The following is a 113783-nucleotide window of genomic DNA, read 5'->3' on the forward strand; positions in this document are numbered from 1 at the left end:
ATGTTGAATACAGTCGCCTTGCCGAGGAAGTGGTCCACCCGGTGGATGCGGTCTTCCGGGACAAGTGCGGCGAGGGTCTTGTTGAGTTCCCGGGCAGATTCGGAACTGGATCCGAAGGGTTTTTCCATCACCAGGCTCGTTCCGGGAGGTAATTGCTGTGCCGTGAGGACCTCGCAGGCCTTCTGGCTGATGGCTGGGGGCAGGGCGAAATAGACGGCGATGGGTGCTTCGAGCCCTGCCAGGAGGGTCCCGAGTTTGCCGTCCGCCGTGACATCCAGTTGATGGTATTCGGTGCTCTTCTCCAAGGCCGCAATAGCCTTCTTGCCTGCGGCACCTGCGCCGTTGGCAGCCTCCGCAAAGGCGCCGGCCACGCGTTTGTTCCACTGCTGCGACGTCCAGGGGTCCGAGCCTGCCCCGACAAGCTTCAGGCCGTCCGCGAGCCCGTCGGCTACTAGCCTGGCAAGCCCGGGCAACAGCAATCGGCCCGTCAGATCTCCGGAGGCGCCTAGGATGAGCAACGTTTTTACTGTTGTTTTGCTGGTCACTGTGCCAGCATGCCATCTTGCAGGCGCGTCTTGGTACCCTAGATAGTCGAGTCCCTCAGTTGAGTCAGATTTGTTTGGGGCAGGAATCGTCAAGATATTGGTGTGCCGGAACGGCCGCCATTCGTAGACCATCGAAAGAAGTGCACGGCGCGTGTTCAATTCACTCTCTGACCGGTTGACAGCAACCTTCAAGAATCTCCGTGGCAAGGGTCGCCTCACGGAAGCCGATGTCGATGCCACCGTCCGGGAGATCCGGCGCGCCCTTTTGGACGCTGACGTTGCCGTTTCCGTGGTCCGCGAGTTCACCGCTCGCATCCGTGAACGAGCCCTGGGCGCTGAGGTTTCCGGGGCCCTGAACCCGAGCCAGCAGATCGTGAAGATCGTCAACGAGGAACTCCAAGAGGTCCTTGGCGGCGAGACCCGCCGTATCCGCTTGGCGAAGACCGGCCCCACCATCATCATGCTCGCCGGTTTGCAGGGTGCGGGCAAGACCACCCTCGCAGGCAAGCTGGCCAAGTGGCTCAAGGCCCAAGGTCACAGCCCCATGTTGGTGGCCTGCGACCTCCAGCGTCCCAACGCCGTCACCCAGCTCCAAATCGTCGGTGAGCGTGCCGGCGTTCCTGTCTTCGCACCGCACCCCGGAACCACATCGGACCTGGACGTCCCCACCGGCGATCCGGTCGCCGTCGCACGCGCCGGTGTCGACGAAGCGCGCCAGAAGCTGTACGACGTCGTGATCGTGGACACGGCGGGCCGGCTCGGCGTCGACGCCGAAATGATGGACCAGGCGCGCCGCATCCGCCAGGCGATCATCCCGAACGAAGTGCTGTTCGTGATCGACTCCATGATCGGCCAGGATGCAGTCAATACGGCGGTTGCCTTTGATGAAGGCGTCAACTTCACCGGCGTCGTGTTGTCGAAGCTCGACGGCGATGCCCGCGGTGGTGCCGCGCTCTCGGTCGCGTCCGTCACCGGAAAGCCGGTCATGTTCGCGTCCACTGGCGAAGGTGTGGACGACTTCGAGCTGTTCCATCCGGACCGCATGGCCTCCCGCATCCTGGACATGGGCGATGTCCTCACCCTGATCGAACAGGCCGAGAAGAACTGGGACAAAGACGAAGCGGCCCGGATGGCGAAGAAGTTCGCCGACCAGGAAGACTTCACGCTGGACGACTTCCTCGCCCAGATGCAGCAGATCCGCAACATGGGTTCCATGAAGAAGATGCTCATGATGATGCCGGGTGCGCAGAACATCCGCCAGCAGCTGGAGCAGTTCGACGAGCGCGAAATCGACCGGGTGGAGGCGATTGTCCGCTCCATGACCCCGCATGAGCGGGTGGCTCCGAAGATTATCAACGGATCCCGTCGGGCCCGCATCGCCCGCGGTTCCGGTGTGCACGTCTCGGAGGTCAACGGCCTCCTGGAGCGCTTCGCGCAGGCGCAGAAGATGATGAAGAAGCTGGCCCAAGGCGGCGGCATGCCGGGTATGCCCGGCATCGGTGGCGGAGGTTCCCGCAAGGCGGCCAAGAGCGCTCCCAAGAAGAAGGCCCGTTCAGGCAACCCCGCCAAGGCGGCCCAGGAATTGCGCGACGCCGAGAACAAGCGGGCGAAGTCCGTTCCCACTGGCGCGGCTTTCGGCCAGGCCGGTGGCGACTTCGATCCTTCGCAGCTGAACCTGCCCAAGGGCTTCGACAAGTTTCTCAAGTAGCACAGGCAAGTAACCGCCCCACCCAACTAGCTCGCAGTTGTTGTCGGTTTGAGGGCTCAGAACGACAACAACTGCGAGCTAGTTGGGTTGTCAGCCCCGTGCCATAGGCTGGGGGGATGCAAAAGCAGCGCGTTGTGTTCGTCCATGGAGCAGGCACATTCGGCGCTGCCGCGTGGCCGAAGCAACACGGCATGGCGCTGCAGTACGACGCGCTTTTCCTGAAACGCCACGGCTTCGATGCGCAGGCCGAGCCTTTGGAATCCGATTTTGCGGCAGATGTGGACATCGTATTGGAGTGTCTCGGTGCGCGGGAGGCGGCGTCAGCTCCCGGCTCCCGCGGCGGCCATGTCGTGGCGCACTCCCAAGGCGCGATTTCCGCCATGCTGGCAGCAGTGGAGCGGCCGGACCTGGTCCGTTCCCTCGTGTTGGTGGAACCGGCGTGTCTTTCCCTCACCGCTGAATTGCCCGCCACCGCGGCCTACCGATCGCTGATGGAGCCCCTGTTCCGGATCCGGCACGAGCTCAGCGATGACGACTACCAGCGCGAATTCGTCCGCAGGGCGTTTTCCTCGGAGGCGGCAGTCCTGAACACCCCGGAGGCCCGTCGTACCGCCCGGCGCTTGCGGCTGCAGGCTCCGCCGTGGGAAGCACGTCTGCACATTGTCCCCGGAGTTCCCACCCTTGTCCTGACCGGCGGTTGGGAGCCGCTGTACGAAGAGATCGCAGGCTACTTGCAGGAAACCGGTGCCCTCCACCGCGTTGCGGCAGGAGGACACCGGCCCCATGATTCAGTCGAAGGAGACCGGATGATCCGCTCCTTCATCGCGGACGTCAGCCGCGCGGGAACAGTCCAAGCTTCCTGATCAGTTCAGGCTTCCTGACTTCGCCTCACCCTTTCCGGCAGGAACCTCCAGCTCAGGAAGGTAGACCTTGCCTCCCGATGCCAGGAATTCTTCGCTCTTTTCTCGCATGCCGTTGTACATTTCCGCGATGGCTGCTTGGGAATCGGCGGAACCGTATTCGTCGCGGATGTCCTGGCTGATGCGCATCGAACAGAATTTCGGCCCGCACATGGAACAGAAATGCGCTGTCTTGGCCGGTTCTGCCGGGAGCGTCTCATCGTGGAAGGATTCCGCCGTGACGGGGTCTAAGGACAGCGCGAACTGATCGCGCCAGCGGAACTCGAAGCGGGCCTTCGACAGCGCGTCGTCGCGTTCGTGGGCGCCCGGGTGGCCCTTGGCGAGGTCGGCAGCGTGGGCGGCGATCTTGTACGTGATCACGCCCGTCTTGACATCGTCCTTGTTCGGCAGGCCCAGGTGTTCCTTCGGCGTGACGTAGCAGAGCATCGCGGTTCCGTAGCGGGCGATCTCCGTCGCGCCGATAGCGGAGGTGATGTGATCGTAGCCGGGAGCCACATCTGTCACCAGCGGGCCCAAGGTGTAGAAGGGGGCTCCCTTGCACAGTTCCTGCTGGCGTTCCACGTTCTCCCGGACCAAGTGGAACGGAATGTGGCCCGGTCCTTCAACCATGACCTGGACGTCGTACTTCCATGCCCGCCGCGTCAGCTCGGCCAAGGTGTCGAGCTCGGCGAACTGGGCGGCGTCGTTGGCGTCCGCGGTGGCTCCCGGGCGCAGCCCGTCGCCGAGGGAGAACGCGACGTCGTATTTGGCGAAGATCTCGCAGAGCTCGTCGAAATGGGTGTAGAGGAAGTTCTCCTCGTGATGCGCCAGGCACCAGCCGGCCATGATGGATCCGCCGCGGGAGACGATGCCCGTGACGCGATTGGCGGTGAGCGGGACATATCGAAGCAACACACCCGCGTGGATGGTCATGTAGTCGACGCCCTGCTCGCACTGTTCAATTACGGTGTCGCGGAAGATCTCCCAGGTGAGTTTGTTGGCTTCGCCGTTGACCTTCTCAAGCGCCTGATAAATAGGCACGGTGCCGATCGGAACCGGAGAATTGCGGATGATCCATTCCCGGGTTGTGTGGATATCGTCCCCCGTGGACAGGTCCATGACCGTGTCGGCGCCCCATTGCGTGGCCCACTGCAGTTTGTCCACTTCTTCGGCAATCGAACTGGTGACGGCCGAGTTGCCGATGTTCGCGTTGATCTTCACCAGGAACGCCTTGCCGATGATCATCGGTTCGGACTCGGGGTGGTTGATGTTGTTGGGAATGATCGCCCGGCCGGCTGCGACTTCGCTGCGGACCAGTTCAACATCGCAGTTCTCCCGAAGGGCCACGAACTGCATTTCCGGCGTCACCATGCCCCGCTTGGCATAGTGCATCTGCGTGACGGTCTTGCCGTCGACGGCGCGGCGGGGCACCGGCCGTGCTCCCTTCCACTCGGCGGAGGCGGCGCCGCGGCGTACGGCCGATTTGCCGTCGTCGAGCAGGTTCCGTTCGCGGCCGCTGTATGCCTCGGTGTCGGCCCGGGCTTCGATCCAGTCGCTACGGAACGGCTCAAGGCCGACCACAGGATCACTCCCGGGCCCCGCGGTGCGGTACACGTGGAAAGACGCGTTCGCCTCGCCGTTGGGGGATGGTTCCAGGGCGATTTCCGTGACCGGAACCCGGATTCCGTTTTCGGCATCCTCCAGAAAAGCGAGGGAATGCGACCTGAGGGACTGTGTCACCTCCTGGACTGATCCGTTTTGGGCAGGGCTCAGCTGTGTTTCTTTGGTGCTCAAAGGATTACTCACTTCCTTCGCCGGCATTACCCGGACAGGTTCAACGGTCGCAGGCCGCGTCAGCCCGATCTCAGCCCTTGCCAGGGCCCCCGTGTGGTCGTAAACGAAGCTACCACAGCCTCTCGCATCTCGGACAGATGTGACTGGGTCGGCCCCCGCCACCGAGCCTAAGGAGAATGAACCGGAGCCTAAAGTGGGTGCATGGCAGAAATCATCGAGTTCAGCGGAGCCGTTCTCACCGGGCCGAAGGATGAGCGGCGCGGCCTCTGGTCGATCGACGGACGGCTGACCTTTGTCCGTCCAGCCGCGGTGCCGAACGTGGTCCTGGACGGATGGGTGTTGCCCGGCCTTGTGGATGCCCACTGCCATGTGGGCCTGGGCCCGGGCGGAGCGGTGGACGGTGAGACCGCTCGCCGGCAGGCGACGGCTGACCGGAATGCGGGGACGCTCCTGATCCGCGACGCCGGATCCGCAAGCGACACGCGATGGCTCCAGCACCGGCCGGATATGCCCCGGATCATCCGCGCTGGCCGGCACATCGCCAGGCAGCGCCGATACATCCGTGGGCTGGCAGAGGAAGCCGAACCGGATGGCCTCGTGGAGGCCGTGCGTAAGCAGGCACGGTCTGGAGACGGTTGGGTGAAGATCGTCGGGGACTGGATTGATCGCGCCGCCGGAGACCTGGGTCCGTCCTTTCCGGCTGCAATGGTCAAGGACGCGGTGGCGGCGGCACACGACGAAGGCGCCCGGGTCACGGCCCATTGCTTCGCCGAAGAGACCATCGATGACATGCTCGACGCCGATATCGACTGCATCGAGCACGCTACCGGTCTCCTGGCCCGCCATGTTCCGAGATTGTTGGATCAAGGTGTGCCGATCGTCCCCACGCTCATTAATATCGCGACATTTCCGGACATTGCGAAGCAGGCGGAAGCGAAGTTCCCGCGCTACGCTGCGCACATGACCGCGTTGTGGGAGCGCCGGCATGAGCGTGTCTCCGAGGCATTCGAGGCCGGAGTGCGGATATATGCCGGGACCGACGCCGGCAGCGTCATCAAGCACGGTCGGATCGGGGAGGAAATCCTGGAGCTGCATCGGGCCGGCTTGCCGCCTGCCGCCGCCCTCGATGCTGCCTGCTGGTCCGCCCGCGACTGGCTTGGCCAGGACGGTATCAGCGAAGGTGCCAGTGCCGACGTCGTGCTTTACGCAGAGGATCCCCGGGTGTCCCTCGACGTCGTACTGAAACCGCAGCGCATCGTGCTGAGGGGGCACTTTTCAGGAAACGGCGAGCATTAGGAATAAATTGAAGCTTCAAGTAATTTAGATATATAGAGGTTGCCGAAGGGCGGCGCCACAAGAAGCCAGGAGTTTCACATGACCACTACATCCAGCCAGGATCTCCTTCCTGCCGAACTCACCATGGGCACTGTCATGCTCAAAGTGGGGGACATGAAGCTCATGGGGGATTACTACCAGCGGGCCCTAGGGCTCGAGGTCGTCGCCGAACAAGACGGCGGACTCTACATCGGGCGGGTCGGCAAGCCGTTGGTGCACCTTGCCCCGGCGTCTGGACTCCAGACCCCGGGTCGTGGAGAAGCCGGCCTCTTCCACACCGCACTGCTGTTCGAAGACCAGTCCTCGCTCGCAGCCACTGTTGCCTCCGCGGCGCAATACGAACCGCACGCCTTCGTCGGCAGCGCAGACCACTTGGTCAGCGAGGCCTTCTACTTCACCGACCCTGAAGGCAACGGCATCGAGCTCTACTACGACAAGCCCCGCGAAGGCTGGGAGTGGAACGGCAGTACCGTCGTCATGGACAGTCTGCCGCTCCCGCCGCAGCGCTACCTCCAGCAGTACCTGAGTGAGGCCGCGGTGAGCGGCCAGCATGAGGCCGGCGCCGGCATCGGACATGTCCACCTCCAAGTGGGCGATGTGCCCACAGCCCATGATTTCTACGTTGACACCCTGGGCTTCGAGCAGACTGCCGGCTGGCATGGGCAAGCATTGTTCGTCTCCGCAGGCGGCTACCACCACCACATGGCCATGAACGTCTGGAATAGCCGTGGTGCCGGTCCGCGCAAGGACACGCTGGGTCTCGGCGAGGTCGTCATCGAGGTCCCGTCGGGGGACGACGTCGGCGCTCTCGCCGACCGCCTCAAGGTCGCCGGCATCGCGTCCCACCACACGGGCCAGGAGTTGCGCTTCGAGGACCCGTGGCGGAACCGGCTGCGCGTCGCCGTTCGCTAGCGTCCGCGGGGGTCCCCAACCTCGCTCCGCTCGGCCGGGGACCCCTCGCAAGTTACCGTTCAACTTGCTCCCCAACCTCGCTCCGCTCGGCCGGGGACCCCTCGCAAGTTACCGTTCAACTTGCTCCCCAACCTCGCTCCGCTCGGCCGGGGACCCCTCGCAAGTTACACTGGGGCCTGACGGCGTGGCCCATGATTTTCGGTTGCCGCGCCGCAGCTCCGTTGGCACGAACGAATGAGAGTAGTTTCCATGGGCTTTGCTGAAATCTTTGTTGCCACCCACGATGAAGCACTCAAAAGGGCCACTGCCCTGGAGAAGGGCGGTGACGCCTCCGGCGCAGCAGTGCGGATTCCGGGAATCAGTGATTTCGAAGTAGAACAGTTAGGCGATCTGGCCGGCAAAGCCGTGCACGCCGCCGGGGCCGACTACGAGCTCGCCTTGGTGGATGTCACCAGCGACGCTTTGCTGGGCGTCCCCGAAGCGATGGTGCGCGCACTCTCGGAGCTTCTCAGCTACGAGACGGAGGGCGAGGGAAGCGTCCTCGACGATGTCGCTGAGAGCTGGGCTGCCCAAGAGGACATGCCCTTTGACGCCCAACAGTCCCGCCTGTACGTCCACCAGTTGGCGTCGCTGGCCAGCGACGTCGAAAAGACTGAGCGTGCCGGTCTCTACGTCTGGTCAGCAGGGCAGTAACCCCCGCAGTAAACCCTTGGAAACCCGCCGCGCAGGCCGCGTGTTCGAAATACTGTCTGCCATCTGGCACAATAGACAGGTACTCGATCCGCGCGGCCCCTCTCTCCGTGTGTGCATCTTGTCCTTTGGAACCCTCAAGTATGGCCCGCCCCACGGGTGCAGAACGACGGGCTCAACCCCGTTTCAGAAACAGGAGTGACCACAAAAGTGGCCGTAAAGATTCGCCTTAAGCGCTTCGGCAAGATGCGCGCACCGTACTACCGCATCGTCGTCATGGACTCCCGCGCCAAGCGCGATGGCCGTGCGATTGAAGAAATCGGCAAGTACCACCCCACCGAAGAGCCCTCGTACATCGAGGTTGTCTCCGAGCGTGCACAGTACTGGCTGTCCGTTGGCGCCCAGCCCACCGAGCAGGTTGCTGCGATCCTCAAGATCACCGGTGACTGGCAGAAGTTCAAGGGTCTCCCGGGCCAGGAAGGCACGCTGAAGACCAAGGTCGCCAAGCCTGCTTTCGTTGCACCGGAGAAGGGTTCCGTCATCATCCCGGAAGCCATCACCAAGAAGGCCAAGCAGTCGGAAGCAACTGAAGCTCCCGCTGACGCTGAAGCAGAGACCACCGAGGCTGAGTAAGTTGCTGGCAGAAGCGCTCGAACACTTGGTCCGTGGGATCGTTGACAGCCCTGAGGACGTCAAGGTCAGTGCCAAGAACAACCGCCGCGGGGAATCCCTCGAGGTGCGTGTTCACCAGGACGACCTCGGACGGGTGATCGGTCGCCAAGGTCGCACCGCACGCGCTCTGCGCACTGTGATTGCGGCATTGGCAGGCGGCGAGCAGGTCCGGGTCGACGTCGTCGACACCGACCGGCGCCGGTAACGCGCTCAGCAACACTTGTCTTAAATCCGGCCCCTTCACCAGATTATGGTGGAGGGGCCGGATTGTTTTACGGCCAAACTCCAGCCTTGGTCCCTTAGTCCGCCCCGCGAAGAAATCAGAGGAATCCCCATGCAGCTCCAGGTTGCCAGAATCGGCAAGCCCCACGGAATCCGCGGCGAAGTCACTGTCCAGGTGCTCACCGACGCGCCAGGGGATCGGTTTATCCCCGGGACTGAATTCGTGGTGGAGCCTGCAAAGGCCGGTCCTTTGACCGTTAGCAGCGCCCGGTGGAACAAAGACATCCTGCTGCTTGGCTTCGAAGGGATTTCCACGCGGAACCAAGCGGAGGAAATCCGCGGCGCGCAGCTCTTCATCGAGACGGAAGAGTTGGACGAGGACGACGACGAAGGCTGGTACGAGCACGAGCTCGTCGGCCTTGAGGCCCGGGTGGGTTCGCAGCTCGTCGGCAAGGTGACCGCACTCAACACCATGCCCGTTCAGGACCTCCTGGTCATCGAAAGCACCGACGGCAAGGAAATCCTTGTGCCCTTCGTCGAAGAAATCGTGCCTGAGGTCAACGTCGAGGCCGGCTACGTGCTCCTTACCCCTCCGCCGGGCCTCTTCGAGCTCAACACTGAGGCAGCTGGCGACGATGCACCTTCTGCAGTGGAAGAGGACGGCGCTGAAACCAAGGGCGACGCCTAAATGCGCATCGACGTCGTCAGCATCTTTCCCGAATACCTGGCGCCGCTGGAACTGTCCCTGATCGGAAAGGCCCGCCAGGATGGGCTCTTGGAATTCAACGTCCACGACCTGAGGACCTTCACCACGGATAAGCACCGCACCGTGGATGACACTCCGTACGGCGGAGGCGCAGGCATGGTCATGAAGCCCGAACCCTGGGCGCAGGCGTTGGAGTCCATCGCCGGGAACGCCGAAGACGGGGCCGCCTCACAGGGCGTCCCCGCAAAGAAGCCGGTCCTCATTGTCCCGTCACCGGCGGGAGAGCGCTTCAACCAAGCCCTCGCATACGAGCTCGCCGAAGAAGAGCAGCTGGTTTTCGCCTGCGGCCGTTACGAAGGCATCGACGAACGGGTCATCGAGTGGGCGGCCGAGCACTTCGCTGTCCGTCCGATCAGCTTGGGCGACTACGTCCTCAATGGCGGCGAAGTCGCGGTCCTGGCCATGGTCGAGGCCATCGGGCGCTTGCTTCCCGGCGTCGTCGGAAACCCCGAATCGCTGGTTGAGGAATCCCATTCGGATGGCTTGCTGGAGTACCCCGTCTACACGAAGCCTTCATCGTGGCGCGATCGCGAGGTTCCTCCCGTCCTCCTCAGCGGAAACCACGGCAAGATCGCCCAGTGGCGCCGCCACGAACAGTACCGCCGCACAGCGGAACGCCGCCCGGACCTCCTCGCGGAGTTCGACGCCGGCGGGCTGACGCGCGCGGACCGCGCGGCTTTCGGCGAACTTGGGTACGACGTCGTCGATCGCCAATTGCGGCGCCGTCCGGACAGCGACGACCCGGCCTGAGCCACCCGCCGTCGGGCCGCGTCGGAGGGATTGGCCGGAACTCCCGGGGTGTGGCAGAATTAAGCCTTGTGTCTACTGGGTTCGCGCCTGCCACAGGGGGAGCGTAGCCAACAGCCTGACAACCCGGAACCACCAATCAGTGGCGGTAACGGGCGTTGAAAATCTTCGGCGGTAATTTCCGGACGGCTTTGAGCCCCGGGCTTGCCCGCCGTGACCCAAAGTGGATGACCTGTGGCGTTCACCAGGAGTGGATTAATGCATATCCTCGATAGCGTAGATGCAGCCTCGCTGCGTAACGATGTTCCCGAGTTCCGCGCGGGTGACACCATCAAGGTTCACGTGAACATCATTGAAGGCAAGAACACCCGTGTCCAGGTCTTCCAGGGCTTCGTCCTTGGCCGCCAGGGTGACGGCGTGCGCGAGACCTTCACCGTCCGTAAGGTTTCCTTCGGTGTCGGCGTAGAGCGTACCTTCCCGGTGCACTCCCCGATCATCGAAAAGATCGAGGTCGTTACCAAGGGTGACGTCCGCCGCGCCAAGCTCTACTACATGCGTGCACTGCGCGGTAAGGCTGCGAAGATCAAGGAAAAGCGCGACTTCGCCACCGGCAAGTAGGTCTTTCGACCACGGCTGGTCCTGGATTCGCGTCCGGCCTGCGCCGGAGAAATCCGCAACGCAACAGGAAACGAGTCATGGACCACGCAAAACGCCAGCCCCGGAAACAGGGCTGGCGTTTTGTTTTGCTCGCTTTGGTCCTGGCCGTGGCTATCAGCGGGCTTGTCCGCTCCCTGTGGATCGACGTCTACTTCATCCCCTCCGAGTCCATGGAGCCGATCCTGGGCACGGGAGACCGCATCCTGGTGTCCCGAACCGACTTCGCCGCAGACCCCATTCGCCGCGGAGACATCGTGGTCTTCGACGGGCGGGGTACCTTTGCGCCGCTGAACAGTGGCAAGGGACCGCTCGCCGACGCGGTGGCCGCCACTGGACATTGGCTGGGCATCACAGGAAGCGACACCACGTACGTCAAGCGGGTCATCGGACTTCCCGGAGACCACGTCGTCTGTTGCGGCACCGATGGCAAGCTCACAGTCAACGGTCAGCCGCTTGAGGAACCCTATTTGTATCCCGGCGACACGCCGAGCGAACAGAAATTCGACGTCATCGTGCCGACTGACCGATTGTGGCTTTTGGGGGACCACCGTTCACGGTCGGCCGATTCGCGTAGTCTTCTCGGCGCGCCTGGCGGAGGAATGGTGCCGCTGGAGCGTGTCATCGGGCGTCCGGTCCGGATTATCTGGCCGCTTGATAGATTTGCAGAACTGCCTCGCCCTGCGCAGGCCGGTACAACCTCGAAGAACGGACAGTAGATGCCGGAGACAACTCCCGGGAAGCCGGAATGGCACGACGACGACGCCAGGCTCCTGGACGGACCGTCCGTTCCCGCCAGCGATATCGCAGCGGACGACGCCGATCCGGCCCATCCCGGCCCGGTGGCAGCGCGAACGGCGTCGCCAGCCGCGCAGGATTCCCCGCGACGCTCGGCGCGGCGTAGTTCCGAAGCGGGAGAAGCCGCCGGCAAGACCCAGGGCAGTCCGTTCCTCGCGTGGCTCAGGGAAATCGGCACCGTGGTGGTCATCGCTATCGTGTTGTCCTTCCTCATCAAGACCTTTCTGTTCCGTGCCTTTTTCATCCCGTCTGAGTCCATGGTCAACACCCTTGATGTCGACGACCGGATCTTCGTGAACCTGCTGGTTCCACAGCCTTTCGCGCTGGAGCGGGGTGACATCGTGGTCTTCAAGGACGCGCAGGGATGGCTGCCGCCCACGCAAAAGACAGCGCCAGGGCCCTTCAAGTGGGTCCAGGACAGTCTTGTCTTTGTCGGCTTGCTCCCGGATGAGACCAACCAGCACCTCGTCAAGCGAGTCATCGGGCTGCCGGGGGACAGGGTCTCTTGTTGCGATAGTTCCGCCCGGGTCAGCGTCAATGGCACGGTTCTCAACGAAAGCTATATCAACCCTGCCCAGGTTCCGGCGGCCAAGGCTTTCGATGTAGTGGTCCCAGCGGGGAAAATTTGGGTTATGGGCGATAATCGCAATAACTCCGCAGACTCGCGCGAACACCAATCAGTCAATGGTGGTTTCATCAACATCTCCGACGTGGAGGGCAAAGCCACCGTTATTGCCTGGCCTATTACCCGCTGGCAGATCCTTGACAACCACTCCGACGTTTTCCGCAACGTTCCCGCACCGTCACCCGAGAACACGGCTTCGCCGACGGCTCCAGCGAGCAAATGATGTCGCCGGCAGGGACAAGGACGGCCGCTGGCACCCGGACCAAACAGCCCCCCGACTTTCCAACCCTGGACGTCGAACGGGGTTTTCTGGCCCCGGGAGTCACGCTTCTGGCCGGTGTCGACGAAGTGGGCCGTGGAGCCCTCGCCGGCCCGGTATCGGTGGGCATCGCCGTAGTCGATCTTCGGGACCACGGCTTGCTTGCGGACGTTCGCGACAGCAAGCTGCTCAAAGCTGTTGATCGTGAGCGCTTGGAACCGCTGGTTCGCGCGTGGGCGGTTGCCTCCGCAGTGGGCCACGCAAGTTCGGCAGAGATCGATGCGCTGGGAATCGTGGGCGCGCTACGCCTCGCGGGAACACGCGCCTGGTTCGAGATTCTTGCGACGGGTGTGCATCCTGACCTCGTCCTTCTCGATGGGAGCCACAACTGGCTCTCGCCACAAATTCAGGGTTCGTTATTCGACGCTGAGCCTTCCGGACCTGCCTGTGAGGCACCGGTTCATACCCGCGTGAAAGCGGACATGAGCTGCCTCAGCGTCGCGGCCGCCAGCGTTCTCGCCAAGGTCGCAAGGGACCGCATCATGGTTGAGCTGCACGAGGAATATCCGGCCTTCGGCTGGAACGAAAACAAAGGGTATGCCACGTTCTCGCACCGGGCTGCCATCCGTTCGTCCGGTCCCACGCGATACCACAGGACCAGCTGGAACCTGCTCTAGCTTCCGGCTTGGCTTGGGATCGGGCAGCCGGTTCGGGCGTGGCGGCGAGTCAGCGCTCCATGGTGCAAGATGGAACTATGAGTGCCGAGGATCTTGAGAACTACGAAACCGACATGGAGCTGCAGCTCTACCGCGAATACCGCGACGTCGTTGGTTTGTTCAGCTACGTTGTCGAGACCGAGCGCCGGTTCTATCTGGCAAACCACGTCGATTTGCAGGCGCGCAGCGCGGACGGCGAGGTCTATTTCGACCTGACGCTGCAGGACGCCTGGGTTTGGGACGTCTACCGCTCGGCGCGCTTTGTGAAGAACGTCCGCGTCATCACGTTCAAGGACGTCAACGTGGAAGAACTGCCGCGCAATGAGGAACTTTCCTTGCCGAAGGACGGCGATCTGGGCGATCTCGGCAACTTGGGCAACTAGGAAGCACTTCCACTTTTCCTCCACACCGTCTCTTTGACTGAGTTTCCCACATAGCCAAACTGACCTCTGTCTTCGGGTTGCCCGTACCTCCAGGCTGGAACCGGAGGTGGTCATGAAAGCCAAAGACTTGTTGGGACAGCACGGCGAAGCCCTGGCTGTTGGGTTTCTTGAGACCCAGGGAATGCGGATTGTGGACCGCAATTGGAGATGCTCCGAGGGCGAGATCGACATCGTGGCGCTCGACGGCGACACTCTGGTGATCGCCGAGGTCAAGACCCGGAAGAACCTGGCTTACGGGCATCCTTTCGAAGCTGTTGGGGCGGCCAAGCTTGCGCGGCTGCACCGCTTGGCCCTGTCTTGGTGCCGTGATCACGAGCTGCGCGCCTCGCGGCGCCGGGTGGACGTCGTGGGAATCATCGACGACGGCGTGGGCGAACCAAGGCTCGAACACCTCCGGGGTGTGGGCTAGATGGGCGTCGGACGAAGCTACTCGGTGGCGTTGCTGGGCCTGAACGGCTACATCGTGGAGGTCGAGGCAGACATTGGCCAGACTCTCCCGAACTTTGTGATCCTGGGCTTGCCCGATGCCTCCCTTAACGAAGCCAAGGAACGTATTCGTTCTGCGGCCCAGAATTCCGGTATCCCGCTGAGCCGTCGGAAGATTACCGCCAATCTCATCCCGGCGTCGCTTCCGAAACGAGGCTCGGGGTTCGACCTCGCGATCACCATGGCAGTATTGCGCGCTGCTGGTGATATCCGTTCCACCGAAGGTGCCGTTTTCATCTCCGAGTTGGGACTGGATGGCAGGTTGAGACCGGTTCGCGGCATCCTGCCGGCGGTCATGGCGGCTGTTCAGGCAGGACACCACGAAATTGTGGTGGCCCAAGCGAACGTTGCCGAAGCAGGGTTGGTTCCCGGGGCGATGGTTCGTGGTTACAAGACCCTGGCCCGGCTTGCGTTTGATTTCGGAGCCGATCCCCAGGACCTGGCCTTGGACTACGATCCCGCGGAAGGCACGGTTATGGACGGGGACACAGAAGCAGCCGTCGTCCCGGATCTTTGTGATGTTTCGGGTCAGGGGGAAGCACGCCGGGCCCTGGAGGTCGCGGCAGCCGGGGCGCACCATGTGTTGTTATGCGGTCCACCCGGTGCCGGCAAGACCATGCTCGCAGAACGGCTGCCGGGCCTCTTACCGGATTTGGGCGATCAAGAATCCATGGAGGTCACGGCGATCCATTCACTCTCGGCCGTCCATGTTGACTCGGTACAACTGTTGCGGCGTCCGCCGTTTGAGAATCCCCACCATAGCGCGACTGCCGCTGCCATCATCGGGGGTGGTTCCGGCCTGCCACGGCCTGGAGCGGCCTCACGGGCCCACCGGGGCGTCTTGTTCCTGGACGAGGCGCCCGAGTACGAACGAAGGGTCCTGGACGCTCTCCGGCAACCCTTGGAGAGCGGAGAGCTGGTCATTCATCGCTCGGCCGGTACAGCAGCATATCCGGCCCGCTTCCAACTGGTCCTCGCGGCGAATCCATGCCCGTGCGGGAAGGCTACCGGCAAGGGCCTAAATTGCACCTGTACCCCCGTGATGCGGCGGCGCTACTTCGGTCGGATTTCCGGGCCATTGCTGGATCGGGTCGACATCCAGCTCCAGGTGGAGCGTGTATCCCTCGCGGACTTCGGGCAATCCGGCGCGGAGGAAGACACAGCTACTGTCGGCGGGAGGGTCCATGCCGCCCGGTCGCGGCAACGTGAACGCCTGGCGAGTTTCGGGATGGAAACCAACTCGCAGGTTCCCGGGCGTGTACTCCGCGGCGAGCTGCGCCTCCCCTCCGCGACGACGAAAATTCTGGACACCTCCCTGGAACGGGGAATCCTCACCGCGAGAGGCTACGACCGCGTCCTACGCCTCGCGTGGACGCTCGCGGACCTAGGCCATCGGGAACGGCCCGGTAGCGACGACATCGGGCAGGCCCTTGGCCTGAGGCAGGCGGTTGCGGCCGCATGAAAGGAAACGCGATGAATGAACTGGGCGGGCAGCTGCTCTCGGACGTTCAAGGTCGGACGCGAGAGCGCGTGGCCCGGGCCGCACTGTCACGGTTGATGGAGCCGCAAGACGCAGCAGGCCTCGCGTTGGTGCGGGCGGCTGGAGCCGTTGACGGTTTGAGGATAGCGACGGGTGAGCTCGAGCCCGGGCCGGAGCTTGAGAAGGAAGTGACATCACTCTTGGCTGACAACGGGATTTCCTCCGGCGGAGCAGGACTGGCTGCGGCCCTGCGTCGGTGGGCGCCACGGATTCCGGATCTCGCTCCGGAACGGGATCTTGCCACCATGCAACGCCTTGGTGGCCGGACGATCATCCCTGGGGACCCGACGTGGCCGGCTCAGTTGGCCGATCTGGGCCTCCACGAACCGTTGTGTTTGTGGTGGCGGGGAAACGAATTGGAGTTTCCCCCAGTGCGGCGTGTGGTAGCCCTTGTCGGCTCCAGGGACAGCACCAGTTACGGGGCTTCCGTCACGGGAGACCTCGCATATGGGTTGGGCCAGCGTGGGTACACCGTCGTGTCGGGAGGAGCGTACGGGATTGATGCCCATGCACACCGCGGCGCTTTGACCGGCGGAACCACTGCCATCCCGACCATCGCGGTGATGGCCGGGGGAGTGGACAGGTACTACCCGTCCGGGAACGAGGACCTATTGCGGGCCGTTGCAAACCAAGGGGCGGTCATCGCGGAGGTTCCCCCGGGCTCGGCGCCCACCCGATATCGATTTCTTCAGCGGAATCGCATCATTGCGGCGCTCGCTGCCGTGACCGTCGTGGTGGAGGCCCGCTGGCGGTCGGGTGCACTGAACACTGCTCACCATGCCGAATCCATCGGCCGGACTGTCGCCGCGGTTCCGGGTTCCATCCACAGCGCCAACTCCGCGGGTTGCCATCGGCTCCTTCGGGACGGCGGGGCTGTTTGCGTCACGGACGTCGGAGAGATTGCCGAACTGGCGGGGTCCAGCGGTGAAGGGCTCGTCGAGGACAAGGGGGCGGCCGTCTCCGAGCACGATGGACTCACGCTCGAAGACCTGATCCTTTTGGATGCCCTACCTGTCCGCTCGACGACTTCGGTGGAGAAGCTCGCCGTGGTGGCGGGACTGAGTCCTGAGTCTGTTCGGGCGGGGCTTGGACGTCTCGGACTGCTCGGACTGGCGGTATCCGTGAGCGGCGCGTGGAAGCGGTCCGGGAAAAGCGGTTGAGTCATGTGAACAGGCACGGACGGAACGCGCCGAGATTGAACCTGATTCCACCCCTGAACGTGGCGATGCCATCCTTCGCTGGCCCCGGCTGGCAGAGTGGAAGGGTGCAAGAGAAAACGCTCCCCGAAGCACTCGCTGGGCCCCTTCAGGACTTCCGGCGCTACCTTGAAGGGGAACGAGCCAGGTCCTCCCACACTGTGAGGGCGTACATCGCAGACGTCGAGAACTTGCTGCATTTTGCCGTCGCCGAGGGCGTGGGGGAGATCGCAGCCTTGGAGCTGGGCACTCTACGTCGCTGGCTCGGAGCCCAGAGCGAAGCCGGGCGGTCCAGGGCAACGCTCGCCCGGCATGCAGCCACAGCCCGCGCATTCACCTCCTGGGCGCTGAGGGAAGAGCTGATCGTTTCGGACCCGGCTATTCGCCTCCAAGCCCCCAAACGGGACCACACCCTCCCTGGAGTCCTTCATCAGCAACAGGTTTCCAGGATCTTCGAGAACCTGTCGGAGCGCGCCGCCGATGGTTCACCGATGCCGTTGCGAAACCGTGCCATCGTCGAATTGCTGTACGCCACCGGAATCCGCGTGGGCGAGCTCGCGGGCCTCGACATCGACGATCTGGATGTGGATCGCCGAACTCTTCGTGTGCTCGGCAAGGGGAACAAGGAACGTACGGTTCCGTACGGGGTCCCGGCTGCGCTCGCCGTCGACGACTGGCTTCGCCGTGGCCGGCCGCGACTCGCAACTGCGGGCAGCGGCCCGGCGCTCTTCCTCGGTTCGAGAGGCAGCCGAATCGATCAGCGCCAGGCGCGCAGCGTCGTCAACGAGCTCTTAACGGCCTTGGGGGATACATCGGCAACCGGACCCCACGCACTGCGTCACACAGCCGCCACCCATTTGCTCGACGGCGGGGCGGATCTACGTGCGGTTCAGGAGATACTGGGACACAGCAGCCTCGCGACAACCCAGATCTACACCCACGTGTCGGTGGACCGGCTTCGTAAGAGCTACCAACAAGCCCATCCCCGTGCTTAGGGCCCCCCGACCCCCGGAAACCGTGCATCCCGCCGAAGAGTCCCCGCGGGAGGAAACTCGCCTTCCGGGAATCGCACTGGCGTATTTCCGGTCTGTACGGCAAAATGAAAGCATTGCCGGGGAACTTTCAACCTAAACTTGAATGTTCTTCCGGCGTGGAAAAAATCATAGATAGGCAGGGAAACCGGAACAGCGCAGCACCGCACAGCAAACTTCATCCAGGCAGAGGTCGTTGGGGAAGACGTACCTACAGCTATGGAGGATGGAATGTCTGTTGCTACAACCCGCGGTGTCTTGTTTGTGCATTCGGCCCCTACCGCGTTGTGCCCTCATGTTGAGTGGGCCATCGGATCGGTCGTGGACAAGCGAACCGATCTTGAGTGGACCCCTCAACCGGCCGCGCCCGGGATGTTCCGTGCCGAGCTCTCCTGGGTGGGAGTCCCGGGCACGGGTGCCCAATTGGCGTCCGCTTTGCGCGGGTGGGCGCATCTTCGCTACGAAGTCACCGAGGAGCCCAGCCAAGGCGTGGACGGTGCACGTTGGTCACACACGCCGGAGCTGGGTATTTTCCATGCCGTTACGGATGTCCACGGCAACATCATGGTGACCGAGGACCGCATCCGCTACGCCTACGAGTCGGCGGCTGGGGCTCCGTCGGCTGTCTATCATGAGCTTTCCTTGGCGCTCGGCGAGGCCTGGGACGAAGAACTCGAGCCCTTCCGGCATGCTGCGGAGGGCGCCCCTGTCCGCTGGCTCCACCAGGTCGGCTGAACCTTGGCCGGCCCTCGTGCCGGAGCGAAGGGCCGAAAACGCTTTCCATAGCCAAGAGGAGGGCCTCACCTCAGTGAGACCCTCCTCTTATGCGTCAATGGTGCGGCGATTGCCGTCGAGCTGGCAGCAGTTGTCAGACGTTTCGGATAGCGATGACAGCGTTGTGGCCGCCGAAGCCGAAGGAGTTGCTCAGTGCAACGATGTCACCGGCAGGCAAAGTGCGCGCGGAAGTGACGACGTCGAGCGGGATCTCCGGATCCTGGTTCTCAAGGTTGATGGTCAACGGAGCCTGGCGTTCGTAGACAGCGAGGACTGTCAGCACGGCTTCCACGGCCCCTGAGGCACCCAACAGGTGGCCCATCTGGGACTTGGTGGCAGAGACCGCCACATTGTCGACGTGGGCGCCCAAGGCAGCACGGAGCGCTGTGTACTCGGGCTTGTCACCGACGGGCGTGGACGTGGCGTGGGCGTTGACGTGCACAATGTCTTCCGCCTGGATGCGTGCATCGAACATGGCAGCCTTCAAGGCGCGGATAGCGCCCAGGCCCTCAGGGTCCGGGGCTGTGATGTGGTAGGCATCGGCCGTGACCGAAGTGCCGGCGAGTTCGGCATAGATGCGCGCACCGCGGGCGATGGCGTGCTCTTCGGCTTCCAGTACCAGGGCGCCGGCACCTTCGCCCATGACGAAGCCGTCGCGGTCGCGGTCGTAAGGGCGCGAAGCGTGCTCGGGATCGTCGTTGCGGCGGGAGAGGGCCTGCATTGAAGAGAACGCAGCGAGTGGCATCGGGTGGATGGCGGCTTCGGCGCCACCGCATACGACGACGTCGGCCTTGCCCGAGCGGATGAGATCGAGGCCTAGGTGCATGGCTTCGGTACCGGAAGCACACGCCGAAACCGGGGTGTGCGCACCGGCGCGGGCACCAAGGTCAAGGCTGACCGCAGCTGCGACGCCGTTCGGCATGAGCATGGGGACCGTCATGGGCAGGACCCGGCGAGGGCCCTTTTCCCTCAGCGTGTCCCAAGCGTCCAGGAGCGTCCAGACGCCGCCGATACCCGTGGCGAAAGCCACGGCAAGGCGATCGTGGTCGATTTCGGTGATACCCGAATCTGCCCAGGCCTCTCGTGCGGCAATGACGCCGAACTGTGTGGACGGGTCCATGCGCTTGGCTTCAACGCGGCTCAGAACCTCAAGGGCCGGCGTCGAGCACCGGGCGGCAAAGTGGACCGGAAGGTCATACTTGGCAACCCACTCGTCTTCGAGCGTGTGGGCACCGGAGACCCCTTTGAGCGCGTTCTTCCACATCGTGGGGACGTCGCCGCCGATGGGCGTTGTGGCGCCCAGACCGGTTATGACTACTTTGCGTGCCATGCGATCACTCTCTGTCGGATCAGCCCACCCATGTGCTGTTTACCGGGGAGGCAGGAGAAAACTTTGGGACATAAAGCACCTGTGCCGGGCTTCGGATGCAACAGCTCGCACCCGAAGTCCGGCACAGTTGAGGCCAGGCTAGGCCTGTGCGTTCGAGATGAAGTTGACGGCGTCGCCGACGGTCTTCAGGTTCTTGACCTCTTCGTCCGGGATGCGAACGCCGAACTTCTCTTCAGCGTTGACGACGATGGTCATCATGGAGATTGAGTCGATGTCCAGGTCCTCGGTGAAGGACTTGTCGAGCTCGACGGCTTCGGTGGCGAGGCCGGTCTCTTCGTTCACGATTTCAGCCAGGCCGGCCAGGATTTCTTCGTTGCTAGCCATTGTTGGCTCCTTTTCTTGTTGTGCCGGCTGCTGCCGGAAATGGGGGCAAACCGCGGATACGGCTTGGGTTTCAAAGCACTATTCAATTAGCAGGTCGAAGCGATCCGAATTACGGAAGAACCACTACCTGGGCACCAAAGACCAAGCCGGCACCGAAGCCGATCTGCAAGGCCAGGCCGCCGCTGAGCCCGGGGTTCTCCTGCAGGAGACGGTGCGTGGCCAGCGGAATGGAAGCGGCGGAGGTGTTTCCGGCGTCGGCGATGTCGCGTGCAACCACCACTGTCTCGGGGAGCTTGAGTTTCTTGACCATTTCATCCACGATGCGCATGTTCGCCTGATGGGGGATGAAGGCAGCTAGGTCCGAGGCTTCAATCCCGGCGACGTCCAGTGCCTGCTGGGCCACCTTCGCCATTTCCCAGACTGCCCAGCGGAAGACCGTCTGGCCATCTTGGCGGAGCGTCGGCCAAACATCCTGCGCGGCCGAAATGATGGCCTGGTCGTCCGACTCGTCTGAATGGCGGGCAGTCTCGCCCAGCTTGCGGACCTCGTCGAGGGAATGCGTCATGCCGATCGCGTTCCATTTGCTGCCATCGGATCCCCAGACGGAGGGTCCGATGCCAGGGGTATCGGACGGGCCGATAATAACGGCTCCGGCACCGTCGCCGAGAAGGAAGGAAATGGTGCGTTCGTGGTTGTCGATGACGTCCGAGAGCTTTTCGGCGCCGATCACCAAGACGTATTCAGCCGCACCCGAGCGGACCAAGGCGTCGCCCTGCGCAATACCGTAGCAGTAACCTGCACATGCCGCGGAGATGTCATACGCCGGTGCCGGCGTGGCGCCCAAGCGGTCGGTGAGTGCAGCTGCCGCGGAGGGCGTGGCATACGGGTGCGTGACGGTGGAGACAATGACGGCACCTAGCTGGGACGCCTCGATGCCGGCGTGCTTGAGTGCCTCGCGGGCGGCTCCCTCGGCCATGTCGATGACGCTGACATCGGCGGCGGCCCGGTGGCGGGTCACGATGCCGGTGCGCTGCCGTATCCACTCGTCCGAGGAATCGATCCATTGGCAAACGTCATCGTTTGTGACGATGACGTCCGGGCGGTATACCCCGATGCCGACGATGCGCGAGTATTCATTGGTTGGTGCTTGCTTGAGTACGGGGGCGCTCATGATTTTCCCTCCAGTTCCGCGAAGAGTGCGAGTGCCGCGGACAAGTCATCCGGTGTCTTGACGGCGACGGTTTTGACGCCCGGCATGCCGCGCTTGGCAAGTCCCGCCAAGGTGCCGGCCGGCGCCAGTTCGATGAGTCCGGTGACACCGCGCTGGACCAGAGTCTCCATGCAGAGGTCCCAACGAACGGGCCGTGAGACCTGGGCAATCAGGCTCTCGACGGCGGCGCCGCCGTCCGTTACTTCCTGGCCGTCGAAGTTCGAAAGCAAGGGGACCGTGGGAGCCTGCGGCTTCAGCGACGGACGGAGTGCTTCCAGCGCGCTCACGGCCGGAGCCATGTGGGAGGTGTGGAATGCTCCGGCGACCTTCAGCGGGATGACCCTGGCCTTGGCCGGCGGGTTGTCAGCGAGTGCCTTGAGCTGTTCGAATGTGCCTGCGGCGACGGTCTGGCCCGCACCGTTGACGTTCGCGGGGGTCGCTCCGGCAGCCTCGATGGCCGCAAGGACCTCGACCGGATCACCGCCGACAATAGCACTCATGCCCGTAGGTGTGACGGCGGCAGCGGCGGCCATATTGTTGGCACGCTCGCGGACGAACGTCATGGCTTCGTCTTCGCTGAGGACGCCGGCAAGTGCCGAAGCCGTGATCTCACCGACCGAGTGTCCGGCGAGGACGACCGGAAGGGTGTTGAGGTCGACGTCGAACAACGACTTCGCTGCGACAAGCCCTGCGGCGACGATCAAGGGTTGCGCAATGGCGGTGTCCTTGATGGATTCTTCATCGGAGGTGGTGCCGTGGGCTTTGAGGTCGATGCCTGCGATTTCGCTCAGGGAGGCCAGATGGCCTTCTACGGAAGGGAGCTCCAGCCAAGGGGCCAAAAATCCAGGGGTCTGGGAGCCCTGTCCAGGGCAGACGATTGCAAGCACTTAACCAGCTTTCCAAATTGCCGCGTGAACTAGCGGTGTTTGCTTACACCAAGCTCACTGGGTCAGTTTGTAGGAAGTCTACAACGGTTCACCCCGCGGAGCGGGAACCGTGACGCTCCGACGACGCCTTCGGCTGAGCCGAAAGCCTGCCCACAACCAGAGCAGTTTGGAGCACAAAAGCCTCTCGGGGCAGGAGCGGATCCCACCCTGTGACGTCGCAGACGCGCTTGAGACGATACCGCACGGTGTTTGCATGGACGAACAGCTCTCGGGCGGTCGCTTCGAGGGAATGGCCGAGCTCCAAGTAAGTGCTGAGCGTTTCGATGAGCCCGTTGGACGCGGCCAGAAGCGGCCGGTAGATGTTCTTGATGAGCGAGCGGCGCGCGGCGTCGTCGCCTGAGGCGACGCGTTCCGGAAGCAGGTCGTCAGCGGCTACCGGTCGCGGCGCCGAGGGCCAAGCCTTCGCCGCTGTGAGACCCGCGAACGCGGCTTGGGCTGAGCTGCTTGCTTCCAGCAGGGAGCCGGCCTCCGGACCGTAGACCACGGCGCCGGGGGCGAAAAGTTCGCTCAGCTTCAGATATGCGGTGTCGCGGTCTTGCACGCCACCCAGAATCAGGATGAGCCGGTCACCCTGGATACCGACCAAGGCGTCTTCCGCGTAGCGTCCGGCGGTCCGGCGCAACTCGCTCACATAGCTCGCGCTGGGTTCCGACGGCGAATTTCCCACCATCACCGTGAAGCGCTCCTGGGCCTTCCATCCGAGGGCGGCGATGCGGGAGCGAAGGGCATCGGTGTTCTCGCCACGGAGGATCGCGTCCACGATCAGGGCTTCGAGCCGGGTGTCCCAGGAACCGCGGGACTCCGCGGCGCGGGCATAGACGTCCGCAGCGGCGAATGCCACCTCGCGCGAATAGCGCAGGACCGCTTCGCGTAGGGAGGGCTGATCGGGTTCAGGCGCGATCACTGGGACCTGGTCTTCCACGACTTCGACGACAATCCTTATCAGCTGAAGGGCCTTTTGCAGGCTGATGGAGCGGGTCAGCTCGGTCGGGGCATTGCCGAAGACGTCGGTCAGGATCCACGACGGCGAGCTGGGCCGTTCATACCACGTCACGAAAGCCGCGATTCCGTTTTGGGCAACAAGGCCCAAGGCGGAACGTTCGTCGGAGCTCAACCGGCTGTACCACGGCAGCGATTTCTCGAGCTTGCGCATAGTGGTGGTGGAAAGTTGCCCCACATTGGCGCGGAGCCGCTTGAGGGTCTCCGCCTTTTCCGGTGATACCGCGCGCGCAGCCGCTTTGCGTTTGACGGGGGTGTGAATCGGCTCTGCCATGCCTTGAGCATACGGCCCATTATCCACAAGCTCCATTTGTGCGAAGGCTACAACTGCGGTTGGCGTGCGTCACGCGAAAGCCGGGCCGCTGCCGGGTTGCTGTGCGGTGATTGTTAAAGCCCGACGGCGGTCCGCACCTTTCGGTGTGGACCGCCGTCGAGATGTTGCTGGCTTCGCTGGAGGCTTAGCTTTCGCCGCCTGCCCCGCCGGTAGTGCCGGCGTTGACATCGAGAAGACGGTACTTCTCGATTGCCTGGGCCGGCGCCTGGGCATCGACCTCGCCCCTGGCCGCGAGGAGTTGGAGGGTTTTGGTGACGATGGAGTGGGTGTCGTTTTTGAAGTAGCGGCGGGCGGCTTGGCGGGTGTCGGAGAAGCCGAAGCCGTCGGCGCCGAGGGAGGCGAATTCGTTGGGGATGAATTGGCGGATTTGGTCGGGGACGGCTTTCATGTAGTCGGTGACGGCGATGACGGGTCCGGTGGCGTTGGCGAGTTGCTGGGCTACGAAGGGGGTGCGGGGTTCGTCGCCGGGGTTCAGGAAGGCGTGTTCTTCGGCGGCGAGTCCGTCGCGTCGGAGTTCGTTCCAGGAGGTCACGGACCAGACCTCGGCTGCGACTGCCCAGTCGGTGGCGAGGATGTGTTGGGCTTCGATGGCCCAGGGGATTGAGACGCCCGAGGCCAGGATGTGTGCGCGGGGCCGGTTGGTGTGTTGGTCTGCTGGTTCCGCGGGGGAGAGGAGGTAGATGCCTTTGAGGAGGCCTTCGGTGTCGAGGTTTTCCGGTTCCGCGGGTTGGCTGATGGGCTCGTTGTACACGGTGAGGTAGTACATTACGTTTCTATCGGATGCGGCTTCGGTTCCTTCGCCGCTTGCGGCGGGTCCGTACATGGTTTCGAGTCCGTGGCGGATGATGTGGCCGATTTCGTAGCCGTAGGCGGGGTCGTAGGTGCGGACGGCGGGGTTGGTGGAGGCCAGGATGGGGGAGTGGCCGTCGGCGTGTTGGAGTCCTTCGCCGGTGAGGGTGGTCCGTCCTGCGGTGGCGCCGATGATGAAGCCGCGGGTCATTTGGTCCGCGGCGGCCCAGAAGGCGTCGCCGGTGCGTTGGAAGCCGAACATGGAGTAGAACACGTAGATCGGGACGAGGGGTTCGCCGTGGGTGGCGTAGGCGGTGCCGGCGGCGGTGAACGCGGCGACGGCGCCGGCTTCGTTGATGCCGGGGTGGATGAGTTGTCCCATGGGGGATTCCTTGTAGGCCAGGACGAGGTCCCGGTCCACGGAGAGGTAGTTCTGGCCCTTGGGGTTGTAGATTTTCGCGGTGGGGAAGAACGCGTCCATGCCGAAGGTGCGTGATTCGTCCGGGACGACCGGGACGAAGCGTTTGCCGAAGTTCTTGTCCCGCATGAGGTCTTTCAGGAGCCTCACGAAGGCCATGGTGGTGGCGGCTTGTTGTTTGCCGGAGCCGCGTTTGGCGACGTCGTAGGATGTGGCCTCGGGCAGGGTGACGGGGGTGTGGGTGTGGCGGCGTTCGGGCACGGGCCCGCCCAGGGCGGCGCGGCGTTCCATCATGTACCGGATTTCCGGGGCGTCGGGGCCGGGGTGGTAGTACGGGGGCCGGTAGAGGTCGGTGTCGAGTTGTTCGTCGGTGATGGGGATGCGCAGGTGGTCCCGGAAGGCTTTGAGGTCTTCCATGGTGAGTTTCTTCATCTGGTGGGTCGCGTTGCGGCCTTCGAAGTGGGGTCCGAGTCCGTAGCCCTTGACGGTCTTGGCCAGGATCACGGTGGGTTTGCCCTTGAATTCGGTTGCGGCCTTGTACGCGGCGTAGACCTTGCGGTAGTCGTGGCCGCCGCGTTTGAGGTTCCAGATCTGTTCGTCGTCCAGGTCCGCGACCATGTCCTTGGTGGCCGGGGTTTTCCCGAAGAAGTGTTCGCGGACGAACCCGCCGGACTCGGCCTTGTAGGTCTGGTAGTCCCCGTCGACGGTTTCGTTCATGATCTTCACCAGGGACCCGTCGGTGTCTTTGGCCAGGAGGGCATCCCATTCCCGGCCCCAGACGACCTTGATCACGTTCCAGCCCGCGCCGCGGAAGAATGCTTCCAGTTCCTGCATGATCTTCCCGTTGCCCCGGACCGGTCCGTCCAGGCGCTGGAGGTTGCAGTTGATCACGAAGTTCAGGTTGTCCAGGTTCTCGTTCGCGGCGAGCTGGAGCAGGCCGCGGGACTCGGGCTCGTCCATTTCCCCGTCGCCCAGGAACGCCCAGACCTGCTGGTCACTGGTGTCTTTCAGGCCGCGGTCGTGCAGGTAGCGGTTGGACTGGGCCTGGTAGATCGCGTTCATCGGGCCGATGCCCATGGACACGGTGGGGAATTCCCAGAACGCGGGCATCAGGCGCGGGTGCGGGTAAGAGGAAAGGGCGTGGCCTTGTTTGGACTTTTCCTGCCGGAACCCGTTCAGGTCCTCTTCCGTGAGCCGGCCTTCCATGAACGCCCGGGCGTACATGCCCGGGGACGCGTGTCCCTGGAAGAAGACCTGGTCTCCGCCGCCGGGGTGGTCCTTGCCGCGGAAGAAATGATTGAAACCGACCTCGTACAAGGTCGCGGCACCGGCATAGGTCGAGATATGCCCGCCGACCCCGATATCGGCCCGCTGCGCCCGGTGCACCATCACGGCCGCGTTCCAGCGCATGTATGCCCGGTACCGTCGCTCGAATTCCTCGTTGCCCGGGAACGGCGCTTCCTGGTCCGCCGGGATCGTGTTCACGTAATCAGTCGTCGTGACCATCGGTACCCCGACCGACTGCGAACCCGCCCGCTGAAGCAGGCTACGCATGATGAACTGCGCCCGCTCCGTGCCCTGCTCCCTGATCAACGCATCCAAAGACTCAACCCACTCGGCAGTCTCTTCCGGATCACGATCAGGCAGCTGGGAAGTCAACCCGCTAAGGATGTGTGAGGTCTCTTCTCCTGCAGCCACGTCCAACCTCTCTTTTGGCGCATTCATCGTCGCCTCAGGTCCGGCAGGGTAACTGCCCGTCATGAACGCGGCGTGTGCGACATATCGGTTACAACAGTCCGGTCATGTGCGCCGGACAGGTTCTCTTGAGCTCAAGCTGCGCTATTCGCGGCGGGCGGTTGCCCTGCAGCCAAAGTCTTCACTGGCCACTGTAGCTTTGTAGGAGCCGCGATGCGTAGCCGCGCTGCCGCAAAGGCGTTGTATGTCACACTCAAGCTGTTACATCGTATGCAGTCGTAGCGGTAACCATGGCTGCGGCTCCGACTGCAGACCCGTTTGCAGCCATGGCTTGGGCTTGGCCGGGGCGCAGAATATGGTGGAACGGGGGACAATGGCTTGAAGCACACGCCCAAAGGGTGTTGGCTTGTAGTAATCGAAATCACTTCAAGAGGAGGAAACGTGAGCGAGGCCGACGCCGCCACATCGGTAAATGTGGCGGAAAGATTGGGTTTCAAAGATGGGGATCTAATTCAGGAACTCGGTTACGACGATGATGTCGATTTCGATTTGCGTGATGACATTGAGGAACTCACGGGTTCCGAACTGCTTGACGAAGACGATCACGAGGTAGTGGATGCGGTTATTTTCTGGTGGCGCGACGGCGACGGGGACCTTGTCGACGCCCTCGTGGATTCATTGACCACGCTGGGAGAAGGCGGTGTGGTGTGGGTGTTGACCCCGAAATCCGGCCGCGATAACTATGTTTCCCCGTCAGATATCCAGGACGCTGCTCCCACTGCTGGCTTGCATTGCACAACCTCCGCAGGCGTCTCCAAGGACTGGAGCGCCACGAGGCTTGTAGCGCGCAAGACGAACAAATGACGCATACCAAGTTGAACTCTGTCGGGCTGCATCCTGGAGTTCCTGCCGTAGGCCAGGAAGCCCCGGATTTTGAGCTAGTGAACCAATTCGGGGAGCCAATCCGCCTGTCCAGTCTTCGCGGCCGCAACGTGGTGGTGGTCTTCTACCCCTTCGCCTTCTCCGGGATCTGCACGGGGGAACTGTGTGAGATCCGCGACAATCTTGGTATTTTCGAACACTCCAACGCCACTGTCCTGGGGATCTCGGTGGACAGCAAGTTCGCTTTGAGGGCCTATGCGGACAAGGAAGGCTACGAGTTTGATCTCCTGGCCGACTTCTGGCCGCACGGGGCAGTTGCTGAGAAATATGGCGTTTTCGATGCCGCTACGGGCATGTCGTTGCGGGGCACTTTCATTATTGATGCCGCAGGCATCCTCCGTTATGTGGTCGTCAATCCGCGCGGCCAAGCACGGGACCTTACGGAGTATCGTGAGGCATTGTCCGCCCTGGGCCAGGCCTAGCGCCGATGAGCGCCCAACGGCCGGGCGTCGGAATGACCGGCTTCGCTGTTCTGCCGTCGGCCTCGACTACTGAGTTGGATCGGGATGAACTCGACGCCCTCCGGCAGGCCGCCGGGATTCTCGGTGGTAAGCGGTTTGCCGTTCTGACGGGAGCCGGCCTGAGCACTGACTCCGGAATTCCCGATTACCGGGGCCCGGGGGCCGCGCCCCGGAATCCCATGACCTTCCAGGAGTTCACAGGAAGCGCTGCGAACCGGCGCCGATACTGGGCAAGGAACCACCTTGGATGGTCGCATCTCCGGCATGCCGACCCGAATGCCGGGCACGCCGCCGTCGCACTCCTTGAACGGCGGGGCCTGCTTACGGGACTCATCACTCAGAATGTGGACCGTCTGCACGAAGCCGCCGGCAGCGCCAATGTGGTGGACCTGCATGGCCGCTACGATCGCGTGATCTGCTTGGGCGGGGGCCATGTCTTCACCCGAAGCCTCCTCGCGTCGATCCTTGAGGAGATCAATCCCGGGTTCCTGGAGGCCGCCCAAGCGTCGGGCGTCGTGGAGATGGCGCCTGACGCCGATGCCTCGATGGAGGATCCCCAACTCATCCGATCATTCGTCGTCGCTGTTTGTCCCGTCTGTGGAGGGACGCTCAAGCCCGATTTTGTGTACTTTGGTGAAAATGTTCCCAAGGATCGGGTGCAACGCGCCTATTCGATGGTGGACGACGCCGGGGCCTTGCTGGTTGCGGGTTCTTCCTTGACGGTGATGAGCGGGCTGAGGTTCGTCAGGCACGCCGCCAAGCTCGGCAAGCCTGTAGTCATCATCAACCGTGGACCTACACGCGGCGACGACTTCGCGAGCCTCAAGATGGAAGCAGGGGTCAGCGGTGCCTTGGCCTGGCTCGCTGCTGAACTTCCCGAGCTGTTGCCTCCTCACCAGCCGATTGGTGTTCCGGGCGATTGATCCGGTAGAGTACATGTTCGTTGGTTGAAGCGCCGAGGGCGCTGATATCAGTCTTTGGGTCTTTAGCTCAGCTGGTAGAGCGCCACGTTTACACCGTGGATGTCATCGGTTCGATCCCGGTAGGACCCACCACGTAAAAAGAGTCCCTGAACTGCGAAATAGCAGTTCAGGGACTCTTTCTTTTGCGTCGGAGATCGATTGAGGGTTTTTTTGGGGGGGGTATAGGACAAAACGTGTGCAAATCCCGGGCGCGTCAGCCCGCCAACACTGGGAAAGCCCCTCCCTTACACACGTCCTGTCTTATGACCCCGAGTTGCCGCACCCCCACCGGACTCTGGATCCGAATCTGTAAGATTCGAGTTGTCACACAACGCACTGGACAGCGCACTGGAGATGGGGAAGACATATGGGCCACAAACTCTTTTACGGCGGAGACGAAATCCGGCTGCACGATCACGAGGACCTTACGATCCTCAAGGAGACCATCCATTACGCGCTGGAAGCGAGGGATCCGTCGTTCGTTGTTATCAAAAACCAGAGCGGTGACCGGGTCCACCTGTTGATCACTCCAGGAATCGCGGTCCGCATCGATGAGTACGCCGAACACGGGATCCAGGCCTGAGCCGTCCCGAAACCGAGCGCTAAGGAACTCGACACCTCCTATCAGGTCAGTATTCGGGGCTGGTGGTTGTCCCGGGCCGTTGGGCGGTCCAGAATGGTCAGCATGACGGCGCCCAGTGATTCAGCCCATGCCAAGAGGTTGGCGGTCATCGGCACGGCGGTGTTCGCCGCCGCCCCCGCAACCGTTGCAGGTTTGCTGCCGTGGGTGGTGACGCGGTGGAAGGTGCACGAGCCCGTACCGGGCGGATTACCCGCCCAATGTGCGGGTGTCCTGCTGATTGGCGCCGGCGCGGCGGTGATCACCAATTCGTTTGTGCGGTTTGCCCTCGAGGGAATGGGTACCCCGGCGCCCTTTGCTCCGCCGAAGAACCTTGTGGTCGGCGGGTTCTACAGATACGTGCGGAACCCCATCTATGTAGCCATCGGGGCCGCGGTCGTCGGACAGGGCTTGCTATTCGGAGAGCCGAAGCTGTTTGGCCTGGCGGCCTTGGGAGCCGTTCCCGTGGTGGCCTTCGTCAGGTTGCACGAGGAACCGACACTGGAACGCAAGTTTGGCGCCGAGTACGAGGAGTACCGCGCCAACGTCCCGCGCTGGTTGCCACGACCCACTCCGTGGCTACCGAGCTAGCGGCGCGTGCAACCGAGCTAGCGACGCCTGGGGAATTGGAAGAGCTCTCCACCGCGACTATTGGGGGATGCCGCGGTGGAGAGCTCATAAATGAATATACAGAGAATTTCTGGATAAGGAAAGGAAGAGGTTCGGCGTCCGTCGCGACTCCCGCCAGCAGTCAGCCATTATGATGGTAGTTGTTCAGTGGATTGAACAAACGTGATTGCCGTGAATCGGAGTTCCGCCGCCCCAGGGCGGCATTTCCGTCTGGCACACGCCCACTCTGCGCCAGGCGCTCGATTGCGAAGGAGAATCATGGCCGATTCCCGCACCTCACGTTCCGCCGAAGGGTTGGGGAGCTCCTCGCCGGCGCCGGCCGTGACCCGCGCAGCAGCGGTCATGGATGCCTTGGCTGCGGCTCCTTCCGGGCGACTGACGCTTAGCGACCTTTCGAGGGAACTTGGGATTCCGAAGTCTTCCACGTCAAATCTGTTGCTGGCCCTGGAGGAAGCCCGGCTCATCACGCGCGAAGGTGCCGACTTTTCGCTCGGCAGGAAACTGGTTGAACTCGGGGCGGCCTACCTCAGCCGCCTCGATGAGGTGCAAGAGTTCTACAAGTTCTGCGAGCAGGCCCCAACGTTGTCTGGTGAAACCGTGCGAATCGCAATGATCGACGGCGATCACATCATCTACCTTGCACGCTATGAGGGGCACCCGGCCGTCCGGCTCACCTCGAACATCGGCGACAAAATGCCCCTTTCGCTGAGTGCGGTCGGCAAAGTGCTCCTGGCCCAACTTCACGACCATGACATCGAGGAGATGTTCCCGGACGACGTGGAGCTCCCTGTCATGACCCCGAAGTCTCTCCGGAGTGCCGCTGAGCTCAAGGCCCAAGTGGCTGCGATCCGCAAGCAGGGCTATGCCCTGGAAGACGAGGAATCGACCCTCGGCGTGGTGTGTCTCGCCGTGCCCGTGCCTACCCACGGGGCACACGGCCCCAGCCTCGGTCTCTCGGTGACTGCATTGAAGGCCACCTTTTCCGAAGAGCAAGCCGCCTTGATGGTCAAGGAGCTCAAGGAGCTTGCCCACTCGCTGGGCAACCCCATGGGCTAAAAACTTTTGGTGCGCGGGGGTCACTCTTTGGTAACCCGCAGATAAATCTGATTACAGCACTTGCAACCTGTTCATTCTGCTGTACTCTGTTCACTATAGTGATTCACGCCATAGGCGGCTGACGCTATCTCGCCAGGCCAACGGGGGTCTGGAGTGTTCTTGAGGGAGTGCTTGTGACAACTCGTACTAAGACAAAGCTTGCTGATATGGACGGCGCCGTAGTCGAGCCGGAACAGCTGCGAAGGGCAACTCTTGCCAGTTCCGTAGGATCCGCCCTGGAGTACTACGACTTCTACATCTATGGTCTGGCCTCGGCCCTGATCTTCGGACCGCTGTTCTTCAAGCCCTTGGGCGAAAGCGGCGCGTTGATCGCCTCGTTCGCTACCTATGGAGTTGGATTCGCGGCCCGGCCCTTCGGCGGAATCGTCTTCGGATACATCGGCGACCGTTTCGGCCGCAAGATGGTCCTCCTGCTGACCATCGGCATGATGGGCTTCGCCAGCTTCGCGATCGGCCTGTTGCCGACCTTCGATCAGGCTGGCCTGCTTGGTGCCGTGCTGCTCGTGACGCTGCGCATCGTCCAGGGCCTCGGTGCCGGAGCCGAGCAGGCAGGGGCAACGACCCTGATCTCCGAAGTTGCTCCGCCCAAGCGTCGCGGCTACTTCGCTTCGCTGCCTTTCGTCGGTATTCAGCTCGGAACCCTTCTTGGTGCAGGTACTTTCGCTCTGATCGGCATGGCCAACAAGAGCGTGCTCGAAGGCTGGCTGTGGCGCGTGCCGTTCCTTGCCAGCATCGTCCTGATCATCGTGGCAGTCTTCATCCGCCTCCGGTTGAAGGAAACTCCTGTGTTCCAGGAGCTGGAGAAGCACAAGAACGTGGTGAAGAACCCCGTTGGCGAGCTGCTGAGGCACTCAAAGAAGAACGTGCTGATTGGCATTGGCCTCCGCATGGGCGAGAACGGCAACTCCTCGATCTATTCGACGCTGCTGATCTCCTTTATTTCCGTCAAGGAAGGTGTCTTCCCAGGCGACAAGTTCATCGGACCGGTGGGCCTCCTGATCGCAGCAGGTTTCGCGGCCGTCATGGTGGTTACCTTCGGCGCCTTGTCCGACCGGATTGGCCGAGTGAAGGTATACCGCTACGGGGCCCTGTTCCAGGCCATCTTCGCCATCCCGGCGTTCTACCTCGTCACTCTTGGCAATGTCACGCTCGTGTGGGCCGTCATGGTGGTCGGTATCGCCCTTGGCGTGCAGTCCATGCTCGGCCCGCAGTGCCCGCTGCTGCCGGAATTGTTCGGTTCGCAGTACCGCTTCACGGGTGTCGCTCTGAGCCGTGAAATATCGGCTGTCTTTGCCGGCGGGTTCGTTCCCCTGATCGGTGCCGCCTTCCTTGCCGCAACGGGAAACTCGTGGGTGGTCCTCGCGGTTTACTCGCTGGTCCTGGCGCTGATCTCATACATCACCACGTTCTTCACTCCGGAAACGGCCGGCCGCGACCTTCTGTCCCTGGAGGACGCCAAGTAAGCACCGCCCGTGCCCGACGTACGCAAGCAGCGGCGGCCTCTTCCGATTCCGGAGGAGGCCGCCGATTTGTCGTCAACGGCGCCACCCAGCAAAGCGGCCCCTCCGGACTGAACCGGAGGAGCCGCGAAGGTGGGACTGAGTTGGGGGCGGTTTAGTAGAAGTGCACCGTGTCCACGAGGTGGGGGAGCTCTCCGCCGTCGAGGAACGTACGCAGGTTGCTGACGAAGCGCTCGGCGATGAGGCGGTTCTCGGCGGCGCTGAGTGCCGAGGTGTGGGGAGAGACCATGACTTTCGGGTGGTTCCACAGCGGGCTCTCCTGGGGGAGCGGCTCGACGGCGAAGACGTCCAGGCATGCGTAGGACACCTGGCCGTTGTCCAGCGCTTCGAGGAGTGCCTCCTCATCAATGACGGTTCCGCGTCCGACGTTGACAAGAACCGTGCCGGGCTTCATGGCCGAGAAGATCTCGTGGTTGAAGAGCTTCTCGGTGTATGGCGTTCCGGGCAAGGTGTTGACGACGGCATCGGCGGAAGCCAGGAGTCCAGCCAGGCCTTGGTTGTCCGCTACCTCGTTGATCCCTTCGATGGCTTCGATGTTCCGCTTGGTTCCGCTCACCTTCATGCCGAGTGCGCGGGCGATGCGGGCGGTTTCGAGGCCGATTTCGCCGAGTCCCGTGATGACCAGCTGGGAGCCGTTCACCAGCTTGGTGGGGGTGCGTAGCTCAGGCCAGACCTTGGCGGCTTGGTCTTGTGCGAGTTCCGCGCTGCGCTTGAATCCGTTGAGGATGCCCAGGGCCGCAAACTCGGCGAGCGGAAGCGCGTGCACGCCTGCGGAGGTGGTGACCTTGAACTTCTGCAAGGTTTCGCTGTCGAGGCCGGACGCTTTCACTGCGCCACCGGCGCCTGCGGCCATGGCGTGGATCCACTGCAGGTGGGGGTTGCTCTTGGCGATGCGGGCCAGGCCGGCCGGATTCTCGTTGGGGAAGCCGTAGAGGACCTGCGCCTTGTTCAGCATCGACCAGTAGCGTTCCTCCTGCTCGGGGGTGCGCTTGAAGTCCGGGTCTCCGGAGTGGTCGGCCGGGAAGCGTTCCGGTGGAAGCAGTTCGGGTTCGTAGAGCACCGTGATGCTCGGATCTACTGCACGGATACGCTCCACATGCTCGGACTCGAGCGGGACTGCGATCGCGATGGTGAGTTCATCAGTCGTCATGGTGTTCATCATACTGAATTGCGGCTAGGATATTGAACAGTTTTTGAAAGATGAACCACAAAGAAGTGAGGTGCAAGCGAAAGATGACCGCCAAGACCGTAGGGTTTGTGGGACTCGGGCTCATGGGCTTCCCCATGGCAGCAAATCTACTAGCCAACGGCTGGGAGGTAACTGCGTGGAACCGCTCGGCTGGCGCGCTCGCAGAGTTGGAGAAGCTCGACGGCAAGCGCTCGGAGTCGGTTGCCGGGCTCCGGGACCAAGCCGTCATCATCTTCATGCTGCCCGATCTCTCCTACATCCAGGATGCCGCCGCGCCGCTGCTCGATTCCTGGCGTTTGGAGGTGCCGCTTCCGGGAACCACCCTCGTAGTCATGAGCAGTGTGTCCCCGACAGCCGTCCAGGACTTCGGGCGGACGGTCCACAGCGCAAGCGGCGGGAATGCCGTCGTCGTCGATGCACCGGTCAGCGGGGGCACCAAAGGTGCGCAGGACGGGACCCTGGCCATCATGGTCGGAGCCGGGGAAGAGCACTTCCAGCGCTTGCTTCCAGTGCTTCGAGCCATGGGCACCACCGTCCGCCGCATGGGCGACTTGGGCGCCGGTTCGCTGGCAAAGGCCTGCAACCAGCTCATCGTCGGGACCACGACGGCGGCGCTTGCGGAAGCCGCCGAACTCGCCGAGCGCTCGGGCATGGATGTATCTTCCCTGTTCGACGTCCTGGCCGGCGGCCTTGCCGGAAGCCGGGTCCTGGAGATCGTCGGCCCACGCCTGACGGCCAAGGATTACGCTCCCACAGGTCCCGCGAAATTCATGCACAAGGACCTCACGTTCGTCCTCGAAAGCGCGGAGGCGGCCGGGACCGCGGTCCCGATGGCAACCGCCGGCGTCGAACTTTACCGCGAACTGATCGATCAAGGCCTTGGTGACCAGGATCTCGCCGTCGTCCGCCAGGCCATCGCGAATCTCAGCCACTCCGCCCCAAGCCCCCTGAACTAGTTAAGGAAACAACCATGAGTGGACTCTTTGATCTCACAGGGCGCGTAGCGCTCGTCACCGGATCCAGCCGCGGCATCGGCAACGCGTTGGCCCGCGGATTGGCCGACGCCGGTGCCACAGTTGTCGTCAACGGCATCAACACCGAACGGCTCAAGGACGCTGCAGCCGCCATGGCGGCGGACTTCGGACCCGGTCGCATCCATAGCTGCGCGTTCGATGTCACCAGCGATTCCGCGGCGGCCCGGGGCGTGGCCTGGGTCGAGGAGAACGTTGGCCCGCTCGATATCCTGGTCAACAATGCGGGCATCCAGCACCGCGTCCCCATGCTGGACCTTGATGTTAAGGATTGGGACCGGGTCATCACTACAGACCTGACGAGCGCCTTCCTCGTGGGACGTGAAGCGGCCCGCCACATGATCCCGCGAGGCCGCGGCAAGATCATCAACATCTGCTCCGTACAGACGGACCTGGCGCGCCCCACGATCGCTCCCTATGTTGCCGCGAAGGGTGGCTTGCGCAACCTGACCCGCGCCATGACCGCCGAATGGGCGGCCTCCGGCCTCCAGATCAACGGTATCGCTCCGGGTTACATCCACACCGAAATGACCCAGAACCTCGTAGACGATCCCGACTTCAACTCCTGGATCCTCGGCCGGACGCCGGCCCACAGATGGGGGACCGTGGCCGATCTCGCCGGCCCGGCGGTGTGGCTCGCCTCCGAAGCTTCGAACTTCGTCAACGGCCAGACGATCTTCGTCGACGGCGGAATGACGGTGGTCGTCTAATGAGCGATATCCAGCACGCTGGCTTTCAGCTTCCCCAGTCCGCCCCCGCCGTCGTGGCCCACGCCGCGGGGGACCTCCGGATCGAGGACATCGCCCTCGTCGTTCCCATCCCGGAGCAAGCTGTCGTCGAGATTGCCTACGGTGGCATCTGCGGCTCGGATCTGCACTATTGGCTCCACGGCGCCGCGGGGGAATCAATCCTCAAGGCCCCGATGGTGCTTGGTCACGAAATCGTCGGCACGGTAGTCCAGCAGGCCGCCGATGGCAGCGGACCGACGGCCGGCACCGCCGTCGCAGTTCACCCGGCAAGCCCCGCCCCGGGCGCCGCCAGGTATCCGGAGGACCGGCCCAACCTTTCGCCGGGCTGCACCTACCTCGGAAGTGCCGCGCGGTACCCGCACACCGACGGCGCCTTCAGCCGCTACGCCACTCTGCCGTCCCGCATGCTCCGGGTCCTGCCTGCCACGCTGGACTTGCGCACCGCGGCACTTGTGGAGCCGGCAAGCGTGGCGTGGCACGCGGTCGCCCGCGCCGGAGACGTGGCCGGAAAAACTGCGCTGGTGATCGGAAGCGGTCCAATCGGCGCGTTGGCCGTGGCAGTCCTCAAGCGCGCCGGGGCACGCCGGATCGTCGCTGTTGACATGTATGACAAGCCTCTCGAGATCGCCCGCGCAGTGGGCGCGGACGAAGTTCTCAAGGGGGACGACGCGGACGCTATCGCCGCGGTGGAAGCCGACGTCGTCATCGAGTCCTCCGGCAGCCACTTTGGACTGGCATCGGCCATCAAGGGCGCCGTGCGCGGTGGCAAGGTGGTGATGGTCGGGTTGTTGCCCTCCGGTCCGCAACCGGTCTTTATTTCGCTGGCCATCACGCGCGAGCTCGAACTGCTGGGCTCGTTCCGTTTCAACGACGAAATCGATGAGGTCATTGCCGCACTCGCGGACGGCTCGCTCTACGTCGATCCTGTCGTGACACACGAGTTCACGCTGGACCGGGGCCTGGAAGCCTTTGAAGTAGCCAGGAACTCAGCCGAATCCGGGAAAGTGCTCCTGAACTTCCAGCCGCCCGCCTAGCCGTTCAGTAGATCAAGCGGATCAGTCGGGCGGCGCCGGCGGGTCACCCGTCAGTGCCGCTCGACGGGAACAAATACCCTCGGCTGGCCTTCCCAGCTGGGCGCCAAGTCCGCGATGGTCTCCCGCATGATGTTGGACGAGGCCTCGCGGGCTTTGGGGCCGTCTCTGTCGCTAATTCCCTGGGCCACATCCACGTGCCACTGCAAAGCGGCTTCCTTGGGGTGTTCGGGCATGAGGCCGTGGACCGTCCGGCCGGTGAGCGTCTCGGTGACCTGGCCGACCAGGTTCGCGAACATCTCATTGCCGGAGCCGGAAAGCACCAGCGCGTGGAAACGGATGTCGAGATCCAGGAAAGTGGGCATGTCGCCCGCGCGGCCGGCCTCGCGCATGGCCAGTGAGATCTCCAACAGCTCCCTGCGCAGCGACTCAGGTGCGTTCTCCGCAGCCAGTTCCGCGGCTACGGGTTCGACGGCGGAGCGGAGTTCGGCGAGGGAACGCAACTGTGCGCCGCGGCCTTCCCCTGCCAGCCGCCAGCGGATGACCAACGGATCGAAGGGGTTCCAGCGATGGGCCGGAAGGACGCGGATGCCAACGCGCTTGATGGTTTCCACCAGTCCCAATGACTGCAGTACTCTTACAGCCTCACGTACCACCGACCGTGAGACTTTGAGCTCGTCCTCCAGGTGCTCGGCCAACATGACATGACCCGTAGGCAACTTGCCGCCGACGATCCGGGTACCAAGATGCTCAACAGCGCGGTAGTGGAGACTGGTTGACATAGTGGTAAGCATAGTGGCGTTGGCAGCACCGGCATCGGTAGCCCGGCTGCCTGGCAACTCCCGCGGCGCGAGCTCGCCACATAGACTCTTTTGTGACGCGGAAACGCGGGCGTAACTTTCCCGGACGTGGTCCGAATACGTATGGTTTATCGCAGCTACTGCTTTAGAAAGCGTTTCCTCGCTCTCCGCAGGACTCAATGCACAAGAATGAATTGGAGTTTTGATGTCAGCACACATCGGTGTCACCGGCCTCGCGGTGATGGGCGCCAATCTGGCCCGCAACTTGGCCCGCAACGGTTTCACCGTTGCTCTGCACAACCGTTCCGTCGAGAAGACCGACGCCCTGCTGGCTAAGCACGGCACGGATGGTGACTTCATCCGCACGGAAACCCTCCAGGAGCTCGTTGATTCCTTGGAGAAGCCCCGTCGTGTCCTGATCATGGTGAAGGCCGGCAAGCCGGTTGACGCTGTGATCGATCAGCTCGTTCCTTTGCTGGAGCCTGGTGACATTGTGATCGACGCCGGTAACTCGCATTTCGAGGACACCCGTCGCCGGGAAGCAGCATTGGCTGAGAAGGAGCTGCACTTCGTGGGCGTGGGTGTTTCCGGCGGCGAGGAGGGCGCGCTCAACGGCCCCTCGATCATGCCCGGTGGTTCCAAGGAGTCTTACGACGCTCTGGGTCCGTTGCTGGAGAAGATCTCTGCCAAGGTTGACGGGAAGCCGTGCTGTGCGTGGATCGGCACTGATGGTGCCGGGCACTTCGTCAAGATGGTTCACAACGGCATCGAGTACGCCGACATGCAGGTCATCGGTGAAGCGTTCGATCTCCTTCGCTCGGGTGCGGGCATCGAGCCGGCCGAGCAGTCCAGGATCTTCGCCGAGTGGAACAAGGGCGAACTCGCTTCGTTCCTGATCGAAATTTCCGCGGAGGTCCTGGGCCACGTTGATGCCAGGACGGGCAAGCCGTTCGTGGATGTCGTCGTGGACGCTGCCGGGCAGAAGGGTACGGGGCGCTGGACGGTCATCTCCGCCCTGGAGCTCGGTTCTCCGGTTTCGGGCATTGCGGAGTCGGTCTTCGCCCGGGCCCTGTCTTCCCAGGCGGAGCAGCGCAAGCTGGGTCAGGAGCTGCTTGCCGGGGAGGAAATCGCCGTCGAGGTTCCCGGGAACTTCGTCGAGGACGTCCGCCAGGCGCTGTACGCTTCCAAGCTCGTTTCGTACGCCCAGGGCCTGGACATGCTGACCTCGGCTGCCAAGGAGTACGGCTGGGACCTGAAGCTGGATGAAATCGCTTCGCTGTGGCGCGGTGGCTGCATCATCCGTGCCGAGCTGCTGAAGGAAATCACCAACGCCTACGCAGCCGAAGAGAAGCCGGCCAACCTGCTGTTCGCTCCGGCTTTCACCAAGGCGATTGCCGGTGCGCTGCCGGCATGGCGGCGCGTGGTGGCCACGGCTGTCCAGCTGGGCATCCCGGTTCCGGTGTTCTCCTCCTCGCTGGCCTATTACGACGGACTGCGCCGCAAGCGCCTTGCCGCGGCGGTCATCCAGGGACAGCGTGACCTCTTCGGTGCGCACACCTACGGCCGCGTCGACGCTGAAGGCACCTTCCACACCCTCTGGGGCGAAGACAAGTCCGAAATCTCGGCAGTCGACACGCACTAGGGACCTCGCTGCCCCGCTTCGCTACTAACAAAGGCCGGCACTTCCCCGATACTGTGGGAGGCGCCGGCCTTTGCCGTAGGTGGGCCACGAACCGCCACAACCCCCGCCAGACGAGGAGCAGTCCATGCCGCAACGCGTCGCATTTGTCACAGGTGCGTCAACCGGAATCGGATTCGAGGCCGCCATCAAGCTCAGCAAAGCAGGGATGGTGGTCTATGCGGGAGCGCGGAGGGTCGAGAAGATGGAGCCCCTCAAAGCCCACGGGATCAAGGTGTTGCCCCTGGACGTAACGGTGGAAGCCTCCATGAAGGCCGCCGTGGACCTTGTCCTGGCCGAGCAGGGTCGGATTGACGTACTGGTCAACAACGCCGGATACGGGTCCTACGGCTCCTTGGAGGAGGTACCGCTCGACGAGGGGCGGCGTCAGTTCGAGGTAAACGTCTTCGGTCTCGCGCGGATGTCCCAGCTGGTGATTCCCGCGATGCGCGCCGCAGGATCAGGCAGGATCATCAACGTGTCCTCGATCGGCGGCAAGATGTATGAACCCTTGGGAGCGTGGTACCACGCAACCAAGTTCGCCGTCGAAGGCCTCAGTGACTCGCTGCGGCTCGAGCTGAAGCCGTATGGCATCGACGTGGCCATCATCGAGCCCGCCGGAACCGACACGGAGTGGGGAACCATCGCCGGAGAGAGCCTGTTGACGGTCTCCGGACAGGGACCTTACCGGGAGCAGGCAGGGGTCGTCGCTGCCGCTTTGGCGTCGACGTCTGGCACGGCATTGTCGACACACCCGCGGATCGTGGCGGGTGCCATTGCGCATGCCGCAAGTGCCCGCCGTCCACGGACCCGGTACCCGGTGGGCAGGGGAGCCTGGACCATCTTGGCGTTGCGGCGGGTGCTCCCGGACCGGGCCTTCGACATGGTCTTCTGGAACGCCTACAAGCGTTTTGCCGCCTAGATCCGGTACTCGATGTAGTACTCGGCGGGGTCGACGGCCGGTTTGGTTTCGCTCTTGGCATCGCGGTGCCGCCATGTTGCGGGAACACCGGTAATGATCGACTCAGGCGGTGCGTCTTTGACCACGACGGCGTTGGCGCCTACCGCACTGTCCGCACCGATTGTGATGGGGCCAAGCACCTTCGCCCCGGCTCCGATGGTGACCCGGTCTCCGATGGTGGGGTGGCGCTTGACCTTGGCCAGTGAGCGGCCGCCCAGAGTCACGCCGTGGTAGATCATGACGTCTTCGCCTATTTCAGCGGTCTCACCGATCACCACACCCATGCCGTGGTCAATGAAGAACCGGCGGCCGATGGTCGCGCCAGGGTGAATCTCGATGCCGGTCAGAAACCGGGCAAGCTGCGAAATGAGCCGTGCCGGGAAACGGAGATCAGGGTTCTGCCACAATTTGTGCGTCAAGCGGTGCGCCCAGATGGCGTGCAGTCCGGAATACGCGAAAAAGTTCTCAAAGGAGCCTCGGGCCGCCGGGTCATGTGACCGGGCGGCCTCGAGGTCCTCCACTAGTCTTGCGAAGAAGCTCACAAAGACCTTTCTACAGGAAATGAAAGAAAGCGGCGGCGCGGAGTCCGCAATCAGCCGCGGATATCGTCAAAAAGCACGGTGGAGATGTAACGTTCGCCGAAGTCGGGAACGATTGCCACGATGAGCTTGTCCTTGTTCTCCGGACGCTTCGCCAGTTCCAGGGCACCCCAGACAGCCGCGCCGGCCGAGATTCCGCCAAGGATGCCTTCCTTGGTGCCAAGGGCGCGCGCTGTGGCAACGGAGTCCTCGAGGGTTGCGTCGAGGACCTCGTCGTACACGTTGGTGTCCAGGATTTCCGGAACGAAGTTCGCACCGAGGCCCTGGATCTTGTGCGGCCCGGGGGCGCCGCCGTTCAGGATAGGGGAGTCCTTGGGCTCCACGGCCACGATCTGGATTCCGGGTTTGCGCTCCTTCAGCACTTGCCCGACGCCGGTGATCGTACCGCCCGTCCCGACGCCGCCGACGAAGATGTCCACTCCGCCGTCGGTGTCCGCCCAGATTTCCTCGGCAGTGGTGGTGCGGTGGATTTCCGGGTTCGCCTCGTTGGCGAACTGCTGGGCCCAGACGGAATTCTCCGTGTTGGCCACGATCTCCTGGGCCTTTTCGACGGCGCCGCGCATGCCCTCCGAGCCGGGGGTCAGGACAATCTCGGCACCGTAGGCGCGCAGCATGACGCGGCGCTCGGTGGACATGGTTTCCGGCATGGTCAAGATGACCTTGTAACCGCGAGCAGCGCCAACCAAGGCCAACGCGATGCCGGTGTTGCCGGAAGTTCCTTCGACGATGGTGCCGCCAGGCTTCAGCGCGCCGGACTTCTCGGCGGCATCAACGATGGCCACGCCGATCCGGTCCTTCACGCTGTTGGCGGGGTTGTAGAACTCCAGCTTCACGGCAACCGTGGCATCCAAGCCTTCGGTGAGCCGGTTCAAGCGGACCAGGGGGGTTCCGCCGATCAGCTGGGTGACGTCGTCGTAGATCCGTGCCATGTAATCATGCCTATTCTCTGAATTCGCTGAAATAGCTATTGCTGAGGTCAGCCTAACGAGCGGTGGTACACGCTGCTACGCGCGGAGCCACGAGGAGTAATATTTCCGGGCCTTGGCGAGCTTGGGATTGATGATCACCTGACAATAGCCTTGCTCCGGGAATTTGGCGTAGTAGTCCTGGTGGATGGATTCGGCTTCGTAGAAGACCGGCAGCCTGCTGACCTCGGTCACAATCGGCTTGGACCACAGTTCCTGGTTCCGGAGGATGGCTTCCTCGAAGAGGATCTTCTCTTCCGTGGTGCTATAGAACATCGAGGAACGGTATTGGGTTCCAACGTCGTAGCCCTGGCGGTTGAGCGTGGTGGGATCGTGCAGGGCAAAGAACATGTCGAGGATGATGTCTGCGGGGATGATGTCGTCATCGAAAGTGACGGCGACAACCTCCGCATGGCCGGTCATGCCGGAGCAGACATCGTAGTAGTCGGGGTTGCGGATGTGTCCGCCCGTGTATCCGGAGACCACGGAACTGACGCCCTTGGTCTTCTGATAGACAGCATCAAGGCACCAGAAGCAGCCTCCACCAAGTACAAAAGTTTTCATGATCTCTTCAATGGCTGGGAGTCCCGGATGATTCCCGCACAACCTTACGGGACTGTGACGGCGTAGAACCGGTCACCGCCAAGAATCTGGAACAGTACTCTGGCCGCAAGCGCGTCATGTGCACCGAATGCGCAAGAATGTAATGCATGGAAGCTGTGAACACCGCGGTTGCAGATACAGGATCCGGGAAAGAACCGGAAGACGGTGCAGCCGGAACTTCAAGAACCAGTACCCCCACCCTCGGCCAGGTCTTATTGGCGGTGGAGGAGCTCTGGCCGGAGTCACTCGCAGAGGACTGGGACGAGGTTGGGCTGGTTGTCGGACGCCCCACCGCCACCGTCACCAAGATCATGTTTGCCGTGGATCCCACCCTGGCCGCCATCGAGGAAGCCATTGAATGGGGTGCCGAACTCCTCGTCACGCACCATCCCCTGCTCCTCAAAGGCGTCACCTCCGTTGCCGCCACGAGTGCCAAGGGCCTTGCCGTCCATCGGCTCATAGAGTCGGGTACCGGGCTGCTGACGGTTCACACCAACGGGGACTCAGCCGTGGGGGGTGTCTCCGACGTGCTTGCCGACGCCTTCGGGCTCGACAACGTTGTACCGCTGGCCCCCGCGGCCCACGGCTTGCCGGAAGAAGGCATCGGACGGGTGGGAGACCTCCCCGAACTCATGACCCTCGGAGAGTTCGCTGCGCGCGTATTCGAGATCCTGCCCTCGGTGGCCGGTGGCGTGCGGGTTGCCGGAGACAAAGACGGACTGGTCAGGCGCGTGGCCGTTTGCGGTGGTGCCGGAGACAGTCTCTTCGACGCTGTTCGCACCAGCCAAGCGGACATCTACGTCACCGCGGACATGCGCCACCACCCGGCGTCCGAAGCACGCGAAGCAGCCGTCGACGGCAGGCCGTACCTCGTTGATGTTTCGCACTTCGCGAGTGAATGGCTGTGGTTGCCCGCGGCGGCCGAAGCGCTCGGCAACGTGCTCGCGGACCAAGGGCACGACGTCGAGATCCGGGTCGCTTCCACCAACAGCGATCCCTGGGACTTCATTCTGACTCCCGGCTAAGCCTGGCGTGCGAGGTCCTTCGCCGGGCCCACACCGGCGAGGGACCCACGCCGAGCGCAGCGAGGTTTGGGAGCCGATGGGGACGTGGCGAGGCAGAGGAGCACGCTAGGCGCTAGAGTCGACTCAAACAGGCCCCAGGCCTGGCTGGGGTTGAATGTCATCCCCGGCACGATCAAGCGGAGGTAAGCGTGGCCAAGGCAGCACCGGCGGAACAGTTGAAATTGCTCGAACTGCAGGGGTTGGATGCGAAGCTCAAATCCTTGGCCAGCCGCCGTCGTACTTTGGAGAACGATCCCCGCATCACCGATCTCCAGGACGCCCTCGGTGTGGCCAACGGGGCCCTCGGGGCGGCGAAGCTCGCGGTCCACGACGCCGAAGCCGAGCTGCGCAGGTCAGAGGCTGACGTCGAGCAAGTGGCTAGCCGTATTGAGCGGGACGAAGCCAGGCTGAACAGCGGCACCGGACTCTCCAAGGATCTCGTGGCGTTGCAGAGCGATATTGCCTCTCTGAACAAGCGCCGCTCGGACCTCGAGGATGTCGAGCTGGAAATCCTCGAGCGACTCGACGTGCTCAGGGAGCGGCAGGCGGCCCAACAGCAGATCGTCGATGACATCCAAGGTTCCTTCTCCGGGATCCGCTCCGATCTCGACGCCGCGATCGCCGAGATCGTCGCTGAAGAGACGGAGGTGCGCGCTCAGCGGACCGGCTTCGCCGAAGGGCTCGACGCCGGGATGCTGGCTATCTATGAAAAGACCCTTGCCAAGCGCGGGGTGGGTGCTGCCCGGTTATTCCATGGCAAGTCTGAAGGCTCGGGGATGACGCTCAGTCCCGGCGACCTTGCCGAGGTAAAAGCTGCGGCCGAGGACGACATCGTGTTTTGCCCCGATTCGGGCTGCATCCTGGTGCGCTCCGCCGAGTGGAACTAGCCGCCTGTTCCCGTCCCAACTAGCTCGCATTTGTTGTCGTAATGAGCCCTCATAATGACAACAAATGCGAGCTAGTTGGGGAGGATGATGCTGAGGGAGTGCGGCTTGCGTGCCGTGCCTTCCGTCAACTCCGCGGTCCAGACTTCCGAGGCAGCCTTGAGCAGTTGTCCGGGCGTTGCTGGAGCCTTGCCTCGACGACTCAACAGATGCCGGGCCAGCTCGCCGCGGGTGTGCTTGGCGAAGTGACTGACCACAGTGCGCTTGCCATTGGACTCGGAAAAGACGTTGACGGAGACGGTTTGCGCCGCGGGCGGAGCCCATGCCGCGGCGTAGGTGCTCGAGCGACAGTCCACCAGCAGCTCGCCCTCCACCTGCGAGGCGAGGGCCTGCGTGAGCTGCGGCTTCCAGAAAGACGCGAGGCGTCCGACGTCGGGCAGTGCTGTGGCCATGGAAAGGCGATAGGCGGGCACCCGGTCGCCGAAGCCAATGGCGCCCCACAGGGCGGAAATCACGAGGATCGACTCAGTCGCTTTGCGGCGCTGCGCAGGGGTCAAGGTCTTGTACCCCAGCGCGTCGTAGAGAACTCCGGAATACACCTGATGGGCCGGGGCCGCTGGTTCGGCATGCAGCCGGGTATTGCGTTCGACGTCGTCCCGCAGCGATGCGCCCACCCCCAGCAGGGCGAGTGCGTCCTCGTGCGCACTGACCAAGCCCAGGGCGTCGAGTACTTTGGTCCTGTAGCTGTTGAGTTCGGGAAAGCTCAGGGAATCCCATTCGACGGCGGGGCCCTTGGCAGCAGGGGTCTTGCCTTCGGAGGGTGGCAGGAGAATCAGCACCAGTCGATATTAGCTGTATTGCCCAAGTACAGGCGCCCGTTGCCGGGTCGGAGGGCAGGGCCCGACGCCGGTAGACTGTAAGGCGGATGGGTTGACTAGGCGACCGCGCGCCATGTGAGTGGCTCGAGGAACGTCCGGGCTCCACAGAGCGGGGTGGTGGGTAACGCCCACTCGGGGTAACCCGCAGGCCAGTGCCACAGAAAACAGACCGCCCGCGTCTGCTTGTGCCAGCACAAGCAGACAGCAGGTAAGGGTGAAACGGTGGTGTAAGAGACCACCAGCTCCTTGGGTGACCAAGGAGGCTAGGTAAACCCCACCCGGAGCAAGGCCAGACAGGGCACGATCGAGGGCTGCTCGCCCGAGTGTCCGGGTAGGCCGCTGGAGGGCGTCGGCAACGGCGTTCGTAGATGGATGGTCGCCACTCCTTCGCCGGCAACGGCGCGGGAGGACAGAACCCGGCGTATCGGTCAACCCATCCCTCAGCCTTGTGTGAGTGAATTCACGCATTCCGGCCACCAATGCCTCGTGTGCCAGACCTTAGAATGGACACTGAACGTAGAGGTTCCACCGCCGGTTCTGCGTTCGCAGCCGGCGGTTTTCCTTTGCATCGTTCGAGGTATCCGGGCAGACCGAAGTCCCGCCGATACCAGTGCCGCAGGATTACTCCGGGCGGCCGCCATCTACTTACGAGGACGTATGTAGCTGACCCTAGGAAGGTAGTTCTGTGAGCCAGTCGTCAGATTCTTGTCTTGATACGTGGATGGGCCGGGAAGCGTTGGCTGAGGCCATGATTCCGGTGATTGGCCGGTTGTACCGGGAAAACAATGTGGTGACGAGCATCCATGGGCGCAGCCTGATCAACAAGTCCACGATGAGCATCTTGAAGGCGCACCGTTTCGCGCGTCGGATGAGCAAGGAAGAGCTGCTGCTCGAGGAGACGGCGCCGTTGTTGAACATCCTGGCGGGGCTGGAGCTCGGGGCCGCGGCGATTGATATTGCGCGGTTGAACGAGAAGTTCAAGTCCGACGGCGGTGGCCTGGCTTTGGAGGAATTCCTCCGGGCCGAGCTGGCCGGGGTTCTCGGGCGTCGGGGCGCGGACGACCGGAGCAGTACGGATGTGGTGCTGTATGGTTTCGGGCGCATCGGCCGGCTCCTGGCCCGGCTCCTGATTGAGAAGGCCGGCGGCGGGCATGGCCTGCGCCTGCGCGCGATCGTGGTGCGCAAGGGCGCCGAGAACGATCTCGTCAAGCGCGCGAGCCTGCTGCGCCGGGATTCGGTGCATGGTTCCTTCGAAGGCACCATCCGCGTGGACGAGGCCGCCAACACGATCACGGCCAACGGGGTGCAGATCCAGGTTATCTACTCGGAGAACCCTTCCACTGTCGATTACACGGCCTACGGCATCAAGGATGCTTTGGTGGTGGATAACACGGGCCGGTGGCGCGATGCCGAGGGCCTGTCCCAGCACCTGCGCAGCAAGGGCGTGGCACGGGTGTTGCTCACGGCTCCGGGCAAGGGTGAGCTGAAAAACATCGTTCATGGCATCAACCATTCCTCGATTCTGGACTCGGACAGGATCGTCACCGCGGCGTCGTGCACCACGAACGCGATCACCCCGGTGCTGAAGGCACTCAACGACAAGTTCGGCGTCATCCACGGGCACGTGGAGACCGTGCACTCGTTCACGAACGATCAGAACCTGATCGATAACTTCCACAAGGGCGACCGGCGCGGGCGTTCGGCGGCCCTGAACATGGTCATCACCGAAACGGGTGCGGCCAAGGCCGTGGCCAAGGCCCTGCCCGAGCTGCAGGGCAAGCTGACCGGCAACGCGATCCGGGTGCCGACCCCGGATGTGTCGATGGCCATTTTGAACCTGAGCCTGGAGACGGGGACCACGAAGGAGGAAGTGAACAACTACCTTCGCGAGATGTCATTGCACTCGGAGCTACGCAAGCAGATCGACTTCATCGATTCGCCCGAGGTTGTCTCCACGGACTTCGTGGGCTCCCGCCGTGCGGGCATCGTGGATGGCCTGGCCACCATCGCCAACGACAAGAACCTCGTGGTCTATGTCTGGTACGACAACGAATTCGGCTACTCCTGCCAGGTAGTGCGCGTCATGGAAGAAATGGCCGGCGTGAACCCGCCGTCGTTCCCGGCGAAGAGCGTCGCTCTCGGCACGGATTCCGACACCGCGTTGGCGACCGCCGGCGTCTAGCCGATTCTGGACTGCGTCTAGCCGATTCCGGACTGCGTCAGGAAATTCACAGGGTTTTCCCGGCTGATGCGTTGGTATCAGTCGGGAAACCTGACCAGAATGGACGCATGGAACGCGAAACGATTCTGGAACATGAAACCACCTTGGAACACGCATTGGACCTAGCGCGCTCCAATCATAAGGAGGCCCTGCGCCTGCTCGCTGAAGCCAAGACGGCGTTCGCCGCTGGCGAGATCGTCGAGGACCGGGTCATTCAGCTGGAGTCGCTCCTGGAGCTGGCGGCCGAAGACCTGCATCGGGTCACCAAGGAGCAGTAGCCCGTCTCACTCAGCGCCCTGAGCGGGCGGGTTGGTCCCGCGTTGTGATTATTCACATAGTGACCTGTCCTCCCCACTGTGGATATCGGCATTGGCTGTCGCTGCCCTGAATTAGTCTCGAGGGACGTAGTCTTCGCCGAAAGGACGCAATCCCTTGAGCACCACTTGGGCCGCCTATCGACGCGCCCGCCGCCAGTCTCGTCAGGCTTGGGTGCTCCTGTTCCTCTTAGTCGCGGCTGGCGTTGCCGGCATTGCGTGGTTCTTCACCAGCGGCCAGTTCGCCATGGCCGAAGCCCCCGGTAATGGACCCACGGAGGCTCCCGTCTTCGACTCGAGCTGGATGAGGCCGGTGGAGTCCGTACAGCCCGTTCCCGTCGGTTCAGCCGCTGATGTCCTCGAAGCGCTTTCCGTGAAGGGACGCGCTGCCAACGACGACTACGACCGTAAGCAATTCGGCCAGGCTTGGCTCGACGTCGACCGTAACGGCTGCGATACCCGAAACGACATCCTCCGGCGGGACCTAACGTCGGTGGAGTTCACCGCGGGTTCCAAGTGCAAGGTTGCGTCCGGGCAACTCCGCGAGCCCTATGCGGGCGAGGACATCCATTTCCGCAGGGGATCGGAAAGCAGCAGTGCCGTACAGATTGACCACGTGGTGGCCCTTGCCGATGCTTGGCAGAAGGGTGCCAAGCACCTCACGGCGAAACAACGCCAGAGTCTCGCCAATGACCCCTTGAACCTCATTGCCGTTGACGGCCCCGCCAACGTAAAGAAGAGCGCGAGCGACGCCGCCAGCTGGCTGCCTGCGAACAAGGGCTTTCGTTGCCACTATGTGGCGCGGCAGATTTCCGTCAAGGCTGCGTACCTGCTCTGGATCACCCAAGCGGAGAAGGACGCCATGAAGCGTGTCCTAGGCTCGTGCCCGGGCCAGCAGACCATCAGGGCGATGTGACGGGGCGAGTGTCGCAGGGACGGGCCGGACAGCAATAGCGCGGTCCGCGTCTCCAATCAGTGTCCGAAAGGGTCTGGGTCGACGCCCGGCATCCAGCTCAGGCCCGGCACTCCCCAGCCGTTCTTCTTGGCCTGCCTCATGGCCTTCTTGGCGTAGCGGTCGATGAGACGGTCCACATAAAGCTTGCCGTCCAGATGGTCGAATTCGTGTTGCATGACCCTCGCGAACCAGCCAGTGGCCACGAAATCCACCGGCTTGCCCTCGCCGTCGAAGCCTTGTACGCGGGCCCACTCCGCCCTCTGCAGCGGGTAGTGCTCCCCGGGGAAGGACAGGCAGCCTTCGACGTCTTCCTCCGGGTCAGGAAGAGACCCGGGGATTTTTGACAGTGTCAGGACCGGGTTCACGAGCACCCCTTCGTCCGGTGCGTCGTCGTCATTGGGGTATTTGTAGACGAAGAGCCGCTTGCCAACTCCCACCTGGGGTGCTGCCAGGCCAACGCCGTTGGCGGCTTCGTTCGTCTCGAACATGTCGGCAATCAAGGTGCGCAGTTCGTCGTCGAACACTTCAACCTCGGCCGCCCGGCGGTGAAGCACGGGCTCGCCCCAGATCGTGACTGGCAGAACGGTCATGTCAAGTGTTCCTCTGGTTCTCTGGCCTGGAAGGCCGGAATCGGCCGGGACAAAGCAAAGGCCGCACTGGATAACCAGTACGGCCTTTGGCTGCGATCGACGAACTTCACCGATCTCATGAGGGTGAGCGACGGGGGTTGAACCCGCGACCTCCTGGACCACAACCAGGCGCTCTGCCAACTGAGCTACGCCCACCATGTGCCTCTTGATGCTTCCGGAGTGACCCGCAAGCTGCGGAGGCAACGACAAAAACTATACCCCGTCTTGAGGGGTGGTTTCGCCAGTTTCGACGGTTTGGGTCAAATTTCCCTAAAAGGTGCTGCAGATCACGTGCCGGGGGGAGCTTCCGGGCCGGCTGTAACTTGCTTGGAAATCCGCTGCGCCGTTGCTGTGTCCGGTCCTGGCGCCGGGACGAAGACCGCCTCGCGGTAGTACCGAAGCTCGTCGATCGAGTCCTTGATATCGCCGAGGGCGCGGTGGCCACCATGTTTTGCAGGTGACTGGAAATACGCGCGCGGGAACCAGCGGCGCGAGAGTTCCTTGATGGTGCTGACATCGATGACCCGGTAGTGAAGGTGCTCGACGATGTTGGGCATATCACGCGCGAGGAACATCCGGTCGGTTCCAACCGAGTTTCCGCCAAGTGGCGCCTTCTTGGGGTCGGGTACCCACTTCTCGATGTACTCAAGGACGATTGCTTCAGCTTCCGCCATGGTCTTGCCATGAGGGAGTTCGTCCAGGAGCTTCGAACGGGTGTGCATGTCGCGGACGAAGTCGTTCATCTGCTCAAGGGCGGCGTCAACAGGCTTGATGACGACATCGACGCCGTCACCGAGAATGTTGAGGTCCGAATCGGTGACCAAAGCCGCAACCTCGATCAGGGCGTCGTTTTCAAGGTCCAGGCCGGTCATCTCACAGTCGATCCAGACGATGCGTTCATTAGTAATAGGCACCTGCCAAGCCTACCGTTCGGCTGTGTGGGAAGCGTGGCGGAGCGCCCGATTGCGCGTCTGCGGCGGACTCCGGCTGGTAAACTGGGCCGTTGTCGAGCGGTTGTTGCCTGCCTCGACGAGCTGGACCAATGTACTTAGGGACTGGAATATCATGACGGCAGGCGGATCGGGCGTGGGCACCTCAAACAGCCGGGATGAGGCAAAGGAACCCGCGGTGCCGTCGGAGAGGATCGCCGCAGGCGCCCATTTTCCCAGTGCTGCGGGCATCGGTTCACCCAGGGTCAAGGCCTACGTGGCCATCTGGCAAGGATTCATCGGCTCTCTCATGATCTTCGTCGGTTCGATCGGCGCGGGCTGGATCGCCAACGGATCGCCGATGATCCGACACCCGCTTGTCATCGCCCTGCGCACGGAGGGCTGGGGCGTTACGACTTCCACCATCCTGTTGACTGCCGGCGCCATGCTCTTGGTCAGGTCTTGGTTGAGGCTAGGTCAAAGGCTCAAGGACTGGGGCCCGGGCTCGGTCCGATCGGTGGTTGTCGCAGTTGCGGCGTGGGCGGCGCCCATGATGTTCGCCGTGCCTATCTATTCGCGCGACGTGTACGCCTACACCGGCCAGGGAAGGCTGGTCCTTGAAGGCCAGAACCCCTACACAGCAGGCATATCCTCGCTCAGCAACTGGTTTGCCCTCGGAGCGGACCCCGCCTGGGCCGAGGCCAAGACGCCCTACGGACCATACTTCCTATGGCTCGCAAGGTGGGTAGTGGGTATCACTAACGCCCAGCCCGATTTTTCCGTCCTGCTCTTTCGTGTCCTGGCGGCAGGGGGAGTGCTGCTTTGCGTGATCTACGTTCCCAAGCTGGCCGAACTGCACGGAATCAACCCTGGTCGCGCACTGTGGATCGCCGTGGCGAATCCGCTTTTCCTCATCAGCTTTATCGCCAGCGCCCACAACGATGCCCTGCTGGTGGGCCTCGCGGTGGCAGGAATGTACTTTGCGGCCACCGGGCGCCATATCACCGGTCTTCTCCTCGTCACGGCCTCCATCGGTATCAAACCGATCACAGTGCTTCTCCTGCCCTTCATCGGCCTGATGTGGGCGGGTCCAGCGGCGAATTGGACCCGCAAGTTCCTCTTCTGGGGCGCGACGGCGGCCATCAGTTTCGGTGTGCTGGCCGTGAGCGGAATCCCGTACAACCTAGGCTTCGGGTGGGCCTGGGCCATCCTCGATCCCACCCCCGGCTACACGGCATTCTCGCCTTCCGGGTTCCTGAGCCAACAGGTCGACGTGATCGCAAATCTCTTGGGCTTGCCCGGCGGAACGGTGGCGTCCGGGCTTCGCACGCTCTTGAAGTGGACCGGCATGGCGCTCGTGGTGGTTCTCATGTTCCGTGGGGACTATTCGCGACTGGTGCGACGCGCGGCTCTGGCGTTCGCCGCCGTCGTCATGCTCGCTCCCATCATCCAGCCTTGGTACATCCTGTGGTTCATACCGCTGCTCGCGGTAACCGGCATCCGGGATGACTGGCAGATCAAATGCCTCTATGTCGCCGTCACGTTCTTCGTGGCGTTCGGCGCGCAGGACCAGCTCTCAGTGCTGTCCTTCGTCGAGTTGAACGTCAAGGCCTCGTCCTTGTCATACGTGGTGGCGGTGGGATTCGCGATCTACCTGATGGTCCTGGACGTGCATACCCGTAGATTGTTGATCCGGTCCACTCCCGGGGAATTGCTCCGCAGGCTCGAGCAACGGCTCAGGCGTTCCGAATAGCGGGTACTGCGCCGGGCTTTGGACCGCATTCGACTCCGGTGTCGCTGCACGCGTTCCGAAAAGATGACGGCGGGCTGGCCGCACACGCGACCAGCCCGCCAAAGAATCGAACGGAAGTCTCAGATCTCCTTGCCGACACCGGCCGGTTCATTCGCCGTGGTCTTCTTGCCCAAAAGATACAGCCGGCGTACGGACCAGCAGAAGAGCACCACGAGCAAGGCATTGCGCACAGTCAAAACCAAGGCCATCCAAGGGTTGTTATGGCTGAGGGCATCGTAGAAGAGGGGGTAGATAAAGTAGGTCGCCACAGCAATGGCAATGAGCATGGCTGCGGGGACGCGCCATTCCCTCCGGCTGTGGACGAGTCCGACGGCTACAGCCGGAGCCAGCCAAACCATGAACTGTGGGGATCCGACCTTGTTGAAGACCACGAAGGCGGTGGCCATGGTCAGGGAGCCAGCCAACAATAGTTCCGTACGGTCAGCCCCACCGCTTCGTTTGCCGTTGTGCAGGGCCCAAAAAATCAGGGCAGCCACCACGAGCGCGGCCAACACAAGAAGCGGCTGCATCAGTTGTGACATGAACGGTGTTCCCGGGCCGTCCACCTGCACCGAGTTGATGTCCGTGTTCATGTACATCCGGGCGTCACCGACATGGAGGACCGAGAGCCACAACCAAGGAGTGGTGAAAGTGGCTTCCAGTTGCATGCCACGATCGCCTTGTTGGGTGAGAAAGTTGAGGAGCTTGGGGAGGGCCCCCACGGCAGCGGCCAGGGCAATCACCACAGCGCTGGTCAGAATACCGGCTGCAACGACGCGGGTCCTCTCCTTGACTACAGTGAACAAGGAGAGCAGCACGGCAGCCGGCCAGACCTTCATCCAGGTTGCAACACTCAGAAGCGTCGAGGCTATGAAAGGGTTCGACACCCCGTACGCCAACGCGATCAGTACGATGGGGGCGGTAAATCCATCCACCCGGGCGAATCCCAGCCAGCCCATGATGAAGACGAACACCAGCCACCACCATGCAGCCGGGATTGCCTCCCTACGCCGTCCCCACCCCGTGAGCTTGGCGATAGCCACGCCGTCGAGCACGGTGATCATGACCACCCATAGGAAGAAGAACGGGCCAGGTCCAGCCAACCCGGCGATGGCCATCGGTATCAAGGCCAAGATGGGGTAGACCCATGGACTAGGTCCGCTGCTGAGGTTTTCATCCCTGAACCCCGCAGAGGTCCATTCCCGATAGATGAAGGTGTCGCTGAACGCTTCTCCATGGAGAGAAATGGTCAAAGCGAACACGAGGAACACCAAATGCACCACGCAGAAGGCCGCCAGCAGGCCTTTGGGGGTATTGAGCTTCGCCTCCCAGGAAGCTGGAAGAACACGATGACGGAACCGTGTGAGCGCGCTGAAGAATGAGTCCGTGGAAATGGGAGGATCCTTGTCGTAGTAATCGTCACAGGGGCACCGCAAGCCTTAGCGGTACCGGCCACTGCAGACAACACCGGTTCCGTCCAATCTCATGGCGGAACAGCATGGCTGGGGGTCTTCGGCATCGACATAAGGCCCGTTCCATCCTATCTCAGGCCACTTTCGCAGGCCGACCCGTGGGCTGCAGACTCCCGGGAGGCTGCGGGCGACGATGCTAGAGTTGCAATAATCCATGGCAGCCGGCGAATCCATTTTGGCCGGGAGGCGGCAGGGAACCGGACAGGATTTTGTTTGATGGTTTGTCGAAGTTTCGCGAGCGTGAGGTGAGGAGTTCGTTGGCTCATCCAGAGGCGCTTGACGGCTCCAACGCGCCGGCGCACGCTACGGTCATCGCAAAGGCCGCAAGGACGGCGATCCTTCAGGGTTTCATCGGGTCTTTGCTCATGGTGGTCGGCTCTGTTGGTGTTGGTTGGCTCGCAAGCAGCAGTGCCCTGATCCGTACGCCCCTCTTCATCATGGCCAGGACATCTCCGGTCGGAGTGATCCTGTGCACGGTGATGCTCTGCCTCGGGGCACTCTTGCTCTTGCGCTCGTGGCTGCGAATTGCACAACGGATCGGCGGATGGAACGGCTCGGCGCATCCAGTGCTCCGGCGTGCGTTGTGGATGTGGTCAGTTCCGTTGATGTTCAGCTTGCCGCTGTTCAGCAGGGACTCCTACGCCTACATCGGCCAGGGCCGGCTCATGGAGCAAGGCGTGGATCCGTATACCAACGGCATTTCCGCGCTGAGTAACTACTTTTCGCTCGGACCCGACAAAATGTGGACGGAAGCACCCACACCGTACGGTCCGCTGTGGCTATGGTTTGAACAGGGAGCCGTGTGGCTGAGCGCAGGCGTCCCCGAGTTTGCCCTGGTTCCCTTCCGCCTGGCTGCGCTGGCCGGAGTCTTGCTGCTTGCCGTGTACGTTCCCCGCTTGGCCGCGCTCCATGGCGTGAACCCGGAGCGGGCGCTTTGGCTCGGGGTCCTCAACCCTGTGCTCTTGTTCAACTTCATCGCCAGCGCTCATAACGACTCCTTGATGTTGGGACTTGTTGTTGCCGGGTTGTATTTCGCCTCGGTCAAGCGACCCGTGCTTGGAATCGTGCTGATCACCGCTTCGATTGCGATCAAGCCAATTACCTTGATCGCGTTGCCTTTCGCCGGGCTGCTGTGGGCTGGTGCCCGCGCCGGTTGGGGCCGAAGAATGATCTGTTGGACGGCTACGTTGGCCTTGTCCATGGGCCTCCTGGCCGCCACGGGTATGGTGAACGGTTTGGGATTTGGCTGGCTTGGTGCCCTGCAAACCCCTGGAGCGGTGTGGATCTGGTACGCACCGGTGGGTCTGCTGGCCCATACAGCGGGCTTCGTCGTGGGACTTTTCGACGGTCCTGGCGTTCCGGTGACTGACGTGATCCAAACCATCGGAACGGCGGTTTCGGCGCTTGCCATTGTTTGGCTCGCAGTGCGTACGCCGGGTCGCGGGATCGCTATGCGTGCGCCGACCGACGGCGAGTCCGAGTTCAACAAGACCGTGCTCCGGCGCATGGCCTGGGCCTTCGCCGCCGTCGTCGTGCTTGCGCCGGTCATCCAGCCTTGGTACATGGTCTGGCTGCTGGTGTTTTTTACGGTGACGGGTATCGCGGACGGCCCGCAGCTTCGCACGGTCTTCTATCTGACGGCGTTCTTCACCCTTATCGCTCTGACAGACCAATTGAGTGTCTTCCCGTGGATTCCCCTGGCGGTGGTGCGTGGGGTGGCCATCGCCATTGCGGTCCTTTTCATTGCCTACCTCGTGTTCTACGACAAGAAGACCCACGTATTGTTCCGCCCGCGTCGAGGGATTCTGAAGTTCAAACCAAAGCCCTGAACCCGATTCAGCCGAGGTGTTTCATCGCCTCTCGCATTGACAAAGGACTGAGTCCGGTTCGCCGGGCTTCCGCGTAATTCCGCACCCATAGGGGATCGGTTTTGGCGTACTCCCTTAGTGCCCAAGCGATGGCCTTTCTGATGAAGAACTCCTTGTCGGTGAGGTTGGCGTCGAGCACCGCGGCGAGAAGTTCCTTGTCGGTTGCCGACTTTGCCTTGAGCTGGGAGGTGATGGCGGCGCGGCGGATCCAGAGGTCTTCGTCCGTTGCCCACTCGCGCAGGAGAGGGGTCAGCGTGCTCCGGTGGTGCTGCAGAAGGGCGCAGATGCGGTCGGAGACTCCGTCTACGAAGTCCCACCATGAACCCGTCCGGATGATTTCCTCGTAGAGCGGCAACATCTCCAGGTCCTTGGCAACGGACTTGAGTGAGGTCAGATCGATGGCTGCGTAGCGTTCATCCCGCCAGGCGGCGTCGCGCCACAACTGCCGGACGTCGTCACGCAGTTCGGTGGGCGACTCGAAAGGCAGTTCCTTCGCGGTCGCCAGGACTATGCGGCGGACTACAGGGACTCTGACCCCGAGGGAAGGCATGGATGATTTCATGTACGCTTGTGCCGCTTGTGCGCGGTCAGGATCCGCCTCCGCATGCAGACGTTCCCGGATAAGAGCGATCCTTCGGTGTTCCATACATCGACTCTAGGACACTCCTGCGCAGGCTCGGACGCGCCACCCGGTTGACTGGCGTCGGGGCGCCCATAGAGTGGTGGGAAGAGTTCCCTTCGCGGCTCAGGCCCCTTGTTCCCCCCGATTCGGAGGCTTGTTATGTCCATGGTCAAGACGCCAGAAGAGATTGCGCTCATGCGCGAAGCCGGGAGGGTTGTTGCCAACACGCTTTCCACGGTTCGTTCGCAAGCCGCGGTTGGAGTGTCGCTCAAGGAACTCGATGACATCGCGGTTTCCGTCATCGAAGCCGCCGGAGCCAAGCCTGCATTCCTGAATTACCGTCCGCGGTGGGCGTCTACGCCGTTCCCAGGGGTCATTTGCACGAGCGTCAACGACGCCGTGGTGCATGGCATCCCGAACGGATACGTCTTGCGGGACGGCGATCTGCTGAGCGTCGACTGCGGGGCATTCGTGGAGGGATGGTGCGGGGACGCCGCCATCAGCTTTATTGTGGGTAGTCCGGATCCGGTGGATCAGGACTTGATCGATGCTACGGCGGCCGCGCTCGCCCGCGGAGTCGAGGCCGCCCGGGTGGGAAACAAGATGGGCGACCTTGCGTACGCCGTTGGCGGGGAGGCCAAGCGGAGTGGCTACGGGATCCTTGCCGATCACGGTGGACACGGCATTGGCCGGACCATGCACGCAGAACCGAGCGTGCCGAACATCGGCCGGCCGGGCCGCGGCGTGAAGCTTGTGGAGGGCTTGGTCATCGCTATTGAGCCGATGTTGATCCTGGGTGGGAGCGATGATTATTACCACGACGACGATCAGTGGACCTTGCGCTCCGCCAACGGCCGTCGTGCGGCGCACAGCGAACATACGGTTGCGATTACCGCGGAAGGTCCGCTTATTTTGACACTGCCGTAGGCGGGGGCTTTGGAATCCGGGCCGGTCAAAGTCGGCGCCCAGAGCGCATGAGCGCCCTTCCCTGTACCGCTGTGGAAACTATCGTGAAACCGGCGTCCGCGAACAAGTTGACCGTTCCTTGGTAGAGATCGGCCGAACCGGATTTGGGCTGAAGCGAGGGATCAACGGGGTAGCCTTCCACGATCTCGGCGCCATGCGCGAAGGCATGCCCGACGGCGGCATTCAGCAATGCGGCGGCCACACCGCTCCGGCGGTGGCCGGGAGAGACCACGAAACAACTCACGGACCACACTCCAGCGCCTTCCGCGGCGCCTGCTCCTGCGGCCTTGAGGATCTGGGATCGCTCGATACGCGGACTGCGCTTGCGCGGCTCGACCGCGCACCAGCCGATTGCTTGTCCGCCCCGGAACGCCAGGACGCCGGGTTCGGGGCCGTCGTCGAATTTGGCTTTGAGCTGTTGCTTCCGTGCATGAGGGGGAGTGGTCTTCCAATCCTGGCCGACGAGAGCGAACCATCGGCACCAACAGCACGACTACTCGCCGCAGACGTCGAAGATTTTTTCGACGTCGGACCAGGTCGCGGAGTTGGTGGTGACGATAACGGAGCCGGCCACGTTCGGGACCATGGGAACAGCCTAGGGCGCAGCGAGGTCGGACGACACGGATTGGCTTGGGCGTTAGGCCGTGGGTCTTCACGGCCTAACGAAACCAAGAGCGGCCCTGATCTACGTTTCCGCAGGCCAGAGCCGCTCTTTGTGTGCCCCGGGAGGGAATCGAACCCCCGACCAAGAGATTAGAAGGCTCCTGCTCTATCCTCTGAGCTACCGAGGCAGGCGACGCACGCACAGCACGTGGCTGAGGCGCCATCAAGAGTTTACATTGCGGCAGCAGCCTGTGTAGCCAGCTCAGCATGGTCCGCGACTCTTCCCCCACAGGCGGCGATGGGGTCTGGCTATCCACATACGCGAAGTGGATACTCCCGCGGAAGTTCGCGGCACGTGAAGCTGAAAGAGCCAGACAGGCAGCTCAACTCACGTTAGGACAAGACTATGAATGACATCATCACTGTCCGGGGATTCGTTGCCTCGGAACCCAGGAGTTCGACGACCCCGGGCGGGACGGGGACGTCCTCGTTCCGGCTTGGCTCCACTGCGCGCAGGTTCGACCGCGCGAACGATGCCTGGGTGGATGGCAACACCAATTGGTTCAGCGTTCAAGCGTTCAGGCATCTCGCGGGAAACATCGGATGCAGCGTCAAGAAGGGCCAGCGGGTCATCGTGGTCGGGAAACTCAAGCTGAGGCAATGGGAACACGACGGCAAGATCTACCATGTTGCCGAAATCGTGGCCGAGTCGGTGGGGCACGACCTCATGTGGGGCTCGGCGAACTTCATCCGGACCTCCGGTGGCACCAGCCCGCAGACCATGCCCGCGGCCGCTGGGGTGGAGCCTGAAAACCCTTGGCCTTCGGCGGATGAAGAGGGTGAAGACGGCCCGCTTGACGACGAGGACGGCGGTGTTGCAGCCGAGCGGGAAGTTATTCTTTCGGCCGGAGAAAACGATGAGCCGGTTCTTGTTCATGCTGGCACCGGAGAACTTGTGGACGCCCGGGCCTGAAATGACGCTGGTGCCGAAAGAGGGGACGCCGCGGATATCCGCGGATGCCATGCGGTGCGGCAGATAGTGCGCCGCATGGCAGAATGGCCGGGTGATGAGCAGGGGAACGCCGCGAAAACCATCAGGACGCCGCCACGCGGCCGGAAGCCCGGGTTTGCTGCTTGCAGTCCCGTTACTCGTGGCCGGGCTGGTGGCTGGCTGCACGGCACCTGCTCCTGTGGTGTCAGGAAGTACGCCGGCCTCATCGCGTGCCCCTTCGAGTACAGCCAGTGCTACTCCGGCTGTCACACCCAGTGCCGGAAACCCCCCAGCATCGGCTTCGCTCAGCGCGGGCGCGGCGACCCTGAAGCAGACCATGGAGGCCGCCCTGACGACCCTTGCTGCGACATCCCCCAAACCGACGCAAGAAGCATTGCGATCGCAACTCGTTTCGGCCGGTATTCCTGCCCCGACGTTGGAGGTGAGCGCCAGCAAGACACCGACCGGTCTGGACGTCGACGCCATTGAGGCAGCGGCCAGATTGGACAAGGACTGCGTCATGGGCGAGATCAGGGAAGGCCAGGTCTCAGTGTCCGTGCTGCCCGTGCTGGCGAGTGGCAAATGCTTCGTGGGAGATTCGCGCTAGCAGGCACGAATGTGAGTTATGCCTTGCCACCCATTAGATTTAACGGCATGGCGGAATTCATTTACACGATGACCAAGGCTCGCAAGGCCGTTGGCGAAAAACTAATCCTGGACGATGTCAGCATGTCGTTCTTCCCTGGCGCGAAGATCGGTGTGGTGGGCCCGAACGGAGCCGGCAAATCCACGATCCTGAAGATCATGGCCGGCATCGACACACCGTCGAATGGCGAAGCCCGCCTCAGCCCCGGCTACTCCGTGGGCATCCTCCTGCAGGAGCCGCCCCTGAACGAGGAAAAGACCGTCCTGGGCAACGTCCAGGAAGGCGTGGGCGAGATCTACTCGAAGATCCAGCGCTTTAACGAGATCTCCGAGGAAATGGCCAACCCGGATGCCGACTACGACACCCTGCTGGAGGAAATGGGCCACCTCCAGGAAGCCATCGACGCGGCAGATGCCTGGGACATTGATTCCCAGCTCGAACAAGCCATGGACGCACTCCGCTGCCCGCCGGGCGACTCTGACGTGACTGTCCTGTCCGGTGGTGAGCGCCGCCGCGTAGCGCTTTGCAAGCTGCTGCTCCAGAAGCCTGACCTCCTGCTCCTTGACGAACCCACCAACCACTTGGACGCAGAAAGTGTTCTGTGGTTGGAGCAGCACCTCTCGTCCTACCCTGGTGCCGTCCTCGCCATCACTCACGATCGCTACTTCCTGGACCATGTCGCCGAGTGGATCTGTGAAGTGGACCGCGGCCGCCTGTACCCCTACGAAGGCAATTACTCCACGTACTTGGAGAAGAAGCGCGCCCGCCTGGAAATCCAGGGCAAGAAGGACGCGAAGCAAGCCAAGCGCCTGACCGAAGAACTTGAGTGGGTCCGTTCCAACGCCAAGGGCCGTCAGACCAAGTCGAAGGCCCGTCTGGCCCGCTACGAGGAAATGGCAGCCGAGGCCGATCGCACCAGAAAGCTCGACTTCGAAGAAATCCAGATTCCGCCGGGACCGCGTCTTGGTGGCCTGGTCCTGGAGGCGAAGAACCTGCAAAAAGGCTTCGAAGACCGAACCCTCATCGACGGCCTGTCGTTCACCCTGCCCCGAAACGGCATCGTCGGCGTCATTGGTCCCAACGGCGTCGGCAAGACCACCTTGTTCAAGACGATCGTCGGGCTGGAACCGCTTGACGGCGGCGACCTGAAGATCGGTGACTCCGTCAAGATCTCCTACGCTGATCAGAGCCGCGGCGGCATCGATCCCAACAAGACCCTGTGGGAGGTCGTCTCCGACGGCCTGGACTTCATCCAGGTGGGCCACGTTGAAATGCCATCGCGTGCCTACGTGGCCGCCTTCGGCTTCAAAGGACCGGACCAGCAGAAGAAGGCCGGAGTGCTCTCGGGCGGTGAGCGTAACCGCCTGAACCTGGCCCTCACTCTCAAGCAGGGCGGAAACTTGCTGCTGCTTGACGAGCCCACCAACGACCTCGACGTCGAAACCCTCAGCAGCCTCGAGAACGCCTTGCTCGAGTTCCCCGGCTGCGCGGTAGTGGTCTCTCACGACAGGTGGTTCCTCGACCGGGTTGCCACCCATATCCTCGCCTACGAAGGTGACGAGGAAAACCCGTCGAAGTGGTACTGGTTCGAGGGTAACTTCGAATCCTACGAGGAAAACAAGGTGGAGCGCCTTGGCGCGGACGCGGCCAAGCCGCACCGTGTCACGCACCGCAAGTTGACTCGCGACTAAGAGCGATACGCCTCGAGAAGGCCGGCGCCCCGGGAATATCCCGGGGCGCCGGCCTTCTGTGTTACGCCGCAGCTACGCTAAAAGCGGCAGCTACCGCGGAATCCGGAGCATGCCCTCCTGCGCCACGGTGGCGACATGCTGTCCATCGCGGCTGAAGATCTTGCCGGTGGCCAGCCCGCGGGCGCCCTGGGCGCTGGGGGACTCCTGTACGTACAGTAGCCATTCGTCCACTCGGACCGGTCGATGCCACCACATGGCGTGGTCGAGGCTCGCCACGCTCATGCCCGGAGTCATCCAGCTCAATCCGTTCTTGCGCAACACCGATTCCAGGATGGTGTAGTCGCTCGCGTAGGCCAGGGCTGCCAGATGAAGATTGGGGTCATCCGGCATCGGGCCGAAGGTCTTCATCCATACTGCGTTGCTGGCTACGTGCTCCGTGGGCGCTTCCACGTAAAGTGCGGGGTCCACGTGGCGGACGTCGAAGGGACGCTCGAAGGACATGTGGCGCGCGAGCGGATGGTCGTACTTCTGCAGGATTTCCGCGGTACTTGGCAGGGTTTCGGGATCCGGAATTCCGGCCGGCATCGCGGACTGGTGCTCAACGCCGACTGCCTCGGTCTGGAAGGAGGCGGTCATCGACAGGATCGGTTGTCCCTCCTGGTACGCGTGCACCCGTCGCGCGGAGAATGAGCGTCCGTCGCGGAGCCGTTCAACGCTGAAAGTGATGGCCTGGTTGGCGTCTCCGGGACGAAGGAAGTAGCCGTGCATGGAATGGACAGTGCGGTCCTCCTCCACAGTACGCATACCGGCCACGAGCGATTGGGCCAGCACCTGTCCGCCGAACACGCGGTGGCGCGGCTGTTTTTGGGACGGCCCAAGGAAGATGTCCTCTGCTGTCCTCGCGCCGTCGAAGTCGGCCAGGGACAGTAGTTCGATGAGGGTGGATGTGGGATCCTCAAGGGCAACCTGATGTTCCAGGCCCGCGTGCGCGTCAGTCATGGTTCGACTCTAGACGCCGCCCGGACCCCTCTCAACCGAGGACATGCCGGTAGAGTCGATGATGTGTCCGATGTACTGACCCAGTCCTTCCATTTCGTCGATCCCCGTGATCTGGCGGATCTCCGCACCTACGCCACGCGAGCCAAGAGCATCGACGACGGCGCTATCCGGCTGCAGGCTTCCGGACGCGTCCTGGCTGCCTATGTGTGCGTCCTGAGGCCGCGCCTCCTGGGCGAAGCGACACCGACCATCCTCGGGCTTCGGACCATCGCCCTCGCCGATGATGCGCATGCGGACGTCACTGTGACCCTGTCCTCGGTCCTGGACCGCCTGGCGCGCTCCGGTGCCGACGACGTCGAGCTTCCGATCCCGCCGTCGACCGTTTCCGAATCGTGGGCCGGAGTCGGGGCGCCCCGCAGCGGCTGGGAGCCGCTGCGTTCAGTGCCCGACGCCGAACTCAAGTCAGTCGCAAATGCCGGCATTGCCGAGGTGGCCGGGATTGTTCCGGATCAGCCTGGTGCGTTGATCGTCAACAATGCCAGGGCAACAGTGTGGGGGCGGGAGATTCCAGGACTCGACGGCGTACCCGCAGGCGCGGCGTTCGCGGCCTTGGCGCTCGGTTTCCTTGGCGACGGTGAACACAGGCTCTTCCGCAACGGCCGTTGGTTCCGGCTCAGCGGGACCCGGGGCCACATTCTGGCACGATCCGGATCCCGACTGGGCTTACAGGCTCGCTGAGCCGCTTAAGGTTTCTGGACCGATGGGCTGTTGACCATCGTGAGCGCAGCCCGCTCCATGTAGTCCCACAGCGTACCTTCGTGAAGAGGCGACAAGCCGAGGGAGTCCACTGCCGCGCGCATGTGGAAGAGCCAGCGGTCCTTGGCTTCCGGTGTCACCTGGAAGGGCATGTGCCGCATCCTCAAGCGGGGGTGCCCGCGTTCCGCGCTGTAGGTGCCCGGACCGCCCCAATACTGCTCAAGAAACATGAGGAACCGTCGCTTCGCCGGGGCGAGGTCTAGTTCGGGGTACATTGGCCGGAGCAATGGATCTCCGGCGACGCCGTCGTAAAAGACATCGATGAGCTTCGCGAAAGTCTCGTGCCCTCCGACGGCCTCGTAGAAGCTGTCGGTGTAGGCAGGCTGGCTGAACGGATCGTTTTGCATCAACTGCCGTCGTTCGGCCGGTTGCGGTGTTGCGGATTCCGGCTGGCTACTCAGGTCACTCACCTGCTTTCTGCTCTTGAATCTTGAGGGATTCCTTTGACGATTGGGGCGCACCGGATGCAGCCGTTTCGGCGGGCGCAGTACCCGGGGGTGCAGGCGGAACGTCATTCGGGACGGCTGGTTCCTCCGGCACGTAGTCTCCTTGCGAGCGGTTGCCCACCCTCAGGATCTCCCCGTTGCGCAGATACCAGATGGCGCCGTCTTCAGCCCTGAGACGGGTGATCCGGAGACCGACCGATTCAACGGTGCCAATCACTTCCGTGGTCACGATCACATCGCCGATCCCGAACTGATCCTCGATGGTGATGAAGATGCCGGACAGGAAATCGCGGATAAGTTGTTGGGCGCCAAAGCCGATGGCCACACCCAAAATCCCGACGCTTGTGAGCAGCGGGGCAATATCTACATTCAGGTATTTGAGGACGTAGATGATGACGATGACCACCACCACAACGCTCAGCACGCTTGTCAGCAGGGAGCCGATGGTGTGGGCGCGTTGGGCGCGCCGTTCATGGTCGAGTGCCCGGAAAGCCGGCTGGACCCACCTGAAATGGGGTTTCTTGAAGAAGCTGGTGCCCTCAGCTACGCGGCGCGTAATACGCAGAATGATGAACCGGGCTACCACCCAGACCACCAAGCCAATGCCCAGCGTCACGAAGATTGACGCGAAATCGATCTTGGCTGCATCGGCCACGATGTTGTCGGTCGACGAGGCGACGTTCATGTGCGGGAATGCTCCTCACGGGATCCAATTGTTCGCCGGGCCCTTTTCGCCGGGCGCTGAATGCTCTGTCCACGGTCAACCCTATCCCCGTAGCGTGGCCGGAAGCGCATCAGGCGAGTGGTACGGCTAGCTGGCGGCCGCCGTCGTGTTCGGCTCATGCAGAACGGGAAAGTTGACGCTCCGGGCGATGAAGCACAGCCGGTTCGCCTCGTGGTGCAACTCGTCCACGAGGGAGACATGCGCCGGGTCTGTAACCGTGACGTGCGGCTTCAAGGTGACGCTCTCGAACTGGCCGCTGCCGTCGCGATTAAGCCTCATCATCCCCTCGGCCTGGTCGATATAGTCGGTGACCACCACGCCGCTTTTGACCGCAACATGCAGGAAAGCCAGCATATGGCACTGGGACAGGGCGGCGAGGAGCAGTTGCTCAGGGTTGTATCGGCTCTTGTCCCCGTGGAAGGCGGGGTCCGAGGAGCCCTTGAGGACGGGCACACCGGGGATCTCGATGTCGTGGTCCCGGGCATAACCACGGTAGCTGGAGGTTCCACTGCCCAGGTTTCCGGTCCAGCGTACGGTCAGGGAGTAGCGGTGTTCGTCCAGGCTCATGCGGAAAGTCTAGCGGGGGTGCTTTCTCCCCCGCACACGCAAGGGCCCGCTTCCGGCGAGCGGAAGCGGGCCCTTGCGGTGCTTTGTGCGATGTTGCTAGACGTCTGCCGCGCGGGCCTTGAGGGCGCGGGCGACGCCGTCGCGGTTTTCGAGCATCATGCGCCGCAGGGCGTTGCTGTCCGCCTGCAGCTCAGCCAGGAACTTGTCCGTGCGATCCACGGTGGCCTGGGTGGTCAGCTGTGCAGGGTAGAGTCCGACGACGATCTGCTGGGCCAGCGCGTGGGTGCGGTTGGCGACAATTTCCGGGACTGCCTCGAAGTACTTTTCGGCGTACGGTTCCAGCAGGGAGGTGTCCAGCACCCGGGTGAAGCCCGTGACGGCGGAGCTTTGGATGGCGTTGGAGAGCTCGCCCGTCACAACAATCTTGTTCCACGCTTCGGCTTTGCCCTCGGGAGTGGGGAGGGCGGCTGTTGCCAAGGCGGCAGCATTCTGGCCGTTGGCCGTGTGATCGCGCTCAAGTTCGGCGTTGATCCGCTCCTGGCCCTCGCGGCTGCCCACCACCAGCGACGTCAGGAGTTCCCAGCGCAGGTCCTGGTCGACAGTGAGGCCGTCCAGGACGGTGCCGCCGTCCAATACCGACTGGACGGTGTCCAGTTGGGAGCTGCTGGCGGCGAGCAAAGCGAAGGACTTCACGAACTGGAGCTGGGCGTCCGATCCGGAGGCCACGGTGGAAGCGAGCTCCCACAGCTTGTCCGCGGCAGCTACGGTGGCCGCTTCCTTGTGTTCAGCGGCGACGTAGTAGCTGAGCGTGGTGGCGAGCTGCCGCAGCTGGACCAGGATCACGGAGGAATCGGTCTCGGAGGCGATGTTGGCCAGGATCAAGTCAACGTAGCCGCGGGCGGGGGTTTCGCCGTCGCGGGCGCCATCCCATGCCGAGCCCCACACCAGGGTGCGCGGGAGGCTGCCGGCGAAGTCCTTCAGGTGGGCCTTCGCGGTCGCCAGCGACACGGGGTCAAGGCGGACCTTCGCATACGCGAGATCGTCGTCGTTGAGCAGTACCAGGTCCGGACGCGCCAGCCCGGCAAGGGCCGGGACATCGGTCCGGGGACCGTCGACGTCGAGCTCTTCCCTGTGGGTGCGTTCGAGCTTGCCTTCGGTTGAGAGGTTGTAGAAGCCCACGGCGAGGCGGTGTGGGCGCAGGGTGGGCTGTTCGTCGATGGCTGTCTGCCGGATCGCAAAAGACGTAATGGTGCCGTCGGAGTCGACATCGAGCTCGGGGGAGAGCGTGTTGACGCCTGCGGTCTCGAGCCAGAGTTTGCCCCACTGGTCCAAGTCGCGGCCGCTCGCGGCCTCGAGTTCCTTAATGAGGTCTGCCAGTTCGGTGTTCTGCCAAGCATGCTTCTGGAAGTATTCGCGGACGCCGGCCATGAATTGTTCAGGGCCGACCCAGGCAACAAGCTGCCTGAGGACTGAGGCGCCCTTGGCGTACGTGATGCCGTCAAAGTTCACCTCGACGTCCTGGAGATCGTTGATCTCGGCGAAAATCGGGTGGGTCGTGGGCAGCTGGTCCTGCCGGTAGGCCCAGGACTTCTCCACGGAAGCGAAGGTGGTCCACGCACGGTCAAATTCGGTGTTCTCGACTGCGGCGAGGTGGGACATGTACTCGGCAAAGGACTCGTTGAGCCAGAGGTCGTTCCACCAGCGCATCGTCACGAGGTCCCCGAACCACATGTGGGCCAGTTCGTGCAGAACGGTGATGGCGCGGCGTTCGATCTGGGCGTCGGTGACCTTGCTCCGGAAGACGTAGCCCTCGAGGATCGTCACTGCGCCGGCGTTTTCCATGGCGCCGGCGTTGAACTCGGGAACGAAGAGTTGATCGTACTTATCGAAGGGATACGGGAAGCCGAACTGGGCCTCGAAGAACTCGAAACCTTGTCGGGTCAGTTCGAAGATGTTCTCGGCGTCCAGGTATTGCATGAGGGATTTGCGGGCGAACACGCCGAGCGGGATCATCCGGCCGTCGGAGCTGGTGACGTTGCTGCGGACCGATTGGTAGGGGCCCGCGATCAGGGCGGTGACGTAGGAGGAGATACGGGGGGTGGGCGCGAAGTGCCAGACGGAGCGGGCACCGCCGTCGTCCCCGGGAGTGGTTTCCACGGGTACCGGGGTAGGGGAGTTGGAAATCAAGTCCCAGTGCGAGGGCGCGGTGACCGTGAACGTGAATGCCGCTTTCAGGTCCGGCTGCTCGAACACAGCGAACATGCGGCGGGAATCGGGCACCTCGAATTGGGTGTACAGGTAGACCTCGTTGTCGACTGGGTCCACGAAACGGTGCAGGCCTTCACCGGTGTTCATGTACGGCGCATCGGCGACGATCCTGAGCTCGTTCTCGGTGGCGAGCTCAGGCAGCTGGATGCGTACGCCGTCGGACACCACCGCGGGATCAAGTTCGGTGCCGTTGAGCGTCACGCTGTGCACCGTCTCCGTGATCGCGTCGATGAAGCTCGAGGAACCTTCGGCGGCCGAGAATTTCACCACCGTGGTGGAGCCGAAGACCGTGGCACCCTTCGTCAAGTCGAGGGCGACGTCATACGAAGTCACGATGAGCAGTTCTGCGCGATGTCTGGCTTCGGTGCGCGTCAGGTTCAGGCCTGGCAAAGTGGTGCCTCCAAGAATGGGTTGCAAGAAGCCGGTTGGGTTCAGCCAACACCGGCACTGTGAAGTCATTCTTTCACTCGATGCCGGCTTGGCAAGGAAGCTGGATCATAGTGTCGCCGGCCAGGGGTAGCGTTGGAATCATGGGAAAGATGCGCGACTCGTTGGACCTCCGGGCACTCCGCTTTGCGGTGGCATTTCCGCTGCTGCTGGCCGCGGCATTCGCAGTGTGCGCGCTCATGCTGCGCAACAACCTTCCGGATCCCGTCGCCATTGCGTGGAACGCCGACGGCGGAATCAGCTTCGCGCCGTTCGCCGCCTACGTTCTTGGCGGCGGCGGGTTCCTGGTCCTGGTGGGTTGGCTGGTGTTCGCCCAGGCCGTTCCCCTTGCTAGGCCAGTGATCATGCGGCGGGTCATGATGGGCATGGGACTCATGGTGACCCTCTTCATCACCGCTGTGCTGGCCGCCGGACTCGTAGGACAAACAGGCCTTGCCGATGCCCGCAGCTCGCACGTTGATGCCACTGTCCTCGCGCTGGGCGCCGGAGCGGCCTTGCCCCTTGGCGTGGTCATGATGATGGCATTCAAGCCTGATCCACACTGGACTCCGGAAGACGATGCCGCCCTCGAGACCGAAAGGATCCTGGCGGAAGACCCGGCGCTGGCAGAGGATTCCATGTTGCTCTGGGTCCACGCGAGGAGTTCGGTGTTCGTCATGATCTGCGTGGCCACCGTGTTTCCCGCCGTGTTGATCGCCATTGCGCTGCCATGGCTAGGCGCGTTGCTGGCTGTGGTCGCCCTGATGGCAGCGTGTTTCCTCTTCGTCCGGGTGCGCGCCGACAGGGGAGGGGTGCAGGTCTTTGTCGCCGGCGTCCTCCGAGTCCTGACCGTGCCTGCCGTAGACATCGCGGGCGCGGCAGCCCAAGAAGTCAGGGCCGCCGACTTCGGCGGATGGGGGCTTCGGCACCACGGAGGAGCTACGGCCATGCTCGTGAGCAGCGGACCCGCCGTCGTCGTCCGCGAAGTCAGCGGCCACAGGGTGGCCTTCAGCGCCGGAACCTCGGCCACGGCGGACCGGCTCGCAGGAATTCTGAACCGCGTCGCGGCACGGGCCCAGCACGACGAGCAGCCTCCTGCCCCCTGAGCGCCGGGAGTTCGCCGGGCCTGTCGGCTTCGTCTTAAGAGGTGGGCAACGGCCCGGTCCTAGTAATCTAGGAACCGCATCCCTCAACGCCGCGCCCGGCTTCGCCGCGTTCGCGCGCCAGACTGAATGGACTTTCCGTGACTACACCCCGCGTCCACATTGCTACGGATCACGCTGGCATGGAGCTCAGCGCCCACCTCGTAAGCCACCTGACCGCCAAGGGCTACGACGTGGTTGACCACGGCCCCAAGGTCTACGACGCCCTGGATGACTACCCTTCGTTCTGCATCAACGCGGCTGCCGCCGTGGTGGCAGACCAGAAAGCCGCCGTTCATGCATTGGGCATCGTCCTGGGCGGGTCCGGCAACGGTGAGCAAATTGCGGCAAACAAGGTCAAAGGCGTCCGCGCCGCACTTGCATGGAACCTGTCCACGGCAAGACTGGCCCGCGAACACAACGATGCCAACGTGGTTGCCGTCGGCGGCCGCCAGCACACCGTAGAGGAAGCCACGGAACTGATCGAGGCCTTCTTGGAGGAACCTTTCAGCAATGACGAACGCCACGTTCGCCGCATCGGAAAGATCGCCACCTATGAAAATACCGGCGAAATCGTCGCATAGTGCCTGAGGGGCATTCCATCCATCGCCTGGCGCGTCAGTTCCAGGATGTTTTCGCCGGCCACGCGCTGGGGGTTTCCAGTCCACAAGGGCGTTTCACCGCGGGTGCGGCCCTCTTGGACGGTCATGAGTTGCTGGAAGCAATGGCGCACGGCAAGCAGCTCTTCCTCCGCTTTGACCATGGCGTGGTTCTGCATGTCCATTTGGGTCTCTATGGCGCGTGGAATTTCGGCGGTGACGAATCCTTCCGGGGAGCCTCGAGTATCGGGGCTCCCCGGCGGATCGGCGAGCGGGAAGCTTTTTCACCGGATGCCGGGCCGGACGCAGGAATCAGCTACTCGGGGCCGCCCGAGCCGGTAGGTGCCGTGCGTGTCCGCCTCGTCTCGGCGAACGGCTGGGCGGACTTGCGGGGAGCCACTACCTGTGCGGCGATCACCGAGGCGGAGGTAGCGGCTGTCCTGGCCCGCCTGGGTCCCGATCCCCTTCACAACCTCCCGGGAAACCGCGAGGAGTTCATGCGACGCGTGCGGCGCCGCAAGACCGCCGTCGGGCTCCTCCTGATGGATCAATCCGTGATAGCCGGAATCGGCAACATCTACCGCGCGGAGGTGCTCTTCCGGCAACGCATTGATCCATGGGTTTCCGGCAGTTCCCTGGACGCTGAAACCGCCGGACTTCTGTGGGACGACACCGTGGCTGCCATGTCCGACGGCGTCCGGGACGGGCGGATTGTTACGACCCCCGCGGCGCTTTGGAGCGGCGGAAACGCGGGAGCGCTCGACGGCGAAGCCCACTTTGTCTACAAGCGGCAGGGCCAGCCCTGCCGCCGCTGTGGTGAGACCGTGGGGATGGCTGAAATCGGTGCGCGCAAGCTCTACTGGTGCCCGGGCTGCCAGGACTAGGCGACGCTCGTGGTGCCGTCCTCGCCTGGCGCCTCCCGTCCTGACCCTTTTTGAGTCAGAACATGCCCTCCCCTTGGCGTGTCCCCGGCGTGTCGAGGGGGAGTTCCGTTCAAAGAAGGTCAGGAAGGGAGTGGCAATCTGAACAGATCCTGTCACCTTGGCATCGCATCAGCGGAAAAAACAAAACACCCCCGGTCCGAAGACCGGGGGTGTCAATGATGTCGCGACACATCTGTAAAGGATGTTCCGCTACATCACACTGGAGGGGACGACGGGAATCGAACCCGCGTAATCAGTTTGGAAGACTGAGGCTTTACCATTAAGCTACGTCCCCGGACAAGACTGCATGCACCTCTATGAACTTCCCGGGTGTTCCGCGCATCTTTCCGGCGGCTGTTGAAGCCGGATATAACTAAACCTAATTCAGGGGCCAAGTGTCAAATGTGCATTCTCCGGCGAGATACCCGTAGACTGTCCTGTGCATTCACGGGGTGTAGCTCAGCTTGGCTAGAGCGCCTGCTTTGGGAGCAGGAAGTCGCAGGTTCAAATCCTGTCACCCCGACTCTGTGTGCCTGTCCCGATCCGGGGCGCGGCAGAAACCCATCCCACAAAACCAGGAGTACTTAGACTGTGAAGAGCGCTGTCGAGAACCTCACCGCCACGCGGGTCAAGCTCAACGTTGAGGTTCCCTTTGAGGAACTGAAGCCGAGCATCGACGCCGCTTACAAGACCGTTGCTTCGCAGATCCAGGTTCCCGGGTTCCGCAAGGGCAAGGTTCCCGCCAAGCTGGTTGACCAGCGCGTTGGCCGTGGCTACGTCTTGGAGACCGCCATCAACGATGGCCTCAATGGCTGGTACCAGGCTGCCGTCCAGGAAGCCGGCCTTCGCCCGCTGAGCCGTCCCGAGGTTGAGATCACGGAGGTTCCGGACCCGTCCTCGACCGACGGCGAGCTGAAGTTCCAGGTCGAGATCGACGTCCGTCCCGAGGTCGAACTGCCGGACTACGCCGGCATCAACGTCGAGGTTGCCGCAGCAGATTCTTCCGAGGCCGACGTCGACAAGGCCTTGGACGAGCTCCGCGGCCGCTTCGGCACGCTGAAGTCCGTTGACCGCCCCGCTGCCGATGGCGACTTCCTGACCATCGACATCACCGCCACGATCGACGGCTCCGAAATCGACTCGGCTACCGGCCTGTCCTACCAGGTGGGTGCAGGCACCATGCTTGAGGGCTTGGACGAGGCCGTTACCGGCCTTTCTGCCGAGGAAGAAGCAATCTTCGACACCACGCTGGTCGGCGGCGACCATGCCGGCGAGGCCGCCCAGGTCAAGGCTGTTGTCAAGACCGTCAAGGAGCGCGAGCTTCCTGAAGCCAACGATGACTTCGCCCAGTTGGCATCCGAGTTCGACACCCTTGCCGAGCTGCGTGAAGACCTTGCCAAGCAGGCTGCTGCGTCCAAGGTCGTCGGCCAGGGCGTCGAAGCCCGCGACAAGGTCCTCGACAAGCTCGTGGAACTCATCGAGGTTCCGGTTCCGGACTCCGTAGTTGAAGAGCAGCTCGAGCAGCACTTCAACCCGGAAAACGCACATGGTGAAGGCGACCACGACACCGAGGAGCACCGCGCCGAGGTCAAGGCCAACGCTGCCCGTGCCTTCCAGAACGAGATCATCCTTGACGCTATCGCCGACAAGGAAGAAGTGAGCGTCAGCCAGAACGAGCTGATCGACTACATCGTTACCACAGCAAGCCAGTACGGCATGGACCCGAACCAGTTCGCCCAGATCATCGATCAGAGCGGCCAGGTTCCCATGATGGTTTCCGAGGTTCGCCGCCGCAAGGCTCTCGCGGTTGTCCTTGGCCAGGCCGAGGTTGTGGACTCCGAAGGCAACAAGGTCGACCTGAGCGACTTCGTGCGCCCCGCAGGCGAAGAGGCTTCCGTTGTCGAGGAAGCCGAAGAAGCCGACGTTGTTCCGAGCGACGATCCTGCCGCAGTGAAGTTCTAGTTTTGCCTCAAGCCGCCCCCGGATCCCAGGATCCGGGGGCGGCTTCGTTTAAGCCCGGAAAGCATGGAAAGCGCGCCCTTCCGCAATCGTGCGCCGTCAGCGAACAGCGCGATTTGGGAGAACAAATCGCCGTGGAAAACGGTTAGTGTCCAAGTAGTGAAGATCAGGGATGGCAAGTTCAGCAATGGCCCTGTCACCAGCGAGAGGTAAGTACTTATGTCACAGCAAGCAGGGGCTCCCAGGATGGCAACCGTCGATCCAGCGGCCCAAGACAATTACATCTACAACCGCCTGCTGAAAGAGCGCATCATCTGGCTCGGATCCGAAGTCCGCGACGAGAATGCCAACGCGATCTGCTCCCAGCTCCTCCTCCTCTCGGCTGAAGACCCGGAGAAGGACATCTACCTGTACATCAACTCTCCTGGCGGTTCGGTGACCGCAGGCATGGCTATTTACGACACCATGCAGTTCATTCCGAACGACGTCGTAACCGTTGCCACCGGACTGGCGGCCTCCATGGGCCAGTTCCTTCTCTCTTCGGGCACCAAGGGCAAGCGGTACGCCACGCCCAACGCCCGCATCCTGATGCACCAGCCTTCCGGCGGTATCGGTGGCACGGCGTCGGACATCAAGATTCAGGCCGAGTTGATCCTGCACATGAAGAAGGTCATGGCGGAGTTGACCGCCGAACAGACCGGGCAGACCGTCGAGACCATCCTCAAGGACAACGACCGCGACAAGTGGTTCACAGCGGTCGACGCGCTCGAGTACGGCTTCTTCGACAAGATCGCCGCACACGCGGGATCGGTCGCCGGCGGCGGCGGAACGGCCAATGCTTCGAATTCCGAGAAGTAACCGGCACTAAGAAACATTCAGATCAGGAGCAATAAAATGAATTACAACTTTGGATGGTCTGCCGGTAATCTCCCGTCCAGCCGCTACGTCCTCCCGCAGTTCGAGGAGCGCACCCCCTACGGCTTCAAGCGCCAGGACCCGTACACCAAGCTTTTTGAGGACCGCATCATCTTCCTCGGTGTCCAGGTTGACGACGCTTCTGCTGACGACATCATGGCCCAGCTATTGGTGCTCGAGTCTACGGACCCGGACCGTGACATCACTCTGTACATCAACTCCCCAGGTGGCTCGTTCACCGCTATGACCGCGATCTACGACACCATGACGTACATTCGTCCGGAGATCCAGACCGTTTGCCTGGGCCAGGCGGCGAGTGCCGCCGCTGTTCTGCTTGCGGCCGGTACGCCCGGCAAGCGCCTCGCCTTGCCAAACGCGCGGGTTCTGATCCACCAACCGTCACTGTCTGGCGGCCAGGGCGGACAGGCTTCCGATCTTGAGATCCAGGCCGCAGAAGTCATGCGTATGCGCTCCTGGCTTGAGGACACGCTGGCCAAGCACTCTGGCCGGACGCCTGAACAGGTCAACAACGACATCGAGCGCGACAAGATCCTTACTGCCGCGGAAGCTATGAACTATGGATTGATCGACCAGGTGCTCGATTCCCGCAAGATCAAGCCCCAGGCGATCGCCAGGTAACTGGTAAGAATTCGACGCCGGTGCGGTTCAGGAAATATGGACCGCATCGGCGTTCTGGTTCAACCCAAGCAGCCCATTGTGTCCTACAGTGGAAGTTGTCATGGTGGCGCCCCCGCTGCGATCCCGCCAATTCGGCGGATTGGTACGGAGCTGCACCACCCGCATGAAACGAAGGGATTCCCACATGGCTCGGATTGGCGAGAGCACGGATCTGCTGAAGTGTTCTTTCTGCGGAAAGAGCCAAAAGCAGGTTCGGAAGCTGATTGCCGGGCCCGGCGTATACATCTGCGACGAGTGCATCGAACTCTGTAACGAGATCATCGAAGAGGAACTCGCGGAAGTATCGGATCTTGGTAGTTTCGAGTTGCCCAAACCGCGGGAGATCTTCGATTTTCTCCAGGAATACGTCATTGGCCAGGAGCCCGCAAAACGCTCCCTCGCCGTCGCGGTCTACAACCACTACAAGCGCATCCAGGCAGGCCACGCACCAAAGACCGGTCTTGGCGAGGGCGGACACCACGAGGACGTGGAGATCGCCAAATCCAATATCCTCCTGATCGGCCCCACTGGCTGCGGCAAGACCTACTTGGCCCAGACCTTGGCGCGCCGCTTGAACGTACCGTTCGCCGTCGCTGACGCCACAGCCCTGACGGAGGCCGGATACGTGGGCGAAGACGTTGAGAACATCTTGCTGAAGCTCATCCAGGCCGCGGACTACGACGTCAAGAAGGCCGAGCAAGGCATCATCTACATCGATGAGATTGATAAGATCTCCCGCAAGAGCGAGAACCCGTCAATCACGCGTGATGTGTCCGGCGAAGGCGTGCAACAGGCGCTCCTGAAAATCCTGGAAGGCACGGTAGCCTCGGTTCCGCCGCAGGGCGGACGCAAGCACCCGCACCAGGAATTCATCCAGATCGACACCACCAACGTGTTGTTCATCGTTGCCGGGGCCTTTGCCGGTTTGGAGGACATCATTGGATCGCGCTCAGGCCGCAAGGGCATTGGTTTCGGGGCCCCGCTCAATGAGGTCAAGGACAACGTGGACAGTTACGGTGAGGTGATGCCGGAGGATCTGCTCAAGTTTGGGCTGATTCCTGAGTTCATCGGACGTCTGCCTGTAATCACCACGGTTTCCAACCTTGACCGCTCGGCACTCATCCAAATCCTCTCCAAGCCCAAGAACGCCCTGATCAAGCAGTACCAGAAGATGTTCCAGCTGGACGGCGTGGAGCTCCTGTTCGACGACGACGCCCTGGATTCGATCGCCGACCAAGCCCTTGAACGCGGTACCGGCGCCCGTGGCCTGCGGGCCATCATGGAGGAAGTGCTCCTGCCGGTCATGTTCGATCTTCCGAGCCGGGATGACATCGCCAGCGTGGTCATCACTGCCGACGCCGTGACCAAGAAGGGCCAGCCCACCATGATCGCGCACGAGGTCGTGGCGAAGCGTCGGAATAAGTCCGCCTAGCCTGGGGTTTGCATGATTGGTGCCGGACCCAGATTCTTCCGGTCAACCGCGCCCCGTACGTGCTATCCAAGGAGTTCCCTGTGCCCGCACAGACCGCCAACAAGGTTGATTTCTGGTTCGATCCCATGTGCCCTTTCGCCTGGGCGACGTCCCGCTGGATTGGCGAAGTGGAAGACGTTCGTGACATCGAGACCACGTGGAACGTCATGAGTCTCTCCGTCCTCAATGAGGGCCGGGAGCTGCCCGCTGAGTACGCCGAAAAGATGAAGCTGGGTTGGGGCCCTGTCCGCGTCATCATTGCGGCCCGAGACTTGCATGGAGACAAATACATCAAGCCGCTCTACGACGCGATGGGTGTCCTGATTCACCACGAAGGCATCAAAGACTTTGCCGAGGTCATCTCCAAGGCACTGGCTGAAACCGGTCTGCCGGCCGAGTTGGCCCGTTTTGCCGATTCCGAGGAATACGATGTCCAGCTGCGAGCCAGCCACGAAGCGGGTATTTCGCTGGTAGGCCAGGACGTCGGCACCCCGGTTGTTTCTGTCAACGGCACTGCCTTTTTCGGGCCCGTCCTGACCCGTATTCCGCGTGGCGAGGAGGCCGGCCGAATCTGGGATGCCGCGGTGACGCTGGCCGGGTACCCGCATTTCTTCGAGCTCAAGCGCAGCCGCACGGAGAGCCCCGAATTCAACTAGCCCGAATCCTCGCAGTCGTTTGAACCACGCACTGCACGGCTATTTCAGGAATCGCGACGTTCTGCGGTCCGCCAAGATCTTTCCGTTTGTCTGGCACCCGGGGCAGTACTGCAAAGCGGTGTCTGCAAAGGACACTTCGCGGATGGTGGTGCCGCACACCGGGCAGGGCTGGCCCGCTCTTCCATGAACCCGCATGGTGTTCCGCTTGGCGTCTTTGAGCTCGTTTGAAGCTTTCCCGACCGCGGCGGCGACAGCTGCACCCAAGACCCCCTCGATGGACTCATAGAGGACTTGGGTTGTGTCCCTGTCCAAGGACTTGGAAATGGCGAAGGGCGAGATTCTGGCGGCGTGGAGGATTTCATCGCTATATGCGTTGCCGATACCCGCGATGACGCTTTGGCTCCGAAGCAGTCCCTTGATCTGGTGCGAGCTGCCGGCAAGGATCCCAGCCAAAGTCTCTGCCGTGAATTCGGGGCTAAGGGGGTCCGGGCCGAGCGCCGCGATGCCAGGGACGTCGAGGGGGCTCCGGACCACGTAGATGGCGAGGCTCTTCTTCGTTCCGGCCTCGGTCAGGTCCACCCCCACGTGCGTTGAGCCCTCGCCCTTGGTGAAGCTTAGCCTCGCCGCGATATTGCTGCCACCCATCCGCAAATGGGTCTGCGAGGGTTGCTCTGTATAGCGCAACCAGCCGGCCTTGGCGAGGTGGAAAATGAATTGGATCCCCTCGGCGTCGAGACTGACGAACTTTCCGAAACGCTCCACCCCGACGATTTTCCGGCCCTCCAAGGCCGCGTAGGGCGGATCCGCCGTCTTGAGCACGGCGAAGGAGGCGATCTGGATCTTCGTCAGTTCGGCGCCGAGAAGATTCCTGCCCAGGAAGGCAGCTAGCCCGGCTACTTCGGGAAGTTCTGGCATAGCAACACTGTGCCACAAAGCATCGAATGGCCAGAACCTTGGGACACGTCAAACAGTCCGTTTCGACGTCCAGAATTACATGCCAGTAGTTCTTGAAGAGGGCTTGTGCTTGCTGGGGAGCGGGTCAAGAATAGTACTTACCCACTTCGAAAGAAGAGGGACACGGAAACCAAAGATTCAGTGATATGTGTCTGACGCAGCCTTCGGCAAAGTTGGATTCAAGCTACCAGTGACGAGGTAGGAAGACCTGAAAGTCGGAGGATTCCGCCAGACTGTCAGTCGTCACCGGACAGCCGAAAAGTCGAAGCCCCACCAACGGCTAAACGCTGATGGGGCTTCCCCTTTGCCCGAAAGCTTCCAAGCACTGCCCGAAAGCTTCCAAGCACTGCCCGAAAGCGTCCAGGCACCGCCCGGATACTTCGGGTCTTCGAGGCTATGCCTGAGCGGGCTCCTCGGCAGGTGCCAGGACCACGTCGCTCACCGTGAGTTCGCCGTCAGCGGCCACCAGTGAGATCTCCTGCGCGTTGGCTGCGGCCTTCAGATCGCCCAGGCCGGCTTGCAGCTGTGCAACAAAGGACTCTCCCGCGCTGATCGTGGCCCGGAGGACTTCCGTGCGCTGCTTGACCTTTGCCTCGGACTTGGCCTTGCGGATGCCGCTGAGGGCGATGCCGACGGTGCCCAGCAGTGTGGTGTCGCCGTCGACGATCTCCACGGCTGCCGGCCACGCCGAACGGTGGACGGAACCGGCACGCCACCAGCTCCAGACCTCTTCTGTGGCGAAAGGCAGGAACGGTGCGAACAGGCGCAACAGCGCATCCAGTGTGGTGGCGAGGGCCGCGAGCACAGAGGCTTGCTCCGTTTCGCCGGCAGCACCGTAAGCACGGTCCTTGATGAGCTCCACGTAGTCGTCAGTGAACTGCCAGAAGAAGGATTCCGTGATCTGCAGTGCGCGGGCGTAGTCGTAGTTCGCGAACGCCTGGGTGGATTGTGCCACGACGTCGGCCAGCTGCGCCAACAATGCCCGGTCCAAGGGGTTGCTCAGGACGGACAGGTCCGCGCCGACAACGGAGTTTTCCGTGGCACCCAGGTTCAGCACGAATTTCGAGGCGTTGAGCAGTTTGATCGCCAGTCGGCGGCCGATCTTCATCTGGGCAATCTCGTAGGCAGTGTCCGCGCCGAGCTTGGCGGAGGCGGCCCAGTAACGGACCGCATCGGAGCCGAATTCGTTCAGGACATCGGTCGGAACAACCACGTTGCCCTTGGATTTGGACATTTTCTTGCGGTCCGGGTCCAGGATCCAGCCCGAAATGGCGGCGTGTTTCCACGGTGCGCTGTCCTGCAAGGCGTCTGCCCGCACAGCGGAGGAGAAGAGCCAGGTACGGATGATGTCGTGGCCCTGCGGACGGAGGTCAAAGGGATAGACCTTGCCGAACAATTCCTCGTCACGGCTCCAGCCGCCCACGATCTGCGGGGTGAGTGAAGACGTGGCCCAGGTATCCAGGACGTCGGCGTCGCCGATGAAGCCGTTGGGTTGCTCGCGCTGGGACTCGTCGAAGCCCGGCGCCGCGTCAGCGGCGGGGTCCACGGGCAGGGACTCGTCGGACGGCAGGATCGGGTTGGCGTAGTCCGGGTTGCCTTGGGCGTCCAGCGGGTACCAGACGGGGATCGGAACGCCGAAGAAGCGCTGGCGTGAAACAAGCCAGTCGCCGTTCAGGCCCGAAATCCAGTTCTCGTAGCGGGAGCGCATGAACGACGGGTGGAACTCGATCTCGTGTCCACGCGCGATCAACCGTTCGCGGCGGTCTTCGTCCCGTCCGCCATTGCGGATGTACCACTGCCGCGATGTGACAACTTCAAGGGGCTTGTCGCCCTTTTCGAAGAAGTTCACCGGGTGGGTGATCTTCTTTGGCTCGCCATCCAGCAAGCCGGCGGCGTTAAGAAGCTCCACCACGGTCTCCTTGGCAGAGAACGCCGTCTTGCCGGCGATCGCTGCGTAGGCTTCCTTGCCGGCGTCGGTGGTGATCCACTCCGGTGTCTCAGCGATGATGCGGCCGTCGCGGCCCATGATGGCGCGGGTGGGCAACTGCAGCTCGCGCCACCAGGTGACGTCGGTCAGATCGCCGAAGGTGCAGACCATGGCGATGCCGGAGCCCTTGTCCGCCTTGGCGAGCGGATGGGCTTTGACCTCGAGCTCGACGTCGAACAGGGGAGACTTCACGGTCTTGCCGAACAGCGGCAGGTAGCGCTCGTCGTCGGGGTTTGCCACCAGCGCCGCGCAGGCGGCGAGCAGTTCCGGACGCGTGGTCTCGATAAAGATCTTCTCACCGTCAGCGGTGAAGAAGGGGTAGCGGTAGTACGCTCCGGCAACCTCTCGGTCCTCTAGCTCGGCCTGCGCGACGGCAGTCCGGAAGGTCACGTCCCAGAGAGTGGGAGCTTCGGCCATGTAGGCGTCCCCGGCGTTCAGGTTCGCGAGGAAGGCGCGCTGGGAGACTGCTCGGGACGTGTCGTCGATAGTGCGGTAGGTCAGGTCCCAATCTACCGACAGGCCGAGGGTCTGGAACAGGTTCTCGAAGACCTTCTCGTCCTCCACGGCGAGTTCCTCGCACAATTCGATGAAGTTCTGGCGGGAGACGACGTCGAAGTCCCGCTGGTTCTTCGCGGGCTGTGCCGGCGGGCGGTAGTCGGAGTTGTAGGGAATGGCGGGATCGCAGCGGACGCCGTAATAATTCTGGACGCGACGCTCGGTGGGCAGGCCGTTGTCGTCCCAGCCCATCGGGTAGAAGACGTTCTTGCCGGTCATTCGCATGTAGCGGGCCTGGACATCCGTCTGCGTGAACGAGAACATGTGGCCCACGTGGAGCGAACCGGATGCGGTTGGCGGGGGAGTGTCGATCGAATAGACCTGCTCCCGGGTGGTGTCCGGGTTGAACTTGTAGGTTCCTTCGTCCAGCCAACGCTGCGTAAGGGCAGCCTCGAGGCCCTCAAGGGCCGGCTTGTCGGGAACGTTGATGGGGGCGGTGGCGGGCGTGTCTGTACCCTGCGTTGATTCAGCCATGCGCCAATTGTTTCATGGCCCCCTTTGTTCCGCGGCACGCGGGCGTGCAGTAGCATGCGGCTCATGGCGGAACTCAAAGATGTTTTGGTGATCAAGCGCATCTACGACGAGGCGGACGACGGCGACGGTTACCGGGTTCTCGTGGACCGGCTCTGGCCGCGGGGAGTGTCCAAAGAACGCGCCCGTTTGGATCTCTGGCTGAAGGACATCGCCCCGTCGCCGCCGTTGCGGACGGAATTTGCGCACATGCAGGAGCGGTTCGAGCACTTCCGCCACGCGTACGAAGCCGAGCTGGAACAGAATCCCGCCGTCGAACAGTTGCTGGAACTGGCCACCGGAAAGCAGCGTGTGACGCTGCTCTACGGAGCCAGGGATCCGGAGACCAACCACGCCCGCGTGCTGCTGGAGTTCCTGCTGGGCGGCGGAGCGGCGGGCACATGACCTCTCAGCATCCGCGCTTTGCGCGGGCTTATGCCCGGGCGGTACCCGCAATCAACCAGCGCGGCGGAACTGAGCACCGGCGCAGTTTGCTGGCTGGCCTGCGGGGCCGGGTCATCGAGATCGGTGCTGGCGAGGGCTCGTCGTTCGGTCTGTACCCGGCCACGGTGGAACGCGTCCTCGGTATTGAACCCGATGACTACTTGAGGGGGCTTGCTGCGGCGAAGGCGAAGTTTGCCGACATCCCCGTGACGGTTGTTCCCGGCGCCGCCGAGAACATTCCGGCGGCAGATGGTGAGGCGGACGCCGTCGTGGTCAGCCTGGTCCTGTGCAGCGTCGTCAACCAGGCCACGGCCTTGGCCGAAATCCGTCGGGTGCTTCGTCCCGGCGGAACTTTGGCGTTCTACGAACATGTCCGCTCCAACCGGAGGGTGTTCGCCGTCGTCGAGGATTTGCTCACTCCGGCCTGGGAGCGCGTGGCCGGCGGCTGCCATCCGAACCGCGAGACCCTTCAGGAGATCTCAGCGGCCGGCTTTCAGGTCCTGGACGCTAAGCGTTTCGGGTTCTCTGCCGGGCCATTGTCGCCGCCGATCGCCCACATCCTTGGCCGTGCGATGTCTCCTGCTGAACCGCGTTAGGGTGGTGCCATGACTGAGGAAGCACAGACGAAGACCGCAGTAGTTACCGGCGCCAGCACGGGAATCGGCGAAGCCACGGTGCGGGCCCTCACCGCAGACGGCTGGAAAGTATTCGCCGTCGCCCGCCGTGCGGAGCGGCTCGCGGCACTCGGCGCGCAGACCGGCTCCGTGCCGTTCGCAGCAGATATCACCGACGACGACGACGTGGCCGCCTTGCTTTCTGCCGTTACCCAGGCCGGGGGAGCGGACACCCTCATCAACATTGCCGGCGGCGCACGTGGCGCAGACACCGTGGCGAATGCGCAGAGCGAAGACTGGGACTGGATGTACCAAGTCAACGTCCTCGGCACCCTGAAGCTGACCCGTGCCTTCCTGCCGATGCTTCGGGCCCACGGCGAGGGAACCGTTCTGAACCTGACCTCGACGGCGGGATTCACGGCCTACGAGGGCGGCGGCGGATACAACGCGGCCAAATTTGCCCAGCACGGAATGACGGGCGCCTTGCGCTTGGAGGAAGCCGAGAACAACATCCGCGTGATCGAGGTGGCGCCCGGACTCGTCCGTACCGAGGAATTCGCGCTCAACCGCCTCGGCGATGCCGATGCGGCCGCCAAGGTGTACGCCGGGGTCGAGAAGCCACTCACCGCGGAGGACGTCGCCGACGTCGTCAAGTACGCGGTCTCGCTGCCGCACCACATCAATCTGGACGAGATCATTATCCGTCCGGTGGCGCAGGCCGCCACCCATAAGCTGATCCGCAAGGGCTAGATTCCCGGCGCCCTACGCTCCATGCTGCCAAGTGGAGCTCGCGGCGCCGCTGCCGCTAGACTTGTGGCACAAGCTTTGACCCGGACATCACCGGTGAGCTTCCGGAAGAACGCCCCCGGCACCGGGGGTCAGTAGAACCGGACGGGTAAGCCCGTCACAGCAGCAATGAGCGGCCGTCGCCGGAACAGCTCCCTTCACAAGGAGCAGCGCCAGCGGCGGTAAGTGAGGTGGTACCGCGGTACCGGCGCTGTTGGAATCAACAGCCTGGGGCCGTCCTCGCATCCTGAATGAAACTTCGTGTTCACCGGCTCAACCCAGGATGAAGAGATGACGCATTACCCTAAGGCCTCCACAACGCCGTCCGGCACCTCCACGGGGGTGTCCGCCTCCGTGAAGTTCCCGGAGATCGAAGAGCGCATCCTCAAGTACTGGGATGAGGACGGCACGTTTCAAGCCAGTATCGACCAACGCAGCGCCGATCTTCCCGGTGGGCACCCCGGCAGCAACGAGTTCGTCTTCTACGACGGTCCGCCCTTCGCCAACGGCCTGCCCCACTACGGCCATCTCCTCACCGGCTACGCCAAGGACCTGGTAGGCCGCTACCAGACCCAGCGCGGCAAGCGCGTCGAACGACGCTTCGGTTGGGACACCCACGGCCTGCCCGCCGAACTCGAGGCCATGAAGCAACTGGGCATGACGGACAAGACCCAAATCGAAGCGATGGGCATCGACAAGTTCAACGACGCCTGCCGCGCCTCCGTCATGAAGTACGCAGATGAATGGAAGAGCTACGTCAAGCGCCAGGCCCGCTGGGTGGACTTCGACAACGACTACAAGACCCTCAACGTCGACTACATGGAGTCTGTCCTTTGGGCCTTCAAGCAGCTCCACGAGAAGGGCCTCACCTACAACGGGTACCGCGTCCTGCCGTACTGCTGGAAAGACGAGACCCCGCTGTCCAACCATGAGCTGCGCATGGACGACGATGTCTACAAGAACCGCCAGGACCAAACCGTCACAGTGACCTTCCCCATCAAGGCAGGAGAGTCGGAACTCTCCACGTCCCTCGCCGGCGTGCAGGCGCTCGCGTGGACCACGACCCCGTGGACGCTGCCCACCAACCTGGCGCTCGCCGTCGGGCCTGACATCTCCTACGCGGTGGTTCCGGCCGGTCCCAACGGCATCAAGGCCGCCTCCCCGGAGGCTCCGGTGACAGGCAGCTTCCTGTTGGCTGCCGATCTCCTCGGCACCTACGCCAAGGACCTGGGGTACGGTGATGGTGCCGATGGCGTAGCTGCCGCTACCGCCGCTGTCACCGCCAGCTACACGGGCTCCCAGTTGGCCGGCCTGGAGTACGAACCGCTGTGGGACTATTTCTCCGACACCGAGAAATACGGCACGCAGAACGGCTGGCGCTTCCTCGTGGCGGACTACGTCACCACCACCGACGGTACGGGCATCGTCCACCAGGCGCCGGCCTACGGTGAAGACGACCAAAGAGTCTGTGAGGACGCCGGTATCCCCGTGGTGCTTTCGGTCGACGAAGGCGCCAAGTTCCTCCCCCTGTTCGCGCATGGACCCCTTGCCGAAATCTCCGGATTGCAGGTCTTCGATGCCAACAAGCCGATCACCCAGGCCCTCCGCTCCGCCGGACGCTTGGTCCGCCAAGCCAGCTACGAGCACAGCTACCCACACTGCTGGCGCTGCCGCAACCCCTTGATCTACCGTGCCGTGTCCTCCTGGTACGTCGAGGTCACCAAGTTCAAGGACCGTATGTCCGAGCTGAACCAGGAGATCAACTGGATCCCCGGCAACGTCAAGGATGGACAGTTCGGCAAATGGTTGGCCAACGCCCGCGACTGGTCCATCAGCCGCAACCGCTACTGGGGCTCGCCCATCCCCGTGTGGCAGTCCGATGACCCGGAGTACCCGCGCACGGATGTTTACGGCTCGCTCGCCGAGATGCAGGCCGATTTCGGCCGCCTGCCGCTGAACAACGTCGGCCAAGTTGACCTGCACCGCCCGTTCATCGACGAACTGACCCGGCCCAACCCGGACGACCCCCGCTCTCCCGAAGAGGGCCAGTCCACGATGCGCCGCGTTGAAGACGTCCTGGACGTCTGGTTCGATTCCGGTTCCATGCCCTACGGCCAGGTGCACTACCCGTTCGAGAACCAGGAATGGTTCGACACGCACAATCCGGCCGACTTCATCGTCGAGTACATCGGGCAGACCCGCGGCTGGTTCTACATGCTGCACATCCTGTCCACGGCCCTCTTCGACCGCCCGGCTTTCCGCAACGTGATCAGCCACGGCATCGTCCTGGGTTCCGACGGGCAGAAGATGTCCAAGAGCCTGCGCAACTACCCGGACGTCTCCGAGGTCCTGGACCGTGACGGTTCCGATGCCATGCGTTGGTTCCTGATGTCCAGCCCCATCCTGCGCGGCGGCAACCTTGTGGTCACCGAGCAGGGAATCCGCGACGGCGTCCGGCAAGTCATCCTGCCGCTATGGAACGTGTACAGCTTCTTCACGCTGTACACGAACGCCGCGAACGGCGGGAACGGCTATGACGCCAAGCTGCGTTACGACGGCTACACGGACACCCTGGACCAGTACTTGCTTGCGAACACCGGGGACCTCGTTCGCAACATCACCTCGAGCCTGGACGCATACGACATTTCCGGCGCTTGCGATGAGCTGCGCAGCTATCTGGACATGCTCACCAACTGGTACGTGCGCCGTAGCCGGCAGCGCTTCTTCGACGAGAACACCGACGCTTTCGACGCCCTCTACACGGCACTGGAGGCCGTCTGCCGGGTCTCGGCATCGCTGTTGCCTTTGGTTTCCGAGGAAATCTGGCGCGGCCTCACCGGCGGACGTTCTGTGCACCTGGCCGACTGGCCAGAGGCATCACTGTTCCCTGCGAACCCGGACCTCGTCGAGGCCATGGACCGCGTCCAGCAGATCTGCTCCGCCGGTTCGAGCCTGCGCAAGGCCGCCAACCTTCGCGTTCGCCTTCCGCTGCAGGAACTCACCGTGGTGGCACCCGGCGCGGACGCGCTGGAAAGCTTCGCCGCCGTCGTCGCGGATGAACTGAACTTGCGCTCCGTCCGGCTCCTGGACGCCGCGACGGCCTCGCCGGAGGAATTCGGCATCGAGCAGAAACTTGTGGTCAACGCCCGTGCGGCGGGCCCCCGCCTGGGCAAGAACGTTCAGCAAGCCATCAAGGGATCCAAATCCGGCGACTGGTCTGTGCAAACAATCGACGGCGTTGCGGGAGTCGTTGTTTCCGGCGGCCTTGAGCTGGAACCGCAGGAGTACACCCTGGAAACCGTCGTCGCTGAATCGGCTGACGGATCCTCGACCGCTGTCGCTGTCCTCCCTCACGGGGGCTTCGTGGTCCTGAACACCGAGGTCACTCCGGAACTGGCCGCTGAAGGCTTGGCGCGCGACATGGTCCGTGCCATCCAGCAAGCCCGCAAGGACGCCGGACTCAATGTCAGCGACCGCATCCACACCACGGTTCTGGCCAGCCATGACGTTGTTGACGCCCTGCGCGCCAATGAAGACTTGGTCAAAACCGAAACCTTGTCCCTCAAGCTCGACCCCGTCGTCTCCGGCGACGCCGCCGAGCCGCAGATCACCGTTACCAAGATCGAGGCCTAGTACATGAGCGACGAATTCTCCGTGGAAAGCGTCTACGCCGAACTCCTGGGCCGCGCCCCGGAAAACAAGATGGAACCGCGGCTGGCACCCCTGTATCGGGCCATGGACGTGCTGGGGGAGCCCAACAAGGCGTTCCCGATCATCCATATCACCGGTACCAACGGCAAGACGTCGACCGCCCGCATGATTGAGGCCGGGCTGCGCGCACACGGCCTGAGCACCGGCCGTTACACCAGCCCGCATTTGTCCAAGGTCACCGAGCGAATCAGCATCGATGGCGAGCCGGTGTCGGATGAGACCTTCGTCCGGATCTGGGACGAGATCCACCCGTACCTCGGGATCGTGGACAAGGAACTCGAGGCAGAGGGCCAGCCCCGGCTCACTTACTTCGAGTGCCTGACCATCCTGGCATTTGCGATCTTCGCCGACCAGCCCGTCAATGTGGCCGTGATGGAGGTCGGCTTGGGCGGCATCACCGATGCCACCAACGTGGGCGACGGACAGGTTTCGGTGATCACTCCGATTTCCCTGGACCACACTGATCTCCTAGGGGACACCACGGAGGATATCGCCTACGAGAAAGCCGGAATCATCAAGCCCGGTGGCTTCCTCATCAGCGCTGCCCAACCGGTGGACGCCGCGCAGGTGCTTCTGGAGAAAGCGCGCGAAGTCGGCGTGCCGTTCCGCTTTGAAGGCGTCGAATTCGGCGTGGAGTCCCGCACCGTGGCCGTCGGGGGCCAGGTCCTGACCATCCAGGGCCTCGCCGGCCGCTACGAGGACCTGATGCTGCCCTTGCACGGCGCCCACCAGGCAGAGAACGCCGCGGTCGCCGTCGCCGCCCTGGAAGCGTTCCTCGGGGGCGGCGAGAAGGAGCTGGACGCCGATGTGCTCCGCGAGGCTTTCGGCAATGTCACCTCGCCGGGCCGTCTTGAAGTGGTGCGCACCGCTCCCACGATCATCGTGGACGCCGCACATAACCCTGATGGCATCCGCGTCTCCGCCGAGGCGATCGAGGAGGCCTTCAGCTTCAGCAAGCTGGTGGTGGTCATAGGGATCCTGAAGGAGAAGAACGCGGAGGAAATCCTAAGGCAGCTCAAGGAGTCCCTGGGTGGACTGGCAGAGGAGTTCTGTTTCACCCAGTCCAACTCACCGCGGGCCATCCCCGCCGCGCAGCTGGCCGACCTCGCCGTCGATCTTGGCTTCGGCGCGGACAACGTGCATATTGCCGAGAAGCTTGACGACGCCATCGAATGGGCCGTGGAAAGGGCTGAAGCCAACGATGACCTGGCGGGGGGGGTGCTCGTCACGGGCTCCATCACGGTGGTGGCCGAAGCGCGCATGCTCCTCGGAAAGACAGGTGCGTGAGCATGGCTAAACTCACCAAAGCCCAGCGGGAATGGCGGCCGGGGATGCCCAAAAAGCGCCGGTCCACCAAGGTGATGTTCGCTTCGACCGTGCTCCTCCTGGAAGCGTTCGTCGCGTTCTTCGCGACCTTGGCGGTCTTTGGCCTGAAGCGCGGAGAAGTGCCGCCGGCGCTGATCCTGAGCTTCGGCATCGCTTTGAGCGTCGTGCTTGTCCTGGCCTGTGCTGTCCTCAGCAAGCCGTGGGGCATCGGCATCGGCTGGGCACTGCAGCTGGTGCTGGTTCTCACGGGAATCGCCGAGCCTACGATGTTCGTCGTAGGGGTCCTGTTCGCGGCGTGCTGGTGGTATGGCATCCGGGCCGGCATGAGGATTGACCGCGAAAACGCCCAGCGTGATCGCGAGCAAGCCGAGTGGACCGCCGCGCACGGGGAAGACCCCACCGGGCAGTCCGCCTAAGCCGAACACCGTAAACTAGCTGGGAAACCCGCACACTCAACATTGGAGCAACCGTGAGCATTGAGCGCACCCTTGTACTGATCAAGCCCGACGGCGTCGCCCGCAACCTGAGCGGCAGCATCCTCGCCCGCATCGAGTCCAAGGGGTACTCCCTGGCCGAATTGAAGAAGGTCAGCGCCACCCGCGAACTGTTGGAACAGCACTACGAAGAGCACGTCGGCAAGCCGTTCTACGAGCCGCTGCTCGAGTTCATGCTGAGCGGCCCGGTTGTCGTGGCCATTTTCGAGGGTCACCGCGTCATCGAAGGCTTCCGTTCGCTCGCCGGTATCACGGACCCGACGACCGCGGCGCCTGGCACCATCCGCGGCGACTTCGGCCGCGACTGGGGTCTGGCCGTGCAGCAGAACCTGGTGCACGGATCCGACTCGGTGGATTCCGCCGAGCGTGAGATCAAGATCTGGTTCGGCGCGTAGTTTCACGCCAAGACCAATTCCGGAAGGGGCCCATGTTCACGCGAACATGGGCCCCTTCCGCTGTGTAGCGCTCAGTAACCGGACGTGCCGATGAAGACATTGATGAAGGCGAAGAAAATGCTCGCAATCACGGCAACGTAGAGCAGCGCGGAAATGATCCAGCCGGATTCGCCCAGGATCTTAGCCAGGCGGGCGGGCGCCGGAATGACACCATGCACCACATTCCTGACGGTCACGAACACGAAAAGCGGAATCATGCAGGCCCACACCACCATGCAGAACGGGCACAGGATGTGGATGACATACAGGGCCTGGAACCATAGCCAGACGATGAAGATGAAGCCCAGAGTCACGCCGGTCTGAAGCCCGATCCAGTACCAGCGGGCAAATTTGGCCCCTGCAAAGATCGCCATGGCAGTGGTGATGATCACTGCGAAGGCGACAATACCGATGAACATGTTGGGAAAACCGAAGACCGAACTCTGTGGAGTCTTCATGACGCTGCCGCAGGACACCCACGGGTTGACGTCGCAGAGCGTGACGTGGTTGGGGTCGATAAGAACCTGCAGCTTCTCCAGGACAAGTGCGCCGGATGCCAGCCAGGCAATAGCACCCGTGAGGAGCAGGAGCCACGCAAAGGGCCGGTCGCGAAGCATCCGCGGCACGGTCGCCTTGGCTGGGTCGCTCCCAGCGGGGGTTCTTCCCTCGCGACGGGCATCGTTGTTGGCCAGGTTCGGGCTGGCGGGGCTCGGCATGATGGGGTGTCCTTTTCTGGAGAAAGCGGCAAAGGGCCGGGGACTGCTCTTGGGAGGATTCTAGCCGCGGCGGCTGGGGGACGCCGCCAGCGAAGCTTGCGGCTCGGAAGCTTTTACAGCGTGGTTCCTCCCGGTAGTCCGGGCGTGTGAGAGAATGAACATGGCCGGAAGCCGATCCACATGCGGAATCCGGTCCGGTATCTTGTTCCCAAGACCGCCAGTCACAAGCAGGGCATGCCCAGGATCCAATGATTCCGGTGGGCTCGCAGAGGCAATGGACGGCACCTGGTTGTGGCAATAGAACAACGGGTTTGGAGCGAGGCCGGCTTTCCGTGGATGCCGCCCCCCATGCTGGTGCGAACCGGAAAGACCACTACTGACTTCTGTCAACGCCTGCGGGTTTTGACAATATTGCCCCTCTGGGCGCCGGATGTGGCGGTTGCGCAAGGGCAGGAGTGTTGCCACATATGGATATTGAGCAAGTTGTAGCCGCCGCCGAAGATGCGGCGTCCACCGAGACCACAGAAGCACCCAAGAAGGTCACCCGCACCCGCCGCAAGGCGGCGCCGAAGACGGCTGCCGCAGAGGAAGCTCCCGACGCCGGAGCTATCGCAGCGGCAGAGGAGCCGCTCGCCGAAGCCGCGGACACCGCAGAACCCAAGGCCCCTGTCCGGCGCAGCCGGACTCGAAAGAAGGTCGAATCTCCGGAGCCGTTGCCAGGTTTCGCGGAGGGAGGTTCTGCGGAAGCCGCCGAGGCTGCTGCGGTTGTCGAACCTGAAGTAGCAGCAGAGGCCGAAGCTGCTCCCGAAAAGCCGGTCCGCCGTCGTCGGACGCCGAGGGCAAAAGCCGCCGAGGAAACGCCCGTCGAAGAAGCGGCGGCCCCCGCTGAAGCTGCCGAAATACGGGCCAGTGAAACCCTGGCCAGTGAAATACCAGCAGAAGAGCCGGCCGCTGAGGCGGAAGCTACAAGCCCGATGGCTTCGCTGTTCCTTGAACCGGGCTCGATCACGTCAATGATCTTCCAAGCACCTGACCTGAGCACCGTGGTCAGGCCTGCCGTTGCCGAAGAGGAACCCGAAGCCGATAGTGGCGAGGACGTTGCGGAAGACAACGAACTGGACGACGCCGGCAGCCGCCGTCGTCGTCGCAGCCGTGGCCGTCGTGGCCGCCGGGGCAACGAGCGCGAGGAAGCCGCGGGCGAAGAAACGTCCGCCGAATCCGAAGACGAGACAGATTCCGGAACCGAGGAAGCCCTCGAAGAAGGAGTGACGTCCCGCCGGCGCCGGCGCCGGCGCCGCGGCGACCAGGACCTGGAGCTGACAGGCGGTGGAGACGACGATCCCCCCAACACGGTGACCCGGGTCCGCGCCCCGCGCGCACATGTGGAGTCCACCAGCAGCTCCGACCGCGTCACCAGCGTCAAAGGCTCCACTCGCCTTGAGGCCAAAAAGCAGCGCCGTCGCGAGTCCCGCGAAACCGGCCGCCGCCGCCAAGTCATCACCGAAGCCGAATTCCTGGCGCGGCGCGAGTCCGTCGACCGCCAGATGATCGTTCGCCAGCGCGACGACAGGATCCAGATCGGTGTCCTGGAAGATGGCGTGCTCGCGGAGCACTTCGTGTCCAAGACACAGCAGGATTCCCTGATCGGCAACGTCTACCTGGGCAAGGTCCAGAATGTGCTGCCATCCATGGAAGCCGCATTCGTCGACATCGGACGCGGACGCAACGCCGTGCTGTACGCCGGTGAAGTCAACTGGGATGCGGTCACCTTGGAAGGCAAGCCGCGCCGCATCGAGAACGCCCTGAAATCCGGTGATTCAGTGCTGGTGCAGGTCACGAAGGATCCCGTGGGCCACAAGGGCGCGCGCTTGACCAGCCAGATCTCGCTTCCCGGCCGTTACCTCGTATACGTCCCCGGCGGTTCCATGACCGGCATTTCCCGCAAGCTGCCCGACGTCGAGCGCAACCGCCTGAAGAAGATCCTCAAGGATCGCCTCCCGGAGAACGCGGGCGTTATTGTCCGTACCGCCGCCGAGGGTGCATCCGAGGAAGAGCTGACCCACGATATCAACCGCCTGCGTGCCCAGTGGGAAGGCATCGAAAGCCAGTCCACTTCCACCAAGATCCTCGCTCCCGAACTGCTGTACGGCGAACCGGACCTGACCATCAAAGTGGTCCGCGACGTTTTCAACGAGGACTTCTCCAAACTCATCGTCTCCGGCGACGAAGCATGGGACACCATCGAGGCTTACGTCACCTACGTGGCGCCGGACTTGGTGGGCCGCCTCGAAAAATGGACCTCCGATCAGGACATTTTCTCCGCTTGGCGCGTGGACGAACAGATCCACAAGGCCTTGGACCGCAAGGTCTTCCTGCCCTCCGGTGGTTCGCTCGTGATCGACCGCACCGAGGCCATGACGGTTGTCGACGTCAACACCGGGAAGTTCACCGGCAGCGGTGGCAACCTTGAGGAAACCGTCACCAAGAACAACCTTGAGGCCGCTGAAGAAGTGGTCCGCCAGTTGCGCTTGCGCGACATCGGCGGAATCATCGTCATCGACTTTATCGACATGGTCCTGGAATCCAACCGCGATCTCGTGTTGCGTCGCTTGGTCGAGTGCCTTGGCCGGGATCGCACGAAGCACCAGGTTGCCGAAGTGACCTCGCTGGGCCTGGTCCAGATGACCCGCAAGCGCATGGGCACCGGTCTGCTTGAGGTCTTTGGAGAACAGTGTGAAACCTGCGCGGGCCGGGGGATTGTCACCCACGACGAGCCCGTGGAACACCGCCGGGCCAACGTAGTGGCCGCGGAGCACCACCACCCGCGCACCGAATCGCAGCCGGCCACCCGCCCGGAGCAGCGCAAGCGCCGCCGCGGAAGGGGCGCAGGGCCTGCGGAGCTCCCGATGACGCCTCCTGCAGTGGTCCATACTGCCGAATCGACGGATCCGAGCCGACAGGCGGCTACCCGCGCCGCCCTGGCCACCATCGCAGCTGCGGCCCACGCTGCCCACCTGCACGACGACGAGCTGCACCACGCCGGGGAATCGCCGGCGGAGGGTCGCGAGGCTGAAGTCCGGGGCCCTGCGGCCGGGGCGGCTCCCGCACAGGCACCTGCTGCATCCAGTCGCGAGGAACGTTCGAAGCCGGTGTTGCGCTTTGGTGGCGAGGAAGTGGCGTTGCCCTTCGTTCACCATGAAGAAGAACCAGTGAGTCCCGCGCCTGCCATGAGCTTGGATCTCTTGGCACAGGCGTTTGCGGGCCTCGGCGAGGCTCCCGACACCGAAGCTCCCCATAGCGAAGCCCGCCAAACCGCTGCCCGCCAAACCGGTGCTCGCCAGGCTGGTGCGACGGCCCAGGAGGCGCCTCCGGCGACCTCAGTGGCCGGTGTCACTGCAGATTCCTCGGATGCAGGATCGCGTGGACGCCGAAGCCGCCGCAACCGTAGTGCCAGCCGGGCCCAGGGTGCAGCCAACGCCACCAACGTGGAGCACCACGAGGTGGCTGCAGCCGCCTCCGGCGGGGCCGCGCACGAGGCCAAGGCGCCCGAAGCGGCTCCGGCCAAAGCGACGGCGGCAGCAGAGCCGATCATCCTCGGCGTCGGCGTACCGAAGTCCGAGCTCTAAGAGCACGCCCTCTCCGAGGCCCCGGCCGTTACCGTTCCTGCGGTAGCCGCCGGGGCTTCGGCGTTCCCGGGCTCTTGACCGGACTTTTCACCGGACTTTTCAGCCTGTATCGCATGATCCGGGTTAAGCTGGGTGACTGACACGGGGTGCCGCGCACCAAGCCGGCTGAGACCAGACCCGTAGAACCTGTCCGGTTAGCACCGGCGAAGGGATGTCTCCTATGACTTCTTCAGCGCATTCAGCTGTTTACCCGCTAAAGGCCATTCAGCGTCCCGTTCCCAGGGTCCTCAGCATTGCGGGCTCGGATCCTTCGGGGGGCGCCGGCATCCAAGCCGACTTGAAGAGCATTGCGGCCAACGGCGGCTACGGCATGGCTGCCATCACGGCGCTCACGGTACAGAACACTCAGGGAGTCACCGCGGTCCATGTGCCTCCCGTGGAGTTCCTGCGCCAGCAGCTGGATGCCATTAGCGATGACATCACGGTCGACGCCGTCAAAATCGGCATGCTCGGCGACGCGACCGTCATCGCCGAGGTCCGCCGCTGGCTCGGCGAGGTGCGGCCCGCCGTCGTCGTCCTGGACCCGGTGATGATCGCCACCAGTGGGGACCGCCTTCTGGCGGAGTCCGCTGAAGCCGCGCTTCGGCAACTTCTCCCGCTTGCGGATCTGGTGACCCCCAACCTTCCCGAGCTGGCAATGCTGCTCGGAGAACCGGAGGCAAGCGACTGGACTACCGCGTTGGAGCAGGGCAAGCGCTTGGCTGCTGCCTGCGGAAACACCGTTCTGGTGAAGGGCGGCCATCTGCAGGGTGCCAGCTGCCCCGACGCCCTGGTCAACACCGGGGGACTCCTCAGCCAGGACGTGGTGGAAATCCCCGGTCTTCGGGTGGAGACCCGAAATAGCCATGGCACGGGGTGTTCCCTGTCGTCGGCGATGGCCACTGCCAAGGCGCGGCTTGGCGATTGGGAATCCGCCCTGCGTGTCGTCAAGCCTTGGCTTCAGGAGGCGTTGGCCCAGTCGGCGGTGTTGGACGTGGGGAAGGGCAACGGACCCGTCCACCACTTCCACGCGTACCAGCACTCTCTTCGGCCGGGAGATTTTGCGGTCCGGATGTGGGAGGCCGCCCAAACGGAACTTGCCGCCATCTATGGCCTGGACTTCATTCAGGGCCTACAGTCGGGCGGGCTCGACGAAGGGCAGTTCACCTACTACTTGGCCCAGGATGCCCTCTATCTCAATGGCTATTCCCGGGTTCTGGCGAGGGCAAGCGCCCTCGCCCCGAGTGAAGCCGAACAGCTGTTCTGGGCCCGCGGCTCGCAAATGTGCCTTGAAGTCGAATCGGAGCTGCACCGGAACTGGCTCAACGGACGTCAGGCAAGCGGAGAACGGGGTCCGGTCACCAAAGCCTACGTGGACCACCTGATGGCGGCGTCGGCGTCGGGCAGCTATCCGGTGCTTCTGGCGGCGATCCTGCCTTGCTACTGGTTGTATGCCGAGGTGGGGCAGCAGCTCCATCACGGCTATCTTGAGTCGGGAGCCTCGGCCGAGCATCCTTACGCGGAGTGGCTGCGAACCTACGCAGACGAGGAATTCGCCGAGGCAACCCGCAAGGCGATCGACATCACAGATGCGGCCGCGCAGGCCGCTTCCCCGGCGGAGCGCACGGCGATGATGGAGGCGTTTTCCGGGTCCTGCCGCTACGAAACCGCGTTTTTCGATGCTCCTCGGCTCCACGGCTGAGCCTGGTTCGTTGCGCCCCAAGACTCGGTGAGGGGCTATTTCGCCGGGCGCTGCAGCGTGTTGGACTGAGGATCCAAGCTTTTCCCGGCCGGCAGGGTATGGTGGACGGGCACGGTAGCGGACGGCGGCATAGCCTGTCTGTGGCAGCCATCACATGGCGGCCTCCGGGCCTGGCCTCATTTGCAGCCGAAGGCGAAACTAGCGTAATCTAGATCTTCGGTGCTTACGCCAACACTTGGGTTATGCCCCTAGAGACTTTTCTGTGAAACTAGCCTTTCATTCGGAACTGTTCGAGGGATGACTCATGGATTCCGTACCGGAGTCCACGGCGTTGAGGCACAGCGTGAACCAGGTCCGTTTTCGGATCGGGGTTCCGCACGCAAATTTAGTAATAAACGTCGAGAGAAGTGAGTGCCCAAGTGGTGTACGCGATTGTCCGCGCAGGCGGCCGCCAAGAAAAGGTTTCCGTTGGAGACTACGTAACCCTGAACCGCGTCCCCGGTGGAGCCGGCAGCACTCTTGAGCTGCCCGCACTGCTCCTGGTGGACGGTGACAAGGTCACCTCCGCCGCTGCGGATCTGGCCAAGGTCAAGGTTACGGCTGAGATCCTCGAAGACCTCCGTGGTCCGAAGATCGTCATCCAGAAGTTCAAGAACAAGACCGGCTACAAGAAGCGCCAGGGTCACCGTCAAGAACTGACCAAGATCAAGATCACCGGTATCAAGTAACTACTGGTTGTTCTTCAGGTTTTCAACAGATTCCCCAGAATTTAAAGGCAGGCATTTCAAATGGCACATAAAAAAGGCGCGAGTTCCACTCGCAACGGTCGTGACTCCAACGCCCAGTACCTCGGCGTGAAGCGCTTCGGTGGCCAGGTCGTTTCCGCAGGCGAAATCATCGTCCGCCAGCGTGGCACCCACTTCCACCCGGGCGCCGGCGTCGGCCGCGGTGGCGACGACACCCTGTTCGCCCTGCAGGCAGGTGCGGTTGAGTTCGGTACTCGCCGTGGCCGTCGCGTAGTGAACATCGTTGCTGCTGCAGCTGCAGAGTAATAACACGTTCTGAACGGGTGGAGCGGGCCGTATGGCCCGCTCCACTTGTCTTTTTAACCGCACTAGAATTTACTAGGGCGCGCGGTGGCGCACAGCTTGCACCACGCATTTCAAGCAGTAATTTCCACATTGAGGAGAAACACGTGGCGACCTTCGTAGACCGGGTAGTACTTCACGTATCCGGCGGAACAGGCGGCCACGGCTGTGTCTCTGTTAAGCGCGAGAAGTTCAAGCCGCTCGGCGGACCCGACGGCGGTAATGGCGGTAACGGCGGCGACGTCATCCTGCGCGTTGATGCCCAGACCACCACTTTGCTTGATTACCACCACGCACCGCACCGCCACGCAACCAACGGCGGCCCGGGCATGGGTGACTGGCGCGGCGGCAAGAACGGTGAAACCCTGGTGCTTCCGGTTCCGGATGGCACCGTGGTCAAGACCAAGGACGGCGTTGTCCTGGCCGACCTCGTAGGAGAAGGCACCGAATTCATCGCCGCTGCCGGTGGCCAGGGCGGCCTCGGCAACTCTTCGTTGTCTTCGCAGAAGCGCAGGGCTCCGGGTTTCGCGCTCCTCGGTATTGAAGGCGACTCCAGCGACATCGTCCTGGAACTGAAGTCCATTGCCGACATCGCGCTGGTCGGCTTCCCCTCGGCAGGCAAGTCCAGCCTCGTCGCAGCGATGTCAGCGGCTCGGCCCAAAATCGCCGACTACCCGTTCACCACCCTGATCCCCAACCTTGGCGTGGTCCAGGCCGGTGACGTCCGATTCACTATTGCCGACGTTCCCGGGCTGATCGAAGGAGCAAGCGAAGGAAAGGGTCTCGGCCATAACTTCCTGCGCCACGTGGAGCGTTGTGCTGCGCTGGTGCACGTGCTGGACTGTGGAACCTTGGAAGCGGAAAGGGACCCGCTCTCTGACCTTGCGATCATTGAGCAAGAGTTGGACAAGTACGCGGTGGACATGAGCTACGCGGGCGTTGACGGCGAAGTGGTCCCCCTGAATGAACGCCCCAAGCTTGTTGTACTCAACAAGGTGGACCTGCCGGATGGCCGGGACATGGCGGAGTTTGTCCGCCCGGAGCTGGAACAGCGCGGCTACCGCGTCTTTGAAGTTTCTGCCACGAGCCATGAAGGCCTGCGCCAATTGAGCTACGCCATGGGCGAGATTGTCATGGCCGCTCGCAAGGCCGTTGCCACTGCGCCTCCCAAGGTTATTGCTCCTGTGCTCCGCCCCCGCGCTGTCAATGAGTCCGGCTTCAAGATCCGCCGCGAGGAAAAGAACCTCGAGCCGCTCTTCCGCGTGTTGGGGGAGAAGCCGGTCCGCTGGGTCAAGCAGACTGATTTCACCAACGAGGAAGCCATCGGCTACTTGGCAGATCGCCTAGCCAAGCTCGGCATTGAAAACGAGTTGTTCAAGATGGGCGCGATTCCGGGTGACACCGTGGTGATCGGCGAAGAGGACGGCGTCGTGTTCGACTGGGAGCCCACCATGATGGCGGGCGCCGAACTCCTGGCAACGCCGCGAGGCACCGACATCCGTGTTGCCGACATCGGCGACCGACCCACCCGTTCGCAGAAGCGCGACGAGCAGATCGAACGCCGCGAAGCCAAGGCCGCCGCGCGCGCCGAGCTGGAAGCCGAGCGCAAGGCGGGCATCTGGACCGAGTCCGTAAGCGGCCGTCGTCTACCCAAGCCCCTGAAGGAAAGCGGCCTGGAAGCCGAAAATGACGACTAGTGCGGCCCGCATCGCTGAAGTCACTGATGGTGACGACGCCGCCGAACGCCAGGCACTGGCGGGCGCCAAGCGGATCGTGGTCAAAGTAGGTTCGTCCTCGCTGACCAGCATCAAAGGCGGCATCTCGGAGAAAGCGCTGACGGCACTCGTCCACGCCCTGGCCGAGAAGCGCAATTCCGGGACGGAGATCATTCTGGTCTCCTCCGGTGCCATCGCGGCAGGTCTCGCCCCGCTCGGCCTTGCCAAGCGTCCGAAGGATCTCGCCACACAGCAGGCTGCCGCGAGCGTGGGGCAGGGGCTGTTGATGGCGCGTTATTCCCAGGCTTTTGCCGCGCATGGAGTCACGGTCAGCCAGGTCCTCCTGACTGCGGATGACTTGATGCGCCGCACGCAGCACAGCAACGCGTACCGCGCGTTGGATCGTTTGTTGAACCTCGGCGTTGTGCCGGTCGTGAACGAAAACGACACCGTGGCCACGCACGAAATCCGCTTTGGCGACAATGACCGCTTGGCCGCCTTGGTGGCACATCTCGTCCGTGCAGACGCGCTGGTCCTGCTTTCCGACGTCGACGCCCTCTACGACGGTCCGCCGTCGTTGGGTGCCAAGCGTATTCCGCTCGTTAGCGGTCCTCAGGACCTCGTCGGCGTGACCATCGGAAAGGCCGGCAAGGCAGGAGTCGGTACCGGTGGCATGACCACCAAGGTGGAGGCTGCGTCCATCGCCGCGAGCTCCGGCATCCACGCCCTTGTGACGTCGACGGCGAATGCCGCAGCCGCCCTCGCGGGCGAAGACGTGGGTACGTGGTTCGCCATCAATGGCAACCGCAAACCCGTCCGTCTGCTCTGGTTGGCCCACCTCGCGTCGGTTCGGGGCCGTTTGGTGCTCGACGACGGCGCTGTCAAGGCTGTGCGCGACCGCCATACTTCGCTGCTGCCCGCCGGGATTTCATCCGTGCAGGGGGACTTTGAGCCCGGCGACCCGGTGGAGATGTTTTCCCACGAGGGCACTGTCATTGCCCGGGGGCTTGTGAACTATTCCTCGGAGGAGCTTCCCCGCATGCTTGGCCGCTCCACCAAGGAGCTCGCCAAGGACCTTGGCAGGGGATATGACCGCGTAGTTGTTCATGTTGACGACCTCGTACTGGTCCAGTCGTCCCGCTCCACTAAACTTGGAGAATGACTGAGGCTCTTACTCCCGATGCTCCCGTGATGACCGACGCCCTGACTTCCGGCAATCCGGCCCAGGCGCCGGAAACCCGGGAGCCCGGAACTGCGCCACTCACCCCCGAGCAGGTCGAAGCTGCCGTGCACTCGATTGCCGACCGCTCGCGGCACGCCGCGCGGCGCATGGGACACGCGAACCGTGCCTGGAAGGACCGCGCCCTGCGTGCCATCGGCTCCGCCCTGCGGGAACACGAGGCGGCAGTTCTCGCAGCCAACGCCAAGGACATCGAGGCAGGCCGCAACAACGGAACCTCCGCCGCCATGCTGGACCGATTGACCTTGACCGCGGCGCGTATTGAAGGCCTTGTGGCGGCACTTGAGAACCTCGCGGGCTTGCCTGACCCCGTGGGTAATGTGGTCCGCGGCCAGACGCTTCCGAATGGGCTGCGCCTGCGCCAAGTGAACGTGCCCATGGGAGTGGTCGCAGCGATCTACGAGGCCCGCCCCAACGTTACGGTTGATATCGCGGGACTTGCCTTGAAGAGTGGCAATGCCGTGATCCTGCGCGGCGGCTCGGCTGCTGCGCACACCAACGCGGCCTTGGTGGAGATCCTCCGCGATGCCATGGAATCCGTGGGGCTGCCTGCCGACGCCGTCCAGAGCGTGGACCAGTTCGGCCGCGAGGGCGCAGCTGTCCTGATGCGGGCCCGTGGCAGGGTGGACGTGCTGATTCCCCGTGGTGGACGCGATCTGATCCAGACTGTGGTGAACAACTCTTCTGTGCCCGTCATCGAGACCGGCGAAGGAAATGTTCATATCTTCATCGACGAATCCGCCAGCGAAGACATGGCTGTCAATATCCTGCTCAACGCCAAGACCCAGCGCCCCAGCGTCTGCAACACGGTAGAGACCCTTTTGGTGCACTCGAAATCCACCGTGCTGCCCGCCGTCGCCGCCGCTCTGCGCTCCGCCGGCGTCACCTTGCATGTCGACCCGCGGATCCAGGCGGCGCTGTCCGGCACGGTGGAGACGGTGCCGGCCGACGACGTCGATTGGGCCACCGAATACATGGATCTTGACCTCGCCGTAGCTATGGTTGACGACCTCGACGAGGCGGTCGCCCACATTCGGAAATGGTCGACGGGCCACACCGAAGCCATCCTGACGAACAATCTGGCGAACGCCGAGAAGTTCATCGCGGATATCGATTCTGCGGCTGTCATCGTGAACGCTTCGACGCGTTTCACGGATGGTGGCGAGCTCGGCTTGGGTGCCGAGGTGGGCATCTCTACCCAGAAGCTGCACGCACGCGGTCCGATGGGCCTCACTGAGTTGACCACTACCAAGTGGATCGTCCAGGGTGAAGGCCAGATCCGAAGCTAGCAACGCTGTAACATAGAACAGAAGTCCTGAACGGTGGGAGGATCCGCCGTCGAAATCCTTTGAACCGCTAGGGGAGAAAATGCAGTTTCAGCAGATCGCCATTTCCGTTCTCACCCAAGGGGGCGAGAGCGGAGCTGAAGCACCGGCTCCGTTGTGGGCTGAACCTTGGGTCTTCGGTGTCTCCATGTTCTGCATCTTGCTGGTGCTGATGTTCGTGGCAGTTTCCTACACGAATCTCGGCAACCGTCACGACGCCGTTGAAGAGCACTCGGATCCGCACCGCCAGCACCCGGCGAAGCACCCAGGGCTGGGTCACTAACATTTCCGCCGCAAAACCTTTCGAGGAAACGGGGCGCCGGCTTCGCTTGGGCGTGATGGGTGGGACGTTCGATCCCATTCATCACGGCCACTTGGTTGCTGCCAGCGAGGTCGCTGCAAAGTTCCACTTGGACGAAGTGGTTTTCGTGCCCACCGGACAGCCATGGCAGAAGTCGCACAAGCAGGTCAGCGAAGCGGAGCACCGGTACTTGATGACCGTCATTGCCACTGCTTCCAACCCCAATTTCACGGTGAGTCGCGTGGATGTGGACCGTCCCGGCCCAACGTTCACGATAGACACCTTGCGCGACCTCCGGAACCAGCGGCCGGATGCAGACCTTTTCTTCATCACGGGCGCGGACGCCCTGGCGCAGATCCTTTCCTGGAAAGATGTCGACGAGCTCTGGTCTTTGGCGCACTTTGTGGGTGTCACCCGGCCTGGTCACGTCCTTGATGGCATGGGCAGGGAGGACGTCAGTCTTCTGGAAGTGCCCGCCATGGCGATTTCCTCGACCGATTGCCGCGCCCGGGTGGGTGCCGGCAACCCGGTCTGGTACCTCGTACCTGACGGAGTAGTGCAGTACATCGCCAAATACAGGTTGTACTCGGGAAGACCCGGCATGGGGGAGCCCCTGCATGCTATGACCGGATCAGACCGCCAAGCCCGTACTGAGTGAGTTTTGAATGAGCCAGGAACAGCCCCCCATCCGTAGCCGGCGCGAGCTTCGGCGAGCCCGGGACGCCCGCCTGGGAGACACTGGCGGACGCCCGGTAGTAGCCGGGGCCGTAACTTCCAACGACGCCGAGCAGGCCCCTGCGGGAGCTTCGGCCAATCGAGTGCGCCGGGTGGCGGATGCTCCGGTGGACGCCAAACCCGCCGCGGAACGTTCTTCCCAGGCGCGTGCCCGCGATCGTGCCGCCCTCCGCGCTATCAAGGAGCTCGCGGACAAAGAGCAGCAGCTTTCGCGCGGCGGTCCGCCCACGCGCCGCCAGCTGCGCCTGCAGCAGTTACAGGAGGAAGTTGCCCCAGGAACCTCGGCGATCCCGATTGTGGCGCCGCCCGCATCCGGGCCCAGGACCTCCAGCATTCCCGCGCAAACCGCCGGCAAGCAACAGGCCGGTGGCGCCCCCATTGGCACATCGCCCGACGGCAGTGTCAGGGTGACGGCAGGGCCGCCTCCCGGTGCGCCGGATATGACCGTGGAGCAGGCCTTGATGGCCCGCGAGCTGCTGGCTGCCCAAGCCAGGAACCAATCCAGCAAACTCGAGCACATTGCGGCCATGGAATCAGCGGTGGAGAAGGTCGGGGGACCTGGGCGCGACGTCGCCGGTTCGGACGCCGAGCCGGCCGATCCTGAGGCTTTGGCGGAGCAAATCGCCCAGGCTGAACGCGAGGCGGTCCTCAACAAGAGGGCCATGGACAAGCAGAAGCTCGCCGAGCGGAACAGCCGTCCTCCGGCTGCGGTCCGGGTGGAGCCTTCTGCGGCCAGTAACCTCGCGATGGTCACCCCTTTGGAATTCGTGAAGGTTCCGGGACTTGACCGTCCTGTCATGAAGCCGCCCAGCACCAGCTTTGTCCCGCTTGTAACGTCGCCTGGAGCCAAGTTGAAGCCTGGGCAGTCGGCGTCGGGCAAGCCACGCAGCCTGCGCGGCAGGGCAGGAGTCCTTGCCCGCGCGGAAGCTGCCGCGAAAGCGGCCGGTCGCCGTCCGGCGTCGGGCCCTGCACCCGAGGGGGAGGCGTTCGCTGAAGCGGCCGAACATCCGCCCGTTTCTGCAAGTTCGGCATACGGACTTGAACCGCTCGACGCCGCGACGGCAGGACTTGGGCGCGCGCAACGTGCCCGCCTCTTGGTCCTGGGACTCGTCGGAATCGGAGCCATCGCCCTCATTGCGGGCATCATCATGATCACCAGCGGACTGTCCCGCTGACCATAACGCTTTTGCCACCCAACAGGCTTCGTCCATTCTCGAAGCCGCATACAAGGAGTCCCGTGACTGCACATGAACAATCCGTCCTCTTGGCCCGCCATGCCGCCCGCGCGGCAGCGGACAAGCTGGCCGAGGACATCATCGCTCTGGACGTCAGCGAACGCCTGGCCCTGACCGACATTTTCCTGATCGCTTCTGCCCCGACTGAACGCCAGGTCAACGCCATTGTTGACGGCATTGAAGAGGAACTGCTCAAGCAGGATCTGCGCCCCGTGCGCCGCGAAGGGCGTTCCGAGGGCCGCTGGGTTCTGCTGGACTATGCCGACATTGTGGTGCACGTCCAGCACTCTGAAGACAGGGTGTTCTACGCGTTGGAACGCCTATGGAGAGACTGCCCGGTAGTTGATCTGGACCTCGGTGACGACGCTTCGGCGAAGGCTCCTGCCGTCGAGGAATCCTAGGCTCACAGCGGCAAGAGACCTGAATATGCCGGATTTGGAATTTTCAGAAACGCTGTTCTAAGATATTTGAGTTGCTTCGGAGGAATCCGAAATCGAGCATGGGTTTCAAAGCCTTTGCGAGGTTCATGAAGCAGCAAGAATATGGGGCTGTGGCGCAGCTGGTAGCGCACCTGCATGGCATGCAGGGGGTCAGGGGTTCGAGTCCCCTCAGCTCCACCCCGGAGGCCTTACTCGGAACGTGGATCAAGTTCACGTTCCGGGTAAGGCCTCATTTTTTGTGCCTACCTGAAGTCACGGGAGCTGGACTTCGCTACCAGGACCAAGGGTTCCAGCTTGTCTGCCACGAGGTTAGTGACGCCCTCCGGCGTGCGTTCGAGGAAACCGCGGACGATCAACGCGGATGATTCGCGGGCTACGCGGCGATACCTCTTCCAGAGGCCAACGCTGCAGATGACGTTGAGGATGCCGCTCTCGTCTTCCAGGTTGACGAAGGTAATTCCTTGAGCGGTCTGGGGCCGTTGGCGATGGGTCACGACGCCGGCCACTTCAACACGGGTGCCGGACTCGACCTGGGAGAGCCGTTCCACCTGCAGCACCCCTCTGGAATCCAGACTGCCGCGTGCGTGCCGCATCGGGTGGTCATCCGTGCTGATGCCGGTCGCCCACATATCGTAGGCCACATTTTCCAGGGGCGAGAGCTCTGGCAGCAACGGCGGTTGGACAGCCACGTGAGTCCCCGGCAATTGCCCTTTCCGCTCCAGCGCGGCATCGCCGGCCTGCCACAGGGCTTCGCGGCGGTTCATCCCCAGCGAATCGAGTGCGCCGGCCGACGCGAGTGCTTCCAGCTGGTCCGCGCTGAGACCCGCGCGGCGGGACAGGTCCGCCATGTCCCGGTACGGGCCATGTTCCTCCCGTTCAGCGACGATCCGCTTTGCCACTTCAGTCCCGATGGAGGTGACGCCGTCGAGCCCCAACCGCACGGTGTGTGAGCCATCCCGGCGGTGCAGGTGATCCGCGCGCGGAAGATCCTGCCGGAAGAGCCCGGTCTCCGGCTGGTGGAAGGCCAGGCAGGAATTCATGCCGCCCACCTGGCCCACTTCGGCCCCCGTAGACTCATCGAGCACTTCCAAGGTAGCTTCGGCAAGGGAACGGAGAACATCCGGGCGCAACACCTGGACCCCGTGCCTGCGGGCATCCGCCACCAGGGTTTGCGGGGAGTAGAAGCCCATGGGTTGTGCCCGAAGCAGGGCCGCGAGGAATGCGCCAGGGTAGTGCAGCTTCAGCCACGAGCTGGCATAGACCAGCACCGCGAAGCTCAAGGAGTGCGATTCCGCGAAACCGAAGTTGGCAAAGGCCTGGATCTTGGCATAGATGGCGTCGGCGTCGTCCTTGCTGATCCCGTTGGCTGCCATCCCCGCATAGAGTTTGGCCTCAAGCGACTCGATCTTCTCCCGGCCCCTCTTGGAGCCCATGGCACGGCGGAGCAGGTCCGCATCCTCGGCAGTGCAGCCACCCACGGCAACCGCCATCTGCATCAGCTGCTCCTGGAACAAGGGCACACCCAGTGTCCGCTCAAGGACCGGCTCCAGGAGGGGATGAAGATACGTGACTTTTTCCTGCCCTGCACGGCGGCGGATGTACGGGTGGACTGCGCCGCCCTGGACCGGTCCTGGCCGGATCAGCGCGATCTCGACCACCAGATCGTAGAACTTCCTGGGCTTCAGCCGCGGCAGCGTGCTGATCTGGGCCCGTGATTCCACCTGGAACACTCCGATCGAGTCGGCCCGGCAGAGCATGTCGTAGACGGCCGGTTCTTCCCGCGGGATGGTCTCGATTGTCCAACGTTCACCGAAATGCTTGTCGATCAAATCAAAGGAGTACTGCAGGGCGGCGAGCATGCCCAGGCCGAGTAGATCGAACTTGACCAGGCCCATCCATTCGCAATCGTCCTTGTCCCATTGCAAGACCGTGCGGTTTTCCATCCGTGCACGCTCGATGGGTACCACCTCGCCGACAGGCCGTTCGGTGAGGACCATTCCGCCGGAATGGATGCCCAGGTGCCGGGGGAAACCCAGGATCTGATCAGCAAGGTCCAGGACAGGGGCGGGGATGTTGTTGATCGTGCCTTCGCTGAGACCGCCCCAGTGATCCAGCCGCTTAGACCAGGCGTCCTGCTGGCCTTGGCTATAGCCGAGCGCCTTGGCTATATCGCGGACAGCGTTCTTCGGCCTGTAACTGATGACGTTCGCTACCTGGGCCGCGTTGAACCGTCCGTATTTGCGATAGACGTATTGGATGACTTCTTCCCGCCGGTCCGAGTCGAAATCGACGTCGATGTCCGGTTCTTCCTCGCGGAGGCTGGAGAGGAAGCGTTCGAAAGGAAGGTTGTAGAAGATACTGTCGACGGCGGTGATCCCCAGCGCGTAGCAGACGGCCGAGTTCGCCGCGGAACCCCGGCCTTGGCAGAGGATTCCACGGGAACGGGCAAACTGCACGATGTCGTGCACAATCAGGAAATAGCCAGGGAAGTTCTTCGCCTCGATCACTGCGAGTTCCTGCTCGATCCGGCGATGGACCCGATCGTCGGCGTCGGGGTACTTGTCCCTGACACCTTCTTCAACAAGTTGCCGGAGCCAGGTGATAAGGGTGTGCCCTGCAGGAACATCGAGCTTCGGGAGCTTCGGGCGGGCAGCCCGTAGCTGGAACGCAAGCTCGTCGGCGATCTCGACTGTCCGCTCAATCGCGCCCGGGTAGCGGGCGAACCGCACCGCCATCTCGGAACCGCTCCGTAGATGGGCGCCACTGTTTGCCGGCAGCCAGCCGTCCAGTTCCTCCAAGCTGCGGCGAGCCCGGACAGCCGCCATGGCCGTGGCCAGCGGGTATCCCTCCGGAGTGGCGTAATGTACGGCGTTGCTGGCGATGAAAGGTATGCCCGCACGGCCGGCAATACGGGCGAGGGCGTCGTTGTGACTGCTGTCGAGGGGATTCCCGTGATCGAAGAGTTCCACCACCACATTGCCCCGCCCGAATCGCTCGATCAGGGCATCCACTTCCCTCGCAGCCGCTTGCTCGCCGTCGCCCAGGAGGGCTCTCCGGACTGAGCTTTTGCGGCACCCTGTCAGCACCACGCAATGGTCCCTGAGAGAGTGCGCCAGCGCATCGAGGTCGTAGATGGGATGGCCCTTTTCGGCATCAGCCGCCAGATGTGCAGATGTCATCGCCCCTGCCAGCCGATGGTATCCCTCTTCCTTGCGGGCGAGGACCAGCAAGTGATCGCCTTCAGGATCAGCTTCGCCTTGCTGGGGTTTACTGAGTCCGAGCGAAAGCTCAGCGCCGAACACCGTCTTCAGCTCATAAGCTTCGGCCGCCTCCGCCATGCGCACGATCCCGTAGAAGCCGTCGTGATCGGTCAGCGCGAGGGCATGCAGGCCCAGCCGGACAGCTTCCTCCACCAATTTCTCGGGCGAGGAGGCACCGTCCAGGAAGCTGTAGTGCGAGTGGGCGTGCAGCTCTGCATAAGGCACGACGGCGGCACCCGCCCGCGATGCGACCCTTGCGGGATCGAGGGGGACCGGACGGTATGGCCCGCGTTTCCTTGACCAGGCGGGGCTGTCACCGCCGTCCCCTATGCTCTTCCCGGAGTCCGAGCCGCGCCGGTCCGACAGCGTGCGTTCGAACTCCGACCATGGGATTGACGGGTTGTTCCAAGCCATCTTTGTCTTCCTGCCTAAAGTTCAGTGCTCCTTCTGGCTGTTCAGTCGTAGCGGGCCTCTGCCCACCAGTTCTGCTCGTCCAGGAGAAGGAGCCAGGCCTCTCCATTTCCGTCCACAAGCTGGAATCGATCCGCTTCAAGACCATGGTCTGCGTCCCACCATCTCTGTCTCAGCGGCCAAGGGCCGGCCCACTGAGCGACCAGCCGCCTTCGTACGGGATCTCCGGTGGGACAGAACCACATCGGCGGGGCAATCAATCCGCCACGATGATCTGTACGGACTTTTTCCTTATTCGCGTCGAGCAACAGGACCGGCACGAGGGAAGCGAACACCGTGGCCGGTTGTGGGTCTGGAATCCTGCCGGGCCAGGGCCTGGACGCCAAGGCGGCCGTTCCTGAAGGCAAGGCATCTCCCCAGGGAACCAAACGGCGCCGCTCGGCCAGCAACCGTCCTCCGGAGATGGCAGGCACTACTACGGCTTCATGTCCCAGCATGCTTTGGATCCGGCTGAGTCCATGATGGATCTGTTCCTCTGCTCCATCTCCAAAGAGCGCGCTCCCATGATGGGCGATGGAGTCCACCCGGACGGGAACGAACTCTACCCGGATGACCGGTGAGGAGGGCCCGCCGCGAGCCGATCCGCCGTCGCGCATTCCGCCGTCGGCAGGGGCTTGCGACTGAAGCTGCCAACGCACCCTGTCCACGGCGTCGCTGGCTGTGAAGTGGCGGGGGTGGCCCCACGTCCGCTCGGAGCGGTTGCCCGCTTCGTCGGTGATCAGAACCCTGAGCTCCGTGCAGACCAAGCCTTCCGTCTGCAGCCCGGTCACGAAGGTGTCAGCCGTTGCACGGAGCTGGAAAGCGAGTTGGTCAACCCGGTCCAGGCCCGGTTCGAACTCCGCCTGCTGATTCAATTTCCGCGGGGGCGTACGGGGGATGATCCGGCGAGGATCCTGGCCGCTTGCCAAGGCATGTGCGCTGATTCCGGCAGCCCCGAAACGGGCACGCACATCTGCGGCGGGGAGATTGGCGAAATTCCCCAAGGTGAGAATCCCCAGGCGCTTGAGTAAGGAGGCAAGCTTCGGTTGTCCCAGCGCTTCCACCGGAAATGGACTCAGGAAATCCCGGGAAGAACCCGGTGGCAGCACAAGAAGGGCAGCAAGTTCGCTGGTGCTCCGGGCTGCCTGTTCAGCCGCAAACACGGAGTCTGCGATCCCTACCCGGGCCTCCATGCCGAGGCGGTCGGCCGATTCAAGCACAGCACCTGCGGCCTCTTCCTCGCCGCCGTAATATCGGGCAGCACCCCTGGCCCGTAGTGCGCATAGGCCCGGGCGAAGTACTTCCACTCCGGGAGTTCGTTCTTCAAGCGAGGAAATCACAGGTTCGAATTCCCGCGCGTCCCGCAAAGGATCAACGGCGCATACCACCAGCTCGGGACAACGGGTCTGCGCTTCCCTTAGCCGCAAGCCCCGGACGACTCCCTCTGCCCGTGCCTCAGCAGAGCAAGCAGCAATGACACCTTGGCCGATGACTGCCGCGGGTACATCGGGCGGCAGTGCATCTGCCAAACGGGCGGCGACCAGCGGCCAATCCGGGAACCAGGCCACCAACGCGCGCACCGGGGTCTCAAGCTGAAACAGCATCATGCTCCCATCCGATGGCGGGTCAGATCTACCGGACCGCTGTCCGCAAGATCCACGGAGGCCCGGCGGGAACTGCCCCGCAGGGCGACTTCGAGCTCAAGTTCCTGCCTATTGAAATGTCCGTGACCCTGCCCAAGCCCGGCCCACTCATATCCATTCACTTGCAAAACGGCTTCGCTCTGCGGCCACGGTCCCAAGACAAGGAGGACGGAACTACGCTCCCGGAGCCTGGCTCCCAGACGGGCGGCCTCGGCGGGTGCGACTCTTTCCGGAGCGCGTGCAAGCACTACCGAGAGCACGTCCGCCATGGCGGCGATTACCGCAGTCCAGCTAGCCCCGGGGTCAGGTACCAGGACCAGTCGATCAAGTGCAATGCCGAAACCTGCTGCCGCCTCGACTCCGAAGTCAGGAAGCCCTGCCACTCCACACCAGGAGCCATCGCGTGAGGGGCCGGCCAATAAAGCCATGGCCAGTGACATGGACCCCTGTATGGAATACGCCGCACCCGGGCGCAGCCCGCCCGGCAAGAGCCTGCTGAGCGAGGGGAGCACGGGCAGCGAGCGTTCGCTGCTGCGTTTGCCCTGCATGAGGTGGATTCTCGCCTGTAAGTCATCGCGCAGCGAAGCTGGCGAGGCGGAAGTCAGGCGGGAAGGCATAATTCAATTTTCGAACATATATTCGAATGAGTCAATTGGGGCTACTCTGCCCCAACTCGCCTCGTTTACCTTCGCCACCTCACGCTAGACAGTGAAACTGCCAGAATCGAGGCGAAGATCAACGCCGACGCCGGGGCGGCGACGGTCCATGGGGCACGCTCCACGTAGTTGATTCCTTCAGCGAGGATGAGGCCCCATTCCGGCGACGGCTGATGGGGGCCGAGGCCGAGAAATCCCAAGGCAGCCAGGGCGAGTGCGATTCCCGGTATCCGGAGCATCGAATGCCGGAACACCGGGCCAAGGATGGCCGGGAGGAGGTAGCGCCAGAGGACGCGGAGCCGTCCTACGCCCAGGACCGGAAGGATTCTCACGTGGGGCTGCGCCCTGGCCTCCTGCGCCAAGGCCGCCGTGTGCGCAGCCAGAGGTGCCCAACTGACCAAGGTGACGGCTATCGCCGCCCCTTCAGCCGAGGGACCTGTCATCACTGCCACGATCAGGCCGGCAAGGATAGGCGGAGCGGCGTTGGCTACTTCAAGCGGACCGGTCGCCGCGAGTGGGAAGAGCCCGACGACGATCCCGATCACAAGGCAAGCCAGCACCACAAGCAAAGCCGTTCCCAACGTGGACACGGCACCGTGTCCAACCCGGGCGAGGAGGTCCCGTCCGCTGGCATCGGCCCCGAAAGGCAGGCCGAAGCCCGGGCTGGCAAGCCGCGCATGCCTCGAAGTGAACGGATCGCGAAGCAATCCCGCGACGACGACGAGAGTCAACGCTCCCGCCGCGACGAGCGGGACGGCGGAATCCCGCCGTCGTGATCTTCCCGGCGGTTCCGGAACGGGAACTGTCCCGGAACGCAATGCCGCACCCAACAAGAGATACCGGGCCGCCGCGCTGAGGGAACCCACCCCGACGGCCAGTACGAGAAGGGCCAGTACTCCTGCCTGCAGCGCAGGGATGTCTTGCGCGCTCGCCGCGACCAGGACTGCACGCCCCAAACCGGGAATAGCGAAGACCTTTTCCACGACAACCGCCCCGCCGGTGAGGCCAATGAGGACAAGCCCGATCTGACTCATCACTGATGGCAGGGCACGGCGGAGCACCGCCGCGGTGAGCCTGGCGCGGCTCGCCCCGGCCATGGCCCAAGTATCCACCCATTTCTCGGCGAACGCCAGGCTGATGGCGTCCGAAAGCAGCCGCCCGATCAGGCCACCGGCCGGCAGGCCAAGGGAAAGCGCCGGCAACACCGCGTGGCCCACTCCCTGCCAGCCATAAGGCGGGAAACAGCCTAGCCATACGGCACCGATGACAAGGAACATGGCCGCCAGAAGGAACTCGGGGAGGGCCGTCGTAGCTGCGGCTACGACGCCGGATCCTCGCCCCGGGTTCCCGGCCAGCCCGCGTAGCACGCAAGGAACGCAGAGTGCGGTAGCCACTAAGCTTGCAACAACCATGGCGCAGGCCATCAGTGTGACGGACACTCCCAGGGTTTCCACAATGCCGGGGCCAACGGGCGTGTTGGTAATCCAGGAATTTCCCGCGTCCCCGCGCAAAAGGCCTCCGGCCCATTCGAGGAAGACGTGCACGGGCCCTCGATCGAGCCCGAGTTCCGCGCGGATCATGCTCAGCGTTTCATCAGTCGCTTCCCGATCGGCATACCGGGCCCGCAGGACGGTGTACTCCGGGCTTTGTCCCGAAAACCATGGCAGGAGCCCGATCAGGACAACTATCGAGAAGAGTGCCGCGGCTCGGGAGGCCGTAGTTTTGATGAACGCGCTGCCCCGCATCAGCCAACAATTCCTGTTTTGCTGGTGATCAATGCGCGCTCGCGGGGATCGCGTTCCACGTGGCGGATCCCGGTCGATTCGCCTTGGATAACGCGTTCGTGCAGCAGCGGCACGGCCGCATCCTTCGAGAGGATGAGCGCCTCGGCCGCGGCAATTGCCGAGCGGCGCTCCGGGCCTGGAGGAATGGAGGCTGCCCTGCCCAGCGCTGCGTCCACCTCCGCATCGCAGAACTGGGAGATGTTGAAGGAGCCTGTGCAGGAGAAATCACTGAACATGTAGGCCACGGGGTCTCCTGAGTCCAAGACCGTGGCACGGGAAAGGATGAAGGCATCGAACTTGCCGGCCAGTGCGTCTGACTCGATGTGCTGGTACTCCCGGACCACCTGCTCCACGATGAAACCGGCGGCTTCGAGCTGCTGCTCAAGCTGCACGGCGACCTCCGGCAGCTCTGCCCGATCCGTGAACGTGCCAAGTTTGATGCGGCGACCACCGGCGGGTGCTGCTTGTGCCCGCTTCTTCAGGGATTCAATGTATGTGGCGTTTTGCCTTTCCTGGGCCGCCCAGTGAAGTGCAGGACCCAGGAGGCCTTCTGCGATGTCGGCACGTCCTTCGTAGGCGTGTTCAACAATGGCGGCCCGATCAATCGATGTCCTTGCCGCTGCCCGAACTGACGGATCCGCAAAGGCGCCCGTTTTGGTGTTCAGGTAGAGGGTGTTGGTCCGGGGCATGGGGACTTCGTGAATCAGGTCGGCTTTGATCTGGGCGACTTGGCCTACGGGAATAGCCTCGACGACGTCGGCGGTTCCAGTCCTCAGCGCGGCTGCGCGCGCCGTGCCGTCGGGAACGTATTGGACGTCGACGCCGCTGCTCGCCGCTTTCTCGCCCCAGTAGTCGGCAAAGCGGTTGAGGGTCGCTGATGTGGTGCCTTCCGCAGACGCAAGGACATAAGGTCCAGTACCTGCGCTGATGGGGCTGACCACACCTCCGGGTTTGTAAGCGGACGCGGCAAGGATGGAAAGCTGGGGGCTCGACAACCGCTGCGGAACCAGGGGATCGTCCGTTTGGGTGCTAACGACGACGGCGTCCCCACCGTCCGTGCGGACGCTCAGCTGCACGCCGTCGAGAATTCTGGGCCGGGGTTTTGCGCTCGCCGCCGCCGTCAAGGACGCCGCCACTTGCTCCGCGGTCAGTGGCGTTCCGTCATGGAATTTTACGCCTGCACGGAGTTCGAAGCGCCAGGTCTTGCCGTCCAGTTGCTTCCAGGCCGTTGACAGCGATGGCTGGGCATCGCCCAGGGCATCGAGGACAATCAGTGTCTCGGCGGTCTTCCAGCGTGAGAGCTTGAACGCGTCGTCGCTTAAGGGGTTCAGTCCAGATCGGGGTGGCTGCAACATTGCCACTTTGATTCGGGAGTCAGCGCTGCTGCCGGCCGCTGGAGTGTTGCCTGGAGCGAAGCAACCGCTGAGGCTTGCGGCCATCGTGAAGGTAAGGAATATGGCGGCGACTGCTTTTGGGTGTGGAATAGCCATGGATGGGTACCTGTCTTTCGTGGGTGTGAGTGGATGAGGCGGGGTGGAGTCTTGCGGGGGTGACTCCGTGCGGGGTTCACAGTCTTCACGGCTTGTCTTTGTCCAGCTCCTTGTCTCTGTGCAGCCGGGGGAGGGAGGCTACGAGCTCCCTGGTTTCCCGGGTCTGTGGCCTGGTGTACACCGCCGCGGTGGGTCCTTGTTCCACGATGCGTCCCCCCGAGAGGACCAATGTCCGGGAACACAGCCGGGCGACGGCCGCCAGGTCATGGGAGACGAACAGGAGTCCAAGCCCGTCCCGATGTACCAGGCGTTCCATGAGGGCCAAGACCGTGTTCCTGAGGGGAAGATCGAGCCCGCTGACCGGCTCGTCCGCGAGAAGGATGTGCGGCGAGGGGACCAAGGCCCGGGCAATGGCCACGCGCTGGTTCTGCCCGCCGGAGAGTTCTCGGGGCCGACGCGAAAGCAGGCCGGGATCGAGCTCGACCCGGTGCAGGGCGTTCAGGATCATCGCGCGGTGGTCTCCGCTGACGCGCAGCTGCCTCAGGGGTTCCAGGAGGAGGCGCTCCACGTTCATGCGAGGGTCAAGGGCTGCCGCCGGATTTTGTGGAATGTATTGCACCGCGCGGTGGTACCACCTCAAGGACGAGGCAGGACCCGGCACAACCGGAGTGTCGTTGAACGTCACGGTTCCGGCATTCGGATTCTCCACAGCAAGCAGGATCCGCAGGAGCGTCGATTTTCCGGCGCCCGATCCGCCCACCAAGCCGATGCTGTCGCCGCCGGAAATGCTGAGGGAAACATCCTGCACTGCGGGCCAAGCTGCCCGTCGCTTGAGGAGCCCCCTGTCCGGGTAACTAAGTCCCAGATTGCAGCCACTCAATACTGCGTTCATACAGTGGCTTCCCGGGGAAGGGAATCAAAGCCTATATGGGCAGCTTCCACTAGCTGCTGCGTGTAACGGTGGCTGGCCCGCTCCACCAATGACTCCATCGGTCCTTCTTCGACGAGCCGGCCGGAAACCAAGACAAGGGCTCGATGGCAACAAGCCGCAGCGACAGCAAGGTCATGCGTAATCACCAACACCGCACCCGCGGCAGTGGAATCCGCGGACGTGGAATACGCGGATGTGGAAACCGCGGATGTGGAGTATAAGGACAAGGCGTCGAGGACCTTGGCTTGGCTAACCATGTCCAGCGCGGAGGTGGGTTCATCCGCCACCAGGACGGCGCTACGGCAGGCAAGCGCGAACGCGATGCAGAGCCGTTGCAGCTGACCACCCGACAATTCGCCGCTGAAGCTTTCCATGGTCCGTTCGGCTTCCGCTATTCCCACCGACGCGATCAGCTCGAGTGCCCGTTGCCGTGCCATGGAAGCCGAAAGGCCCGCATGTCGTAGCGGGATCTCAAGCTGTTTGCCCAGGCGCACCAACGGGTTGAGTGCCGACACTGGGTCCTGATGGATCGCGGCAATCCCGTCGCGTTTGGTTCCCCTGCTGGACAACCGCACGTCCACGCCGTTGATCTGCAAGCGCCCGGAGGCGCTCATCGCGGCCGGAAGCTGGCCCAGCAGGGCGGCCGCGGTGAGGGACTTACCTGAACCCGAGGCTCCGAGAAGGGCCACTCTTTGACCTGGGTCAAGTGCGAAGCTGACTCCATCAATTAGGGCGCGTCCCCGGAGGGACACCGTCAAGTCTTGAACCAGGAGTGCGGGGCGCATGGAGAACCTTTGGATCGGCATGGGAGCATGAATTCGCTAATGATATCAATACTCATTCGCATTAGTGCGCAATAGCGCCGCTTCACTCGGCTGCTGCCTCCGTCAGGTTATTGCGGCGTGGAGAACTGCGGCGTTGTCGGCCAGCCACGCTTGGCGGCGAAGAATCCTGTCTCCGACTCCTTCGTCCCACATCCTTTTCCAGCCCCCACCGTTGCTGACCGCCCTGCCCCGCATTAAATGCCAGGAGCGGTCTGCGGAGTTTCGGGCCACGTCAACTATCTTGGCGCGGTCAACTGGAGCCAGGCCATAAGCGTCGAGCAGCACGGCGGCCCTGAATGCGGGGTCTACCTTGCGCATCACCGGATCACGGTCGGCGACGGGCATCCATGCGCCCCACCAGAGGAGTAGGTTCGCGGCTTCTTCCGTACGAGTTGCGGGGCGCGCCAGATCGAAGTCGATCAGCGCGACGGCGGCACCGTCCCGGAAGACGACATTTTCCGGGGTGATGTCCATGTGGGCGAGCAAAGTTGCCGGCCCCGCAATCGAGGGCGGGCACCCCTGCGGATCGCCGCCGTCGCCAGCGTGTGCCCAGTCCGGTACACCAAGCGGCTGCACAGCGTCATCGTAAGCCCGCACCAAACGCGCCACGCTGACGGCGCTCGATTCGTCGGCGATCCAGCTTGGCCAAGGGCGGCCGGCGGTGTCACCGGGAACGAAGCTCAGGGTGTCCCTGCCGCTTTCGTCGATGCCCAGGAAGCGGGGCGCTCCCTGGAATCCGGCCGATTGGAGGAAATCCAGGACGCGGCGGACCCGCGGCGAAGAGTCGCTCACAGGGCGCCGCACTGTATCGCCCACCCGGACGAGCCCCTCCGTCACGTCCCCGCCAAGTAGCGGAACGGCAGGTTCCGGCCGGCCGCAC

106 protein-coding genes, 6 tRNA genes, 1 other RNA gene, 1 pseudogene and 2 riboswitches (2 of these 116 cut by a window edge) are annotated in these 113783 nt (G+C 63.1%); of the genes and pseudogenes, 73 read left to right on the forward strand and 41 right to left on the reverse strand.

Translation table 11 applies throughout. The annotated features are described in order from the left end of the window. Window positions 1–545: the 5' end (the start) of a glucose-6-phosphate dehydrogenase gene (locus ABD884_RS06135; protein WP_345040137.1), read on the reverse strand. The gene continues 856 nt to the left of window position 1, outside the view; 545 of the gene's 1401 nt are visible here — the first part of the coding sequence; the start codon lies at window positions 543–545; its stop codon lies off the left edge, out of view. 151 nt (window positions 546–696) lie between these two features. On the opposite strand from ABD884_RS06135, the gene ffh reads away from it, so the two are divergent. Both ffh and ABD884_RS06145 read left to right on the forward strand, forming a co-directional pair. Then, window positions 697–2253, forward strand: coding sequence for a signal recognition particle protein (gene ffh, locus ABD884_RS06140; protein WP_345040150.1), 1557 nt, complete (start codon window positions 697–699; stop codon window positions 2251–2253). A 116-nt stretch (window positions 2254–2369) separates the two neighbouring features. Then, window positions 2370–3116, forward strand: a complete 747-nt coding sequence (locus tag ABD884_RS06145; protein ID WP_345040159.1) for an alpha/beta fold hydrolase — start codon at window positions 2370–2372, stop codon at window positions 3114–3116. Here the strand turns inward: ABD884_RS06145 and thiC are convergent, their stop codons facing one another. Continuing rightward, window positions 3117–4946 (reverse strand): phosphomethylpyrimidine synthase ThiC, encoded by a 1830-nt coding sequence (thiC, locus tag ABD884_RS06150; RefSeq protein WP_345040166.1) that lies wholly within the window; start codon window positions 4944–4946, stop codon window positions 3117–3119. Beyond that, a riboswitch (TPP riboswitch) is annotated at window positions 4942–5049 on the reverse strand. It overlaps the preceding gene by 5 nt. A gap of 98 nt (window positions 5050–5147) precedes the next feature. Between thiC and ABD884_RS06155 the strand changes: the two genes are divergently transcribed. The 17 genes from ABD884_RS06155 to ABD884_RS06235 all read left to right on the forward strand — a co-directional run bounded on the left by ABD884_RS06155 (window position 5148) and on the right by ABD884_RS06235 (window position 18773). Next, on the forward strand, window positions 5148–6242 hold the full coding sequence (locus ABD884_RS06155) for an amidohydrolase family protein (RefSeq protein WP_345040184.1): 1095 nt from the start codon (window positions 5148–5150) through the stop codon (window positions 6240–6242). 78 nt (window positions 6243–6320) lie between these two features. Further along, entirely contained in the window at window positions 6321–7193 is an 873-nt protein-coding gene (locus ABD884_RS06160) for a VOC family protein (protein ID WP_345040189.1), read from the forward strand. 249 nt (window positions 7194–7442) lie between these two features. Beyond that, window positions 7443–7886 carry a hypothetical protein gene (locus ABD884_RS06165; protein ID WP_345040194.1) on the forward strand — a complete coding sequence of 148 codons (444 nt, stop codon included), beginning with the start codon at window positions 7443–7445 and terminating at the stop codon, window positions 7884–7886. Window positions 7887–8093: 207 nt separating this feature from the next. Beyond that, the gene (gene rpsP / locus ABD884_RS06170; RefSeq protein WP_059387673.1) at window positions 8094–8516 is read left to right on the forward strand and encodes a 30S ribosomal protein S16; all 423 of its coding nucleotides are present in this window, start codon (window positions 8094–8096) and stop codon (window positions 8514–8516) included. 1 nt (window position 8517) lies between these two features. Further along, window positions 8518–8760 carry an RNA-binding protein gene (locus ABD884_RS06175; protein ID WP_028267532.1) on the forward strand — a complete coding sequence of 81 codons (243 nt, stop codon included), beginning with the start codon at window positions 8518–8520 and terminating at the stop codon, window positions 8758–8760. A 129-nt stretch (window positions 8761–8889) separates the two neighbouring features. Then, on the forward strand, window positions 8890–9465 hold the full coding sequence (gene rimM, locus ABD884_RS06180; protein ID WP_345040214.1) for a ribosome maturation factor RimM: 576 nt from the start codon (window positions 8890–8892) through the stop codon (window positions 9463–9465). Further along, window positions 9466–10293, forward strand: coding sequence for a tRNA (guanosine(37)-N1)-methyltransferase TrmD (gene trmD, locus ABD884_RS06185; protein WP_345040223.1), 828 nt, complete (start codon window positions 9466–9468; stop codon window positions 10291–10293). It begins immediately after the preceding gene. A gap of 255 nt (window positions 10294–10548) precedes the next feature. Then, complete coding sequence (rplS, locus tag ABD884_RS06190; protein WP_345040229.1) at window positions 10549–10908, forward strand: 50S ribosomal protein L19; 360 nt, start codon at window positions 10549–10551, stop codon at window positions 10906–10908. Window positions 10909–10985: 77 nt separating this feature from the next. Further along, window positions 10986–11663 (forward strand): signal peptidase I, encoded by a 678-nt coding sequence (gene lepB / locus ABD884_RS06195; protein WP_345040236.1) that lies wholly within the window; start codon window positions 10986–10988, stop codon window positions 11661–11663. Continuing rightward, a complete protein-coding gene (gene lepB / locus ABD884_RS06200) occupies window positions 11664–12590 on the forward strand; it encodes a signal peptidase I (protein WP_345040241.1) in 927 nt (308 codons plus the stop codon). Further along, on the forward strand, window positions 12590–13303 hold the full coding sequence (locus tag ABD884_RS06205) for a ribonuclease HII (protein ID WP_345054613.1): 714 nt from the start codon (window positions 12590–12592) through the stop codon (window positions 13301–13303). Before lepB (ABD884_RS06200) ends, ABD884_RS06205 begins: the two co-directional genes overlap by 1 nt. A 77-nt stretch (window positions 13304–13380) precedes the next feature. After that, window positions 13381–13725, forward strand: a complete 345-nt coding sequence (locus ABD884_RS06210) for a DUF2469 domain-containing protein (protein WP_028267525.1) — start codon at window positions 13381–13383, stop codon at window positions 13723–13725. A gap of 112 nt (window positions 13726–13837) precedes the next feature. After that, a complete protein-coding gene (locus ABD884_RS06215; RefSeq protein ID WP_345040250.1) occupies window positions 13838–14194 on the forward strand; it encodes a YraN family protein in 357 nt (118 codons plus the stop codon). Continuing rightward, complete coding sequence (locus ABD884_RS06220; RefSeq protein WP_345040257.1) at window positions 14195–15733, forward strand: YifB family Mg chelatase-like AAA ATPase; 1539 nt, start codon at window positions 14195–14197, stop codon at window positions 15731–15733. An 11-nt stretch (window positions 15734–15744) separates the two neighbouring features. Further along, window positions 15745–16971 carry a DNA-processing protein DprA gene (gene dprA, locus ABD884_RS06225; protein ID WP_345040271.1) on the forward strand — a complete coding sequence of 409 codons (1227 nt, stop codon included), beginning with the start codon at window positions 15745–15747 and terminating at the stop codon, window positions 16969–16971. Window positions 16972–17036: 65 nt separating this feature from the next. Continuing rightward, window positions 17037–18002 (forward strand): tyrosine recombinase XerC, encoded by a 966-nt coding sequence (locus ABD884_RS06230; protein WP_376954388.1) that lies wholly within the window; start codon window positions 17037–17039, stop codon window positions 18000–18002. Window positions 18003–18269: 267 nt separating this feature from the next. Then, entirely contained in the window at window positions 18270–18773 is a 504-nt protein-coding gene (locus tag ABD884_RS06235; RefSeq protein WP_028267520.1) for a DUF3145 domain-containing protein, read from the forward strand. Window positions 18774–18906: 133 nt separating this feature from the next. Here the strand turns inward: ABD884_RS06235 and fabF are convergent, their stop codons facing one another. The 6 genes from fabF to aceE all read right to left on the reverse strand — a co-directional run bounded on the left by fabF (window position 18907) and on the right by aceE (window position 26948). Beyond that, window positions 18907–20142 carry a beta-ketoacyl-ACP synthase II gene (gene fabF / locus ABD884_RS06240; RefSeq protein WP_345040295.1) on the reverse strand — a complete coding sequence of 412 codons (1236 nt, stop codon included), beginning with the start codon at window positions 20140–20142 and terminating at the stop codon, window positions 18907–18909. A gap of 138 nt (window positions 20143–20280) precedes the next feature. Beyond that, on the reverse strand, window positions 20281–20526 hold the full coding sequence (locus ABD884_RS06245; RefSeq protein WP_028267518.1) for an acyl carrier protein: 246 nt from the start codon (window positions 20524–20526) through the stop codon (window positions 20281–20283). 109 nt (window positions 20527–20635) lie between these two features. Then, entirely contained in the window at window positions 20636–21697 is a 1062-nt protein-coding gene (locus ABD884_RS06250) for a beta-ketoacyl-ACP synthase III (protein WP_345040304.1), read from the reverse strand. Then, window positions 21694–22623 carry an ACP S-malonyltransferase gene (locus tag ABD884_RS06255; protein WP_345040309.1) on the reverse strand — a complete coding sequence of 310 codons (930 nt, stop codon included), beginning with the start codon at window positions 22621–22623 and terminating at the stop codon, window positions 21694–21696. Before ABD884_RS06255 ends, ABD884_RS06250 begins: the two co-directional genes overlap by 4 nt. 88 nt (window positions 22624–22711) lie before the next feature. Next, the gene (locus ABD884_RS06260) at window positions 22712–23956 is read right to left on the reverse strand and encodes a PucR family transcriptional regulator (RefSeq protein WP_345040314.1); all 1245 of its coding nucleotides are present in this window, start codon (window positions 23954–23956) and stop codon (window positions 22712–22714) included. A gap of 184 nt (window positions 23957–24140) precedes the next feature. Next, the gene (gene aceE / locus ABD884_RS06265; protein ID WP_345054617.1) at window positions 24141–26948 is read right to left on the reverse strand and encodes a pyruvate dehydrogenase (acetyl-transferring), homodimeric type; all 2808 of its coding nucleotides are present in this window, start codon (window positions 26946–26948) and stop codon (window positions 24141–24143) included. 411 nt (window positions 26949–27359) lie between these two features. Between aceE and ABD884_RS06270 the strand changes: the two genes are divergently transcribed. The 8 genes from ABD884_RS06270 to ABD884_RS06305 all read left to right on the forward strand — a co-directional run bounded on the left by ABD884_RS06270 (window position 27360) and on the right by ABD884_RS06305 (window position 33111). After that, entirely contained in the window at window positions 27360–27782 is a 423-nt protein-coding gene (locus ABD884_RS06270) for a DUF3052 domain-containing protein (RefSeq protein WP_028267513.1), read from the forward strand. Then, window positions 27779–28282, forward strand: a complete 504-nt coding sequence (locus ABD884_RS06275) for a peroxiredoxin (protein ID WP_345040324.1) — start codon at window positions 27779–27781, stop codon at window positions 28280–28282. The genes ABD884_RS06270 and ABD884_RS06275 overlap by 4 nt, the downstream gene beginning before the upstream one ends. Before the next feature lie 5 nt (window positions 28283–28287). After that, window positions 28288–29244, forward strand: coding sequence for an NAD-dependent protein deacetylase (locus ABD884_RS06280; RefSeq protein WP_345040330.1), 957 nt, complete (start codon window positions 28288–28290; stop codon window positions 29242–29244). Between the two features lie 56 nt (window positions 29245–29300). Next, window positions 29301–29376: transfer RNA gene (locus tag ABD884_RS06285), tRNA-Val, on the forward strand. Between the two features lie 274 nt (window positions 29377–29650). Continuing rightward, window positions 29651–29866, forward strand: coding sequence for a hypothetical protein (locus tag ABD884_RS06290; protein ID WP_345040333.1), 216 nt, complete (start codon window positions 29651–29653; stop codon window positions 29864–29866). 102 nt (window positions 29867–29968) lie between these two features. After that, window positions 29969–30493, forward strand: a complete 525-nt coding sequence (locus ABD884_RS06295; protein WP_345040338.1) for a methyltransferase family protein — start codon at window positions 29969–29971, stop codon at window positions 30491–30493. A 297-nt stretch (window positions 30494–30790) separates the two neighbouring features. Beyond that, complete coding sequence (locus ABD884_RS06300) at window positions 30791–31588, forward strand: IclR family transcriptional regulator (RefSeq protein WP_028267508.1); 798 nt, start codon at window positions 30791–30793, stop codon at window positions 31586–31588. A 167-nt stretch (window positions 31589–31755) separates the two neighbouring features. Continuing rightward, window positions 31756–33111, forward strand: coding sequence for an MFS transporter (locus ABD884_RS06305; RefSeq protein WP_345040353.1), 1356 nt, complete (start codon window positions 31756–31758; stop codon window positions 33109–33111). Between the two features lie 151 nt (window positions 33112–33262). Here ABD884_RS06305 and ABD884_RS06310 read toward each other — a convergent pair whose 3' ends face one another. Then, entirely contained in the window at window positions 33263–34330 is a 1068-nt protein-coding gene (locus tag ABD884_RS06310; protein ID WP_345040360.1) for a D-2-hydroxyacid dehydrogenase, read from the reverse strand. A gap of 71 nt (window positions 34331–34401) precedes the next feature. Between ABD884_RS06310 and ABD884_RS06315 the strand changes: the two genes are divergently transcribed. Genes ABD884_RS06315 through ABD884_RS06325 form a run of 3 tightly spaced genes read left to right on the forward strand, consistent with a single transcriptional unit; the run spans window position 34402 to window position 37171 of the window. Beyond that, complete coding sequence (locus tag ABD884_RS06315) at window positions 34402–35313, forward strand: NAD(P)-dependent oxidoreductase (protein WP_345040365.1); 912 nt, start codon at window positions 34402–34404, stop codon at window positions 35311–35313. A 14-nt stretch (window positions 35314–35327) separates the two neighbouring features. Then, entirely contained in the window at window positions 35328–36098 is a 771-nt protein-coding gene (locus ABD884_RS06320) for an SDR family oxidoreductase (RefSeq protein WP_345040371.1), read from the forward strand. Further along, window positions 36098–37171 carry an L-idonate 5-dehydrogenase gene (locus tag ABD884_RS06325; RefSeq protein ID WP_345040376.1) on the forward strand — a complete coding sequence of 358 codons (1074 nt, stop codon included), beginning with the start codon at window positions 36098–36100 and terminating at the stop codon, window positions 37169–37171. The genes ABD884_RS06320 and ABD884_RS06325 overlap by 1 nt, the downstream gene beginning before the upstream one ends. Before the next feature lie 50 nt (window positions 37172–37221). Here ABD884_RS06325 and ABD884_RS06330 read toward each other — a convergent pair whose 3' ends face one another. Continuing rightward, window positions 37222–37950 carry a FadR/GntR family transcriptional regulator gene (locus ABD884_RS06330; protein ID WP_345040382.1) on the reverse strand — a complete coding sequence of 243 codons (729 nt, stop codon included), beginning with the start codon at window positions 37948–37950 and terminating at the stop codon, window positions 37222–37224. Window positions 37951–38173: 223 nt separating this feature from the next. On the opposite strand from ABD884_RS06330, the gene gndA reads away from it, so the two are divergent. Together gndA and ABD884_RS06340 are read left to right on the forward strand one after the other, a co-directional pair. Then, window positions 38174–39610 carry an NADP-dependent phosphogluconate dehydrogenase gene (gene gndA, locus ABD884_RS06335; protein WP_345040389.1) on the forward strand — a complete coding sequence of 479 codons (1437 nt, stop codon included), beginning with the start codon at window positions 38174–38176 and terminating at the stop codon, window positions 39608–39610. Window positions 39611–39734: 124 nt separating this feature from the next. Then, a complete protein-coding gene (locus tag ABD884_RS06340) occupies window positions 39735–40568 on the forward strand; it encodes an oxidoreductase (protein WP_345040393.1) in 834 nt (277 codons plus the stop codon). Here the strand turns inward: ABD884_RS06340 and epsC are convergent. From epsC to msrA, 3 genes are all read right to left on the reverse strand, one after another. After that, window positions 40565–41149 (reverse strand): serine O-acetyltransferase EpsC, encoded by a 585-nt coding sequence (gene epsC, locus ABD884_RS06345; protein WP_028267499.1) that lies wholly within the window; start codon window positions 41147–41149, stop codon window positions 40565–40567. The genes ABD884_RS06340 and epsC overlap by 4 nt on opposite strands. A 50-nt stretch (window positions 41150–41199) precedes the next feature. Further along, a complete protein-coding gene (gene cysK, locus ABD884_RS06350) occupies window positions 41200–42135 on the reverse strand; it encodes a cysteine synthase A (RefSeq protein ID WP_028267498.1) in 936 nt (311 codons plus the stop codon). A 75-nt stretch (window positions 42136–42210) separates the two neighbouring features. Next, window positions 42211–42735 (reverse strand): peptide-methionine (S)-S-oxide reductase MsrA, encoded by a 525-nt coding sequence (gene msrA, locus ABD884_RS06355; RefSeq protein ID WP_028267497.1) that lies wholly within the window; start codon window positions 42733–42735, stop codon window positions 42211–42213. Window positions 42736–42881: 146 nt separating this feature from the next. Between msrA and ABD884_RS06360 the strand changes: the two genes are divergently transcribed. Further along, window positions 42882–43799, forward strand: a complete 918-nt coding sequence (locus ABD884_RS06360) for a Nif3-like dinuclear metal center hexameric protein (RefSeq protein ID WP_345040443.1) — start codon at window positions 42882–42884, stop codon at window positions 43797–43799. Between the two features lie 188 nt (window positions 43800–43987). Further along, a complete protein-coding gene (locus ABD884_RS06365) occupies window positions 43988–44725 on the forward strand; it encodes a zinc ribbon domain-containing protein (protein ID WP_345040454.1) in 738 nt (245 codons plus the stop codon). 71 nt (window positions 44726–44796) lie between these two features. Here the strand turns inward: ABD884_RS06365 and ABD884_RS06370 are convergent, their stop codons facing one another. Further along, complete coding sequence (locus ABD884_RS06370) at window positions 44797–45561, reverse strand: YaaA family protein (RefSeq protein WP_345040460.1); 765 nt, start codon at window positions 45559–45561, stop codon at window positions 44797–44799. Window positions 45562–45648: 87 nt separating this feature from the next. On the opposite strand from ABD884_RS06370, the gene rnpB reads away from it, so the two are divergent. The 4 genes from rnpB (at window position 45649) to ABD884_RS06390 (ending at window position 49051) form a co-directional block, all read left to right on the forward strand. After that, an RNA gene (gene rnpB, locus ABD884_RS06375) (RNase P RNA component class A) lies at window positions 45649–46040 on the forward strand. 245 nt (window positions 46041–46285) lie between these two features. Further along, a complete protein-coding gene (locus ABD884_RS06380) occupies window positions 46286–47782 on the forward strand; it encodes a glyceraldehyde-3-phosphate dehydrogenase (protein WP_345040468.1) in 1497 nt (498 codons plus the stop codon). 107 nt (window positions 47783–47889) lie between these two features. Continuing rightward, window positions 47890–48099 (forward strand): hypothetical protein, encoded by a 210-nt coding sequence (locus tag ABD884_RS06385; RefSeq protein WP_345040471.1) that lies wholly within the window; start codon window positions 47890–47892, stop codon window positions 48097–48099. Window positions 48100–48253: 154 nt separating this feature from the next. Further along, a complete protein-coding gene (locus ABD884_RS06390; protein WP_345040475.1) occupies window positions 48254–49051 on the forward strand; it encodes an HNH endonuclease family protein in 798 nt (265 codons plus the stop codon). 56 nt (window positions 49052–49107) lie between these two features. Here the strand turns inward: ABD884_RS06390 and def are convergent, their stop codons facing one another. The 3 genes from def to orn form a co-directional block, all read right to left on the reverse strand. Further along, a complete protein-coding gene (gene def / locus ABD884_RS06395) occupies window positions 49108–49680 on the reverse strand; it encodes a peptide deformylase (protein WP_345040483.1) in 573 nt (190 codons plus the stop codon). 122 nt (window positions 49681–49802) lie between these two features. Further along, window positions 49803–49875, reverse strand: a tRNA-His gene (locus tag ABD884_RS06400). 131 nt (window positions 49876–50006) lie between these two features. Beyond that, window positions 50007–50633 carry an oligoribonuclease gene (orn, locus tag ABD884_RS06405; protein ID WP_345040488.1) on the reverse strand — a complete coding sequence of 209 codons (627 nt, stop codon included), beginning with the start codon at window positions 50631–50633 and terminating at the stop codon, window positions 50007–50009. Between the two features lie 151 nt (window positions 50634–50784). On the opposite strand from orn, the gene mptB (ABD884_RS06410) reads away from it, so the two are divergent. Beyond that, window positions 50785–52401 (forward strand): polyprenol phosphomannose-dependent alpha 1,6 mannosyltransferase MptB, encoded by a 1617-nt coding sequence (gene mptB, locus ABD884_RS06410; RefSeq protein WP_345054621.1) that lies wholly within the window; start codon window positions 50785–50787, stop codon window positions 52399–52401. 119 nt (window positions 52402–52520) lie between these two features. Here the strand turns inward: mptB (ABD884_RS06410) and ABD884_RS06415 are convergent, their stop codons facing one another. Beyond that, window positions 52521–53834, reverse strand: coding sequence for a glycosyltransferase family 87 protein (locus tag ABD884_RS06415; protein WP_345054624.1), 1314 nt, complete (start codon window positions 53832–53834; stop codon window positions 52521–52523). Window positions 53835–54169: 335 nt separating this feature from the next. On the opposite strand from ABD884_RS06415, the gene mptB (ABD884_RS06420) reads away from it, so the two are divergent. After that, complete coding sequence (gene mptB / locus ABD884_RS06420; protein WP_345040494.1) at window positions 54170–55741, forward strand: polyprenol phosphomannose-dependent alpha 1,6 mannosyltransferase MptB; 1572 nt, start codon at window positions 54170–54172, stop codon at window positions 55739–55741. 7 nt (window positions 55742–55748) lie between these two features. Here mptB (ABD884_RS06420) and ABD884_RS06425 read toward each other — a convergent pair whose 3' ends face one another. Next, on the reverse strand, window positions 55749–56426 hold the full coding sequence (locus ABD884_RS06425) for a DNA alkylation repair protein (protein ID WP_345040499.1): 678 nt from the start codon (window positions 56424–56426) through the stop codon (window positions 55749–55751). A 135-nt stretch (window positions 56427–56561) separates the two neighbouring features. On the opposite strand from ABD884_RS06425, the gene map reads away from it, so the two are divergent. Then, entirely contained in the window at window positions 56562–57329 is a 768-nt protein-coding gene (gene map, locus ABD884_RS06430) for a type I methionyl aminopeptidase (protein ID WP_345040507.1), read from the forward strand. A 25-nt stretch (window positions 57330–57354) separates the two neighbouring features. On the opposite strand, the pseudogene ABD884_RS06435 reads toward map, so the two are convergent. Both ABD884_RS06435 and ABD884_RS06440 read right to left on the reverse strand, forming a co-directional pair. Beyond that, window positions 57355–57798, reverse strand: a pseudogene (locus ABD884_RS06435) (GNAT family N-acetyltransferase); the annotation flags it as partial. 288 nt (window positions 57799–58086) lie between these two features. Next, a tRNA-Arg gene (locus ABD884_RS06440) sits at window positions 58087–58159 on the reverse strand. Window positions 58160–58377: 218 nt separating this feature from the next. On the opposite strand from ABD884_RS06440, the gene ABD884_RS06445 reads away from it, so the two are divergent. The 3 genes from ABD884_RS06445 to ettA all read left to right on the forward strand — a co-directional run bounded on the left by ABD884_RS06445 (window position 58378) and on the right by ettA (window position 61299). Beyond that, complete coding sequence (locus ABD884_RS06445; RefSeq protein WP_345040519.1) at window positions 58378–58944, forward strand: single-stranded DNA-binding protein; 567 nt, start codon at window positions 58378–58380, stop codon at window positions 58942–58944. Between the two features lie 94 nt (window positions 58945–59038). Continuing rightward, the gene (locus ABD884_RS06450; RefSeq protein WP_345040523.1) at window positions 59039–59569 is read left to right on the forward strand and encodes a DUF6993 domain-containing protein; all 531 of its coding nucleotides are present in this window, start codon (window positions 59039–59041) and stop codon (window positions 59567–59569) included. Window positions 59570–59616: 47 nt separating this feature from the next. Then, window positions 59617–61299 (forward strand): energy-dependent translational throttle protein EttA, encoded by a 1683-nt coding sequence (gene ettA / locus ABD884_RS06455; protein WP_028267482.1) that lies wholly within the window; start codon window positions 59617–59619, stop codon window positions 61297–61299. Between the two features lie 90 nt (window positions 61300–61389). On the opposite strand, the gene ABD884_RS06460 is transcribed toward ettA, so the two are convergent. Then, window positions 61390–62298: an acyl-CoA thioesterase gene (locus ABD884_RS06460; RefSeq protein ID WP_345040531.1), complete on the reverse strand. Its 909-nt coding sequence runs from the start codon at window positions 62296–62298 to the stop codon at window positions 61390–61392. Between the two features lie 63 nt (window positions 62299–62361). Between ABD884_RS06460 and ABD884_RS06465 the strand changes: the two genes are divergently transcribed. Then, window positions 62362–63036 carry a DUF8185 domain-containing protein gene (locus tag ABD884_RS06465; RefSeq protein WP_345040537.1) on the forward strand — a complete coding sequence of 225 codons (675 nt, stop codon included), beginning with the start codon at window positions 62362–62364 and terminating at the stop codon, window positions 63034–63036. Between the two features lie 5 nt (window positions 63037–63041). Here the strand turns inward: ABD884_RS06465 and ABD884_RS06470 are convergent, their stop codons facing one another. The 4 genes from ABD884_RS06470 to pepN all read right to left on the reverse strand — a co-directional run bounded on the left by ABD884_RS06470 (window position 63042) and on the right by pepN (window position 67509). Then, window positions 63042–63461, reverse strand: coding sequence for a globin (locus ABD884_RS06470; protein WP_345054627.1), 420 nt, complete (start codon window positions 63459–63461; stop codon window positions 63042–63044). Window positions 63462–63516: 55 nt separating this feature from the next. Continuing rightward, window positions 63517–64245 (reverse strand): mechanosensitive ion channel family protein, encoded by a 729-nt coding sequence (locus tag ABD884_RS06475; protein WP_345040562.1) that lies wholly within the window; start codon window positions 64243–64245, stop codon window positions 63517–63519. A gap of 126 nt (window positions 64246–64371) precedes the next feature. Next, window positions 64372–64851 (reverse strand): OsmC family protein, encoded by a 480-nt coding sequence (locus ABD884_RS06480; protein WP_345040569.1) that lies wholly within the window; start codon window positions 64849–64851, stop codon window positions 64372–64374. 96 nt (window positions 64852–64947) lie between these two features. After that, window positions 64948–67509: an aminopeptidase N gene (gene pepN, locus ABD884_RS06485; protein WP_345054631.1), complete on the reverse strand. Its 2562-nt coding sequence runs from the start codon at window positions 67507–67509 to the stop codon at window positions 64948–64950. 140 nt (window positions 67510–67649) lie between these two features. Here pepN and ABD884_RS06490 point away from each other — a divergent pair, with 140 nt between their 5' ends. The 3 genes from ABD884_RS06490 to ABD884_RS06500 all read left to right on the forward strand — a co-directional run bounded on the left by ABD884_RS06490 (window position 67650) and on the right by ABD884_RS06500 (window position 70170). Continuing rightward, window positions 67650–68651: a hypothetical protein gene (locus tag ABD884_RS06490; RefSeq protein WP_345040574.1), complete on the forward strand. Its 1002-nt coding sequence runs from the start codon at window positions 67650–67652 to the stop codon at window positions 68649–68651. A 137-nt stretch (window positions 68652–68788) separates the two neighbouring features. Then, entirely contained in the window at window positions 68789–69271 is a 483-nt protein-coding gene (locus ABD884_RS06495; protein WP_345040581.1) for a ribose-5-phosphate isomerase, read from the forward strand. Continuing rightward, window positions 69271–70170 carry an Fpg/Nei family DNA glycosylase gene (locus ABD884_RS06500; protein ID WP_345040587.1) on the forward strand — a complete coding sequence of 300 codons (900 nt, stop codon included), beginning with the start codon at window positions 69271–69273 and terminating at the stop codon, window positions 70168–70170. The genes ABD884_RS06495 and ABD884_RS06500 overlap by 1 nt, the downstream gene beginning before the upstream one ends. 260 nt (window positions 70171–70430) lie before the next feature. On the opposite strand, the gene ABD884_RS06505 is transcribed toward ABD884_RS06500, so the two are convergent. After that, window positions 70431–70504 (reverse strand) — tRNA-Gly (locus ABD884_RS06505). Window positions 70505–70657: 153 nt separating this feature from the next. Here ABD884_RS06505 and ABD884_RS06510 point away from each other — a divergent pair. Continuing rightward, window positions 70658–70732, forward strand: a tRNA-Pro gene (locus ABD884_RS06510). 68 nt (window positions 70733–70800) lie between these two features. Then, window positions 70801–72171: a trigger factor gene (gene tig / locus ABD884_RS06515; RefSeq protein WP_345040597.1), complete on the forward strand. Its 1371-nt coding sequence runs from the start codon at window positions 70801–70803 to the stop codon at window positions 72169–72171. On the opposite strand, the gene ABD884_RS06520 is transcribed toward tig, so the two are convergent. Next, entirely contained in the window at window positions 72168–72368 is a 201-nt protein-coding gene (locus ABD884_RS06520; RefSeq protein ID WP_345040601.1) for a hypothetical protein, read from the reverse strand. The genes tig and ABD884_RS06520 overlap by 4 nt on opposite strands. Window positions 72369–72414: 46 nt before the next feature. On the opposite strand from ABD884_RS06520, the gene ABD884_RS06525 reads away from it, so the two are divergent. Both ABD884_RS06525 and ABD884_RS06530 read left to right on the forward strand, forming a co-directional pair. Beyond that, complete coding sequence (locus tag ABD884_RS06525) at window positions 72415–73026, forward strand: ATP-dependent Clp protease proteolytic subunit (protein WP_345054635.1); 612 nt, start codon at window positions 72415–72417, stop codon at window positions 73024–73026. A 36-nt stretch (window positions 73027–73062) separates the two neighbouring features. Beyond that, window positions 73063–73722, forward strand: coding sequence for an ATP-dependent Clp protease proteolytic subunit (locus ABD884_RS06530; RefSeq protein ID WP_028267470.1), 660 nt, complete (start codon window positions 73063–73065; stop codon window positions 73720–73722). A gap of 27 nt (window positions 73723–73749) precedes the next feature. Here the strand turns inward: ABD884_RS06530 and ABD884_RS06535 are convergent, their stop codons facing one another. Continuing rightward, window positions 73750–73908: a hypothetical protein gene (locus ABD884_RS06535; protein ID WP_345040615.1), complete on the reverse strand. Its 159-nt coding sequence runs from the start codon at window positions 73906–73908 to the stop codon at window positions 73750–73752. On the opposite strand from ABD884_RS06535, the gene clpX reads away from it, so the two are divergent. Together clpX and ABD884_RS06545 are read left to right on the forward strand one after the other, a co-directional pair. Beyond that, window positions 73907–75193: an ATP-dependent Clp protease ATP-binding subunit ClpX gene (gene clpX, locus ABD884_RS06540; RefSeq protein WP_028267469.1), complete on the forward strand. Its 1287-nt coding sequence runs from the start codon at window positions 73907–73909 to the stop codon at window positions 75191–75193. The two genes, ABD884_RS06535 and clpX, sit on opposite strands and share 2 nt — an antisense overlap. Window positions 75194–75273: 80 nt before the next feature. Further along, complete coding sequence (locus ABD884_RS06545) at window positions 75274–75888, forward strand: mycothiol-dependent nitroreductase Rv2466c family protein (protein ID WP_345040637.1); 615 nt, start codon at window positions 75274–75276, stop codon at window positions 75886–75888. A gap of 39 nt (window positions 75889–75927) precedes the next feature. Here ABD884_RS06545 and ABD884_RS06550 read toward each other — a convergent pair whose 3' ends face one another. Both ABD884_RS06550 and valS read right to left on the reverse strand, forming a co-directional pair. Then, window positions 75928–76803 carry an Fpg/Nei family DNA glycosylase gene (locus ABD884_RS06550; RefSeq protein WP_345040643.1) on the reverse strand — a complete coding sequence of 292 codons (876 nt, stop codon included), beginning with the start codon at window positions 76801–76803 and terminating at the stop codon, window positions 75928–75930. Between the two features lie 433 nt (window positions 76804–77236). After that, window positions 77237–79858 (reverse strand): valine--tRNA ligase, encoded by a 2622-nt coding sequence (gene valS, locus ABD884_RS06555; RefSeq protein WP_345040650.1) that lies wholly within the window; start codon window positions 79856–79858, stop codon window positions 77237–77239. 63 nt (window positions 79859–79921) lie between these two features. Here valS and ABD884_RS06560 point away from each other — a divergent pair, with 63 nt between their 5' ends. The 7 genes from ABD884_RS06560 to ndk all read left to right on the forward strand — a co-directional run bounded on the left by ABD884_RS06560 (window position 79922) and on the right by ndk (window position 87664). Then, window positions 79922–80299: a DUF488 domain-containing protein gene (locus tag ABD884_RS06560; protein ID WP_345040655.1), complete on the forward strand. Its 378-nt coding sequence runs from the start codon at window positions 79922–79924 to the stop codon at window positions 80297–80299. After that, window positions 80296–80934, forward strand: coding sequence for a class I SAM-dependent methyltransferase (locus ABD884_RS06565; RefSeq protein ID WP_345040663.1), 639 nt, complete (start codon window positions 80296–80298; stop codon window positions 80932–80934). Before ABD884_RS06560 ends, ABD884_RS06565 begins: the two co-directional genes overlap by 4 nt. A 9-nt stretch (window positions 80935–80943) precedes the next feature. After that, complete coding sequence (locus ABD884_RS06570; protein WP_345040670.1) at window positions 80944–81702, forward strand: SDR family oxidoreductase; 759 nt, start codon at window positions 80944–80946, stop codon at window positions 81700–81702. A gap of 327 nt (window positions 81703–82029) precedes the next feature. Next, the gene (gene ileS, locus ABD884_RS06575; protein WP_345054638.1) at window positions 82030–85371 is read left to right on the forward strand and encodes an isoleucine--tRNA ligase; all 3342 of its coding nucleotides are present in this window, start codon (window positions 82030–82032) and stop codon (window positions 85369–85371) included. 3 nt (window positions 85372–85374) lie between these two features. Continuing rightward, window positions 85375–86736: a bifunctional folylpolyglutamate synthase/dihydrofolate synthase gene (locus ABD884_RS06580; RefSeq protein ID WP_345040679.1), complete on the forward strand. Its 1362-nt coding sequence runs from the start codon at window positions 85375–85377 to the stop codon at window positions 86734–86736. A 2-nt stretch (window positions 86737–86738) separates the two neighbouring features. Then, entirely contained in the window at window positions 86739–87191 is a 453-nt protein-coding gene (locus ABD884_RS06585) for a DUF4233 domain-containing protein (protein ID WP_345040688.1), read from the forward strand. Window positions 87192–87244: 53 nt separating this feature from the next. Then, window positions 87245–87664, forward strand: a complete 420-nt coding sequence (gene ndk, locus ABD884_RS06590; RefSeq protein WP_345040695.1) for a nucleoside-diphosphate kinase — start codon at window positions 87245–87247, stop codon at window positions 87662–87664. 71 nt (window positions 87665–87735) lie between these two features. On the opposite strand, the gene ABD884_RS06595 is transcribed toward ndk, so the two are convergent. Together ABD884_RS06595 and ABD884_RS06600 are read right to left on the reverse strand one after the other, a co-directional pair. After that, on the reverse strand, window positions 87736–88419 hold the full coding sequence (locus ABD884_RS06595) for a vitamin K epoxide reductase family protein (RefSeq protein ID WP_345040701.1): 684 nt from the start codon (window positions 88417–88419) through the stop codon (window positions 87736–87738). A gap of 60 nt (window positions 88420–88479) precedes the next feature. Beyond that, a complete protein-coding gene (locus tag ABD884_RS06600; RefSeq protein ID WP_345040707.1) occupies window positions 88480–88884 on the reverse strand; it encodes a hypothetical protein in 405 nt (134 codons plus the stop codon). Window positions 88885–88886: 2 nt separating this feature from the next. Between ABD884_RS06600 and ABD884_RS06605 the strand changes: the two genes are divergently transcribed. The 12 genes from ABD884_RS06605 to ABD884_RS06660 all read left to right on the forward strand — a co-directional run bounded on the left by ABD884_RS06605 (window position 88887) and on the right by ABD884_RS06660 (window position 102042). After that, the gene (locus tag ABD884_RS06605; protein ID WP_345040714.1) at window positions 88887–92045 is read left to right on the forward strand and encodes an Rne/Rng family ribonuclease; all 3159 of its coding nucleotides are present in this window, start codon (window positions 88887–88889) and stop codon (window positions 92043–92045) included. Window positions 92046–92177: 132 nt separating this feature from the next. Then, window positions 92178–92274: riboswitch (TPP riboswitch) on the forward strand. Next, the gene (gene thiD, locus ABD884_RS06610) at window positions 92266–93786 is read left to right on the forward strand and encodes a bifunctional hydroxymethylpyrimidine kinase/phosphomethylpyrimidine kinase (RefSeq protein ID WP_345040722.1); all 1521 of its coding nucleotides are present in this window, start codon (window positions 92266–92268) and stop codon (window positions 93784–93786) included. It overlaps the preceding riboswitch by 9 nt. Before the next feature lie 419 nt (window positions 93787–94205). Beyond that, the gene (rplU, locus tag ABD884_RS06615; protein WP_028267456.1) at window positions 94206–94514 is read left to right on the forward strand and encodes a 50S ribosomal protein L21; all 309 of its coding nucleotides are present in this window, start codon (window positions 94206–94208) and stop codon (window positions 94512–94514) included. 60 nt (window positions 94515–94574) lie between these two features. Then, window positions 94575–94838, forward strand: coding sequence for a 50S ribosomal protein L27 (rpmA, locus tag ABD884_RS06620; protein WP_003803426.1), 264 nt, complete (start codon window positions 94575–94577; stop codon window positions 94836–94838). Window positions 94839–94981: 143 nt separating this feature from the next. Beyond that, entirely contained in the window at window positions 94982–96571 is a 1590-nt protein-coding gene (gene obgE / locus ABD884_RS06625) for a GTPase ObgE (protein ID WP_345040734.1), read from the forward strand. Then, on the forward strand, window positions 96561–97751 hold the full coding sequence (proB, locus tag ABD884_RS06630; protein WP_345040743.1) for a glutamate 5-kinase: 1191 nt from the start codon (window positions 96561–96563) through the stop codon (window positions 97749–97751). Before obgE ends, proB begins: the two co-directional genes overlap by 11 nt. Further along, window positions 97748–99118, forward strand: coding sequence for a glutamate-5-semialdehyde dehydrogenase (locus ABD884_RS06635; RefSeq protein ID WP_345040751.1), 1371 nt, complete (start codon window positions 97748–97750; stop codon window positions 99116–99118). The genes proB and ABD884_RS06635 overlap by 4 nt, the downstream gene beginning before the upstream one ends. Window positions 99119–99197: 79 nt before the next feature. Continuing rightward, on the forward strand, window positions 99198–99437 hold the full coding sequence (locus ABD884_RS06640; RefSeq protein ID WP_028267452.1) for a hypothetical protein: 240 nt from the start codon (window positions 99198–99200) through the stop codon (window positions 99435–99437). A 46-nt stretch (window positions 99438–99483) separates the two neighbouring features. Continuing rightward, window positions 99484–100113 (forward strand): nicotinate-nucleotide adenylyltransferase, encoded by a 630-nt coding sequence (gene nadD / locus ABD884_RS06645; RefSeq protein ID WP_345054645.1) that lies wholly within the window; start codon window positions 99484–99486, stop codon window positions 100111–100113. 7 nt (window positions 100114–100120) lie between these two features. Then, window positions 100121–101365 carry a hypothetical protein gene (locus ABD884_RS06650; protein WP_345040760.1) on the forward strand — a complete coding sequence of 415 codons (1245 nt, stop codon included), beginning with the start codon at window positions 100121–100123 and terminating at the stop codon, window positions 101363–101365. 62 nt (window positions 101366–101427) lie between these two features. Then, window positions 101428–101826, forward strand: coding sequence for a ribosome silencing factor (rsfS, locus tag ABD884_RS06655; protein ID WP_028267449.1), 399 nt, complete (start codon window positions 101428–101430; stop codon window positions 101824–101826). A gap of 143 nt (window positions 101827–101969) precedes the next feature. Further along, window positions 101970–102042 (forward strand) — tRNA-Ala (locus tag ABD884_RS06660). A gap of 65 nt (window positions 102043–102107) precedes the next feature. On the opposite strand, the gene ABD884_RS06665 is transcribed toward ABD884_RS06660, so the two are convergent. From ABD884_RS06665 to ABD884_RS06700, 8 genes are all read right to left on the reverse strand, one after another. Beyond that, on the reverse strand, window positions 102108–105539 hold the full coding sequence (locus ABD884_RS06665; protein WP_345040778.1) for an error-prone DNA polymerase: 3432 nt from the start codon (window positions 105537–105539) through the stop codon (window positions 102108–102110). Window positions 105540–105580: 41 nt separating this feature from the next. Next, window positions 105581–107182, reverse strand: a complete 1602-nt coding sequence (locus ABD884_RS06670) for a DNA polymerase Y family protein (protein WP_345040782.1) — start codon at window positions 107180–107182, stop codon at window positions 105581–105583. Further along, window positions 107179–107835 (reverse strand): hypothetical protein, encoded by a 657-nt coding sequence (locus ABD884_RS06675; RefSeq protein ID WP_345040785.1) that lies wholly within the window; start codon window positions 107833–107835, stop codon window positions 107179–107181. Before ABD884_RS06675 ends, ABD884_RS06670 begins: the two co-directional genes overlap by 4 nt. A 65-nt stretch (window positions 107836–107900) precedes the next feature. Beyond that, entirely contained in the window at window positions 107901–109619 is a 1719-nt protein-coding gene (locus tag ABD884_RS06680) for an ABC transporter permease subunit (protein ID WP_345040791.1), read from the reverse strand. Beyond that, on the reverse strand, window positions 109619–111148 hold the full coding sequence (locus tag ABD884_RS06685) for an ABC transporter substrate-binding protein (RefSeq protein ID WP_345040796.1): 1530 nt from the start codon (window positions 111146–111148) through the stop codon (window positions 109619–109621). The genes ABD884_RS06680 and ABD884_RS06685 overlap by 1 nt, the downstream gene beginning before the upstream one ends. Window positions 111149–111233: 85 nt before the next feature. After that, on the reverse strand, window positions 111234–112040 hold the full coding sequence (locus tag ABD884_RS06690; protein ID WP_345040806.1) for an ABC transporter ATP-binding protein: 807 nt from the start codon (window positions 112038–112040) through the stop codon (window positions 111234–111236). Continuing rightward, the gene (locus tag ABD884_RS06695; RefSeq protein ID WP_345040821.1) at window positions 112037–112864 is read right to left on the reverse strand and encodes an ATP-binding cassette domain-containing protein; all 828 of its coding nucleotides are present in this window, start codon (window positions 112862–112864) and stop codon (window positions 112037–112039) included. Before ABD884_RS06695 ends, ABD884_RS06690 begins: the two co-directional genes overlap by 4 nt. Before the next feature lie 102 nt (window positions 112865–112966). Then, window positions 112967–113783, reverse strand: the 3' portion of a protein-coding gene (locus tag ABD884_RS06700) for a phosphotransferase (protein WP_345040829.1). The gene runs 29 nt beyond the window's last position; only the last 817 of its 846 coding nucleotides appear in the window; its start codon lies off the right edge, out of view; it ends in the stop codon at window positions 112967–112969.

The sequence above is a fragment of the Arthrobacter methylotrophus genome (assembly GCF_039539965.1).
Taxonomy (GTDB): domain Bacteria; phylum Actinomycetota; class Actinomycetes; order Actinomycetales; family Micrococcaceae; genus Arthrobacter; species Arthrobacter methylotrophus.

Coding starts and splice junctions, on each gene's coding strand:
- ABD884_RS06145 (WP_345040159.1), top strand. CDS start 2,370: ATGCAAAAGCAGCGCGTTGTGTTCGTCCATGGAGCAGGCACATTCGGC.
- ABD884_RS06155 (WP_345040184.1), top strand. CDS start 5,148: ATGGCAGAAATCATCGAGTTCAGCGGAGCCGTTCTCACCGGGCCGAAG.
- ABD884_RS06160 (WP_345040189.1), top strand. CDS start 6,321: ATGACCACTACATCCAGCCAGGATCTCCTTCCTGCCGAACTCACCATG.
- ABD884_RS06165 (WP_345040194.1), top strand. CDS start 7,443: ATGGGCTTTGCTGAAATCTTTGTTGCCACCCACGATGAAGCACTCAAA.
- rimM (WP_345040214.1), top strand. CDS start 8,890: ATGCAGCTCCAGGTTGCCAGAATCGGCAAGCCCCACGGAATCCGCGGC.
- trmD (WP_345040223.1), top strand. CDS start 9,466: ATGCGCATCGACGTCGTCAGCATCTTTCCCGAATACCTGGCGCCGCTG.
- rplS (WP_345040229.1), top strand. CDS start 10,549: ATGCATATCCTCGATAGCGTAGATGCAGCCTCGCTGCGTAACGATGTT.
- lepB (WP_345040236.1), top strand. CDS start 10,986: ATGGACCACGCAAAACGCCAGCCCCGGAAACAGGGCTGGCGTTTTGTT.
- lepB (WP_345040241.1), top strand. CDS start 11,664: ATGCCGGAGACAACTCCCGGGAAGCCGGAATGGCACGACGACGACGCC.
- ABD884_RS06205 (WP_345054613.1), top strand. CDS start 12,590: ATGTCGCCGGCAGGGACAAGGACGGCCGCTGGCACCCGGACCAAACAG.
- ABD884_RS06210 (WP_028267525.1), top strand. CDS start 13,381: ATGAGTGCCGAGGATCTTGAGAACTACGAAACCGACATGGAGCTGCAG.
- ABD884_RS06215 (WP_345040250.1), top strand. CDS start 13,838: ATGAAAGCCAAAGACTTGTTGGGACAGCACGGCGAAGCCCTGGCTGTT.
- ABD884_RS06220 (WP_345040257.1), top strand. CDS start 14,195: ATGGGCGTCGGACGAAGCTACTCGGTGGCGTTGCTGGGCCTGAACGGC.
- dprA (WP_345040271.1), top strand. CDS start 15,745: ATGAATGAACTGGGCGGGCAGCTGCTCTCGGACGTTCAAGGTCGGACG.
- ABD884_RS06230 (WP_376954388.1), top strand. CDS start 17,037: ATGCCATCCTTCGCTGGCCCCGGCTGGCAGAGTGGAAGGGTGCAAGAG.
- ABD884_RS06235 (WP_028267520.1), top strand. CDS start 18,270: ATGTCTGTTGCTACAACCCGCGGTGTCTTGTTTGTGCATTCGGCCCCT.
- fabF (WP_345040295.1), bottom strand. CDS start 20,142: ATGGCACGCAAAGTAGTCATAACCGGTCTGGGCGCCACAACGCCCATC.
- ABD884_RS06245 (WP_028267518.1), bottom strand. CDS start 20,526: ATGGCTAGCAACGAAGAAATCCTGGCCGGCCTGGCTGAAATCGTGAAC.
- ABD884_RS06250 (WP_345040304.1), bottom strand. CDS start 21,697: ATGAGCGCCCCCGTACTCAAGCAAGCACCAACCAATGAATACTCGCGC.
- ABD884_RS06260 (WP_345040314.1), bottom strand. CDS start 23,956: ATGGCAGAGCCGATTCACACCCCCGTCAAACGCAAAGCGGCTGCGCGC.
- aceE (WP_345054617.1), bottom strand. CDS start 26,948: ATGAATGCGCCAAAAGAGAGGTTGGACGTGGCTGCAGGAGAAGAGACC.
- ABD884_RS06275 (WP_345040324.1), top strand. CDS start 27,779: ATGACGCATACCAAGTTGAACTCTGTCGGGCTGCATCCTGGAGTTCCT.
- ABD884_RS06280 (WP_345040330.1), top strand. CDS start 28,288: ATGAGCGCCCAACGGCCGGGCGTCGGAATGACCGGCTTCGCTGTTCTG.
- ABD884_RS06290 (WP_345040333.1), top strand. CDS start 29,651: ATGGGCCACAAACTCTTTTACGGCGGAGACGAAATCCGGCTGCACGAT.
- ABD884_RS06295 (WP_345040338.1), top strand. CDS start 29,969: ATGACGGCGCCCAGTGATTCAGCCCATGCCAAGAGGTTGGCGGTCATC.
- ABD884_RS06300 (WP_028267508.1), top strand. CDS start 30,791: ATGGCCGATTCCCGCACCTCACGTTCCGCCGAAGGGTTGGGGAGCTCC.
- ABD884_RS06310 (WP_345040360.1), bottom strand. CDS start 34,330: ATGATGAACACCATGACGACTGATGAACTCACCATCGCGATCGCAGTC.
- ABD884_RS06315 (WP_345040365.1), top strand. CDS start 34,402: ATGACCGCCAAGACCGTAGGGTTTGTGGGACTCGGGCTCATGGGCTTC.
- ABD884_RS06320 (WP_345040371.1), top strand. CDS start 35,328: ATGAGTGGACTCTTTGATCTCACAGGGCGCGTAGCGCTCGTCACCGGA.
- ABD884_RS06325 (WP_345040376.1), top strand. CDS start 36,098: ATGAGCGATATCCAGCACGCTGGCTTTCAGCTTCCCCAGTCCGCCCCC.
- ABD884_RS06330 (WP_345040382.1), bottom strand. CDS start 37,950: ATGTCAACCAGTCTCCACTACCGCGCTGTTGAGCATCTTGGTACCCGG.
- gndA (WP_345040389.1), top strand. CDS start 38,174: ATGTCAGCACACATCGGTGTCACCGGCCTCGCGGTGATGGGCGCCAAT.
- ABD884_RS06340 (WP_345040393.1), top strand. CDS start 39,735: ATGCCGCAACGCGTCGCATTTGTCACAGGTGCGTCAACCGGAATCGGA.
- cysK (WP_028267498.1), bottom strand. CDS start 42,135: ATGGCACGGATCTACGACGACGTCACCCAGCTGATCGGCGGAACCCCC.
- msrA (WP_028267497.1), bottom strand. CDS start 42,735: ATGAAAACTTTTGTACTTGGTGGAGGCTGCTTCTGGTGCCTTGATGCT.
- ABD884_RS06360 (WP_345040443.1), top strand. CDS start 42,882: ATGGAAGCTGTGAACACCGCGGTTGCAGATACAGGATCCGGGAAAGAA.
- ABD884_RS06385 (WP_345040471.1), top strand. CDS start 47,890: ATGGAACGCGAAACGATTCTGGAACATGAAACCACCTTGGAACACGCA.
- def (WP_345040483.1), bottom strand. CDS start 49,680: ATGACCGTTCTGCCAGTCACGATCTGGGGCGAGCCCGTGCTTCACCGC.
- mptB (WP_345054621.1), top strand. CDS start 50,785: ATGACGGCAGGCGGATCGGGCGTGGGCACCTCAAACAGCCGGGATGAG.
- ABD884_RS06425 (WP_345040499.1), bottom strand. CDS start 56,426: ATGGAACACCGAAGGATCGCTCTTATCCGGGAACGTCTGCATGCGGAG.
- map (WP_345040507.1), top strand. CDS start 56,562: ATGTCCATGGTCAAGACGCCAGAAGAGATTGCGCTCATGCGCGAAGCC.
- ABD884_RS06445 (WP_345040519.1), top strand. CDS start 58,378: ATGAATGACATCATCACTGTCCGGGGATTCGTTGCCTCGGAACCCAGG.
- ABD884_RS06450 (WP_345040523.1), top strand. CDS start 59,039: ATGAGCAGGGGAACGCCGCGAAAACCATCAGGACGCCGCCACGCGGCC.
- ettA (WP_028267482.1), top strand. CDS start 59,617: ATGGCGGAATTCATTTACACGATGACCAAGGCTCGCAAGGCCGTTGGC.
- ABD884_RS06460 (WP_345040531.1), bottom strand. CDS start 62,298: ATGACTGACGCGCACGCGGGCCTGGAACATCAGGTTGCCCTTGAGGAT.
- ABD884_RS06470 (WP_345054627.1), bottom strand. CDS start 63,461: ATGCAAAACGATCCGTTCAGCCAGCCTGCCTACACCGACAGCTTCTAC.
- ABD884_RS06475 (WP_345040562.1), bottom strand. CDS start 64,245: ATGAACGTCGCCTCGTCGACCGACAACATCGTGGCCGATGCAGCCAAG.
- ABD884_RS06480 (WP_345040569.1), bottom strand. CDS start 64,851: ATGAGCCTGGACGAACACCGCTACTCCCTGACCGTACGCTGGACCGGA.
- ABD884_RS06490 (WP_345040574.1), top strand. CDS start 67,650: ATGGGAAAGATGCGCGACTCGTTGGACCTCCGGGCACTCCGCTTTGCG.
- ABD884_RS06525 (WP_345054635.1), top strand. CDS start 72,415: ATGGCAACCGTCGATCCAGCGGCCCAAGACAATTACATCTACAACCGC.
- ABD884_RS06530 (WP_028267470.1), top strand. CDS start 73,063: ATGAATTACAACTTTGGATGGTCTGCCGGTAATCTCCCGTCCAGCCGC.
- clpX (WP_028267469.1), top strand. CDS start 73,907: ATGGCTCGGATTGGCGAGAGCACGGATCTGCTGAAGTGTTCTTTCTGC.
- ABD884_RS06535 (WP_345040615.1), bottom strand. CDS start 73,908: ATGTGGGAATCCCTTCGTTTCATGCGGGTGGTGCAGCTCCGTACCAAT.
- ABD884_RS06550 (WP_345040643.1), bottom strand. CDS start 76,803: ATGCCAGAACTTCCCGAAGTAGCCGGGCTAGCTGCCTTCCTGGGCAGG.
- valS (WP_345040650.1), bottom strand. CDS start 79,858: ATGGCTGAATCAACGCAGGGTACAGACACGCCCGCCACCGCCCCCATC.
- ABD884_RS06560 (WP_345040655.1), top strand. CDS start 79,922: ATGGCGGAACTCAAAGATGTTTTGGTGATCAAGCGCATCTACGACGAG.
- ABD884_RS06565 (WP_345040663.1), top strand. CDS start 80,296: ATGACCTCTCAGCATCCGCGCTTTGCGCGGGCTTATGCCCGGGCGGTA.
- ABD884_RS06570 (WP_345040670.1), top strand. CDS start 80,944: ATGACTGAGGAAGCACAGACGAAGACCGCAGTAGTTACCGGCGCCAGC.
- ileS (WP_345054638.1), top strand. CDS start 82,030: ATGACGCATTACCCTAAGGCCTCCACAACGCCGTCCGGCACCTCCACG.
- ABD884_RS06580 (WP_345040679.1), top strand. CDS start 85,375: ATGAGCGACGAATTCTCCGTGGAAAGCGTCTACGCCGAACTCCTGGGC.
- ABD884_RS06585 (WP_345040688.1), top strand. CDS start 86,739: ATGGCTAAACTCACCAAAGCCCAGCGGGAATGGCGGCCGGGGATGCCC.
- ABD884_RS06595 (WP_345040701.1), bottom strand. CDS start 88,419: ATGCCGAGCCCCGCCAGCCCGAACCTGGCCAACAACGATGCCCGTCGC.
- ABD884_RS06605 (WP_345040714.1), top strand. CDS start 88,887: ATGGATATTGAGCAAGTTGTAGCCGCCGCCGAAGATGCGGCGTCCACC.
- thiD (WP_345040722.1), top strand. CDS start 92,266: ATGACTTCTTCAGCGCATTCAGCTGTTTACCCGCTAAAGGCCATTCAG.
- rpmA (WP_003803426.1), top strand. CDS start 94,575: ATGGCACATAAAAAAGGCGCGAGTTCCACTCGCAACGGTCGTGACTCC.
- proB (WP_345040743.1), top strand. CDS start 96,561: ATGACGACTAGTGCGGCCCGCATCGCTGAAGTCACTGATGGTGACGAC.
- ABD884_RS06635 (WP_345040751.1), top strand. CDS start 97,748: ATGACTGAGGCTCTTACTCCCGATGCTCCCGTGATGACCGACGCCCTG.
- ABD884_RS06640 (WP_028267452.1), top strand. CDS start 99,198: ATGCAGTTTCAGCAGATCGCCATTTCCGTTCTCACCCAAGGGGGCGAG.
- ABD884_RS06650 (WP_345040760.1), top strand. CDS start 100,121: ATGAGCCAGGAACAGCCCCCCATCCGTAGCCGGCGCGAGCTTCGGCGA.
- ABD884_RS06665 (WP_345040778.1), bottom strand. CDS start 105,539: ATGGCTTGGAACAACCCGTCAATCCCATGGTCGGAGTTCGAACGCACG.
- ABD884_RS06670 (WP_345040782.1), bottom strand. CDS start 107,182: ATGATGCTGTTTCAGCTTGAGACCCCGGTGCGCGCGTTGGTGGCCTGG.
- ABD884_RS06675 (WP_345040785.1), bottom strand. CDS start 107,835: ATGCCTTCCCGCCTGACTTCCGCCTCGCCAGCTTCGCTGCGCGATGAC.
- ABD884_RS06680 (WP_345040791.1), bottom strand. CDS start 109,619: ATGCGGGGCAGCGCGTTCATCAAAACTACGGCCTCCCGAGCCGCGGCA.
- ABD884_RS06685 (WP_345040796.1), bottom strand. CDS start 111,148: ATGGCTATTCCACACCCAAAAGCAGTCGCCGCCATATTCCTTACCTTC.
- ABD884_RS06690 (WP_345040806.1), bottom strand. CDS start 112,040: ATGAACGCAGTATTGAGTGGCTGCAATCTGGGACTTAGTTACCCGGAC.
- ABD884_RS06695 (WP_345040821.1), bottom strand. CDS start 112,864: ATGCGCCCCGCACTCCTGGTTCAAGACTTGACGGTGTCCCTCCGGGGA.